Here is a 109598-nt window from a genome sequence, read left to right on the forward strand (position 1 = left end):
CGAGATCGAGCGGCGCGTCCGCGGCCTGCTCGCCGACCTCGGTGTGGAGGCCGCCGCATGAGCGCGGTGACCGTCACGGCGATGCTCCCCGAGCACGCCGAGCAGGTCCTGGCCATCTACCGGCACGGCATCGACGAGGGCAACGCCACCTTCGAGACCACCGTTCCGACCTGGGCCGCCTTCGACGCGGCCAAGCTGCCCGACCACCGCCTGGTCGCCCTCGACGCCGACGGCCGCGTCCTCGGCTGGGCCGCCGTCAGCCCCACCTCCAGCCGGTGCGCGTACGCGGGCGTCGTCGAGCACTCCGTCTACGTCCACCCCGGCGCGCGCGGGCGAGGAGTCGGCGCCGCGCTCCTCGACGCCCTGATCGCCTCGACCGAGGCTGCCGGGATCTGGACCGTCCAGTCCGGCGTCTTCCCCGAGAACACCGCCAGCCTCGCCCTCCACGCCCGCGCCGGCTTCCGCGTCATCGGCACCCGCGAACGCATCGGCCGCCACCACGGCGTGTGGCGCGACGTCACGCTCATCGAGCGCCGGAGCCCGAAGCTGTTCTGATCAGTTGGCGCCGCTCGGCCTCACCGGCGGGCGTCACTCCCCGAAGCGGGACCAGATGATCCCGACACCCGCATGCCATGTACACCTCGTGCAGCCCGTCGGCGACGTCCCCGAACGAGAAGTACTCCCCGCCATCGAGCCCACACACCCCGATGTCCCCCCGGCTCAACAGCCGCCCTGCCGGCCTGAACTCGCCGGCGAGCCCGGGGCTGGCCTCCGAATCGCTCGCCTTCAGCACAGCTTCGATCGCTTCGATCATCGTCATTCCGGGGAGTGTGCCACCGCCCCCTGACAGCACCGACCCCGCGCGAGTTTTCCACTTGCAGTCCTAGGGCTCCTAGGATCAAACTAGGGCTCCTAGGAAAGCCCCGGGAAAGCAGGTGCACATGGCACGCGCAGGACTGACGACGGAACGAGTGACGCTCGCGGGCGCCGAGTTGGCGGACGAGGTCGGCTTCGAACGGCTGACCATGTCCCAGGTCGCCAAGCGCCTGGGCGTGAAGGACGCGAGCCTCTACGTGCACGTCCGCAACCTTGAGGACCTGCGCGGGCGCATCGCGCTCCTGGCGGCGGACGAGAAGACGATCCTCATCGCCGAGGCCACGGCCGGGCGGGCGGGCAAGGACGCCCTGGTCGCGTACGCGAACGCCTGGCGCGACTACGCCCACCGGCACCCCGGCCGCTACACCGCCACCCAGGTCCCGACCGAGATCGCCCCCGAGCTGCTCGCCGACGCCCCCGGCCCCCGGCGCGCCGTCGAGCTGACGTACGGCATGCTGCGCGGCTACGGCCTCGCCGAACCGGACCTCACCGACGCCGTCCGCCTGCTGCGCAGCACCTTCCACGGGTTCGTCGCCCTGGAGGCGACGGGCGGCTTCGCGCACCGGCGCCCGGCGCAGGACTCCTGGCTCCGCGCGCTCGACGCCCTGCACATCCTCCTGGAGCACTGGCCCGCATCCGACTCCGACGAAGAAGGAGACCGAGCATGACCACCGGAACCCTGCCCGTGCCCGGCGCGACCCTCCACTACGAGGTGCGCGGCACCGGCCCGCTCCTCCTGCTGATCCCCGGCGGGACGGGCGGCGCGGCCTCCCTCGCCACGGTCGCCGCCGACCTGGCCGACACGTACACGGTCGCGACCTACGACCCGCGCGGGATGGCCCGGAGCACCCTGGACGATCCCGAGGCCGAGCAGAGCGTCGAACAGCACGCCGAGGACGCGCTCCGGCTGTTGGACGAGCTGTCCCCCGGCCGGCCCGCCCGGGTGTTCGGCTCCAGTTCGGGCGGGATCGTCGCCCTGCACCTGCTCCTCGCCCACCCGCACCGCGTGGAACGCGTCATCGCCCACGAACCCCCGCTGGTGGAGGTCCTCCCCGACGCCGCCGTGCACCGCGCACTCCTCGCCCGCGTCCGGGACACCTTCCGCACCGAGGGCCTGATGCCCGCGATGGCCGTCTTCGCCGCAGGGCTGCGCAAGCCCGGCGACGAACCGGCCCCCGCACCCGAGGTCGAGGTCGAGGTCGAGGCCGAGGCCGAGGTCGAGGTCGAACTCCCGCCCCAGGCAGAGGAACGCGCCGAGCAGACCATGGGCGACCTGCCCTACTTCGTCGGCCGCATCGTCCCGAGCTTCATGGCGTACGCCCCCGACCTCCACCGCCTCAGGGCCCGGTCGGAGCAGCTCGTCCTCGCCTGCGGCGAGGACTCGCGCGGCGAACTCCCTTACCGCCCGGCCGCGTTCCTCGCCGAGCACCTCGGCATCGAACTCCTCCACTTCCCCGGCGGCCACATCGGCCTGACCACCCACCCCGCCGAGTTCGGCGCACTCCTCCGCAAGGCGTACCACTGACCTCAGGCCCGGGAGCTCCGGCGGCGGCCGGAGGGCTTGAGGACGGAGAGCACCACGCTCACGGTGTACACCGACAGCGCGACGGTCGGAATGATCACCAGGTTGTAGCGCGTGAACCCGAGGTGCATCTCCGCGATGCTCCCGGTCGGGTGCCGGGCCGCCAGATCGGCCGCCTCGTGCAACCGGGCCGTGAGCGCGAAGACCGAAGCGCCGGCCGCCGCCAGGGTGAGCCAGAACTTCACGGCCACCCACCGGTACTTGAACAGCCCCCAGGGCGTACCGAGCGAGAGCAGCAGCCCGCTGAGCAGCGTGACCAGGCTCAGCGGCAGGACAAGCACGTCGCCGAGCAGCGGCATCGCCCGGTACGCGCTGCGCAGGGTGTCCGCGCTGGAGGTCAGCAGCCCGGTCGCGCCGAGCGTGAGCACGCAGAGCATCAGGCCCAGCCAGCCGACCGAGCTGACGATGTGCACGATCACCGCGAACTTACGGGCGGTCGGTGAGAGCCGGAAGGCGGAGGCGGTCATGCCGCAGATGCTCGCCGCCCCACCCCCCGGCCGTCGTCCCTCCCCGGGAGTACGGCGGAAGCCTCCCGCCGGAGGACGACCGCCGCCACCCCGCAGCGGTGGACTGGGGCACCCGCCCCAACACCCTCGGAGGTCAACCACCATGTCCGGCCCACGCCCCGCCGGAGCGCTCACCGGCGCCCTGTACCCCGTCCTCTTCGTCGCGAGCCTCGTCGTCCCGGCCGTCTCCGCACCCTCCGGACAGCCCCTCGCCACCCCGTACTCCGACGACGACGTGGTCCGCCGCTTCCTCGCCGCCGACCCGGACGCCCTGCACCGCTCCCTCCAGCTCTCCGGGCTGCTCCAGCTGCTCTCGGCGCTGGCCCTCCTCTCCTTCGTCCCCCGGCTCACCGCCTTCACCGGCCGCTTCGGCACCGAGTCCCGCGCGGGCCTGGTCCGGGCGGCGGGGACGGCCTCCGCCGTTCTCCTCGCACTGTCCGCGAGCACGAGCTGGGTCCTGTCGATGGTGCACTCCACCGCCGAACTCGCCTTGTCCCGCGCCCTGATGGACCTCACCTTCATCACCGGCGCCGCCCCGGCGGTCGGCACGCTCGGCCTGGTCCTGTGGCAGGTGTCGCGGGCCGCCCTGGTCAGCCGGGCACTGCCCTCCTGGGTGGCCCGGTCGGGGCTGGTCCTGGCCGTCGCGAGCCTGCTGTCCCTGCTCTCGCTGGTCGCCGAGCCCGCCACGCTGCTGATCCCGGTCGGGCGCTACCTCGGCTTCGTCTGGTTCGTCGCGGTGAGCGTGACGCTGTGGCGCCGGGACGGCGGTGCCCGGCCGGCGGGCGGGACTAGCCTTCCGGCATGAGTGGTCCGCACCCGCTGTGGAAGTGGGACTCCAGGACGGGCCCGCCCGTCCTCTCCTGTCTCGCCGTCGCCGTCGTCCAGGTCGCCGGTACGGTCGGCGCGGGCCAGCGCCAGCCCGACCGCGTCCAACTCGACGCCCTCGGCTTCGCGCTGCTGCTCCTCGGCCCGGCCCTCCTGCTCCTGCGCCGTCGCCACCCGGCGGCGGTCATGGCGGGCGCCACGGCGGTCACCGTCGGCTACCTGGCGGCCGGGTACCCGTACGGCCCGGCCTTCGCCTCCCTGGCCGTCGCCTTCTTCACCGCCGTGCAGCGCGGCCACCGCCGCACCGCCTGGGCCTGCGGCGCCGCCTTCTACCTCGCCCAGCTGCTGCTGCCCTACGCCGCTCCCCACCTCCGACAGCCGGGCGGCTGGCAGCAGTTGGGCATCGCGGGCATCCTGCTGTTCATCGCCACCGGCGCCGAACTGGCCCGCGTCAGCCGCGAACGCTCCGCCGCCACCCGGGCTGCCGCCGAGGAGGCCCGGCGCCGCCGCGCCGACGAGGAGCGGCTGCGGATGGCCCGCGAGCTGCACGACATCCTGGCGCACAGCATCTCGCTGATCCACGTCCAGGCGGGGGTGGCGCTCGAGCTGATCGACACCCGCCCCGAGCAGGCCAGGAGCGCCCTCACGGCCATCAAGTCCGCCAGCAAGGAGGCGCTGGGCGAGGTCCGCCAGGTCCTGGGCACCCTGCGCGGGCCCGGGAGCGCGGCCCCGCGCACCCCCGCCCCTGGCCTGGACCGGCTGGACGAGCTGGTCGCGCAGGCCGGCCGGGCGGGCCTGACCGTCACCGTCCTGCCGGAGGGCGCCCCGGACCGGGCCCCGGCCGCCGTGCAGCGCGCCGCCTTCCGGATCGTCCAGGAGGCCCTGACCAACGTGATCCGCCACTCCACCGCCCGGACGGCCACCGTCTCGCTGTCCGCCACGCCCGAGGCCCTCACCGTCCAGGTCGACGATCCCGGCCCGGCGGACGGCGGCGACGCGGCCGGCTCGGGCTCGGACGGCGGCGACGCGGGCGGCGCGGGCGCGGGACTGATCGGAATGCGGGAGCGCGTCGCCGCCTTCGGGGGCACCCTGGAGGCGGGCCCGCACGAGGCGGGATTCCGCGTCCGGGCGCGGCTGACCCACGAGAGGTGACGGATGATCAGAGTCCTCCTGGCCGACGACCAGGCCCTGGTCCGGGCGGGCTTCCGGGCGCTGCTCGATGCCCAGCCCGACATCGAGGTGGTCGGCGAGGCGGAGGACGGCGAGCCGGCCCTGCGCCTGACCGCCGAACTGCGGCCCGACGTGGTGCTGATGGACATCCGGATGCCCCGCCTGGACGGCCTGGAGGCCACCCGCCGCATCGCCGCCGACCACTCCCTGGACGGCGTTCGGGTGGTCGTCCTGACCACCTTCGAGCTCGACGAGTACGTCTTCGAGGCCCTGCGCAGCGGCGCCGTGGGCTTCCTCGTCAAGGACGCCGAACCGGCCGAACTCCTGCGGGCCGTACGCGTGGCCGCCGCCGGCGACGCGCTGCTGTCGCCGGGCGTCACCCGCCGCCTGATCGGCGAGTTCGCGGCCCGCTCGAAGGAGCCGCGCGCCGTCAGCCTGGAGGTGCTGACCGACCGCGAGCGGGAGGTGCTCGCCCTGGTCGGGCTGGGCCTGTCCAACGAGGACATCGCCCGCCGCCTGGTCGTCAGCCCGCTCACCGCCAAGACGCACGTCAGCCGCGCGATGGTGAAGCTCGGCGTCCGCGACCGGGCCCAACTGGTCGTCCTCGCCTACGAGTCCGGGCTCGTCCGCCCCGGCTGGCTCAACTAGCCCGCCCGGCCGTCACGCGGTCAGCCCGTCATGCGGTCAGCAGGTGCTCGGCGATGTCCACGGCCGGCCGGACGGGGATGAGCCGCGCGGTGGTGCCCCCGAGCGGCCGGGTGGCGGCCAGGGCGGGCTCGGTGCCGAACAGCCGGGCGCCGAGGTCGCCGAAGTGCAGGTCGTCGAGGTCCGGCGCCCGGAAGGCCACCCACCCCTCCTCCCCCACGCACCGGTACTCCCGCAGGGCGACGCCGGGCCGGCGCAGGTCGGCGAGGTGGAAGGCGGTGAAGTGGTCCATCGGCACGCCGAGCATCAGCACCCGGGCGTCGAGGTCGTAGAGCCGGCCCAGCGGCGACTCAGGCCCGAGGTGGGAGGTGAGGGGGTGCGCGGCGGTGATCTCCCGGGCGTGGCGGCCCAGCGCCGCCCAGGAGGTCTGCGGGTGGCTGCTGCGCAGGGCGCCGGGCCGGGTGCGGATGGCCTCGGAGAGGGCACCCACGGTCGGCGAGGCCGGGGTGGTGGCCGGGTCGAAGCGCGGCATGCCGGCGCGGTGGAGTTCGGCCTCCTCGGGGGTGAGCCCGGCGACGGCGTTCCGGTGGATCCGGGAGGTGGAGGAGTTCTCGGGGGTGGCGGTGTAGGCCACCAACGTCCCGTCGGGGCCGAGGACTTCGAGCAGGGCGTCGACCACGCCCCCGGCCCCGCCCTCCACCGGCCCGAGGGAGCGCAGCGACGCCTGGACGTGCAGCACCGTGCCGGGGCGGACACCGAGGTCGGTGAGCCCGGAGACGAGGGCGGGGACGGTCAGCAACGGGACTCCTCCGTGACGCAGGGACGACGCGGGCGACGCGGGCGACTCGGCGATGCGGTTCCTCAGGCGCTCGCGAGGCGCTCCACGCGGGCCCGTTCGGCTTCCTGTTCGGCCGCCGCCGGCAGGGGCACGGCGAGCCAGGGGACCAGGCTCTCACGCATCCCCTCCGCGAACCGCTCTCCGAGCGCGGTCAGGGCTCGCGATTCGGCGAGCCGTTCGACCGCCTCCGCCGTGTACCGGCGCCAGAGCGCGAACTGGGCGCGCGCGCGATCGGCCGGCTCGCCCGCCAGCCCGTCGTAGGCGAGGGTGCGGGTGCCCCAGTACTCGGTGACGGCCAGGTGCGCGTACGTGCCCTGGAGGAGCCCCTCCAGGGGGCGCGGGTCGGGCCGCCAGGGCGCGAAGTAGAGCCGGTCGTCGGCGCGTTCGTACAGGTCGTACAGGTCGAGCAGCGCCCCGAGCTTGACGTGCTGGAACTCGTGGGCGAGCAGCAGCGCGAGCGTCGGCGCCGTGGAGGGCCGGGCGATGGCGACCGCGCCGTACGCCTGCCGGGCGGCCGAGCTGACGTCCCGCCCGGTGGGGCCGGGCCGCAGCGGGGTGACGGTCGTCAGCCCGGCCCGGATGCCCTCCGCGTAGGCGGGCAGGTCGCGCCCGATCAGCTCCCACGCCTCGCGCAACGCGCCCGTCCAGTCGGCCAGTTCGCCTTCGGAGAGCCGTCCGGCCACGGCGTGGTCGTGGCTGTCGCGCAGCGGGTCGACGTCTTCCAGGGCGACGGTCCAGCCCCCGGCGAGGCGCACCTGCCGAAGCGGCGCGTCCAGTTCCGTCCGGACCGTGCCGTCGGGGGCCCGCACCTCGAAGCCGTCCGGCAGCCCGGTGACGAGGGCCTCGCCGTCCGGCAGCGCGACCCGCCCGAGGGTCGGCAGGTGCAGCCAGCCGCCGCGCACGGGCACGGCCACCGAGTCGCCGCGCCCGGCCCGTACGGCGGCGGCCGCCGCGAGCGAGGCCAGCGGGCCGAGCCCGGTGGTGAGGTCCCCGCCGAGGCGCCGGGCGGCCCAGGTGCGGGCGTACGGGTGTGCGAGCACGGCGTCGACGGCGGCGGGGGCCACCACGTCGAGGGCCGCGAGCAGTGCCCAGGCGTCGCCGCGGCCGCGCCCGGAGGAGTCCCAGGCGGCGGCCAGCATCTCGCGGGTGAGGGCGAGTTGGGCGTCGCCGAGCGCGGTGAGGGCCTCGGCGCCGCCGTAGCCGCGGGCGAACTCGTCGAGGTGTTCGGCGGTGAGCGGGTGCGGGCGCACTGGCTCCCGCTCGCTGCCCTGGGCGGGGACGGGTGCCGCGCCTCCCCGGCCGGAGGAGCCGGAGGAGTCGGCGGAGTCGGAGGAGATGCCGTTGATGAGCGTCATGAGGTCCCCGCAGTAGACGGAGGGATGGTCGAAGCCGGCCCCGTCGTCGCCCCGGTAGCGGTGGGCGTACAGCCCGCCGCCGCAGGAGCGCACCACCGGGCAGGCGCGGCAGGTGGCGCTGAGCCCGGCCAGGCCGGACTGGCGCGCGGCGATGCCGGGATGGCGGGCGAGGTCGTCGATGCTGTGCCGGAAGACGTCGAGGCCCGTGACGGGGGCCCCGTCGTAGGCGGTCTTGAGGCTGTCGGCCTGCTCGAAGGTGCCGTCCGTCTCGACCACGGCGAGGTCGGAGGGTTCGAGGCCGAGCGATTCGGTGAGGCTGGAGAGCCCGCGCAGGGTCCGGTGGACGGACTCGAAGGTGCGGACGGCGAACGGGCGCCCGTCGGTTTCCCACAGCCTGTGGACAGCGAGCAGCCACTGCGCGTACGGGGTGGGGCCCCGGCCGGAGGGACGTTTCGGCGGCTCGTCCCAGGTGGCGTGCGGGAGCAGGAAGTCGACGGCGGGGGGCTCGAGTTCGGCGAGGGCCCGGTAGACGGCCGCCGGGTCGTTCTCGACGTCGATCGTGCACAGCAGGCCCGCGTACAGGTGCCGGTAGGCGGGCTCGCGCAGCAGGGCGACGGCCTTCAGGACCTGGGGGTGGCTGGTGCGCCCGTCGGCGAAGCGGCGGTGGCGGTCGTTGGCGGCACGGTCGCCGTCGAGCGAGACTCCGACCTTGACGTCCAGCTCGGCGAACAGGTCGCAGAACGCCCTGCCGAGCAGCACACCGTTGGTGTGGATGCGCAGGTCGAGGGTGCAGCCGCCCGGGAGCGCGGCGCGCAGGGTCTCGGCGGCGCGGCGCAACCGGTCCGGGCCGGCGAGCAGGGGTTCTCCCCCGTGCAGGACGACCCGGACGGCGGACAGCCGGTGGGCGGCCGCGTGCTCGCCGATGCGCTCGGCGGTCCTGGCCAGGACCTCGTCGGCGATGACCTTCGGTCGGGCGCGCCAGCTGGTGTCGGCGTGCTCGTACACGTAGCAGTGGTCGCAGGCGAGGTCGCAACGGCTGTGCATCTTGACCACGAATTGCGTCAGCGGAAGCGGAATTCGTGTCGGCATGGACCTGGTGGTGATCCGGTCTGAGTTCGGCCTGGGTTCTTTCGGTGCCGGGCCGGTCAGATCGAGGAGTTGAAGGCCGCGACGGACACGAGGCCGGAGTCCGCACCGGGGAGCGCGCGCTGCAACCGGTTGGCGAGTTCCTCCGCGCCGAGTGCGGCGAGGTCGGCGAGGGACGGGCGCTCCGGCGTCTCCTGAGTGTCAGTGAGGTTGCCGGCCGGCCTGGTGCTGGTTACCGGAGTCATGTTCGTTTCCTTAGGCGCGGTTAGGACCTGCCGAGTGCGGGTAGACCACCCGGTTGCGACCAAATGTAGTGCCCAAGCGGACTCCGCGCGGCACCTTGCCGCCCCAAGTTCGTCCGCTCGGCCCGTCCACACCATACGGCGGCGCGCTAAAGGCCCGGAATTCACCCGTTCAGCGGTCGCGCACTCCACCCGGACGCGCGCCGAAGGCCGTTGACCGGGCCTGGTGTTCGATTCCACCCCATGTGCCGTCTCGTCCCCCCGCCCGCCCGGGCCGCCGGCCTCGTCGCCGCGCCCGCACGGTCACCGGTTCGGGGCCGAATCATCGAGTGCCCCGGCGGCGCGCATCAGCTCCTCGGTGAATTCCCGCCCCTGAACGGTGAGTTCGCCGGATTCCAGCAGAGTTCGCCCGGCCGCCGAGGTGTGCCCCCGCCACAGCGCGAACTCCCGGGCCGCACGTACGGGTTCGCTCACTCCGGCCGCCGATTCGGCCGCCCAGAAGTCGGCGACGCCGAGGTGCGCGTACGTCCCCTGGAGCAGCGCCCCGACCGGGCGCAGATCCGGCCGCCAGGGGGCGTGGTAGACGGCGGCGCCGTTGGGCCGGTGCAGGGGCACCAGGTCCAGCAGGGCGCCGAGTTGGACGTGCAGGAACTCGTGCACCAGGGCCAGTGCCAACAGGACGGGCTCCGCCGGGAGCGAGGCCGCCACGGCCCCGTACGCCCGCCGTGCGGCCGCGCTGACCGCCTCCCCGCCGGGCGCCGGACGCAGCGGCACGATCACCCCGACGCAGGCCGCCACGGACCGTGCGTGCCACGGGTGCCGGCGCACCAGGATCCGCCACGCCTCCTCCAACTGCTCGCGCCACTCCATGAGTTCGGAAGCACTCAACGGCCCGGCCGGCGGGCGCCCGTAGTCGACCAGGCGCGGCCCCGCGTGCTCCACGCGGGGCCGCCAGCGCAGCCCGTCGCACTCCAGCTCCACGACCTCCCCCGCCCCCTCGGCCGCGAACTCGCCCAGCACGCCCAGCGGTACGGCCTCCCCGGCCGCCAGGCCCCGCAGGCAGTCGGCCGCCCAGGCGTCCAACTCCGGCCGCAGCAGCACCGCCTCCCACCGCGCCCGGTCCCCGCGCTGCAGCTCGCACAACCGGGCGTACGCCTCACGGAACCCCTCGTCCTGCGGCGCCCTGCGGCGCAGCGCCAGCAGCAGCAGCGCCCGCTTGCTCAACTGCCCGGCCCGCAGCAGCCGTACGGCCTCCGGCCCGCCCCGCGCGCCCGCGATGGCCCGGAACAGTGCCCGGTCCACGCCGTGCCGGGGCAGCCCGTCCGCCCCGCGCGCGCCCGGTACCCCGGTCACCGATACCGCCGCCGCCTCGTCCGTCTCCGCCACCGGTTGTCCTCTCTCGTGTCCGGCCCGCACCGGCCGGCCCGCCGCTGCCAGCCCGCAGTCTCCCCACCGATCGGCGGATCAGCCGGTCCGACACCGCTCATGACCCGAACGGGCGAGCGGGCCCTCGGCGCGGCCCCGGGCCGACCTGCCGCCTTCACCCGGCCGACCTGCCGATTCCACCCGGCCGACCTGCCGCTTTCAGCCGGCCGAGGCGGCGGTGCGTCAGTCGACGCGGGCCAGGGCCCCCGCGCCCACCAGCCCCGCGACCCCGGCCCGCAGCCGCCCGGCGATGTGCCGGATCAGCCGGTCGAGGTCCGCGCAGTACACCGACGGGTTCCCGAAGCCCCCCGCCCCCGCGTACCGGTGCGCGTACAGCCCGCCGCCGCACACCCGCGCCAGCGGGCACCGGCCGCACACCCGGGCCAGCCCCGCCATCCCGTGCTGCCGCGCCCGGAACGCCGGGTGCGCCGCCGCCGCGTCGAACCCGTGCCGCCACACGTCCAGGCCCGTGGCGGCCGCGCCCTCGTACGCGACCTTGAGGCTGTCCGCCTGTTCGATGGCCCCGTCCGCCTCGACCACCACCAGGTCCACCGGCGCCAGCCCGACCGCCTCGCTGGCCCCCCGGCCGCCCAGCAGCAGCACGGACAGCTCCTCGAACAGCCGCACCCCGGTCTCCCGCCGCGGCGCGTCGTACCAGCGGTCGAAGGCTTCGATCAGCCAGTCCCCGTACGGCGCCGGACCGCCCCCGCAGCCGCTCGGCGGCGCGCCCGGCGGCTCCCGGCGGCCCACCCCCGGCGGCGGCGCCTCCCAGGTGGCGTGGGGCAGCAGCAGGTCGAGCCGGGGCGGCCGGAACTCGACGAGCGCCTCGTAGGTCGCCACCGGGTCGGCCGCGAGGTCGACGACGCACAGCAGCCCGGCGAACAGCTCCCGGTGCTGCTCGGAGCCCAGCAGCCGCACGGCCGCCGCCGTCCGGGCCCAGCTGCCGCCGCCGGAGGGCAGCAGCCGGTGCCGGTCGTGCTGCACCGGTGTCCCGTCCAGCGAGACGCCGACCGCCACCCGGTGGCGGTGCAGCACGTCGAACAGCGCCGGATCGTCCAGCAGCCGCAGCCCGTTGGTCTGCAGGCTGAACCGCACCCGGGGTCCGGCACCGGCCAACTCCCTTAACAGCGCGTCCAGATGGGCGGCGCCGACGAGCAGCGGCTCGCCGCCGTGCAGCACCACGGTGACCTCGTCGAGCCCGTGCCGCTCGGCGTGCTCGCCGATGCGCCGCGCGGTGCGGCGCACCGTCGGCAGCTCCATCCGGCGCGGGCGGTCGCGCCAGCTCTGGTCGGCCGCCTCGTACACGTAGCAGTAGGAGCAGGCGAGGTTGCACCGACTGTGGATCTTCAGCAGGAACTGCCGGAACGGCACCATGGCGGGGAGCCTAGTCGCCTCCGGAAGTCCCTGCTGACCATCCGTCACCGTCCGTCACACGTGCGGGGGCTCCACGTCGGAGTCGAGCCTGGTCCCCGCCCTGACCGCCTTCGTCGTCGGGTGCTCGTCCCCGAGGGTGGCCCTCGCCCGCCGGATGCAGTCCGCCCGCAGCTCCGCGGCCCGGTCCGCGTCGCCGACCGCCGCGAGCGACAGCGCGAGGTTGGACTTGATGCCGATGGAGTCGTAGTGGTCGGAGCCGAGCGCCTCGACCATCATCGGTGCCGCCTCCGTCTCCAGGGCCAGCGCGGCCTGCGGCTCGCCGGTGACGGCGAGGTCGTTTGCGTGGTTCATCATCGCGATCGGGATGTACAGGTGGTGCTCCCCGAGTACGGCGCGGAACTGGGTGAGCGTGCGCCGGGAGAGGTCCCTGGCCTCCTCCAGCCGCCCGGCCAGGCGCAGGTAGACGGAGAGGTTGTTGGCGCCGGCCAGCGTCACCGGGTGGTCCTCGCCGAGGTAGTCGCGGTAGCGGGCGAGGGCGCGTTCGGCGAGCGGGATGGCCCGGTCGGTGTCGCCGAGCGCGTTGAAGTCGCTGGCGAGGTTGGTGGCGGCGGCCAGGGTGTCCGGGTGCTCGGGGCCGTTGATGTCGAGGTAGCGCCGGTAGATGTCCTCGTCGATCTCCAGCGCCTCGTGGTAGCGGCCGTCCCGGCGCAGGGCGACGGCGAGGTTCTTGCGGGCGCGCAGGGTGTCGGTGTGGTTGTCGCCGATGGTCTGCTGGTAGGTGCGCACCGTCTCCTCGAGCAGGTCCAGCGCCTCGCGCAGCCGCCCGGTCTCGCGCAGGTCCCGGGCGTAGTTGGAGGCGGAGGAGAGCGCGTACAGGCTCTGCGCGCCGAGGGCGTCGCGCTGCTGGAGGTAGTTGCTGCGGTGGCGCTCCAGGGCGGCCCGGCGGTCCCCGGCGAGGTAGTCGGAGACGGCCAGGTTGTTGGTGATCATCAGGGTGCGCGGGTGGTCGGGGCCCAGGGTGCGCCGGGCGGCGTCCAGGGTGCGCCGGTCGAGCGCGCGGGCCTCGTCGTAGCGGCCGAGGAAGCGCAGGTCGGCGCCGAGGCTGTTGGCGACGGCGAGGGTGTGCGAGTGCTCCGGGCCCAGGGTCTCGGTGAAGCGCTCCAGGATGTCCCGGTCCATCTCGTACGCCTCCTGGAGGGCGCCCTGGGAGCGGCGGATGTTGCTGAGCTGGGTGCGCAGCATCAGGGTCTGGGCGTCGTTGTCGACGTCGAAGCCCGGCCCGCCGTAGCCGTCCTGGCGCCAGTGCCGCAGGGTGCGCTCGGCGAGTTCGCGCCCGGCCTCGTGGAGGCTGCGCTTCCACTGGTAGCGGACGGAGTCGATGATCCACTGGCGGACGTCCTCGTCGGCGCTGTCCACGGCGCCGGAGGGCCACAGGTGGGGCAGGAGTTCGGAGTACTCGGCCCAGTAGGTCGGCACGTCCGGGTCGCCGGGGTTGGCGGCGGCCAGCGCGGCGTGGACGACCTCGCGCAGTTCGGCCTGCCGGGCGTCGCCGACCTGGTCGCGCAGGACGGCCTGGACGAGCCGGTGCACGGTGATCGTCTCGCTGCCCTGGTCGGTTCGGGCCAGCCCGAACCGGTTGATGGCGCGCAGCAACTCGCCGATGGCGAGCTTGTCGCGCGGAGCCCTGGGCGGCAGCTTGAGGGCGCGGACGACGGCCCGGCTGTAGAGCAGCCGCATCGGGATGGCGTCGGGGCCGAGGAAGGCGCAGATCTCCAGGATCTGGGCGGCCGGGGCGTTCATCCGGCGCAGCTCCTCGACGGAGATGCGCAGCGTCGCGGCGGCGGAGTGCGGGTAGTCGGCGGCGTGCAGCGCGGTGCGCTCCAGCATCTCGGTGAGGGCGCGGTCGAGTTCGCCGAGGTAGTCGGCGATGCGCATCGGCGTCTCCTGGAGCCAGACGGCGGCCTGGCCGACGGCCAGCGGCAGGTCGCCGAGCCGGGAGGCGATCTGTTCGGCGTCCTCGGCGCTGAGGCCGTGGTTGAAGCGGCGCAGCAGCCGCACGCTCTCCTCGCGCAGGAACACGTCGACCTCGACGAGCCCGGCGTGCTTGGACCAGCCCTGGTTGCGGGAGGTGATCAGCACGTGCCCGCCGCTGGCCCCGGCGGGCAGCCAGGGCGCCAGCTCCTCGGGCGTGCTGGCGTTGTCGAACACCAGCAGCCAACGGGAGTGGGGCTGGCCGCGCCGCAGCGCGTCGAGCACGGCGGCGGCGGTGTGGGCGACGTCGTCGCTGCCGGGCACGCCCAACCGGGGTGCCAGCTTGGCGAGTTCGGCAGGGATGTTCGCCGGGTCCTCGGCGGGCACCCACCACACCACGTCGTAGGCGGCCTTGAAGCGGTGGGCGTACTCGCCGGCGATCTCGGACTTGCCGGCGCCGCCGAGGCCGTACAGGACCTGGCTGCGGACGGCGGCGGGGCCGCCGGTGAAGCGGTTGCGCAGCAGTTCCAGCACCCGGCCCCGCCCTATGAACGAGGCGTTGCGGGAGCGGACTTCGAGCACCTTCGGGGCGTCGCCGGGGAAGCGGGCGGGGGCGAGGAACTCGCCGCTGTCGCCGTCCAAGACCCGGTTGGTGCCGGGGGCCTGGCCGAACTCGTGGTACAGCTGCGCCTCGGCGTGCACGGCGGCGGAGCGGGTGAGGTCGGGCACGACGTGGCCGGCGAAGGGCCGGGGCACCGGGTCGTCCGAGTCCTGGAGCCTGAGCGCGACCAACGTCGGTGCGCCGGTGGACAGTTCGCCGCCGTACAGGTGCTGCCAGACCTCGGCGGCGCGGGGCAGCGCGGTGTACTCGGGCGAGATCAGGGCGAGCAGCCGCCCCTGGCCCCCGGCGGGCCCGGCGACCTCGGGGGGCCTGGGGCCGGAGTACGGGTCGGCGGCGTTGTGCAGGGAGGTCTGGTAGCCGAAGCGGGTGAGGGTGGCGGCCGCCCACTCGGCCCACATCCGGTTCTCGGGCGCGTAGCTGACGAAGACCTGCCGGGGCACGGCGCGGGCGGAGCGCAGGTAGGCGCCGTAGAGCCGCCGCCTGGTCTCGCCGCCGAGCGGGCGCAGGTTGCGCACCCGCCCGTCGGTGATCCAACCGGCCAGCCGCTCGAAGGCGTTGAGGAGGCTGCGGGCCTCCTGCGGCCGGTCGGCGACGGTGGCGGGCACCTCCTCGTAGGCGTAGAACGGCTTGTACGGCACCTCGACGTCGGCCCAGTAGGCGGCCCGGCGCTCGCCGCCGAGCCAGCGGCCGAGGTAGGGCGCGAAGGCTTCGCGGGCGAAGTCCCGTCCGGCTTCGAGGCGTTCCTGTTCGGCGTCCTCCACGCGCATGGGCACGGGCATCACGCGGATGGCCCGTTCCTCGGTGTCGGCGATGGTGTGGGCCGCGGCGACGCCGCCGCGGATGTTCTGGGCGTTGAAGGTGAAGCAGTCGACGACGGTGTCGGGCATCAGCACGGTGCAGATGCCGGAGGTGTCGCTGACCCCGGTGCGGCTGTCGATGAGCACGTAGTCGTAGTTGCGGGCCCAGCGTTCGCGCAGTTCGCGCAGGAACTCCCCGCCCCGGATGTCGCGGCCGTGGTAGAAGCTGCGCCAGTTGAAGCTGGTGACGGCGGCGGCGTAGGCGGCGTTCTGGCGGCCGGCGGGCAGGAAGTCGAGCCGGCCGCCGGGCGGCAGGTCGAGGGCGAGCCCGCAGATGTAGTCGTCCAGGCGTCCGGGCACGTCCAGCCACTCGGCCGGGGACAGGCCCGTCGGCCCGGAGGCGGAGGGCAGCGCCTGCCTGACGTAGGAGCGCAGCAGGTCGATCAGGCCGTCCGTGGAGTGCAGTTCGGGGTCGACGAGCAGCGGGTGGTAGTAGCGGTGGAGGCCGGGCGCCTCCAGGTCCCAGTCGACGACGAGGACCCGCAGCCCGCGGCTGGCGAGGATCCAGCCGACGTTGGCGAGGGCCATGGTGCGGCCGGTGCCGCCCTTGAAGGAGTAGAACGTGACGACCGATCCCGGTCCGCGCTCCGGCCGTACGTCGGGCTCAGTGATCATCGCCGTGGTCTCCGTTCAGCGGGACGCCGTCGTCCTGTCGGGGCCGGCGCTGGCCGGGCAGGACGGGTGGGAAGACCGGGCCTGGGGCCTGGTCCGGGGTGAGCCGTACGAAGGGGTCCGGGCGCTGGCCGGGAGGGCCGGGTTTGGGCCCGAAGGGGATGGTCAGCCCGGGCATGTCGGGGCCGCCGGGGCCGAAGCCGAAGGAGTCGCCGTCGTCCCAGTCGAAGTTGTCGTCCATGAGCTTGTTCTGGGCGACGGTCACCATGATGTCGAGGTCGCGGTCGAAGCTCTCCCGCTTCACCTGGACGCGGAAGAGGTGCTCGGGGTCGCTGCGGCGCAGCCAGTTGCGGCGGAAGACGCCGCGCACACCGGTCCACAGGGCCTCGCGTGTCGGGCCTTCGACGGGGTCGTGGTCGCCGCTGGGCACGAGCACGCCGGTGACGGGGTGGTTCTGGTCGTCGTACTCGCGCAGCGCCTCGCGGTAGCGCTCGCCGGCGGCCACCCACGGGTCCACCAGCAGCACGCTGACCTGGCTGTCCTCGCGGGCCTGGTCGAGCTTGGCGCCGAGGCCGACGCCGATCTCCTCCAGGGTGGTGGTGTGCCCGGCCGCGGTGATCACCTGCTGGGCGCGGGCGGCGAGCGAGGGGCGCGTCGGCGGGTGGTAGGGCGCCCAGTCCCAGGGCCGGGGGCCGTGGTGGGCGCCGTTCTCGGGGGCGGCCTCGGAGGCCCGGCCGGCGGCGATGAACAGCCGCACCATGCCGGGACTGTCGGAGGGCTCCAGGGCGGGCGCGGTGGGCGGCGGGGGCGCGGGGAAGTAGCCGCGGACGGCACCGAGGTCGAACTCCCTCAGCTCGCCGAGTCGGCGTTCGGCGGCGCCCTTGATCCGCCCGGCGACGACCCGTACGACCGTGCGGTACGCCTCGCCGCTGGGGTCGGTGCGCAGCAGGGCGCGCAGCCCGTGCCGGGCGTACGCCTCCCCCATGTCCGGCTGGGCCCACTGGATCTTGGTGACCTCCTCGTGCAGCTCGCCGGGCGCGACGGGCTCCCAGAGCACCGGGATCAGCGCGGGCACGTGCTCGCCGTGCTGCTCGTGGTGGCGGCGCACCCGGCCGCGGAAGGCCGTCCACTCCTTGCCGCAGTAGAGGCTGGCGAAGTAGGCGGGCGAGTAGAGCGCGACCAGGGTGCGGCAGCGCCCGAGCATTCGGGCCAGTTCCTGGGCCCAGTCGTCGCCGACGAACAGCCGTTCGGTGTCGCGGTAGGCGAGCTCCTCGGCGCGGGCGGCCGGCTGGGCGCGGCCGAGTTCGTCGCGCAGGTCGTTGAAGAACTGGTCGACGAAGGCGTCCTCGGCCTCGAAGTCCCGACGCGCGTAGCTGAAGAAGAAGTACGGCCGTTGGTCCCTCTGGTCCGCCGGTTCCGACATCTGCCGCTGATCCCGCTCCATCACCTGTTCCCCCGAGTCCGACGGTGCCGCGACGGCGCTGGTTTCACGGCGCTGGTTTCTTACCCAGCATGTCGTGAACTCCACCAGTACTGCAGGGAAGTTGGCGGATTCCCCTGCCTTCGGTGGTTTAACCGGGGGTCAGGCGCACGCCCGCGCTCCGGAGCGCTCCCGGCGCACGGGAGCGCGCCCAGGAGCGTGGAGTGCCGCGGGGGCGTGGGTCAGTGGTCGAGCGCCGAGTGGTCGAGCGCCGACTGGAACGCGGCCAGCGGCTCGGCGCCGGGCGTCAGGGCGTCCGCGACGACCCGGCGCAGCAGCTCGCCGAGGACGGTGTCGGGAAGGGCGTCGAGTTCGTCGAGCGGCAGGGCGGCTACGTCGACCAGGTCGGAGCAGAGTCCAACGGTATCGGCACCGGTGACGCCCATCAGTCCCTCACTCGATCGTGTCAGCGCTGCGGGTCACCGATCGGTGAAAAGGAAACCACCGGGGTCCGCAGGCGGATACTACACCCGGACAGTGACGGGCCATCAGTTATCGAGACCGCCGCGCCCGAGACTACGGGCAGAGCCGCTCCACCCGCCAGCCGCCCGGGGCCGCCGGGTCGGCGAGGTAGCGGAGCCGGTCGTGGAGGCGGTTCTCCCGCCCCTGCCAGAACTCGACGCTGGCCGGAACCACCCGGTACCCGCCCCAGAAGGGCGGGACGGGCACGCCCTCGCCCTCCGGGTAGCGGCGCTCGAGTTCGGCGTAGCGCCGCTCCAGCTCCTCCCGGCCCTCGACGGGGCTGGACTGCTCGCTGGCCCAGGCGCCGAGCTGGGAGCCGTGCGGGCGGGTGCGGAAGTACGCGGCGGTCTCGTCCCGGCCGACCTTCTCGACCCGGCCCTGGACGATGACCTGGCGGGCGAGCACGATCCACGGGAAGAGCAGGGCGGCGTGCGGGTTGGCGGCGAGCTCGGAGCCCTTGCGGGAGCCGTAGTTGGTGAAGAAGACGAAGCCGCGCGCGTCGTACCCCTTGAGCAGGACGGTGCGCGAGCTGGGCCGGCCCTCGGCGTCGGCGGTGGAGAGCACCATCGCGTTGGCCTCCTCCACCCCGGCGTCGGCCGCCTCCAGGAACCAGCGGGTGAACTGGGCGATCGGCTCGGGCGCGAGCTGCTCCTCGACCAGGCCCTCGTGCGTGTAGTGCTTGCGCATCACGGTGAGGTCCGGCCCGGGGCGGGCCTCGCCGGGCGTGGTCCGGGGGGCGGGGCTCGGGGGCGTCGACTGGGCGCGTTCCGGGGTCTGCACGGCAACATCATCCCGTACGACAAGCGACCGAGACCGCTACCTACGGACAAACCCCGGTGGGAGATAAGGTGTCCCGCCACCGTTCGGCCGCCCGCTGTGCGGGGAATCGTCCGGAATCAGAGGATTGGTTCCGGCCACCCCTCGGTCACCACCGACTCCACGGCGGAAAGTCAACCGGGCCCCAGGGGAACATCACCACCGTGGTGTATGGCGCAATGCACCCCGTGCCTGCCACTCTGGCACGGAGTGCCAACCACCATTCGGTCACTGGCGGACCGCCCCACCACGGCGGAACGCCGATCGCAGAACTGAAGGAGCCGTCGCATGTCCGATTTCGTACCCGGGCTTGAGGGAGTCGTCGCGTTCGAGAGTGAGATCGCCGAGCCCGACAGGGAAGGCGGCGCCCTGCGGTACCGCGGTGTCGACATCGACGACCTGGTCGGCAACGTCTCCTTCGGCCATGTCTGGGGCCTGCTGGTCGACGGCAAGTTCAACCCCGGCCTCCCGGCCGCCGAGCCCTTCCCCATCCCCGTGCACTCCGGCGACATCCGCGTCGACGTGCAGTCCGCGCTCGCCATGCTCGCCCCCGTCTGGGGCCTCAAGCCGCTGCTCGACATCGACGCCGACCAGGCCCGCGACGACCTCGCCCGTGCCGCCGTCATGGCGCTGTCCTACGTCGCCCAGTCCGCCCGCGGCCAGGGCCTGCCGATGGTCCCGCAGAGCGAGATCGACAAGGCCGAGACGGTCGTCGAGCGCTTCATGATCCGCTGGCGGGGCGAGCCGGACCCCAAGCACGTCAAGGCCATCGACGCCTACTGGACCTCCGCCGCCGAGCACGGCATGAACGCCTCCACCTTCACCGCCCGCGTCATCGCCTCCACCGGCGCCGACGTGGCCGCCGCGCTCTCCGGCGCCGTCGGCGCCATGTCCGGCCCGCTGCACGGCGGCGCCCCCTCCCGCGTGCTCGGCATGATCGAGGAGATCGAGCGCACCGGCGACGCCACCGCCTGGGTCAAGAACGCCCTGGACAAGGGCGAGCGCCTGATGGGCTTCGGCCACCGCGTCTACCGCGCCGAGGACCCGCGCGCCCGCGTGCTGCGCCGCACCGCCAAGGAGCTCGGCGCGCCGCGCTTCGAGGTCGCCGAGGCGCTGGAGAAGGCCGCCCTGGAGGAGCTGCACAACCGCCGCCCCGACCGGGTGCTCGCCACCAACGTCGAGTTCTGGGCCGCGATCATGCTGGACTTCGCCGAGGTCCCCGCACACATGTTCACCTCGATGTTCACCTGTGCGCGCACCGCCGGCTGGTCGGCGCACATCCTGGAGCAGAAGCGCACGGGCCGGCTCGTGCGCCCCGCCGCGCGCTACATCGGCCCCGGCCCGCGCCGCCCCGAGGAGATCGAGGGCTGGGACGCCATCGCCCGCTGAGCCCCGCCCGGCGTGCCCGCCGGCACCCCTGCGCACCGCCTCTGACCAGCGGGTCCGGCTCCGGCCGGACCCGCTGTCCGCACGCCGCTGATCAGGGAAGATCACAGTCTCAGCGTGCGGACGACCGTTCCCCGGGCGAGGGCCCGGCCGGTAGGCTGCGCGGGTGGCTCAGATCCAGATCCCCGCTGACATCAAGCCCGCAGACGGCCGTTTCGGCTGCGGACCGTCCAAGGTGCGCCCCGAGGCACTGAGTGCCCTCGCCGCCACCCAGACCTCCCTGCTCGGCACCTCGCACCGCCAGGCCCCGGTCAAGAACCTGGTCAAGCGCGTGCGCGAGGGCGTGAGCAGCCTCTTCTCCCTGCCGGACGGCTACGAGGTCGTCCTCGGCAACGGCGGCTCCACCGCCTTCTGGGACATCGCCGCCTTCGGCCTGGTGCGGGAGAAGTCCCAGCACCTCGACTTCGGCGAGTTCTCGTCCAAGTTCGCCTCCTCGGTCAAGGCCGCCCCCTGGCTGGGCGAGCCGACCGTGATCAAGACCGCCCCGGGCACCCACCCGCTGCCGGTCGCCGAGGCCGGCGTGGACGTCTACGGCCTCACCCACAACGAGACCTCCACCGGCGTCGCGATGCCGATCAAGCGCCCCGCGGGCGCCGACGAGGGCTCGCTCGTCCTGGTGGACGCCACCTCGGGCGCCGGCGGCCTGCCCGTCGACATCACCGAGACGGACGTCTACTACTTCGCCCCGCAGAAGTCCTTCGCCTCCGAGGGCGGCCTCTGGCTGGCCAGCTTCTCCCCGGCCGCCCTGGAGCGCGCCGCCGAGATCGCCGCCTCCGGCCGGTACATCCCGCCGTTCTTCTCGCTGCCGACGGCCATCGACAACTCGTCGAAGGACCAGACGTACAACACCCCGTCGATCGCCACCCTCTTCCTGCTGGCCGACCAGCTCGAGTGGATCAACGGCAACGGCGGCCTGGACTGGGCCGTCGCCCGTACGGCCGACTCCTCCTCCCGGCTGTACGCCTGGGCCGAGAAGTCCTCCTTCGCCACCCCGTTCGTGGCGAACCCGGCCGAGCGCTCCCAGGTGGTCGGCACCATCGACTTCGACGAGTCGGTGGACGCCGCCGCGGTCGCCAAGGCCCTGCGCGCCAACGGCATCGTGGACACCGAGCCCTACCGCAAGCTGGGCCGCAACCAGCTGCGCATCGCGATGTTCCCGGCCGTCGACCCGGCGGACGTCGAGGCGCTCACCCACTGCATCGACTACGTGGTCGAGCCGCTCTGAGCCCTGCCGAGGCATGCGTGAGGGCCACCACCCGGGCGGGTGGTGGCCCTCACGCATGGCCTAGCGGTTGACCAGTGAGCTGATCAGCACGACGACCAGCAGCAGCACCAGGGTGCCGGAGACGATGCGCATTCGAGTCTTGGGGTCCACGGTCAACGAGCGTACCTCCGGCTCACCCCTCGGCCGTCTCCCGCCCCCGGTCGGCCCGTCCCCCGTCGGCCCGTCCACCGTCCTCCCGCCCCCAGTCGGCCAGCGCCCAGGAGCGCAGCGACTCGTAGTGCGCGAAGCCCCCGGCCAGGTCGCTGCGCATCAGGTGCAGCTCGCCCGCCTCCCACTCCGGCCCCCGGTACGGCGCCAGCGCCGCCGCCATGCCCTCCATCTCGGCCGCCGCCGCCCGCTGCACGGCCCTGCGGTGGCCGCGCGAGGAGCCGGCCCTGGCCAGGGTCAGGTGCGGGTGGAAGGCGTACGGGTCGGCCCGGCCGGTCGGCTCGCCGGCGACGGCCTCGGTGACGCCCTCGGTGAGGGCCTGGGCGGCGGCCTGGGCGACGGCCTCGCTGACGGCCTCCGCGAGCCCGCGCAGCTCCCTGGTCCGCCCCTCGACCCCGGCCCAGAGCACCTTGTCCCCGAACCGCCCGGAGCCCGCGATCCTCAGCCGGTGCACCGGGTGGACCTGCGCGACGCCCGCCAGGGCCGTCTCCAGCCCCGGCACTCGTTCGGGCGCCACCTCGCCGAGGAAGGCCAGCGTCAGGTGCCAGCCCTCCGCGGCCGTCCAGCGCAGCCGCTCCGCCCCTGGCAGTGCGCGCACCGGTGCGACGGCGTCGGCAAGCCCCTGCAGTGCCTCCGGCGGAGGCAGCACCGCCACGAACAACCTCATGGGCCCATCTTCCCGCGCTCACCCGTTTGGGGTAGAACGGATTTCCATGAAGATCCGCAACGGGGGCCTCGCGGACGTCCCCGACATTCTGTCCCTGCTCGACGGCGCCGTCTCCTGGCTGGCGTCCCAAGAACGCACAGGCCAGTGGGGCGACCAGCCCTTCAGCACCAGCCAGGCCCGGGTCGACCAGGTCACCTCGTACACCGGGGAGTCGTTCCTGGTCCGCCTCGCGGTGGACGAGGACGGCCGCACGGTCGGCTGCTGCGTCCTCGCCGAGGACCGCGGCAGGCTCGTCCCCGCCTCGAAGGAACCCGAGCTCTACGTCCGCCTCCTGGTCACCGACCGCAGCCGCAAGGGCTCCGGCATCGGCGCCGCCCTGATCGCCGACGCGGTCGAGGAGACCCGCCGCCGCGACCTCGACCTCCTGCGGGTGGACTGCTACGCGGGCAACGACCGCAAGCTGGTCGGCCAGTACCGGGCGCTCGGCTTCACCGAGCTGGAGGGCTTCGAGGTCGAGCAGCCCGCGGGCATGTGGCCGGGCCAGCTGCTCGAGATCCGTCTCTGAGGGCGCATCACTACGCCAGTAGTGGCACTACTTCCGTAGTGCCACTACTGGCGTAGTGCCGTTTCCGGCACCACCTCAGCAGGCGGTGGCCAGCCCCACCTTGCCCGCGGCAGCGGTGCGCGGCACGAAGGCCACCATCCGCCCGCCGCGCCCCGGGTGCAGGTCGAAGCGCACCCGCAGGTCCGCACTGCGGGCCAGCACCAGGCCCACCACGCCCGCCGCCAGGGCGGACACCAGCCCGCAGGCGAGCAGGCCCGGCCGGGGCCCGTACGAGGCGGTGACCCAGCCGACGACCGGGGCGCCGATCGGCGTGCCTCCGGTGAAGACCAGCACCAGCAGGCCCATCACCCGGCCGCGCATCGCGGGGTCGGTGGCCAGCTGCAGCGCGGAGTTGACGGAGGTGTTGAAGCTCAGCCCGAACACCCCGATCATCATCAGCAGCAGCGCGAAGGTCCAGTAGTCGGGTGCGAAGGCCGCGACCACCTCCAGCGCCCCGAAGCCCAGCGCCGCGCCGACCAGCCGCCGCAGCCTCGGCGCGCCCCTGCGGGCGGCGAGCAGCGCACCGGTCAGCGACCCGACGGCCATCGCGGTGTTCAGCAGGCCGTACTCCCCGGCGCCCACCTTGAACGTGTCGTACGCGAAGCCGGACAGCAGCGTCGGGAAGTTGAAGCCGAAGGTGCCGATGAACCCGGCGAGCACCATCGGCCAGAGCAGCTCGGGCCGCTCCTTCACGTACCGCAGCCCCTCCTTCAGCTGCCCCTTCTCCCGGGCGATCGGCTCGGTCGGGCGCAGCTCGGACTCGCGCATCGCCAGCAGCCCGCCGATCACGGCGGCGAAGGAGAGCGCGTTGACGGCGAACGCCCAGCCGCTGCCGACGGCGGCGATCAGCAGGCCCGCGACGGCGGGGCCGACCAGGCGCGCGGTCTGGAAGTTGGCGGCGTTGAGGCTGACGGCGTTGGCGAGGTCCTTGGGCCCGACCATCTCGGAGACGAACGCCTGCCGGGTCGGGTTGTCCACGACGGTGACGAGGCCGAGCAGCAGCGCGAAGCCGTACACGTAGTACGGCGTGACGACGCCGCCCACGGTCAGCACGGCGAGGCCCGCGGCGAGCAGGCCCATCGCGCCCTGGGTGTAGATCAGCAGCCGGCGCTTGGGCATCCGGTCGGCGAGCACGCCGCCGAAGAGGCCGAGCAGCAGCATCGGCAGGAACTGCATCGCGGTGGTGATGCCGACCGCGAGCGGGCTGCCGGTGAGGCTCAGCACCAGCCAGTCCTGGGCGATCCGCTGCATCCAGGTGCCGGTGTTGGACACGACCTGGCCGGCGAAGTAGTAGCGGTAGTTGCGAACGCGCAGGGAGGAGAACATCCCCCCGGGCCTGGTGAAGCGGGCACCTGTGGGAGACGAGGCCGCGTGGGTGCGGCCCTGAGCGGCGCGGTGCGCCGCGGTGCGTTCGTCGGGGTCGTCGTCGCCGTTGCCGGGCAGTCCGCTGGGGGCGGGGGCCTGGGCATCGGCGTCCGCGGCGGCGGCCGCGGGGGTCTCGGTGGTGGTGTCGTCGAATCGGGTACGGGCGGCGGCGCTGGCTGCGACCGGCGGTGTCACGGTGTTCTCCCCTCGCGGCGCGACGGCCCCGGCGGGGGCCGTCGCGCTCCTGGTGTCGGTGGTCGGTCCTGCGGTGATGCGGGCTCCTTCTCCTCCCGGCGGCTTGCCGGGTTCGGTGTGCCTACGGATGTGCGAGCTACGGGCGTGCGGGCTGCGGGTGTGCGGGCTGCGGGCGAGCTACAGGTGGGCGAGCTTGTAGAGCACGGGCGCGGCCTGCTTGAGGACGGCCCACTCCTCCTCGTCGAGCCCCTGGGCGAGCTCGGCGAGCCAGACGTTGCGGCGCCGGCGGCTCTCGTCGAGGATCGCCTGGGCCTGCTCGGTGCTGCTGACGACCACCTGGCGGCGGTCCTCGGGGTGCGGCTCCCGCCGCACCAGCCCCTTCTCCTCCAGCATCGCGACGATCCTGGTCATCGAGGGGGGCTGCACGTGCTCCTTCCGGGCGAGCTCACCCGGCGTCGCCTTCCCGCACCGGGAGAGGGTGCCCAGCACCCCCATCTCGGTAGGACTCAACGACTCCTCCACCCGCTGGTGTTTGAGCCGTCGGGACAGGCGCATCGTGGACGACCGCAGCTGTGAGATCGCTGCGAGGTCCTGCTCGGACATCTCGGGCATGTCCTTAGACTACGTCATTACTCTCGCTAAATAAAATCCGTTCCCGCCGTGCCCGCCCCGCGCCCCGGTGCCATATTGGGGTCAGGGGCCACAGGTCCCCCGCTCCCAGAAGGGCCGACCAGCCATGTCCGACCTCGCCGCCGAACAGCCCGCTCCCAACGGCACCGGCTTCGCCCGCCTCGCCATGGTCACCGTCGACTGCGCCGACCCGCTCGCACTCGCGGCGTTCTACGGCGAGCTCCTGGGCTGGGAGACCCGGCACGCGGACGACCACTTCGCCATCCTCGACAACCCCGAGGGCGGCAGCCCCCTCGCCTTCGGCCGGGTGGCCGGATATCGCCCCGAGCCGTGGACGGAGCCGGACGGCGGCAAGCACTTCCACCTCGACTTCTACGTCGACGACCTGGAGGAGACCACCGCCAGGGCCCTCGCCCTGGGTGCGACCGAGCCGACCTTCCAGCACGGCCGCACCCTCAGGGTCCTCATCGACCCGGCGGGCCACCCCTTCGGCCTCGCACCCCTGGACTGACCGACCGACGAGCCTGGGGACGGTGCGCAGGCACTGTCAGGGCTTGGTGCCGAGATCTTGCAGGCTACGTAAAGGTCCTTCCTGACCTGCGACTTCACGAAAACCCGGACATTGTGCGGCCGCCCGGCAGTGGTTACTGTCCCCCTTGTCAGGGGCACCACATGCCAGGTCTCCCCCGGTGGCACCCCTATGCGTGCCCGCCCCGCACTCTTCCCCGGCGACCCGGTCCCACCGGCGTCCGCCCGAGCCCTGGCGCCCTCGAACCCCACATCCAGGGAGCTCAGTTGGGTGAGATCCATCATGCGGACCACGGCTGGGTGACACCGGCGGTCTCGTACTTCGTCGCCTGCCTCGGCGCCTACATCGCCCTGCGCGCGACCCGCTGGGCACTCGTCTCGCGGGACCGCAGCCGGGCCGCCTGGCTGATGTTCGCGTCGACCTCGCTCGGTGCCGGAATCTGGTCCATGCACTTCATCGCGATGCTCGGATTCTCCGTCAGGGGCGTCGAGATCACCTACCTGCCCGGGCCGACGATCCTCAGCCTGCTGGTCGCCGTCGCCGTGGTGGGCATCGGGCTGTTCACCGTCGGGTACTGGCGCGGCAATCCCGTCCTGTCGCTCCTGGTCGGCGGGCTGACCACCGGCCTCGGCGTCGCCGCGATGCACTACCTGGGCATGGCCGCGATGGTGCTGCCCGGCCAACTCCACTACGACCGCTTCACCGTAGGGCTGTCGATCGGCATCGCGGTGTTCGCCGCGACGGCCGCGCTCTGGGCCGCGCTGAACATCCGGGGCACCTTCGCCGTGCTGGCCGCGGCACCGGTGATGGGCGTGGCCGTGTGCGCGATGCACTACACCGGGATGGCCGCGCTGTCGGTCCGGCTGGACCTCTCGCACTCCACCGCGGGCGGTGTGATGGCACTGCAGTTCATCTTCCCGCTCGCGGTCGGGCTGGGCTGCTACGTCTTCCTCGGCTCCCTGGCCTTCGCCGTCTCGCCGAGCAAGCCGTCCGCCCGCCCCGTGCTGGCCGGCCCGGCGGCCCCGCTGGCCGCGCGGCCGCCCCGGGTGCCCCGGGTGCCCCCGCAGCGGAGCCCCAGGAGCCGCACGACCGTCCGGGGCTGAGGCCGGACAGCGGAAGACCGGGCAGTGGAAAACCGAAACGACGTCCGGCCGGGTTCCCCTCCCCGGCCGGACGTCGTTTCGGTCCCGCCGTCACTCGGGCCGGGCCAGCAACCCCGTCAGGTGCTCCGGCGTGGCCACCGGGCAGACCTTGTGCACGAAGTCCCGCCGCAGCCCGTGGTACGCCTCGCCCGCCCGGTAGAAGTTGGCGTGCATCCGGCGCAGTTCCTCCGCCCGGTACTCGGCCAGCGGCTTCGCTTCCTCGTGCTCCGCACGGCGGCGCTTCTTGTCCACCAGCCGCCCGGTGATCTCCGGTGAGCCGGCCAGCAGGGCCGCCTCCCGGGCCGTCCAGCGGCGGAACTCCGCCGCGTCCCCACCGGCCGTACGGTCCACCAGGCCGATCCGGCGGGCGTGTTCGGCCCCGACCGGCAGCGCCTCGGTGGTGAGCCGCTCCGCCCGCTCGGCGCCGACCCGGGCCGGCAGGGTGTACGTCCAGTACTCGGAGCCGTACAGGCCCATCAGCCGGTAGTGCGGGTTGAGCACCGCCGACTCCCGGCACCACACCTCGTCGGCGGCCAGGGCCAGCATCAGGCCGCCGGCCGCTGCGTTCCCGGCCAGCGCGGCGACGGTCACCTTGTCCTCGGTGGTCAGGATCGCCTCGACCAGGTCGTCCATCGCGTTGATGTTCTCCCAGGACTCCAGCGCCGGGAACTCCGAGCCCTCGATGACGTTGAGGTGGATGCCGTTGGAGTAGAAGTCCCGGGGCGCGCCCAGCACCATCACCGAGGTGGGCCGGTCGGCGGCCTCGCGGTAGGCGGCCAGCAGCCGACGGCACTGCCCGGTGTCCATCGCCCCGCCCGCGTAGGCGAATTCGAGGAAGCCGACCTCGCCCTCCTCGTGGTAGCGCAGCTCCGACCAGGTGTCCCGGCGGCCGGCCGAGGACGGGCTCACCCGCACCTCGCGGACCCGGCCCAGCTCGCCGGCGAGCACCGTCGCGGCCGGCAGCTTGAAGGTGGCCGGCCCGCCGGGGGTCCGGCGCGGGCGCAGCTGCGGGATCCACACCGCGCCGTCCACGGTGGCGCGGCAGATCGCCCCGTCCCGGGTGGCGAGCACGGCGCCGGGCTCCGGGCCGCGCAGCTCGTCCTCGGGGTGGCCGCCGTGCAGGAAGAACTCGCGCCCGTACAGCTCGTCCAGCACGCCGGGCTGGGAGTCGGCGGCGCGCAACTTGCGCAGGACGGTGGCGGTGTCGTCCACCGCCCAGTCGATCCGGCGGACGTCCTGCTTGAGGAACGGCCGCAGTCGGCCCTGCACGTCCGGGCGGTCGTAGTCGAGCGGTTCGGGGGTGAACAGGCCCCCCTGGAACCGCTGGACGGCCAGCAGGACGGCCTCGACGGCGGCCTCGGCGACCTCGTTGCGGTACAACTCGCTCTTCCCGCAGGCCGGGACGGGGAACTCGACGGACGCCCAGATGTCGCCGGCGTCCATCTCCGCGACGGCCTGGAGCACGGTGACGCCCCAGCGCTCAGCGCCCTCGGTGATCGCCCAGTCGAGGGAGGAGGGCCCGCGGTCGCCCTTCGGCCCGGGGTGCACGATCAGGACGGTCCGGGTGGACCAGATGTCCTCCGGGACGGCCTTGGTCAGCATCGGGCAGATGATCAGCTCGGGATCGGTCCGGCTCACCGCCGCCCTCATCTGCTCGTCCCCGAGGGCGAGTTGCACGGCGACCTCGTGGCCGCGCTCCCGCAGCTCGGTGTGCACGCGCTGGGTCAGACTGTTGAACGCGCTGGCGATCAGGAGAATGCGCAAGGAAACCTCCGGGCGAAACGTGGTCGCACGCAGGCGATGAAATCAGGACATGGACACGTAACGATTACGTTCCGCATCTCCCCGCCCACCCCTCACGCACCCCGCACACCTGTGCACCCGGGGCGTCCCCGCTTCGCGGTTTCTCCCCAAGTCCCTTCCCGGGAGCGGCTAGCGCGGGAGCGCCCGGACAGGGCCTAGCGCGGGAACGCCCGCCGTGCCCGCCAGGTGGTGTGCTCGCGCGAGACGGCGTCCTCCGCCTCCGCGGCCAGCCGCGCCCACCGCGCCTCGGCGTCCGGCGCCCGCACGTCCAGGTCGGACAGCTGGTTGCCGACGTGGTCCAGTTCCCGGGCGGCCAGCTGGTACGCGGCGGCCAGCGGGCGCAGCTGCTTGAGCTGCGTCCAGGCGATGATCGAGGCGGCCGCGGCCGAGCTGGCGCCGAAGACGTGCACCGACAGCGCGCCGGTGGCCTGGGCGACGGCCGCCGCCGCGCCGATGATGATCAGCACCGCGATGCCGAGCCCCCAGGAGACGGCCTGCGAGTCGCAGGCGTCCGCGCGGGAGCGGTACCAGGTGCGCTGGCTCTCCACCCGGGTGCGCAGGTAGAGGGTGCGCCGGGAGGTCAGGCTGCCGGCGCGCTGGCGCCGCATCTCGTCGGTGATCTCGGCGACGGTGCCGGGCGGCACGATCTCCGGGTCCTCGAAGGCCCGCAGCACGTCCTCGACCTGGAGCAGGTAGCCGTGGTCCACGTCCGCGGACTCCGCCTCGCCGTCGAAGGGCCGGGCCCGCACGGTGTACTTCCAGGCCAGCGTCTTCACCGACTCGGCCGCCGCCCGGGCCTCGTACCAGCGGCCCTGCGGGTTGCTGGTGCGCAGCCGGGCCCAGAAGTACCCGGCGACGAGGAACGCGCCCACCGAGAACAGCGGCCACACGTCGAACTCGCCGTCCTTGTCCGGGCCGGGGAACGACCCGATCGCGGCGGCGAGCACCAGCATCGCGATCAGTCCGCGGTACCAGCGCAGCGTCTCGCGCTGCCCGTCCAGCGAAGCCTTGTCCGCCGCCCAGAACAGGTCCGGCAGCAACTGCGCCTCGACACCGGCGGGCGGATCTTGTCGCACCATGGATCGAGTCCCCTCCCCGTCTCCCGTCCTGCCAGTATTCCCGCCGCCAACTGGCCTACACGGGCACCTTTTTGACACCTCTTATCGACACGTTCGAACGAGCCTGCCCGACCGGTGTCACACCCCTCCGCTAGGAACGTTCCATGCCCATGCACTGGAAACTCGTCATCGACTGCGCCGACCCGCACCGCCAGGCTTCCTTCTGGGCCTCCGCCCTGGAGTACGCCGTCGAGGACCACAGCACCCTGATCGCCCGCCTCCTCTCCGCCGGCGCGGTCTCCGAGGACGCCCTCACCGAGGTCGACGGCCACCCCGCCTGGCGCACCCTCGCCGCCGTCCGCCACCCCGAGGACCCGTTCGACCCGGTCTCCGACACGGGCCTCGGCCGCCGCATCCTCTTCCAGGCCGTCCCCGAGCCCAAGACCGGCAAGAACCGCCTCCACCTCGACCTCCACCCCGCCCCCGCCGACCGCCCCGCCACCCTCACCCGCCTCCTCACCGCCGGCGCCACCACCCAGCGCGAGGTCACCGAACCCGGCGGCTCCTGGACCGTCATGCAAGATCCCGAGGGCAACGAGTTCTGCCTCCACTGACCACCCCCGCCAACACCGAAAGGGCCCTCCCCGCACGATGCGGAGAGGGCCCTCGTGGCTGCTTGCCTTCGTTGGCGTCAGAGGAGGCCGAAGGCGGGCATCAGGTAGTAGAAGGTGAAGATGCCGGCCACGGCGTACATGGCCACCGGCACCTCGCGGCCGCGGCCGGCGGCGACGCGGAGGACGCAGAAGGTGATGAACCCGATGCCCAGGCCGTTGGTGATGGAGTAGGTGAAGGGCATCATCGCGATGGTCAGGAAGGCCGGGATCGCGATGGTGAAGTCGGCCCAGTCGATGTCCTTGATCGAGTTGGCCAGGATCAGGAAGCCGACGGTGACCAGGGCCGGGGTGGCGGCCTGGGCGGGGACCATGGTGGCGAGCGGGGTGAGGAAGAGCGCCACCACGAAGAGCAGGCCCGTGACGATGGAGGCGAAGCCCGTGCGGGCGCCCTCGCCGACGCCGGCGGTGGACTCGACGAAGCAGGTGTTGGCGGAGGCCGAGGTGGCGCCGCCCGCGGCGGTGGCGATGCCGTCGACCATGAGGATCTTGTTGATGCCCGGCAGGTCGCCCTTCTCGTCCAGCAGGTGGGCCTCGTCGGCGACGCCGAGGATGGTGCCCATCGCGTCGAAGAAGCAGCTCATCAGCACGGTGAAGACGAACAGGACGCCGGTGAGGACACCGACCTTCTCGAAGCCGCCGAACAGGCTCACCTTGCCGACCAGCCCGAAGTCGGGCGCGGCGACGGGGTTGCCGGGCCAGGCCGGGACGGTCAGGCCCCACTTGGCGGCCGGGACGTCGGCCAGCTTGTCGATGACCACGGCGAGCCCGGTGGAGACGACGATGCTGATGAGGATCGCGCCCGGCACCTTGCGGATCAGCAGGACGAGGGTCAGCAGCAGGCCGACGACGAAGATCAGCACGGGCCAGCCGAGCAGGTGCCCGTTGCCGCCGAGCTGCAGCGGGACGGTGGTGTGCGCGACGTCCGGAATGCGGCTGACGAAGCCGGAGTCGACGAGGCCGACGAGGCTGATGAACAGGCCGATCCCGATGGCGATGGCCTTGCGCAGGCCCAGCGGCACGGCGCTCATGACGCGTTCGCGCAGGCCCGTGGCGACCAGCAGCATGATCGCGAAGCCGGCGAGCACGACCATGCCCATGGCGTCGGGCCAGGTCATCTTGGGCGCGAGCTGCAGCGCCACGATGGTGTTGACGCCGAGCCCGGCGGCCAGGCCGATCGGCACGTTGCCGATGACGCCCATGAGCAGGGTGGTGAGACCCGCGGTGAGGGCGGTGGCGGTGACGAGCTGGGCGCTGTCGAGGTGGGCCCCGGTCATGTCCGTGGCGCTGGCCAGGATGATCGGGTTCAGCACCAGGATGTACGCCATGGTGAAGAAGGTGGCCACGCCGCCGCGGATCTCGCGCGGCAGAGTGGAGCCGCGCTCGCTGATCCGGAAGAAGCGGTCCAGCGGGCCCGACGGGGGCAGGGGGGCGCTGGAGGCGGGTTCGGGCGACTCGGTGGTCGACTGGACCACAGGCATGCGTGCGTCCTCTGTGGGGGAGCTGAGGAGGGGGAGCGCCCGGGGCGACGGTGGCCAGGGCGGGACCTTTAAGTATGGTTTCCCGATCGCACACGCGCTATCTTCGCGCGTAGAGCGCCGGGAAGCGCCCTAAAGCGCCGCAGAGGGCCTCAGGGCGCCGCAGAGCGCCTCAGGACCCCCGGCACCTGCGCCTCACCACGGCCGCCGCCGACGGAGACCGTACGCTAGGCCCCATGCCCAAGAAGCCGCTGCACCCCTCCCCCCCTCCGCTGGAGGCCAACGACGTCGCCATCGTCGGCGTCGGCACGGTGGTGTGGTTCGTCGCCTTCCTGGCGCTGGTCCCCTTCCAGAGCACCCTCTCCGACCACGACCACGGCAGCTGGCCCTGGATCTGCCTCTCCGGCGGCCTGCTGGGCCTGATCGGCCTCTGGTACTGCCGCGCCCGCCGCGCCGCGATCAACCGCGACCGCGCCAGGGCGGCCGAGGCCGCCGAAGCGGCCGGAGGCGTCACGAACAACGGCCAGAACCCGGCCACCCAGTCGGACTGATCAGTCCTTCAGTAGCACGCACCGGACATAAGGCGCCCGTAGAGTCGGTGCCATGACGCAGCCTGCCCACCCGGCGGAAGAGCAGCCGGACGACGCGAACCGCCCGGACGGCGCCCACCCACTCGGCCTGCTCCCCGGCCGGCGCGGCGGCCTCACCGCCGCCGAGGTGGCCGAGCGCGTCGCGAAGGGCCAGGTCAACGATGTCCCCGTACGGTCCAGCCGCTCCGCCAAGGAGATCGTCCGGGCCAACGTCTTCACCCGCTTCAACGCCATCATCGGCATCATGTTCGGGATCATCCTGGTCGTCGGCCCCATCCAGGACGGCCTCTTCGGCCTGGTCATCGTCGCCAACACCGCGATCGGCATCATCCAGGAGCTGCGCGCCAAGAAGACCCTCGACAGCCTGGCCCTGATCGGCGAGGCCAGGCCCCAGGTCCGCCGCGACGGCACCGCCCAGCAGGTCGCCGTCTCCGAGATCGTCCTCGACGACACCGTGCTGCTCGGCATCGGCGACAAGGTGATCGTGGACGGCGCCGTCACCGAGGCGGACGGCCTGGAGATCGACGAGTCCCTCCTCACCGGCGAGCCCGACCCCGTCCTCAAGCACCCCGGCGACCAGGTGATGTCCGGCAGCTTCGTCGTCGCCGGCGCGGGCGCGTTCACCGCCACCAGGGTCGGCCGCGAGGCGTACGCGGCCCAACTGGCCGAGGAGGCCAGCAAGTTCACCCTGGTGAAGTCGGAGCTGCGCAGCGGCATCGACAGCATCCTGCGCTTCATCACCTACCTGCTGATCCCCACCGCCCTCGGCCTGATCATCAGCCAGCTCGCCGTCGAGGGCCGCGACTGGCGCGAGGCGGTGCGCCGCATGGTGGCGGGCATCGTCCCGATGGTCCCCGAGGGCCTGGTGCTGCTGACCTCCGTGGCCTTCGCGATCGGCGTCATCCGGCTGGGCCGCAAGCAGTGCCTGGTGCAGGAGCTCCCGGCGATCGAGGGCCTGGCCCGGGTGGACACCGTCTGCCTGGACAAGACCGGCACCCTCACCGAGGGCGGCATGGACGTGATCGACCTGCGGGTGATCTCCGACGGCGAGGCGCCCCCGGTCGAGAAGGACACCATCAAGCACGCCCTCGCCGTGATGGCCGGCGCCGACGCCCGCCCCAACCCGTCCATGCAGGCCGTGATCGACAGGTACGGGCGCGGCGACGACGCACCGGGCGGCAACGGCTGGCGCGTCATCGAGGCCATGCCCTTCTCCTCCGCCCGCAAGTGGAGCGGCGTGCAGCTGCTGGAGCCGCAGGGCGGCGAGGCCAGCTGGCTGCTCGGCGCCCCGGACGTGCTGCTGCCCGCGGGGCACCCGGCGCTCGCCGAGGTCGACGAGCTGGGCGCGCAGGGCCTGCGGGTGCTGCTGCTGGGCCGCACCCCCGTGCCCCTGGACTCCCCCGACCCGGCGGCCGGCCTCGCCCCGCTCGCCCTGGTCGTGCTCCAGCAGCGGCTGCGCTCGGACGCCGCCGAAACGCTGCGCTACTTCGAGGGCCAGCACGTCCGGGCCAAGGTGATCTCCGGCGACGCGGCCGTCTCGGTCGGCGCCGTCGCCGCCCACCTCGGCCTGCCCGGCGCCGACCAACCGCTGGACGCCCGCACCCTGCCCTCCGAGCCCGGGGCGCTGGCCGACACCGCCGAGCGCACCAGCGTCTTCGGCCGCGTCACCCCGCAGCAGAAGCGCCAGCTCGTCGGGGCGCTGCAGTCGCGCGGCCACACCGTGGCGATGACCGGCGACGGCGTCAACGACGTGCTCGCCCTCAAGGACGCCGACATCGGCGTGGCCATGGGCACCGGCTCGGACGCCACCAAGGCCGTCGCCCAGATCGTGCTGCTCAACGACTCCTTCGCCACCCTGCCCTCGGTGGTCGCCGAGGGCCGCCGGGTGATCGGCAACATCGAGCGGGTCGCCTCGCTGTTCCTGGTGAAGACGGTCTACTCGGTGCTGCTGGCACTGCTGGTGATCTTCACCCACTCGCCGTACCCGTTCCTGCCCCGCCACTCCACGGTGCTCTCCACCCTCACCATCGGCGTGCCGGCCTTCTTCCTCGCCCTCGCCCCGAACAACGAGCGGGCCCGCACGGGCTTCGTGAAGCGGGTGCTGCGCCTGGCCATCCCCGGCGGGGCGATCGCCGGGACGGGCACGTTCGTCGCCTACGCCCTGGCCCGCACCGATCACGCGACCGACCTCAAGGCCGACACCAGCGTGGCCACCCTGACGCTGTTCCTGATCGCCATCTGGGTGCTCGCCATCATCGCCCGCCCGTACAGCTGGTGGCGGCTGCTGCTGATCGGCGCCATGGGCGGCGCCTTCGCCCTGGTGCTGCTGGTCCCGGCCTTCGCCGACTTCTTCCAGCTGCGCCTGGTCGGCTGGCGCGACCCGTGGACCGGCGTCGCCATCGCCGCCGTCTGCGGCGTGGTCCTGGAGGCCACCTGGGGCTGGATGAGGCGCCGCGGCATGGAGTGAGCCCGGGTCGGACCGCCCGGCACACGCCCTAGCATGGCCCCCATGGCACGCAAAGGTGGGGACCTGGAGGCGTTCGTCGCCTTCCTCGGCGGAGTGCTCGCGGCCGGAGTCACGGCCATGGCGATGGTGGGGCTCGGCCTGACGCACGGGCCGACGCCCGAGGTGAAGGCGGCGGCGGTGGTGACGCTCGGCGCCGTCTGGCTGACCGTCACCACCACCGTCTACCTGCGGCTCAGGCGTCAGCCCTCGAAGTCCCGGGCGGCGGACAGCTCGTAGGCCCGGTCCGGCTCGCTGAGCGCCGCCAGCACCTCGAAGCGGCGGTGCCACTGGCCCACGGACCAGGCCAGCCCGGCCGCCAGGCCCTCCGGGGTGGCGGCGTGCAGCAGCCCGGGCACCGGCGGCACCTCGAACTCGTCGTCCTCGTCCTCGGCTTCGGCCAGCTCGGGGTCGTACGGCGGCTCCGGCGCCCCCGCGGCCGGGTCCCAGCGCCAGTCGACGGCCGCCTCGCCGCCGTCCGGGCCGACCACCAGCAGCTCCTCGTGCTCCTCGTACGCGACGGGGCAGCCGGGCAGCAGCTCCCGCACCGCGGCCGGGACGCGGTGCAGCACGCCCTCGGAGAGCACCCGCCCGCCAGCCACCTCGCTGGCCAGCGACACGTGCAGCCGCTCGGCGAGGTCGGCGGCCAGCGCCGGGGCGACGGGCAACACCGGGTGGTCGTGCAGGAGTTCGACGAGGTCCGGCGCGTCCGCGACCACGGCCTCGGTGGCGTCGACGACCACCGTACGGTCGGGGCGGCGCCCCGTGGCCGGGTCCAGCGGCGCCAACGCCCGCACCACGTCCAGCGGTTCGATGCGCTCCCGCTCCACCCGGGCCAACGCGCTGTACAGGCCGTGCAGTTGGCGGTGTCCGACCTCGGCATCCGGGTCCGTCATCCGGTCCAGCGCCTCGTCGGGCCCGTGCGGCTCGGCGAGCAGCGCGGCCAGCGTGGTGCGCACCCCGAGGGCGTGCAGGAACTGCTCGTCCAGGCTGGTGCGCGCCTCCTCGTACAGCCCGCGCAGCAGCGGGTCCGCCCCGGCGGCGCGCAGCCCGGCGGGCTCGCGGCCGTCCAGCACGGGGTGGTCGCGCAGCCACCAGGCGGTGTACGGCGGCAGGTCGGCGTAGGTGCCGTCCGGCAGCAGGGCGCGCACGGGGGTGACCACGGCGTCCCGGTAGGGCGGGCGGGCGAGGGCGGCCAGTGCCTCGGGCCAGGCGTCGTCGTGGACCAGGTCGAGGTCGCGCACGGCGAGGAGTTCGGCGGCGACGGGCGGCACGCCGATCGCCTCGTCGGCGTCCAGGGCCTCCAGCACGTCCTCGGCCCATTCGGCGAGCCCGTCCGGGGCCTCGTCGATGAGCCCGGTGAGGCGGCCGCCGGCGGCGCGGTCGGCGGGGGCGGTGGGGTCCAGGCGCTCCAGGTCGTCCGGGTCGAGGACGACGTCCTCGGCGCGCACCAGCACGAACTCGGTGGGCACCCCGGCCGCCGCGAGCACCTCGGGGCCCCAGCGCTCGAGCAGGTCGTCGTCCACCCAGCCGGCGTCGTCCTCGCGGACGATCGCCGCCAACGGGGTTCCGGGCAGCAGGAGTTCGCCCGCGCAGGCGGGCTCGCCGTCGTCGTCCAGCAGGGCGAGGCGGGCCAGCCAGGGGTGCTCGCCGGGCGCGGGGGCGGCGGCCTTGACCAGCGACAGGACGGCGTCGGTGAGTTCGAGCGCCGCGTCGAGGTCGTCCTCGGCCAGCTCGCAGGAGCGGGCGACGGCGGCGCGCACCTCGGGAGTGTCCAGCACCCCGGCGGGGGTGGCGGTGCCGGCGCCGAGCTTGGCCAGCAGCGGGTGCGAAGCCTCCGGGTGGGCCAGGCGCAGGTCGAGCGCGGCGAGCGCGCCGGCCAGGGACTCGGGGTAGCCGGGGAAGGCCGCCCAGTCGGCGTCCTCGGAGGGCAGCAGGACGCGGCGCGGCCCGGTGACGGTGCGCCCGTCCGCGAGCGGGACGGGCAGCGCGCCGAGCGCCTCCGGGTCGGCCCCGCCGAGGGCCGCGTACAGGTTGCGCCACCAGGCGGGCTCGCGGTCCAGGCCGCCGAGCTGGTCGACCACCTCGGCCAGCGGCACCCGGCGCACGTTCAGCACCCGCAGTTCGGTGCGGCGCTCCAGGCCGGCGGGCAGCAGCCCGGGGAAGATCGGCGCCAGCGCCTCCACGACCGAGCCGTCCGCGCCCTCCAGCAGCGTCGCGTCCTGCGGCCGCAGCGCGGGCGTGCCCTGCTCGACGAGCGCCGGGTGCGGCAGGAACGGCGTGCCGGGCAGCCGGCCCAGGATCGCGGCGCGCAGCGCGTTGTCCAGCGCGCCCTGCCCGAGCGGGCCCGGCACCAGGCCGAGCGAGCCGAGGTCGGCGCCCCGGGCGCGCAGCAGGTCGGCGTAGCCGTCGGCGGCACGCTCGGTGAGGAAGTCGGTCAGCGGCCCGGGGGCGACGTGCCGGCGGGTGGAGTCCAGCGGGTAGGAGGCGATGAGCAGCGCGGGCAGGCCGATCGGCTCGTCGCTGGGGGTGGGCGCGTGCAGCACCGGCGCGATGCCGGGCTCCATCGGGCTGCCGTCCTCGCGCACCGGCACCGCCCAGGTGACGGTCCAGTACGGGCGGGCGCGCTCCTCGGTGGGGCGGTCGGCGAGCAGGGCGGCGTCCAGGGTGCCGGAGGCGCCGGCGGTCTGCCACAGGGTGCGGCGCCCGGGCAGGCCCGGCAGGTCGGTGACGGTGACGGTCACCTCGGTGACGCCGTCCGGGCGGGGCTCGGCGGCGGCGCGGGTGAGGGTGCGGGTGCCCTCGGCGGTCTCCACCACGACCTCGGCGAGGCCGGGCAGGGTGAGCAACAGGGCGTCGTCGATGCCGTCGAGCAGGCGGCGCGTCAGGTCCTCGGCTGCGGCGTCGCGCAGCGGCAGCACCACCACGGTGTCGTAGCCCTCGGGCGCGGGGCCCTCGGCGGCGAAGGGCAGCCGCAGCAGCGGCACGTGGCCGTCGCGGCGGCGCAGCTCGTCGGCCAGCGCGGGCTGCGCCTCGGCCAGCGCCCGGGCCTCGCCGAGGGACCAGCGCACCCCGCCGACGGAGCCGAGCACGGCGGGCTCGTCGGTGACGGCGAGGACGGCGGCGAAGCCGACGCCGAAGCGGCCCACAGTGGGGGTCTCGCCGCGCTTGGAGGAGGCGCGCAGGGTGGAGAGGGACTCGACGGCGGCGGCGTCCAGCGGGGCGCCGGTGTTGGCGGCGGCGAGCACGCCGTCGGCCAGGGTCAGCCGCAGCCGCCCGGGGCCGTGCCCGGCTCGAAGGGCCGCGTCGGCCGCGTTCTGCGCCAACTCGACGACCAGGCGGTCGCGGTAGCCGCCGAGCGCCAGTTCCTCCTCGGCGTTGGCGTCCTCCCGGAACCGGGCCGGGGAGGCGGCCCAGGCGTCCAGCACGCGCCGGCGCAGCGCGGCCGTCCCGAACGGGTCCGCGAGGTGCTCGTCCGTGCTGCTGCCGATGATCCGAGGTTCCACGGGACCTGCCGCCTTCCGCCGCCCTGTACGTCGTAGGGCATTCTTCCCTGCCCCACTGACTGCTCCCGACCACACGCCTCCCGGAACGGCGACGGCCCGCCCCACCGCTCGGGCGGGGCGGGCCGTCGGCGCGCGTCAGGAGTGGCCGAGCTCCTCGGCCGGGGCGTCCGGCTCGACGGAGCCGGAGGTGCGGTCGGGGTGGAGCTGCAGCGGCTCGACGACCAACTCGTCGAGGATCAGCTCGGACGGCGCCGGCGGGGCCGGGATGACGGCGGCCTCGGAGTGCCCGCCGCAGCCGTACGCGAAGGAGACGATCTGCCCGTCGGCCGGGCCGAACTCGTTGCCGCACACGCCGAATGCCTGGCCGAGCGAGCCGCCGATCGGCACCAGGAAGCCGCAGCTGCCGCAGGACGCGGGCGCGGCCTGCGCCATCGGCGTCTGCGGACCGTGGGTCTTCTCCCAGCGCTCGGCGGCCAGGTGCATGCCCAGGCGGGAGAGCACCCGGCTGCGGCCCATGCCGAGCTCCTCGGCGACGGCGTTGATCCGGGCGCGGGCGGGGGCGGGCTGGACGTGCGGGTCGGTGACGACCACGTCCTCCTCGGCCACCAGCGCGACCACCGAGTTCGGCGCCGGCTCGTCCTCGCCGGTCCAGCCGGGCTCGAGGCGCGCGTCGTCCGCACCGGTGGGCAGCAGGTCGCCGGGGCCCATGTCGCCCGGGCGCAGCCGCTCGCTCCACGGCACCCACTCGGGAGCGAGGACGGCGTCGTCGCCCGGCAGCAGCACGACCTCGTCGAGGGTGATGTTCTTGGCGCGCGGGGCGCGGGCGACGGTGACCGCCCAGTGCCAGCCGCGGTAGGCGGCGTCCAGGCACTCGAAGGTGTGGGTGACGACGCGGTCGGCGTCCGCCTGGACACCGAGATGTTTGCCGACGGCCTCGGCTCCGACGGCCTCCTCGGCTGCCTGGCGGGCGAGTTCGACGGCCTCGGCACAGAGCCGGTCGGGGGTACGGCTTCGCATCGCAGCACTCACGGCGTCGATTCTCTCCCAGTTCTTCTGTCGCCCACGGCGTGTTTGCCTGTTCCGTCGCGGCTGGTTGGTCCCTGGTCCATTCTGCGTGACCCGAGCCCGCCGCGGTACCGGCCGCGCCGCTCGCTCGGACCGGCCGGGCCCCCGACGCCCGACGGGGGCGGACCTTGGGCAGGCTACCCGCCGGTCGGCGCCCGGGCACAGTCCGGGGCGCACGCGGGCGCTCCGGCAGCCGCGCCGAGGGGTCCGCGATCCCGCGTCACCACGGTCATTCTGGGGCAGGATGGGCTTGTGGCGGACGTGAACCCGTCGCAGCACGCACTGCGCGCCTCGCAGGCCGGCGGCCCCGACGAGGCGGACGCCGTGCCGCGACCGCAGGGCCCGGTCCTCGCAGCGGGCGAACCGCAGCCGGAGGACGGAACCGCGACGCCCGCAGCGCCCGCAACGCCCGCCGAGCGCGCGCAGCCCGCGCAGCCCGTCGACCTCACCGAGCACGAACCCCAGGACCACCCGGAGGACGAGCACCCGGAGGACGAGTATCCGGAGGAGGGCGAGGAGCCCCGCCGCCACTTCCTGATCCGCACCGCCTCCGCCGCCGGCGCCCGCACCGGCAAGGTGGTCCACGGCACCGGCCGCCGCATCCGCCGCGCCACCTCCGCCGAGGGCGCGGGCGAGTCGGGCCTCGCGAAGCTGATCGAGCTGCACGCGCTGAACTCCTTCGGCGACATGCTGATCACCATCGCCCTCGCCTCGACGATCTTCTTCTCCGTCCCCACCGGCGAGGCCCGCGGCCGCGTCGCCCTCTACCTGCTGATCACCATGGCCCCCTTCGCGCTGCTGGCCCCGGTGATCGGCCCGCTGCTGGACCGGCTCCCCCACGGCCGCCGCGCCGCGATGGCGATGGCGATGCTGGCCCGCGCCGTCCTCGCCTGGACGATGGCCGGGGTGATCTCCGGCGGCGGCCTGGCGCTGTACCCGGAGGCGCTGGGCGTGCTGGTGGCGTCCAAGGCGTACGGGGTGGTGCGCAGCGTGGTGGTGCCCCGGCTGCTGCCGAGCCGGCTGTCCCTGGTGAAGGCCAACTCCCGGGTGACCCTGGCCGGGCTGCTGGCCACGGGCGTGGCGGCCGCGGTCGGCGGGCTGCTGCACCTGATCGGGCCGGGCTGGCCGCTGCGCGGCGCGTTCCTGGTGTTCGTGATCGGCACCCTGATGGCCTTCCACCTGCCGCACGAGGTCGACTCGGCCAAGGGCGAGCAGCGGGCCGTGCTGCACGCCGAGGTGCACGGCGAGGGCCCGCACCTGATCCCCCACCGCCCCGAGCCGGTGAAGGCGTCGCTGCGCACGGTCGGCCCCTCGGTGGTGCTGGCGCTGCGGGCGATGGCGGCGATGAAGTGGCTGGTCGGCTTCCTGGTGATGTTCCTGGCGTTCCTGCTGCGCACCGATCCGATCGGCGGGCTGCGCCCGACGCTGGCACTGGGCCTGGTGGCGCTGGCGGCGGGGACGGGCAACGCGCTGGGCTCGGTGCTGGGCTCGTGGCTGCGCACCCGGGGGCCTGAGGCGACGGTCACCGTGATGCTGCTGGTGGCGACGTGCGTGACGGTCGCGACGGCGCTCTGGTACGGCGTGGTGACGGTGCCCCTGGTGGCGGCCACGGCCGGGATGGCGGCCTCGCTGGGCAAGCTGGCACTGGACGCGCTGATCCAGCGGGACGTCCCGGAGGCGGTGCGGACCTCGGCGTTCGCCCGTTCGGAGACGCTGATGCAGCTGTCCTGGGTCGCGGGCGGCGCGGTGGGCATCCTGCTACCGCTGAACGGCGTGCTGGGCCTGTCGGTGGCCGCCTCGGTGGTCGCCGTGGCGCTGCTGTGGACGGTGCGCTCGCTGCTGCGCACGGGCGTGCGCCGACGCCCCGCCGCGCCCAGGGTGGCCTAGTAGGCCGTGTCGTTCGGCTCGAACGACACGCCCCGGGCCCGTGACGGGCAACACGCGGTGTCCGACCCCCGCGTAGCGTGATCGGCCGGGCCCGGTAGATTCTGATCCCATGAGCCTCGATTCCCGCCTCCTCGCCGCCCTCGGCGCCGTCGTCGTGGTCGGCGCCGCCACGGTCGGCGGGTCCGTCGCCTTCGCCTCCGACCAGACGGCGCACAGCGACCACCGCGTCACGGTGACGGTCGGCCGCAACTCGTCGGTCCACGACCCGTTCTGCTTCAACGACGGCCAGCCGCTGTCGCAGGCGGACCTGCGCACGTGCTCGGCGGACGCCAAGGCGGCCTTCGCGAAAAACAAGCTGCCGTCCCTGGACGTGCGGCTGAACGACCGCATCGGCGTCGGCGTGACCCCCACGGTCTCCGACACGGGCTGGATGGCCTCCAGCAACGGCGGCGCCGAGAGCGCCGGCGGGGAGTTCCCGCTGATGAACTACGCCAAGAAGGTGACCTTCTCGGGCCTGCAGCCGGCGACCTCCGTGCTGAACGCCTCCGGCAAGACGATCGTCAGCGTGCAGGAGGGCAGCTCCAACGGCAAGGACCTGGTCGCCCTCTGGTACTTCGTGCTGAACACCAAGGAGGACTGACGGTCCCGCGATGACCGTGCAGACCCCTGAGACGCACCGCGAGCAGTCGGGCCCCGAGCGGGCCCGGCTGCTCGTCGTCGTCGCCGTCCCGGCCGAGGCGCAGGCCGTCCTGCGGGGCCTGTCCGGCGGCGCCGAGGCGGCCGAGGAGCTCGCGCTGCCCGGCGGCGGCCTGCACCGCAGCCGCGCCGCCGCCGTGGACGTGCTGGCGGCCGGGGTCGGCCCCGCGGCCGCCGCTGCCGCCGCCTCCGCCGCGCTGGCCGCGCGCCCGTACGCCCTGGTGGTCTCGGCGGGCATCGCGGGCGGCTTCGCCCCGCACGCCCCCGTCGGCGCCACCGTGCTGGCGGAGGCGATCGTGGCCGCCGACCTCGGCGCGCAGACCGACGAGGGCTTCGCCGACGTCACCGAGCTGGGCTTCGGCACCGTCCGGCACACCCCTCCCCCGGCCGTCCTGGCCCTGGCCGCCGGAGCCCTGAGCGCTCCTGTGCCCGGCCTGGCGTCGGGCCTGGTGCTGGGCCCGGTGCTGACCGTCTCCACCGTCACCGGCACCGCCGAGCGGGCCGCCGCGCTGGCCGCCCGCCACCCGGGCGCCGCCGCCGAGGCGATGGAGGGCTTCGGCGTGGCCGAGGCCGCCGCCCGGCACGGCCTGCCCGCCCTGGAGCTGCGGACGGTCTCCAACCCCGTGGGCCCGCGCGACCGGGCCGCCTGGCGCATCGGCGAGGCGCTGGCCGCCCTGGAGCGGGCCTTCGCCGCACTGCCCGTCCCCGAACTGATCGAGCTGACCGAGGAGGCCGGCCGTGGCTGAACGGCTGAGCATCGCGTACTCGCCCTGCCCCAACGACACCTTCGTCTTCCACGCCTGGGCCCACGGCCTGGTGCCCGGTGCGGACGTCCCCGAGGTGACCTTCGCCGACATCGACGTCACCAACGGCCTGGCGGAGCGCGGCGAGCTGGACGTCCTCAAGATCAGCTACGGGGCGCTGCCCTGGGTCCTGGACGAGTACGCGCTGCTGCCCTGCGGCGGGGCGCTGGGGCGCGGCTGCGGCCCGCTGGTGCTCACCCGCCCGGGCACGGAGCGCCCCGAGGACCTCGCGGGCAAGGTCGTGGCGGTGCCCTCCGAGCGCTCCACCGCCTACCTGCTGTTCCGCCTGTGGGCCGCGAAGGCCGTGCCGGGGGGCTTCGGCGAGATCGTCGTCCTGCCGTTCCACGAGATCATGCCCGCCGTCCGGGACGGCCGGGTGGACGCGGGCCTGGTCATCCACGAGGCCCGCTTCACGTACCAGCGCTACGGGCTGAACAGCCTGGCCGACATGGGCGAGGCGTGGGAGCGGGAGACGGGCCTGCCGATCCCGCTGGGCGCGATCGTCGCCCGGCGCTCGCTGGGCGCCGAGCGGCTGGGCGCGCTCGCCGACGCCGTGCGCGCCTCCGTCCGGCAGGCGTGGGCGGACCCGTCGGCCAGCCGGGAGTACGTGATGGCGCACGCCCAGGAGATGGACCCGGACGTCGCCGACCAGCACATCGGGCTGTACGTCACCGAGTTCACCGAGGACCTGGGCGAGGAGGGCTACGAGGCCGTCCGCGCGCTGCTCACCCGGGCCGCCGCCGAGGGGCTGGTGCCCCCGCTCGACCCGGGTGCGCTGGCGTTCGTCAGCTGATCATCGGACCGTCAGACGTCGAACTGGTCGGCCACCGCGCGCAGCAGCCCGGCCAGCTTCTGGCCCGTCGGCTTGGCCGGGTAGCGCCCGTGCTGGAGGCCCGGCAGGACGGCGTCCAGTGTGGTGATGAGGTCCTGGACGATCGGCGCCATGTCGTCCGCGCTGCGGCGCTGGGCGGCGGCGACGGAGGGCAGCGCCTCGAGGAGTTGCACGCTCATCGCCTGGTCCCCCCGGTGCCCGGCGACCACGCCGAACTCGACGCGCTGGCCCGGCTTCAGCGACGTGACTCCGGCGGGAAGCGCCTTGGTGTGGACGAAGACGTCGTCCCCGTCGTCGCGCGAGAGGAAGCCGAAGCCCTTCGTCTCGTTGAACCACTTGACCTGGCCGGTGGGCATCTCGAACAGTCCTCGAATGGGTGTGAGGGATACCCGGCCATGACCGGGGATCACAGGGTGGAGGGAAGTACGGCCGACCTCGGCTCGGCGCCCTCGGGCGCTCACGGTCGGCTCGCCGTCGGGAGCAGACTAACGGTCCGTCACGGTGTCATCCGCGTTCCGCGGGGGATCGGCGGCCCCTGGCCCGTTCAGGGCGGTACGGACGCGCGGATCTCTCGGGTGCGGGCGCCCCGGTACCGGCACGGCCGGAGCGCGGCTCAGCGCTGTCCATCGGCACACACCCCCCGGGTCTCAGGACACGGGGCGCAGCGGTTGCGCCCCTCGGCAACCCGTGCATACCCCCGCCCAGCAGGGATCAAAACGCATCGCTGCCGGGAAACTGCGCAACGTGACCGACCCGCTCCCGTGGGCGTCCGGGCGACGGTCCCCGCCGGACGCTCTGCCAGACTGGGGACACCCGTCCAGGTGATTCCCGAGGAGCGAGCAGTCGTGAGCAGCGCCGTGAGCAGCCGGAGCGCCGATCCCGGCGACGTGTACGTCAAGGTCGGGACGGTCGTCTTCGGCCTGGGCATGCTCGCCACCCTGGCCACCCTCGTCCCGCTGTTCCTGCACCTGACGCCGCTGCCCAGCGTCGCGTGGTGGCTGAGCATGCTGATGCCGGCCGGCTTCCTCGCCGCGCTGGTCGGGCTGCTGCGCAACGCCCGGGCCCAGCGCCGGCGGATGCAGGAGTCCTGACGTCCCGGAGCTGTCCTAGGCGCTCGCCACGTGCCCGGCGAGCCAGGCCGGGAACTCGGTCAGGTCCCTGAGCACCACGTCCGCGCCCGCCTCGCGCAGCTCCTCCGCGCCGTACGGGCCGGTGGCCACCGCGACGGCGACGGCCCCGGCGTGCCGGGCGCCCACGATGTCGCCGAGGTGGTCGCCGACGTAGACGGTGGCGCCGTGCTCGCGCAGGGCGACGCCCTTGGTCTCGGCCCACAGGTCGCCGATCACGGCGTCCGCCGCGATGCCGGCGTGCTCCAGGTGCAGGCGGGCGTTCGGCTCGTACTTGCCGGTGATGACGGCGATCCGGCCGCCGTGCTCGCGGACGGCCTCGACGGCGGCCAGGGCGCCGGGCAGGGGGACGGTCGGGGCGAAGGCGTACTCGCGGTACAGCTCGCGGTAGCGGTCGGCGGCCCGTTCGGCCTCGTCCTCGGGGAACCAGTTGCGGATCTCGTCCAGCAGCGGGGGGCCGAGGCGGGTGACCACCAGGTCCGCGTCGATGGGGGTGCCGGTCTCGGCGGAGAGTGCCAGGTAGGTGGCGCGGATACCCGGCCGGGTGTCCAGCAGCGTCATGTCAAGATCGAAGCCGACGGTGAACGGGGCGGTCGAGGTCTCGGGCATGCGGCCAGGCTATCCAACCGGCCGCGCACCCGACGAGGCTGTTTCCCCGGCGGTCGGGGCGACCCGGCCCGAAGCGGAAACGGGACACTTCGGCGAATCGCACCGCCGATCCGGACATAATCGACACGCCCCAGACCGCCCGGCCGCCCGAGGACCGCCGATGCACCGGATCACCCGCCGTACGCTGCTCACCGGTCTCGGCGCGGCCGGGCTCGCCGCCTGCACCTCCGGCCGTCCGGCGGCCCCGCCCGCGGACGGGCTCGGCACGGGCACGCCGAGCGCCGTCGCCCCACCGCCGGTCACCGTGACGGCCGCCACCGGGCCGGTGCTGGTGCCGGGGGCGCCGCTGAAGGTGGTCGTACTGGACACCGATGTCCTGGACTCCGCGCTGACGCTCGGGATCACCCCGGTCGGCGCCGCGCTGCCCGTCGGGGACACCGGCTTCCCCGCGTACTGGCCGGCCTCCCGGGTCGCGGACGTCCGTCCCGTCGGCCCGGCCGGGGCGCCGGACCTGGCCGCCGTCCGGGCGCTGCGGCCGGACCTGATCCTCTCCAACCAGGCCCGTGACGGCGACCGCTACGACCAGTTGCGCGAGCTGGCCCCGACCGTGCTCACCCAGACCACCGGGGCGCCCTGGAGGGCGAACTTCCAGCTGCACGCCCAGGCGCTGAGCCGGGAGGCGGCCGGGGCGGCCTTCGTCGCCGCGTACCAGAAGCACGCGGGCCAGGTGGCGCAGGCGCTGTCCGCGGCGAAGCTGTCGGGGCGCAGAGTGAGCCTGGTGCGGTTCGTCGACGGCGGCGGGCTGCGGGCGTACGGGCGGCAGAGCTTCCCGGGGAGCGTCCTCGCCGACGCGGGGGTGGGGCGGCCGGACGCGCAGAACGTCGACCAGTCCGACGTCGAGCTGCCGCCGGACCAGCTCGGCCGGGCGGACGGGGACCTGCTGCTGTACTCCGTGTACGGGGACCGGGCGCGGGCGGGCGTGGACTCCGTGCTGACGGGCCCGGGGTGGCAGGCGCTGGGGGCGGTGAAGGCGCACCGGGCGTTCCCGGTGGACGACCAGCTGTGGTTCCAGGGGCTCGGCTACACGGCCGCCAACTTCATGCTGGACGAGCTGCAGCGCTTCCTGGGGGCGTGAGGGGTCAGGGGCCGTGAGGGCCTCAGGGGTCGTGAGGGCTTCAGGGATCGTGAGGGTTCAGGGCGCGCCCGCGTAGCGCGCCGGGGAGACACCCACGGCGGCGGTGAAGTCCCTGGTCAGGTGGGCCTGGTCGGAGTACCCGAGCTCGGCGGCGAGGGCTGCCAGGTCCAACTCGCCGACGGCTGCGGCCCGTTCGGACGCCTCGTGCAGCCGGGCGCGGCGCAGCACCCACTTCGGGGAGGCGCCGACGTACTCGGCGAACAGGCGCTGGAGGCGGCGCACGGGCAGGCCGAACTCCCGGGCCAGGTCGTCCACCCGGTACAGGTCGGGCGAGGCGGTGATGCGCTCGACCATCGCGGCGACCTCCCCGGCCACCGGGTCGGGCGCGGGCAGCCGGGGGCGTAGGAAGGCGTCGACGAGGGACGGGTCCGGCTCGGCGGCCAGCTCCTCGTTGAGCCGGTCGGCCTCGGGGCCGAAGAGGTCGGCGGCGGGGACGGTCCGGTCGGTGAGGTCGCCCACCGCGCACCCGGCGAAGGGGCGGAAGGCGCCGGGGTGGAAGCGCGCGCCGAGCACGTGTCCGGTGCCCTCCAGGCGGCGGGCGAAGAGCGAGCGCTGCACCCCGTACACCTGGGCGCGCGGCTGCTCGAAGACCAGGTGGACGTTGGGGTGGCAGAGCACCTTCTGCGCGTACGGGTCGTGGCCGTCGAGGTTCCAGCGCACCAGCCAGTAGTACTCGACGAACCGCGCCACCTCGGGGTGCGGCGCCGGCCGGTCCACGGTGATCAGCTCGGCGGCGCGGGCGGGGTGGAGGACGCCGCGGCCGAGGTGGGGGGATTCCATGGCGGCCAGGGTAGGCCGAGGGCGTGTCGCGTTTCTTCAAGACCGGGCCGCGCGGCGCGGCGCAGGATCGGGGCATGACCGTTCACCCGCTGCACCCCGTCCTGGCGCGCGCCGCCGCCGTCGCGGCCGAGGTCGCCGCCGCCGTTCCGGCCGACCACCCGATGGACGCGCCGACCCCCTGCACGGAGTTCGACACCCGGACGCTGATCAACCACTGGGTGCTGTACACCTCCCACGGCCTGGAGCACCGGGCCCGGCGCACCGAACTGCCCGCGGAGCTGATCGCCCGAGACTTCACCGCCGACGCCGACTGGCGCACGGCGTACGCGGCGCAGCTGGAGCGGGCCGTCGCGGCCTGGGAGGCTCCGGCCGCGTGGGAGGGCAAGGTCGACCTCGGCGGGTCCCCGTTCCCGGCGCTCGGGATCGCCCGGATGCTGCTCCTGGAGCTGATGCTGCACGCCTGGGACGTGGCCCGGGCGACCGGCGTCACGGTCGGGGCCGGGGTCGGTGTCACCGTCACTGTCGACGAGGAACTCGCCGAGCTGGTGCGGGAGATCGCCCAGGAGAACGCCGAGATGTTCCGGCAGTACCAGGGCTTCGCCGAGGAGGTGGCGCTGCCGGACAGCGCCTCCGCGTGGGATCGCGCCCTGGCGGTCTCCGGGCGCGACCCGCACTGGAAGAACTAGGGAATCGGGACGGCCTCGGGGGTCTGAGCCTCGGATGCCTGGGCCTCGCCCCGCGCCCCCGGGCGCAGGACGAGGACCAGGACGGCCAGCCCGGCGAAGAGCGCCGCCGCCACGACACCGGTGACGTGCAGGCTCGCGGTGAACGCCGCCCGGGCGGTGCGCAGCAGTTCCGCCCCCTGGCCGGCGGGCAGGTGCCCGGCCTCGGCGACGGCGCCGGCCAGTGAGTCGGAGGTGCCGCCGGTGCGGTCGCGGTAGACCACGGCCGCCAGCACGCCGAGCAGCGCGAACCCGAGCGAGCCGCCGAGGTAGTTGCCGGTCTCCGACATCGACGCCACCGAGCCGGCCCGCTCCGGCGGCACCGAGCCCATGACCAGCCCGGTGCCCAGCGCGAACAGCGGCCCGGTGCCGAGGGCGAGGACGGAGATGCCCGCGACGGCGAGCGGCAGCGAGCCCTGCCCGTCCACGGCCGCCAGCAGCAGGCCCCCGAGGGCCGAGACCGCCAGCCCGCCGGCGATCGCGGTGGTCTGCGGCAGGTGCCTGGCGAGCACCGGGGCCGTCATCGTCCCCGCCGCGACGGCGATGCCCATCGGGGCGAACAGCAGGGCGGAGGCGACGGGCGAGTGGCCGAGGACGCTCTGCAGGTACTGCGTCACCATCAGGCCCGTACCGGCCATCGCGACCCCGGCGAGGACGAGGGAGACGAGCACCGCCAGGAACGGGCGGTTGCGCAGCAGCCGCAGGTCCAGCAGCGGGACGTCCAGCCGCAGTTGGCGCCGTACGAACACGGCCCCGGCCGCCGCGCCGACGATCAGCGCCGCCGCCGGGAGGGCGCGGACGCCCTCGGTGCCCGCCACCGCCAGCTGCTTGACGCCGTAGATCATCAGCAGCATCGCCGCCAGCGACAGCCCGACGCTCGTCAGGTCCAGCCGGCCCGAGCGCTCGCCCCGGAACTCCGGCAGCAGGAACGGCCCGGCGAGCAGCACCACCGCCATCGGCGGGACGGCGGCCAGGAAGACCGAGCCCCACCAGAAGTGCTGCAGCAGGAACCCGGCCATGACGGGCCCGAGCGCGCCCCCGGCGAACTGGCAGGCGGCCCACAGTGCGATGGCCCGGCCGCGCTCGCGCTCGTCGCGGAACAGGTTGGTGATCAGCGCGAGGGTGGACGGGGCCAGGGCGGCGCCGGCGATGCCGAGCAGGGCCCGTACGGCGATCAGCATCAGCGGGCCGGTCGCGAAGGCGGCCACGACGGACAGGGCAGCGAAGGCCGCCGCGCCCGTCAGCAGCAGCCGGCGGCGGCCGAGGCGGTCGCCGAGCGTGCCCATGGTGATGACCAGGCCGGCGACCACGAACCCGTAGCCGTCGCTGATCCAGAGCTGCTGGACGTTGCTCGCGCCCAGGTCGGCGCTGAGCCGGGGCAGCGCGAGGAGCAGCGCGGTGGTGTCCAGCGCGACGATCAGGGTCGGCAGCATGAGGACGGCCAGTCCCAGCCGTGCCCGGGTGGTTGTCGTCTCGGGGGTCGTCTCGGGGGTCATCTCGGGGGCTCCGTGTTCGTCCGGGTGTTCGTTCTCCGTGTCCTTCGGGGGTCTGTCGGAGCGGGCGGGCCATTCTCGACACCGGGTGCGGACGGAGCCGCAAAAGATTTCCGCCCGGGGACGTCAAGACGGCGGGGACGGCTCCGACCATCCGGTGCGAGGGCCCGGAGGGACCGGGCCCGAGGTCGAACCGTTGAGGAGTCGCGAGATGAAGTTCGTGATCAGCATGCTCATGAACCCGGCTGTGCTGGACGCGCTGACGGACGAGGAGAAGGGGGCTCTCGGCGCCGGCCACGGGAAGTTCATCGAGGAGATCAAGGCGTCCGGTGAGCTGATCACCACCCTGGCCCTCGTCGACCCGTCCCAGGCCGCCGTGGTGACCGTCCGCGACGGCAAGCAGGCCGTCACCGACGGGCCGTTCCTGGAGGCCAAGGAGTTCCTCGGCGGCTTCTACCTGATCGACGTCGAGAACCGGGAGCGGGCGATCGAGCTGGCCTCGCGCATCCCGGACGTCGCGATCGAGGGCCTCGGTGTCGAGGTGCGCCAGGTGATGTTCTCCGACGGACACTTGGAGGCATGACAGCTCCGGACTTCGAGGACCTGCTGCGTGAGCTCACGCCGCAGGTCCTCGGCACGCTGGTACGCCGCTACGGGCAGTTCGAGGGCTGCGAGGACGCCGTGCAGGAGGCCGTCCTCGCCGCCACCGTGCAGTGGCCCGCCGAGGGCGTGCCGGGCAGTCCGCGCGGCTGGCTGGTGACGGTCGCCTCCCGCCGGTACGTCGACCAGCTGCGCAGCGACCACGCGCGCCGCGAGCGGGAGGCGGCGACGGCCGCCGCCGAGGTGGTGCCCGAGGAGGTACCGGACCGGGACGACACCCTGCTCCTGCTCTTCCTGTGCTGCCACCCGACGCTCACCGCCGCCTCCCAGACCGCCCTGACCCTGCGGGCGGTCGGCGGCCTGACCACGGCCGAGATCGCCCGGGCCTTCCTGGTGCCGGAGGCGACGATGGCGGCCCGGATCAGCCGCGCCAAGCAGCGCATCAGGGCCGCCGGCCGCACCTTCGGCCCGCCGGAGGGCGCCGAGCGGGAGGAGCGGCTGCGGGTCGTCCTCCAGGTGCTCTACCTGATCTTCAACGAGGGCTACACCGCCTCCTCCGGCGAACTCCTGCACCGCCCCGACCTCGCCCGCGAGGCGATCCGGCTGACCAGGGCCGTCCACGCCCAGTTGCCGCAGGACGGGGAGGTGAGCGGGCTCCTCGCCCTGATGCTGCTCACCCACGCCCGGTGGGAGGCCCGCACGACGGCCGACGGCGGCCTGGTGCCGCTGGACGAGCAGGACCGGGCGCGGTGGGACGCGGCGATGCTCGAGGAGGGGATGGGGCTGGTCAAGGCGTCGCTGGCGGGGCCGCGGCTCGGCCCGTACCTGCTCCAGGCCGCCATCGCCGCCACCCACGCCGACGCCCCCACGGCCGCCGACACCGACTGGCGGCAGGTGCACGCGCTCTACCTGGTCCTGGAACGCCTCGCGCCCAACCCGATGGTGACCCTCAACCGGGCGATCGCCCTCGCCGAGGTCGAGGGGCCCCGGGTGGGGCTGACGGTGCTGGCCTCCCTGGACGAGGACCCCCGGCTGGCCGGGCACCACCGGCTGCTGTCCGTCCGGGCGCACCTGCTGGAGAAGGCGGGCGACGCCGTGGGGGCGTACGACCACTACCGGCGGGCGGCGCGGGCCACCGACAGCCTCGCCGAGCGGCGCTTCCTGGAGGCCCGGGCGGGGCGGGTACGGCCTGCCGCCTCGGGCTGAACCGTCCCGCCGGCCTCAGGCCGAACCGCCGAGTCGTCAGAGTGAACCGTCCAGCGCCGTACGGAGTTTGGAGCGCAGCAGCCGTACGGCCGGGGAGCTCTGGTCCCGGCGGGCGACCAGGCCCAGCCGGGCGTGGACGGCGGCGTCGGTCAGCGGCACGGCCCGCAGGCCCGAGCCCCGGGCGGAGGCGGCGCTGAGGACGGCGACGCCCGCGCCGCGCTCGGCCAGGCGCAGCAGGGCGACCGGGGAGCTGGCGTCGAGGTCCACGCGGGGGCCGAGGCCGAGCTGCGCGCAGGAGCGCTCGTAGGCGGCGCGGATGCCGGTGCCCGGGGAGAGGCAGAGGATCTTCTCCCCGCGCAGGTCGGCGAGTTGGACGCTCGGCCGGTCGAGGGCGTGCCCGGCGGGGAGGACGGCGGCGATGGGCTCGTCGACCACGACGGTGACCTCCAGGCCGGCGGCGACCTCCCCTGCGAAGCCGATCAGCGCGAGGTCGAGGGCGCCGCCGAGGACCTGCGTCTGGAGGTGGTCGGGGTGCCCCTCGTGCAGGCTGAGTTCGATGCCCGGGTGGGTGCGGCCGAGGTCGGCGACGGTGTCCAGGAACGGCGGGATCGAGCAGCCGGTGATCATGCCGAGCCGGACGCGGCCGCGCACGGCGTCGGCGAACTCGGCGGCGGTGTGCTGGATCGCGTCGAGCGTGGCGAGGGCGCTCTTGGCCAGCGGCAGCACGGCCTCCCCGGCGGGGGTGAGGCGGACGTGGCGGCTGGAGCGGTCGAGCAGCTTCTGGCCCAACTCGTGCTCCAGTTTGGCGACCTGGGTGCTGATGCCGGACTGGCTCACATGCAGCCGGGCGGCCGCAGCGGTGAACGTACCCTCGTCGACGACGGCGGCGAAGTAGCGCAGCTGGTGCATCTCCATATCTGGAAATGATAGCTGGCATGTGATCCATCTGTTGGACGGATGATCCAAAGCGTCGAAGAATGGAGGCATGACGACGACGAAGAGTGCACGCGAGCTGGCCGAGACCTACTTCACCGCCTGGGAGGCGGGCGACTTCGACACCATCCGGGGCATCCTGGCCGAGGACGTCGACTTCGTCGGCGCCCTCGGAACGGCCTCCGGCATCGAGCAGGCCCTCGGCGGCCTGCGCGGGCTCGGCCAGGTCCTGGAGAAGATCGACGTGAAGGCGCGGGTCGCCGAGGGCGACGAGGTGATCACCTGGTTCGAACTGCGCACCACCATCGCCGACCCGGCCCCGACCGCCAACTGGATGCACGTGGAGAACGGCAGGATCACCCGCATCCGCGTGACCTTCGACCCGCGCGGCCTGCTCGCGGGCTTCGAGAAGCGTGGCTGATCGGGCGGAGGAACCCCGGCGAGAGGACCTGGAGGGCCTGACCGCGAGCGCGGTCACGCCCTCCTCGCTTTCGATGCCCCTTTGTTCAACGTCCTGTCCCTGACGGCGCCCTGTCCCCGTCTCGATGGAATCCCCCGGGCGGGGGAGGCGGGTCGTCCGTGATGCCGAGGCCCGGGCGGCGGGGCCGCCCGTACGGTCTCGTAGGGGGCCGGGGAGGCCGGGGTGGCCCGTACTGAGCGCGGGGCGCCCCGGCCGTGGGGGCCGGGTCTCAGCGGCTGGCGTGGCGGACGGTGAGGCGGCCGTAGCCCATGACGCCGGAGATGCGGATCGTCGGGCCGGCGGGCTGGGTGCGCCGGGGGATCCGGTAGTCGATGTCCTTCCAGCCGGTGGTCAGGCCGTCGAGGTCGACGACCGCGCCGAAGGGGACGGTGATCTTGGCCCTGCCGGTACCGACCTGGAGTTCGATGTCGACGACCGGGTCCTCGATGACGGCCCGGGAAAGGTCCAGGTGTACGCGGCCGAACGCGGACTCGACCTTCAGGAAGCGCGGCACCCGCCAGGCGCCGTCGCGCTTGATGCGGCCGCTCGCGGCGCTGATCGTGGAGGTCCTGGGCGCCGCCTCCGCCGGGAGGGCGGCCAGGACGACGTCCAGCTCGGCGCCGGTCCGGGCGATGAGGACGCGGTCGAGGCACGCGTCCATCTCCTCCAGGGAGATGACGCCGTCGGCGTACGCCCCCTGCACGCGCTGCACGGCGTGGTCGCGGTCGGACTGGATCGACAGTGGCGGCTGGTTGTCCGGCAGAGAGGTCACCCGTTCACTGTAAGTCCCTTGCCGCGCCTGCACGGTAGCGCCCCGGCGTGGTGCCGACGAGGTCGGTGAACGCCGCGATGAAGCCGCTGGGGTTGGCCCATCCGCAGGCGTGCGCGGTGTGGGTGGCGTCGTGGCCCTCGGCGAGGAGTACCAGGGCGTGGTGGATGCGGAGTTGGGTGCGCCACTCGTAGAAGGTCATGCCGAGTTCCCCGTGGAACAGGCGGCTGAGGGTGCGGCTGCTCGCGCCGACTGCCCTGCCGAGGTCGGCGAGGGTGGAGTTGTCGCCGGGCGTTTCGCGCAACTGCCGTGCGACGGCGCGCAGTCGGTCGTCCTGCGGTTCGGGAAGGTGGAGGGGCTGTTCGTTGGCTTCGCGCAGTTCCTCGACGAGGACGCGGAGGAGGCGTGAGCGCGCGCCCTTGCTGTAACCCTCCTTGTCGGGGCTGTAGTTGCGCGGCCCGGTGAGGGCGAGCAGCACCTCGCGGGCGAGGCCGGAGGCCAGGAACACGGCGGGCCGGTCGGGCACGAGCCGGGCGACGGACGGCGGGACGAAGACGATCCGCATGTCGGTGTCGCCGTGGGCGTGGTGGCTGTGGGTGACGCCGGCGGGGGTCCAGGCCACGCGGTTGGCGGGGACGATCGACGTGCCGTGCGCGCTGTGCAGCGAGAGGACCCCGCGGGCGGCGTACACCAAGTGGCCGCGCGGGTGCGACTGTTCGGCGCTGGTCTCGCCGGACGGGAAGAGGTGGCGTCCGCCGGAGGGAAAGACGTGGGACGTGTGAGGTTGGCGAGGTACGGGCATCAGTTGGCAGCCTATCGGTAGCAAGCCATGGCGGGGACTGGCGAGACTTTCTTCCATACCGCAGAGAACTGGGCGGTTCGGCTTGGGAGATGGGGAAGCGAAGATGACGACGTTCGTTCTGGTTCCCGGCGCGTGGCACGGCGCCTGGACGTTCGACCCGGTGGTTCCGCTGCTGGAGCGGGCGGGCCACACGGTTCACGCGGTGACGCTGACGGGCCTGCGGCCGGAGGACGACGTGGCGACGGTCGCGGCCGCCGACCTCGACACCCACGCGCAGGACGTGTTGGGGCTGCTGGACCGGGAGTTGCTCGATGAGGTGACCCTGGTCGGGCACAGCTATGCGGGGATGGTGATCGCCGCGGCCGCCGATCGGGCCGGTGGCCGCATCTCGCGGCTGGTGCACCTGGACGCGTACGTGCCGCGCGACGGGGATTCGTGCTGGACGGCGACGAACGACCTGTACCGGGGGCGGTTCACGGCCGGTGCCGCGGAGCTCGGTTACGCCGTCATGCCGACGGCGGGCGGGGATCCCCGGCGGCGGCCGCATCCGGTGGCCTCGCTGCTGCAGACGATCAGGCTGACGGGGGCGGTGGAGAAGGTCCCGCGCCGGGACTACGTGTACTGCTCGGGGTGGGAGGACGGGACGCCGTTCGCCGAGACCCGCGCCCGGGTCGCGGCCGATCCGGGGTGGCGGGTCTTCGACCTGCCGACCGCCCACAACGCGATGCGGGAGGCCCCGGAGGCCGTCGCCGCCCTGCTGCTCGACGGGCAGGACTGACGGCGCCCCGGTCGGCGTTACGCGTGGAGCACGATCCCGGAGACCACGAACCCGAGGAACCAGAGCAGGGGAATCAGCGCCACGTACGCGACGGGCCGGCGGAGCACCGGCTTGCCCGGGTCCATCCAGGCGCGGCCGGGGGCGGGGATCGAGGAAGGGAGCCTGGTGAACCTGCGGTAGGCGACCAGGTTCCAGGTCAGGGTGAACGGGGTGAAGATCGCCAGGGAGAAGGGGCTCCACCAGCCGAGGAAGAGCGTCCTGGTGGTCATCTGGCGGACGACGGCTATGCCGCAGTCGCGGCAGAAGGGGCCTTCGAGTCGCTCGAACTTCATGTAGATGAGCGCGCCGACGTGGGAGCGGACCTTCATGTGCTCGACGTGGCCGCCGCCGCAGTTGCGGCACAGGGGCGAGCTGGGGTGGTAGCCGCCGGGGGCGGGGGCGGCCAGGTACTGCGGCGTTGTCATACGAGGGTCTCCTGATGTTCGAAAAGGTCGACGAGATCGGAGTCGCCATGCGCGATTAGTGCTAGTCTCGTGAGGAGACGTTGAAAGCCTTCCTCGCTCGGATGACCATCCGGCCAGGGAGGCTTTTTTCATGCCCCCGGACTGGAGGAGTCTCATGCCGGACGTCGTGCGGATCGCGAAGGATGACGACCGCTCGGTGATGGAGCGGCTGTGGCTGATGTTTCGTCACGATCTATCGGAGTTCGACGAGTTGCTCCCCAATCCGGACGGGAGCTTCCGCGACGAGTGGCTCCACCAGGCGTTCACGGACGACGATCGGGTGCCCTACCTGATCACGTGCGACGACCGACCTGCGGGCCTGGCATTCGTCCGTGGGCTGGCTGGTCCGACACGGGTACTGAACAGCTTCTTCATCGTGCGTGGAGTACGACGGAGGGGGATCGGCCTGAAAGCCGTCCAGGAAGTCCTGGCCAGGCACCCCGGCCCCTGGGAGATCGCCTTCCAGGACACCAATGTGACGGCCGTTCACTTCTGGCGCCGCGTAGCCACCCAGACCGTCGGCGACGCATGGACAGAGGACCGCAGGCCGGTCCCAGGCCGCCCGAACCTGCCGCCGGACGTCTGGATCTCCTTCAACACCCCTGCGGAGGGCGGGTATTAGCCGTCCTCGTCGGGCGGGGTGGCGCGGAGGGCGGTGATGACGCCCAGGGCGACCGTCGCGAAGGCGAGGACGAGGAGGACGGCGAAGGCGGCCGTGATCAGGAATCGCACGGAGGCTCGCGGTCGGCGTCGAGGAGGAGGGTGAGGAGGTTCAGGAGGGTCGAGAGCGGCGCGGTGTTGAAGCAGACGAGCACCTGGCCGTCCATGGTCCTGTCGGTGGTAGAGGAGGGCCAGACGAGACCGAACTTCCTGCCCCGCTCGTGGAGTTCACTCAGGAGCGAGCGGACGTGGTCCTCGGTGAAGGCGCGCAGACGGGGGTCGCCGGGCTTCATGGGGTAGCGGCGTCGGGGGGTCGTCATCAGGCGGCGTCCCGCTCGCACTCGAACCAGACGGACTTGCCGCGCTTCTGGGGGTCGACGCCCCAGCGGCTGGTGAGGCCGGCGACGAGCTGGAGGCCCCGGCCGGACTCCGAGAGGAGGTCGGGGGTCTGCGCGGTCGGGATGACAGAGCTCTCGTCGAAGACGGTGACGCGGAGGATGCCGTGGTCGATGGAGAGGATCTGGACGACCGGCGCGGGGGTGTCGCCGTGGCGCCAGGCGTTGACCAGCAGCTCGCACAGGGCGAGTTGGGCGTCGAAGATGGCCGAGGGGGGCCAGCCGAGGCGGAGCATCGCGTCCTGGAGGGACTGGCGACCGAGGGCGAGGGAGGGCGTGTTGAGGTGACGCATGGGAGGACTCCCGGCGTGGTGTGGTGTGACGTGAAGATCCGGCGGACATACGTCGCCGTGAACCAGGCCATGCCGGAAGGAGGCATGGCTGCTCTGCGGCTCCTGGCAATAGGAGTTACTGACGATCCGTCGGATCGATGTGAGGTCGACCATAGCGCAGGAGGGTGGCCAAATTTCCCCCCGTTCGGGAAGTTCCCTCTATCGTGGTATCGGTAGACCGACACTCGACCCACGCGGCAGACTTGACGCCGACCACACCCTCGGAAGGAAGCCATGCCGCCACGCACCAACCCGACACTCCGCCAACGCAGGTTTGGCGCCGAGATGCGGAGAATGCGTGAGCGGGCGGGCTTCGGCGGCTCTGAACTCGGCCGTCTCGTCGGGATGAATCCCGCCCAGGTCACTCAGATGGAATCCGGGCGGATCGGCATCAGTGCAGACCGCCTGCGGACGATCGCCGCCGCGTGCAACTGTGCGAATCGCCCACTTGTCGATGCCCTCGCAGACACCATCTCAGAACGAGGAAAGGGCTGGTGGGAGGAATACCGCGAGGTTCTGACCACGGACTTCCTCGAAGTAGCAGAGACCGAACATCACGCAAAGTCGCTGTCCGTCTGCACCACCACTTACATCCCGGGTCTACTCCAGACCGGAACCTACGCCGCAGCAGTTTTCGCTCGGATCTATCCCCCACTGCCTCGCAAGGACGTCGACGTCCGAACGGCCTTTCGCGTTCAACGGCAGCAAGTGGTCCGATCCGGAAAGATCGCTCTTCACGCCTACATCCACGAAGCTGCACTCCGCATGCAGTTCGGCGGCCCCAAGATCCTCGCCGACCAACTCGAGGCTCTGGTCGAAGACTCGATGGAAGACGGAATCTCGATCAGAGTCGTGCCGTTCGATGTCGACACCTACCCTGGCGCTGGCGAGAACGTGACGTTCGCCGAGGGGCCCGTCCCCGAACTGGACACCGTCCAGATGGACGTCTCCCAAGGTTCGCTGTTCTTCGACGCCCCTGCGGACCTGGCCAAACACCGAGCGATCTTCGCTCGCATGGACTCCGCAGCTCTTCCGGAAGATGGCTCGCGAGACTTCATCCGATCCATCAAGAAGGAAGTAGAAGCCAAGTATGCGTGACACCGATTGGCAGAAGTCGAGCTATAGCGCGGCGAACAACGAGTGTGTGGAGGTCCGCGCGGTTGGCAGCCTCCTCGAACTCCGCGAGTCCGACGAGGCCCACCTCACCCTCTGCATAGCCCCTGCTGCCTTCACCGCGCTCCTCTACAGCGCCAAGGCTGGCGACTTCGACCACCACGCCTAACCCCTCGGCCGCTCGCGCACCGACGCGAGCGGCCGAGCCCTTCAGGAGGTAAGCGATGCCTGACCGCGAATGGCAGAAGTCCAGCTACTCCGGGGCGAACGACACCTGCGTCGAGGTCCGCACGAATGACGCCCTCGTCGAACTCCGCGAGTCCGACGAGGGCCACCTCATCCTCCGCGCCGCCCCCGCTGCCTTCACCGCCCTCCTCTACAGCGCCAAGGCTGGCGACTTCGACCACCACGGCTAGGAGCTGTTCACGGTTCGGATCTTGGCCTGGCCTGATCCGACCGTAGAGATCGCCTCGTGCTGACGTTTCGTCAATAACGAATCCACAACCGCGCGGGCGATGATGCTATTCAGGCCAACTATTCGACCTCGCACATGTATTGGCCAAACGGGAGCGGGACGCTACGGATCCGGACCAATGCAGTCACGCCCGGTTTTCTTCACTGCCGGACTAGCCGCACGCGTGTCCTATAAGGTGCCGCGAGGAGATCCCGGACCGCACTGCGCTGCGCCACTTCGGGCGGCTGCGGGACGTCGCCGACGTGGGTGGCTTCCTGGTCTCCGAGCACGCCTCGTACATCCCTGGCCAGGTCTTTCAGGTCGACGGAGGCCCTGGCCCGTAACCGGGTCGACAGTGCGAAGGGGGAACAGCCGAAATGACGGACCAGGACGACTGGGACGCGGTGGTCATCGGATCGGGGATCGGCGGGCTGGTCTGTGCTGGGTACCTGGCAGCAGCAGGCCGCCGGGTGTTGGTGGTCGAGCAGCACGATGTGGCCGGCGGGAACACGCACGTCTTCCGCAGACGCCGGTCCTACGAGTTCGACGTCGGCGTGCACTACCTGGGCGACTGCGGCCCTGACGGCATGCTGCCCGCGATCCTCGGGGGCCTCGGGCTCCGTGACCGGATCCAGTTCCGGGAGATGGACCAGGGCGGCTTCGACCGGATCTCGCTGCCCGGCCTGACCGTGGACGTGCCCGCGGGCTGGGAGCCGTACCGTCGGCGGCTCACCGAGGCCCTGCCCCAGGACGCCGCGGGCATCGAGGAGTTCACCGGAATCTGCCAGGCGCTGGCCGCAGAGCTGCGCGCCGCTCAGCTGTCGACCGAGGACTTGACACCCGCCGAGCTGGCGCGTCGTACCCCCGTCACCGTCCGCTGGGGCCGGCGCTCACTGGAGCGGCTCTTCGAACACTGCGATCTGACCCCCCGCGCCCGTACGGTGCTGGCCGCGCAGTCGCCCAACTACGGGCTCGCGCCGGACCTCGCCACCGTCGCCATCCATTCCGCCGTGATCGACCACTATCTACGCGGCGCCTACTACCCGGTGGGCGGCGGGCAGCAGTTGGCCGCCGGCCTGGTGGAGGTGCTGGAGGCGCACGGCGGTGAACTGCGCACCCGCTGCGCCGCGCAGCGGGTGCTGGTCGAGGACGGCAGGGTGACCGGTGTGCTGCTGGCCGACGGGCAGCGGGTGCGCACTCCGCTGGTGGTCTCCAACGCCGACTACCGGCGAACCGTGCTGGAACTCGTCGGCGCCGAGCACTTTCCCCAGCGGCTGGCGGACAGGACTCGCGAGGCCACCATGGCCCATCCCTTCGCGATCCTCTACCTCGCGCTGGACCGCCCGCTGCACGACCGGCCCAACGCCAACCTCTGGTGGTACCGCGACGCGGACCTCGAGGGCTGGTACCAGCGCCTGAGACGCGGCGAACTCGACACCGTGGACGCGATGTTCGTCTCCTTCGCCTCGCTGAAGGAGCCCGACTCCGGCGCCGTGTGCCCGCCCGGGCACAGCAACTTCCAGGTGATGACGCTCTGCCCGCCCGATCCCGAGTGGTGGGGCGTAGAACGGGGTCCGGCCGACGGCGGCCGGTACCGGCGCGGCAGCGCCTACCTGGCCCGCAAGCAGCAGCTCACCGAGGCCATGCTGCAGGCGGCCGAGGAGGCGCTCGGCCCGTTCCGCAGGAACCTGACGCACGTGGAGCTGGCCACCCCTCTCACCCAGGAGCGGTACACCCGCTCCAGCGGCGGAACCCCCTACGGGCTGGCCGGGTGGGGCAAGGCCGGCCACCGGCCGGACACGCGCACCACCGTCGAGGGCCTGCACGTGGTGGGCGCCAGCACCCGCCACGGCAGCGGGATCGGCGGGGTCGCGACCGGCGGCATCAGCTGCGCATCCGAGATCCTGGGGCAGCCGCTGCTCCCGCTGGCGCACGCCGGGAAGCTGCAGGTCGACCCGGCGCGGCTGCCCGAGCGGCCCGCCGACTGGGACGCGCTGGCCGTCTCCCGCGGCGCTGCCCGCCGCACCGCCCGCGGACTCGCCAAGCTGGGCTGACGGCTCCGCCCGGCTCCCGCAGCCGTCCACCATCTGACGCCACGGCCCCTCGCGCCGGATCGCGCGAGGGGCCGCAGTCGAGCGTTGTGCTCAGTCCTCGTCGTCCACCGGGGCGGACGCGGGCAGCGGGCCCGGCAGGACCACGCCGTTGGGGCGCAGCCCGTTGCCGCAGATCCGGGGTGCCCGGTCCTTCAGGCCCAGCAGCTTGAAGTAGTTCTGCCCGAGCGCGATGTCCCGGAACGCGGTGTCGCCCAGCGCCGTGTTGATCCGGCTGGTGACCTCCAGCTCCTGCTCGTACACCGCGTAGTCCTTGTTCCGCGCGGCCACGAAGTCCGTCCCCGGGATCGCCCGCTTCGGGTACCGGTCCAGGAACGCCGCGTACTTCTCGCGGTTGCCGGGCTTGCTGAAGTACAGGTCCTCCAGCACCCGCCAGCTCAGGTCGACGGTCAGGTTGGGGTGTTCGTCGAGCAGGCGGCTCAGGATGGCGATGTGCTGGTCCGGGTCCATGTGGGCCAGTTCCTTGGAGAGGCCCATGTGCGCCCAGACGATCTTGTTGTGGGGGTACCGGTCGAGGATCTCCTCCATCAGGTGGAGGTACTCGGTGGGCTCGGCGTCGTTCCCGAGGTCGGAGTGGAAGGTCACCGGGATGCCCCGGTCCTCGTACACCTTCATGAACGGCGCCCAGCGCGGGATGTCCTCGCTGGTGGCCGGTTCGGCGAGGTTGGGGAACAGGGCCTGCTTCACGACGTTGACCTCGCCGGCCCAGCGGAACATCCCCGGGTACTCGCGGTCGAGCAGCGCGATCCCGTCGGGGACGGTCTCGGGGTGGTGCAGGTCCATGAACGTCATCGAGAGCGCGAGGTTGGGGTCCGCGGGCCGGAACTCGCGCAGGCTCTCGGCGTTGGCGAAGTCGTTGCGCATCCGGGGGCGGACGGGCGTGCCGGGGCAGTCGAGGTAGTAGGTGCAGTCCGAATCAGCCGGAAGGACCTGCCCGATGCCGAACATGTTGGCGTAGTGGACGCCGGTCTTGTTCAGGTACCCGGTGACCTCCTCGAAGGGGATGGCCCTGCCTCCGAACGGGCGGAAGTGCAGGTGTGCGTCGACCACGGAGGTGTACGGCTGCTTCGACCGGTCGAAGCAGTCCCGCGCCGCCGCCAGCGCCTCACCCGTCCCCGCGGGCGAGACGACGACCGCCACCGCGGCCACGCTGACGGCGAAGGCGGTCAGCCGCCTGCCGCTCCGTTGACTCGTCCTCATGTGCTGCCTCCACGTAGTGCCGCGAACTGCCACACAGAAGAGTTAGCTGACGAACCGTCACGAATCGACGATGTCCCGGAGTGTCGCCCTCCGCCACCCGCCCGAACGGACGCAACCGGCCACGCGCCCCTCAGGACGCATCCTTCTCCAGGTTCGCGCGGAGGGCGGCCATCGTTTCGGCGACGCGGGCGAGGTCCTCCCGCGACACCCCCGCCGTGAGCGCGGCGAGCTCGGCCTCGACGATCGGCCGGGCGGCCGCCAGCCGCTCCTCCCCCTCGGGGGTCAGCTTCAGCACCGACGACCGGCGGTCCTGCGGGTGCGCCTCCCGCACGCACCAGCCCGTCGCGACCAGCCGGTCCACCGCCTTGCTCACCGCGCCCACGGTGATCGCCAGCTCCCCCACGAGGTCCTGCACACGGCATCCCCGGACCCTGTCGACGATCTCCAGGAACTCGAACTGCCCCAGCCCGATCCCCAGTTCGTCGCGCAGCCGCGCGCTCACCGCGTTGTACAGGCGGGTCTCGACCCGTACCAGGTCCACGAACACCGGCGTGACGCGCATCACAATCCTCCAATAGATTCCTAGGAATCATCTTCCCTGGAATCAGGCTACTCTTGCGGCAGATCGATTCCCAGGAATCAATCCTCGCGTCCCGCCCCAGCCCCGGAGGCCCGTCATGTCCGACCTTGCCACCCAGCGCAGCGAGTTCGCCGCCATCATCTCCCGCCCCGTCCCGGAGAGCGTGACCCTCCGCCGGACCGTCCTCGGCGGGCGCCCCACCCTCGACCTGGAGCCCGCCGACGCCACCGGCCCGGCCCGCCTCCTCTACTTCCACGGCGGCAGCTACGCCCTGGGATCCCCCGACACCCACGCCGGCCTCACCGGCGAACTGGCCCGCCGCGCCGGCCTCCGCGCCCTCTCCGTCGACTACCGGCTCGCACCCGAGCAGCCCTTCCCCGCCGCCGTCGAGGACGGGTTCGCCGCCTACCGCGACCTCCTGGAATCCGGCACCGACCCGCGCAAGCTCGTCCTGGCCGGTGACTCCGCCGGCGGCAACCTCGTCCTCGTCACCCTGCTCCAGGCCCGGGAGGCCGGACTGCCGATGCCCGCCGCCGCCGTCCTCTTCTCCCCCTGGACCGACCTCACCACCTCCGGCGGGAGCGCGAGCTCGAAGGAGGGCGTCGACCCCATCTTCACCAAGGCCGACCTGCACGACGGCGCCGACCGCTACCTCGGGCCGGCCGACCCCGCGCAGCCCCTGGCCAGCCCGGTCTTCGCCGACCTCACCGGCCTCCCGCCGCTGCTCGTCCAGGTCGGCGCGAGCGAACTGCTGCTCGACGACGCCGTCCGCCTGGCCGGGCGCGCGGGCGCGGACGACGTGGACGTCACCCTCGAGATCGGGGCCCGCCTCACCCACGTCTTCCAGCTCGGCTTCGCCACCGACCCCGCGGCGGACGCCGCCCTCGACCGCGCCGCCCGCTTCCTCACCGAGCACCTGTGAGCCGGGGCGCCCTCCTCACCGCCCGACAGGGCCCACGGCCCCGGCAGAACCGGCACCGGCAGAACCACCTGTCCCGGCAGGCCGACGGCCCCGGCGACCGAAACCCGGTCGCCGGGGCCCACCACGCGATCGTCACCCCCGTTCCAGCGCCGCAGCAGCCTCCTCCGGCGCCGCCGTCACGATCGAGTGGCAGCTCTCGGTCCGCGAGGTCCGCGAGGCCCGCGAGGTCCGCGAGGCCCTCGAGATCTGCGAGGCCCGCGAGGTCCGCGAGGCCCGGAGACTACCCACCGGACCGCAGCGGCTCCCCCGTCCGGTGCAGGTGCCCGAGGATCTCCCGGTACGACCGGACCAGCCCCACCTCGTAGTACGCGATCCCCTTCTCCGCGCAGAACTGCCGGGTGATCCGCGCCGCCCGCCGCAGCGCCGGAGTCGGCATGCTCGGGAAGAGGTGGTGCTCCACCTGGTAGTTGAGGCCGCCCATCACCGCGTCGACCACCGCCCCACCCCGCACGTTGCGCGACGTCAGCACCTGCCGCCGCAGGAAGTCCAGCTTCATCTCGGGCGTCACCATCAGCATGCCCTTGTGGTTCGGGGCGAAGACGCAGCCCAGGTACACGCCCAGCAGCGCCTGGTGGACGGCCAGGAACGCCACCGCCTTCCCCGCCGGGAGCGCCGCGAACACCAGCCCGAAGTACGCCGCGAAGTGCGCGACCAGCAGCGCTCCCTCCAGCACCGGCCGCTTCATCATCGGCCGCCGCAGGGCGCGGAAGCTGTTGAAGCTGAGGTTCAGCCCCTCCAGCAGCAGCAACGGGAAGAACAGGTACGCCTGCCACCGCCCGATGAACCGCGCCGGCCCGCTCGCCTCCCGCGCCTGCCGCTGCGACCACACCACCAGGTCCGGCGAGACGTCCGGGTCCCGCTCCTCGTGGTTGGGGTTCGCATGGTGGCGGGTGTGCTTGTTCATCCACCAGCCGTAGCTCATCCCCATCAGCAGGTTCGCGGCGACGAGCCCGCCGGCCTCGCTGGGCCTGCGCCGGTCGAAGACCTGACGGTGCGCCAGATCGTGTGCCATCAGGCCGATCTGGGCGAACACCACCGACATACCCGCCGCCAGCGCCAACTGCCACCAGCTGTCGCCGAGCGCGAACACCGCCCACCACCCACCGCCGAACGCGGCGAGCACCAGCCCCGACCGTACGGCGTAGTACCCCTTCCGCCTCTCGAGCAGCCCCTCGGCCGCGATCCGGCGGCTCAGCTGCGCGAAGTCGCTGCCGTCTCCCCGCAGTTGGCGGGCGGGGGCGGGCGCCTTGGTCATGGTGTCTGTGGACATGCCCCGAGTCTCGCCCGGGGCACCGCCCCGCCAGAACGGGGAAGGCACCCGTCCCGTACGGGTGTTAACCCCCGCCCCGCATCGGGTGCCAGCGCCCCGGCACCGCCGGCGAGCGGCGGTTCGGGTGAAGTTCCCGGCGCGGCGCCCCCGGGCCCCCGGCGCCCGGGAAACCTCCTGCGAGGCGGCCGCTCGCCCGGAGCGGCCGCGCCCAGCCCCCGGGAGGACCCGCATGCGCCTCGCCCCACGCCACGCCGCGCTCGCAGCCGCCGTCACCGCCCTGGCCGCGCTCCTGCCCGCCGCCGCCATCCCCACCACGGCCGCCGCCACCGCTGCGCAGGCCACCTCCGGCCGGTACATCAACCTGCACCAGTGCGTCTACAACAGCCCACTCGCGGACCAGAGCCACTTCGACCTCATGACCACGCTGGTCCCGAGCAGGGACGGGCGGTTCGCCGCCGGGACGGACATCTCCGACACCCCCGTCCCCGCCGCCGTGTGCGGCCCGGGGGACGGGAACTACGAGCTCGACGTCTACACGGCCGCCGAGCCCTACGACCGGACAGCGGGGCGCTACCTGAACCTGCACCAGTGCATCTTCTGGAGCGAGTACAACATGGACCACCTCACCACCGTGGTGGGGACCACCGACGTCAAGTTCGTCGCCGGCACCAACATCTCCAACACCCGTGACACCGCCGTCAACTGCGGTGGAGGCGGGGCCGACCACCCCATCCCCCTGCTGTCCAGCGCCACCCCCCTGGACCTGACCGCCGGGCGGTACCTCAACCTGCACCAGTGCCTGTACTACTTCGACCGCTACCGCGACCACATGACGACCTTCGCCCCCAGCGGGGACGGGCGCTTCAAGGCCGGGACGAACGTGTCCAACACCCCAGACACCACACCGTCCTGCGGCCCCGGGGACGGGAACTACCAGCTCATCCCGCTGCTCTCGGGCGTCAAGTCCCTCCCCCTGACCTGACACCGGGTGCGGGGCCGGTTCACGCCGGCCCCGCCTCGGCGAACACAACGCCCTCCACGACGCCCCCACCACCGCCGGACGCCTGCACCGCCTCGCCCCGGCCGTCACCGTCCGCATCGTCCCCGACGCCGGGCACTCCCTCACCACGGACGCGCCCGACGCCGTCCTGGATGCCGTCCTCGGTCAGGCAGCCCCCAGCCGGGCAGCCCTCAGACAGCCGGCCCGATCCCCTCCGGAAGACCGGCCACCACCAGGGCGACGGCCTCCTCCGCGGTCTCGGTACGCGCCACCACCTCGCCCGCCTTCCACACCTCGTACAACCCCGCGTCCGATCCGTACACCCCACCCTCGTAAGGAGACAGGACGTACCCGACCTTCGACCGCCAGGGCTCCTCGATCGCGGTGGAGAACCAGAGGTTGTAGTGGCTGTTGACCGGCATCAACCCGCGCAGCACCGGCTGGGCGTACGCCGCCGCCAGCACCGCGTGGGCGCGCGGGTGCCGGTTGTACGGCGGCGTGTGGACCCGGTCGAGCTTGATGAGCCACTCCAACTCGACCTTGCCGAAAGGTTTCTGCTCATGGGTGAGCGCCCAGGGTCGGTACCGGACGAACGAGGCGCGCGCCTTCGTCTCCTCGAGCCCCGCACCGCCGATCCACGCCGCCGTCGCCGTGACCACCTTCGCCAGGTCCGAGGACGCCCCGAAGGCCAGGGGCGCCCGGTTGCCGTGGAGCCGCACCTGGAAGGCCCGCCGCCCGCTGTCGGGCGGAGACACCATCACCCGGCGACCGCTCTCCCCGTCGACGTACTCCGCGAGACGCCTCGACTTCTCGTCCGCCTCGGGCAGTTCGAGCCCCAGCCCCTCCGCCGCACCCCGCATCGCGGCCCGCAGGGCGCCGTCCTCCCACAGGATCCTGCCCGCACCCACCCCTGAGTTCATGGCCCCAGTGTGCCCGAACCACGCCACCCACCCCTTGCGCCCGGCCGTACAGTGATGGGCATGACCTCCGCAGCAGTCCTGTCGCCGCCCGCCCTCTGAGGCGGGCCCCCCTCGACACCGGCGCGTGACCCGACGCGCGGATCGGTCGTGCCCGCAGACGCGAGACCACGACCCTTCCTCTCCGTCTGGAGATCCCTTCCGTGTCGAAGACCACTGCCGCACTCACCCCTGCCCCGCGCTCGGTACGCCGGGGCCTCGCCTGCCTCGCGTTCGCCGGCCTCACCTGGGGCACCACCGGGGCCGCCGTCGACATCGTCCACCGCTCCAGCGATCTCGGCCCCACGGCCGTCTCGTTCTGGCGCCTCCTGGCCGGCGCCGCGCTCCTGCTCGCCGCGAAGCCCCTGCGCCACACCTCCCGGCCCCCGCAGCCCCGGTCCCGACAGCCCCTGCGCCGCCGGGCCCCGCTGCTCACCGGCACGGGCCTCGCCCTGGCCGTCTTCCAGACCGCCTACTTCGCCGCCGTCCAGTTCACGGGCCTGGCCGTGGGCACCATCGTCACGCTCGGCGCGGCGCCGGTGCTCACCGCCGCCGGGGCCCGGGTCTTCCTCCACGAGCGCGTCGGACACACCGGACTGCTCGCCATCGCGGGTGCCTCCACCGGACTCGCCGTCCTGGTCCTGGGCAACCGGTCCGGCGTCGTCCACCCCACCGGCGTCGCCCTGGCCCTGCTCTCCGCCGCCGGATTCGCCGCCTCCAACGTCCTGGGCCGCCGGGCCGGCCGCCACGGCACCGGCGAGGACCCGTACACCCTCACCATCTGGGCCTTCGCCGTCGGCGCGGCCGCCCTGCTCCCCTTCGCCGCCCGCGAGGGACTCGTCCCCCACACCGCCCACCCGGCCCACGTCGCCCTGCTGATGCTCTACGTCGCCACCGTCACGACCGCACTCGCCTACCCGCTCTACTTCGCCGGAGCAGCCACCGTCCGAGCCGCCACGGCCTCGGTGGTCATGCTCCTCGAACCGGTCAGCGCCGCCCTCCTCGCCGTCCTCCTCCTCGGCGAACACCTCACCCCCGCCACCCTCACCGGCACCGCGCTCATGCTCACCGCCATCACCGCCCTCGCCCTCGCCGAATCCCGCCCGACACCGAAGAGCTGACACCGAAGAGCCGACCGCCCCTCACCCCTGCTGCGGTGGGCGGCGGCGCAGGGCCACCAGCAGCAGCACCGCCGCCGTGACGCCGGCGGCGGTGCGCAGGACGCCCGGGGCCATGGACCAGCTGAACTGGCCCAGGGGGGCGGAGGTCTGGACGCCCGCGCCGGCGCCCGCCGCCTGCTTGGCGCGCTGCATGGCGAGCAGGGTGGTGACGGACATCGTGACCAGCGGAATGCCCAGGATCACGAACTTGCGCATCAGGTCGGACATCTGGCGCGACAGGTAGCCGAGGCCCCAGCCCACCAGCATGGCCGGGAAGAAGCCGGAGACGGCGCCGCCGGTCAGCAGGCCGCAGGAGAGCAGGAGCAGCGGGGACGGCTTGCGCACGCCCTTCGCCGAGGCCGGGGCCGAACCCGCCCCGGCCTTCGCCCGGGCCTTCCTAGGGGCGGGCGCGGCCTTGGGCTTCCTCTCCCGGCGGCCCTTCCTCCCGGGCGCGGCCTCCGGCGGTACGGGCGGCTGCTGCGGTGCGGCCGGATCGGCCTCGCCCGTGCGCTGCTCGGGGATGGGCTTCGGCGCCGGGGCCCCGCCGCCCTCCGAGAAGTCGAACATCGTCATCGTCCACGGCCCGTGGCTCGACACCGAGGGCGGCGGCGGCCCCGGCGGCGCCTGCGTCTCCGAGGAGACGCGCGGGGGCTCCAGCGGAACGGACTCGATGCCGCCCGCACTCGGCGCCGGCGGGTCGTACACGCTGTCCTCGACCGGCGCCGAAGCCGGAGCCCCAGCCGGAGCCGCAGGGGCAGGGGCAGCCGGAACCTCGGGAGCCGGATCCGGAGCACCCCCCGAACGGTCGCTCCACGGCCCGCTCTTGCGCCACCACTCGCCGTCCGTCATCCCGCCGACACCCCGCCTCGCCCGTACCCGACCGCCCACCGAACCGCCCTGGCCGTGACGCTACCCACCACGCCCCCGCCCGCGCGAGTCCAACGCGGCCCCCGCACCGGGTGCACGACGCTCCCCCGCCGTCGGCCCGCCCGACTAACCTAGGTCGAATGACCACACAGCAGGGCCCCCAACGCCAGGGCAGGGCAGCCGCCGGCCCCCGCACCCTCGCCGAGGAGCTGCGCGCCCGCCCCGACGACGCGCTCGCCACCCTGCTGCGCGCCCGGCCCGACCTGCTGAACCCCGTCCCCGGCGACCTCACCCAGCTGTCCGCCCGGCTCTCCTCCCGCGCCTCCGCGCTGCGCGCCCTGGAGCGGCTGGACCGCTTCACCCTCCAGGTCGCCGAAGCCCTGGCCACCGCCCCGGACGGCACGAGCGCCGCCACCGTACGGACGCTGCTGACCGGCCCGGCGAAGGTCAAGCCGCACCCCGGCGCCACCCCGCTCACCCCGGCCGACCGCTCCGCCGTCGCCGCCGCCCTGCCTCGGGCGCTGGCCACGCTGCGTGACCGGGCGCTGCTCTGGGGCCCGGACAACGGCCTGCGCCTGGTCCTCGCCGCCCGCGAGGCCCTCGCCCCGACCGCCGTCAACCCCGGCCGCACGGGCCTGGGCCCGACCCTCGCCGAAGCCACGATCGGCATGTCCCCGGCCCGGCTGCAGCAGCTGCTCGCCTCCGCCGGCCAGCCCGCCACCCCGGACCCGGTCACCGCCGTCGCCGCCCTGACCGCCCTGCTCACCGACCGCGCCCGCTGCGCCGCCCTGCTGGAGTCGGCCCCCGAGCCCGCGCTGCGGCTGCTGGAGCGGCTGGTCTGGGGCCCGCCCATCGGCACCGTCCCGGACGCCACCCGCCCGGTGACGGCCGAGGACGCCCAGAGCCCCGTCGAGTGGCTGCTCGCCCGGGGCCTGCTGCTGCCCAGCAGCCCCGGCAGCGTCGTGCTGCCCCGCGAGCTCGCCCTGCACCTGCGCGGCGGCCGCAGCCACCGCACCGTCGAGCCCGTCCAGCCCGAGCCCGCGCCCGCCGCCGCCCCGCGCGAGACCCAGGTGGTGGACGGCGCCGCGGCCGGCCAGGCGCACACCGCCGTGCGGACCGTCGAGGAACTGCTCGAAGCCTGGGGCCTCAACCCGCCGCCCGTCCTGCGCGCCGGGGGCCTGGGCGTGCGCGACCTCAAGCGCACCGCGCAGACCCTGGAGACCACCGAGCAGCAGACCGCGTTCTGGCTCGAACTCGCCTACACCGCAGGCTTGCTGGCCCCGGACGGCGAGGCCGACGAACGCTGGGCCCCCACCCCCGGCTACGACGCCTGGCTCCACCTGGACACCGCCGAACGCTGGTCCGTCCTCGCCTCCGCCTGGCTCGCCGCCACCCGCGTGCCCGCCCTCACCGGCACCGCGGACGGCAAGGGCAAGCCCCGCGCCGCCCTCGGCCCCGAACTCGACCGCACCCTCGCCCCGTCCGTACGCCGCGCCGCCCTCGCCCTGCTCGCCGAACTCCCGCCCGGCACCCCGGCCACCGCCGAGGAACTGCTCCCCACCCTGCGCTGGCAGCGCCCCCTGCGCGGAGGCCCCGTCGGCCCGGACGGCCGCGAGCTGCGCGACGGCCTCGCCACCTGGGCCCTCGAGGAGGCCGAACTCCTCGGCGTCACCGGCCGCGGCGCCCTCGCCGCCCCCGCCCGCGCCCTGCTCACCGCCGAGTCCGACCCGGCCGAGGTACTCGCCCCGCTGCTGCCGCGGCCGCTGGACCACGTGATCCTCCAGCCGGACCTCACCGCGATCGCCCCCGGCCCGCTGCTCACCCCGCTCGCCCAGGCCCTCGCGCTCTGCGCCGACATCGAGTCCAAGGGCGGCGCCACCGTCTACCGCTTCACCCCGAACTCCGTACGCCGCGCCCTGGACGCCGGTCGCACCGCCTCCGACCTGCAGACCTTCCTGGCCCAGCACAGCCGCACGCCCGTCCCCCAGCCGCTGAGCTACCTGATCGACGACGTCGCCCGCCGCCACGGCATCCTGCGCGTCGGCGCCGCCTCCTCGTACCTGCGCTGCGACGACCCCTCACTGCTGAACGAGGTCCTCGCCGACCGCCGCTCCGCCGAGCTGAGGCTGCGCCTGCTCGCCCCGACCGTCCTCGCCTCCCAGGCCGCCCCCGACGTCCTGCTCTCCATCCTTCGGACCATGGGCTACGCGCCCGTCGCCGAATCCGCCGAGGGCGACGTGCTGATCACCCGCCCCGACACCCACCGCACCCCGCCCCGCACGGCCCCGGTGCCCGTCCCGGACGGCCCGCCCACCCCGGACGACACCCTGCTCGCCGCCGCCGTCAAGGCCATCCGCGCCGGCGACCGCGCCGCCACCGCCACCCGCCGCGAGCCCGCACCCGACCCGCGCGGACTGCCCCGCACGGCCGCCGCCGACACCCTCGCCGCGCTCCAGACCGCCGTCCTGCTCGGCGAGCGGATGTGGATCGGCTACCTCAACGCCGAGGGCATCGCCAGCCAGCGCATCATCGACCCGGTCAAGGTCGAAGGCGGCTTCGTCACCGCCTTCGACCACCACGCGGACGAGCTGCGCACCTTCGCCCTGCACCGCATCACGGGCGTCGCGGAACTCGACGAATAGACGAATACGCGAGTAGGCGAGTAGGCGAATGAACGTCCGTACGGGCTCAGTGCCCGGTCGCCCCCTTCATCTTCTCCTGCACGGCGTGGTCGGCCACGCTGCCGATCTCGCCCTGCCCGATCGGCAGCGAGCCGCCGCCCACCTGGTCCGCGATCAGGAATCCGGGCGCCGCCAGCAGCCCGCCGGGCCCCTCGCCGATGCCCGCGAGGGCGTGGGCCGAGCCGGCCGAGGAGGCGGTGGCCGCGAAGGCCGTGCCCATCAGGGCGAGGGCGGTGAGAACACGCTTCGAGGTCTTCATGACCAGCTCAACGAGCGAGTACGGACTGTGGTCACTCGGAGCAGTTGACGGGCGGTCGCACCCGGCGTAGTCCGGAAGGGCAGGGGGTTTCCCAGAGGAGGCATCATGCTCGGCGAACTGATCGGCGAGGTCAGCGGCAAGGACACCGGCCGACGGGTCCTCGCGGCCGCCGACGGACACGCGGTCCTCGAGGTGTCGTTCGAGGGCACCGGCGGCTACTACGGCGTCACGGTCTCCGGCTTCGGCACCTACGAGACCGAACTGCGCGCCGACGGCACAGTGTTCGGCGACGGACAGGGCGTCGACATGACCGCCGACGGTCAGACGGTCACCTGGCACGGCAGCGGCCTCGGCCACCTCACCGACGGAGGCGTCGTCCAGTACCGCGGCGCGATCTTCTTCTCCACCACCGCCCCGCAGCTGGAGAAGCTCAACGGCGTCGTCGGCGTCTTCGAGTTCGACGCCGCCCCGGACGGCACCTCCACCGGCAGGATCTACGAGTGGAAGTAGCCCGGCGCCCATAGCCCGGCACCCGTAGCCCGTAGCCCGTCACGCAACGCCGGGAATGAGCGACACTGGAGGGTCTGCGCCAACGCAGACTGTCAGCCAGTGGAGGGCTCCCCCGCGTGAACGACGGACCGCTCATCGTCCAGAGCGACAAAACTCTTCTCCTGGAGATCGACCACCCCAAGGCTTCCGACTGCCGCCGCGCCATCGCGCCGTTCGCCGAGCTGGAGCGCGCCCCCGAGCACGTCCACACGTACCGGGTGACACCGCTCGGCCTGTGGAACGCGCGGGCGGCCGGCCACGACGCCGAGCAGGTGGTGGACGCCCTGGTGAAGTACTCCCGCTACCCGGTCCCGCACGCGCTGCTGGTGGACGTGGCGGACACCATGGGCCGCTACGGGCGGCTCCAGCTCCTCAAGCACCCCACCCACGGACTCGTGCTCACCACCACCGACCGGCCGGTGCTGGAGGAGGTGCTGCGCTCCAAGAAGATCGTGCCGCTGGTCGGCGCCCGGGTCGATCCGGACACCGTGGTCGTACACCCCTCCGAGCGCGGCCAGATCAAGCAGGTGCTGCTCAAACTCGGCTGGCCCGCCGAGGACTTCGCCGGGTACGTCGACGGCGAGGCGCACCCCATCGACCTGGAGGAGGACGGCTGGCAGCTGCGCCCGTACCAGGCGCAGGCCGTCGAGGGCTTCTGGCACGGCGGCTCGGGCGTCGTCGTGCTGCCCTGCGGCGCCGGCAAGACGCTGGTCGGCGCGGCCGCGATGGCGCACGCCAGGTCGACCACGCTGATCCTGGTCACCAACACCGTCTCGGCCCGCCAGTGGAAGCACGAACTGGTCAAGCGCACCTCGCTCACCGAGGACGAGATCGGCGAGTACAGCGGCACGAAGAAGGAGATCCGCCCGGTCACCATCGCCACCTACCAGGTGATGACCACCAAGCGGAAGGGCGTCTACGCGCACCTGGAGCTGTTCGACGCCCGCAACTGGGGCCTGGTCGTCTACGACGAGGTGCACCTGCTGCCCGCGCCCGTCTTCAAGTTCACCGCCGACCTCCAGGCCCGCCGCCGCCTCGGCCTGACCGCCACCCTGGTGCGCGAGGACGGCCGCGAGGGCGACGTGTTCAGCCTCATCGGCCCCAAGCGCTTCGACGCGCCGTGGAAGGAGATCGAGGCCCAGGGCTACATCGCGCCCGCCGACTGCTGCGAGGTGCGCGTCACCCTGACCGACTCCGAGCGGCTGGCCTACGCCACCGCCGAGCCGGAGGAGCGCTACCGCTTCTGCGCCACCACGGCGACCAAGCGGCGGGTGGTGGAGGCGCTGGTCAAGAAGCACGAGAAGGACCAGACGCTGGTCATCGGCCAGTACATCGACCAGCTGGACGAGCTCGGCGAGGTCCTCGACGCACCCGTGATCAAGGGCGAGACCAGCAACGCCCAGCGCGAGAAGCTCTTCGACGCCTTCCGCAACAAGGAGATCGGCGTCCTGGTCGTCTCCAAGGTCGCCAACTTCTCCATCGACCTGCCCGAGGCGACGGTCGCCATCCAGGTCTCCGGGACCTTCGGCTCCCGCCAGGAGGAGGCCCAGCGCCTCGGCCGCGTCCTGCGCCCCAAGGCGGACGGCCACTCCGCGCACTTCTACTCCGTCGTCGCCCGGGACACCGTGGACCAGGACTTCGCCGCCCACCGGCAGCGCTTCCTCGCCGAGCAGGGCTACGCGTACCGGATCATCGACGCGGACGACGTGCTGTAAGAGCTGTCAACCGGTTCAGTACCGGACACCGTCGCGCCCGAGGAAGATCACGCGCGCGGCGGTGTCCAGGGCGATCCCGACGTTGCGGAAGGCGATGCTCAGCGGGCTGCGGTGACGGGCGGCCGCGACGGTCGCACCGGCCGGGACAGTGGGGTTCTCGTCTCGTGTGCTCATGTCTTCAACGGTAGGTACCCGACCGGCCCACGGCATCACTCCGAAGGCCGTACCCACCGCGCCGCCCGTCCTCCTCCGGGTGTACGCACACCCCCGAGACCTGCGGGGCTGGTACCCCGAGACGGACGGGTCTAAGATCGTCCGTCTGCCCCCTCCCGCACCGTGGTACCTGCTGAAGTCACGCAGGCAGCCGGGGGAGGCGTCGACCGCACGGCAACCGGTCGGCTGTACCCACCGTGAGCTCCATCGATCCGCTGCGCCCGCCACCGGGGCAGCCGGGAAGGTTCGCTGTGCCCGCCACCCCCACCACCGACCCCCTCCAGCGCGAACGCGACCACCTGGCCGCCTCCAGGGCCGCGCTGCGAGCGATGCGCGAGGACGTCGAGTCGCTCGACATCCGCGACGTGACCGGCACCTGGGTCACCGCCGTCATCCTCCAGAACCAGATCGAGGCCAGGATCGCCGCCCTGGCCGACCTCTCCGACACCCCGCTGTTCTTCGGCCGCCTCGACTACCTCCACGCGATCAGCGAGGAGCTCAGCGAGGGCGGCGGGGGAGAGAACTTCTACATCGGCCGCCGCCACGTCCACGACGCGGACGGCGACCCGATGGTCATCGACTGGCGCGCGCCCGTCTCCCAGCCCTTCTACCGGGCCAGCCGCACCGATCCGATGGACGTCGACCGCCGCCGCCGCTTCGGCTACACCGGCGGCGAACTCACCGCCTACGAGGACGAGCACCTCTCCGACCCGGCAGCCGAGACATTCACCGGCTCCGCCGGGGGGTCCACCGCCTCCGCCCTCCTCGCCGCCGAGATCGAGAAGCCCCGCGTCGGCCCGATGCGCGACATCGTCGCCACCATCCAGCCCGAGCAGGACGAGATCGTCCGCTCCGACATCTCCGGCACCATCTGCGTCCAGGGGGCGCCCGGCACCGGCAAGACCGCCGTGGGCCTGCACCGCGTCGCGTACCTGCTGTACGCGCACCGCGAGCGCCTCGCCCGCACCGGCACCCTGGTGATCGGCCCCAACAACGCCTTCCTCTCCTACATCGAGCAGGTGCTCCCCGCCCTCGGCGAGCTGGAGGTCGGCCAGGCGACGGTTCAGCAGCTCGTCGGCCACGTCGAGGTGCGCGGCGAGGACACCCCCGAGGCGGCCCGGCTCAAGGGCGACGCCCGGATGGCCGAGGTGCTGCGCCGGGCCGTACGGTCGGGCATCGCCCTGCCCACCGAGCCCTGCGTGGTCGTCCGCGGCTCCCGCCGCTACCGCGTCCCCGTCCACGAACTCGTCCAGATCATCGAGGAGTTGAAAGCCCGCGACGTCCGCTACGGCGCCGCCGGGGACGCCCTGCCGCAGCGCATCGCGCACACCGTGCTGCTCAAGATGGAGCAGTCCGGCGAGGCCCCCGACGACCGGGTGCAGGACGCGGTGGCCCGCAACCCCGCCGTCAAGGCCGTGGCCAAGGAGTGCTGGCCGCCCGTCGACCCGGCCAAGCTGGTGCTGCGGCTGCTCTCCGAGCCCGGGTTCCTCGCCGCCTGCGCCGAGGGCGTGCTGACCGCCGAGGAGCAGGCGGCCGTCCTGTGGCCCAAGCCCGGCCGCTCGGTGAAGACCGCCCGCTGGACGCAGGCCGACGCCGTCCTCGTCGACGAGGTGACGGACCTGGTGCAGCGCACCCCCTCGCTCGGCCACGTGGTGCTCGACGAGGCCCAGGACCTCTCCCCGATGCAGTACCGCGCCGTCGGCCGCCGCTGCACCACCGGCTCGGCGACCGTCCTCGGCGACCTCGCCCAGGGCACCACCCCCTGGGCGGCGGCCAGTTGGCCCGAGGCGCTGCACCACCTCGGCAAGCCGGAGGCGCACATCGAGGAGCTGACCAAGGGCTTCCGCGTGCCGGAGGAGGTCATCGTCTACGCCTCCCGGCTGCTGCCCTCGATCGCCCCGGGCCTGGCCCCGGCCACCTCGGTGCGCGAGACGCCCGGCTCGCTGGCGATCCGCGAGGTCGCGGCCGAGGAGATGACCGAGGCCGTCCTCGACGCGTGCCGCCAGGCACTGACCCACGAGGGCTCGACCGGCCTGATCGCCGCCGACGCCCGTATCCCGCTGTTCGCCGAGGCCCTGGAGGCGGCGGGCCTGCCGTTCCTCTCCCCCGGCACCGAGACCAGCGCGGGCGCCCGGCTCACCCTCGTCCCGGCCTCGCTGGCCAAGGGTCTGGAGTACGACTACGTGGTGCTCGACGAGCCGTCCGCGGTGGTCGCCGGGGAGCCGGACGAGCGCACGGGCCTGCGCCGGCTGTACGTGTCGCTGACCCGCGCCGTCTCCGGCCTGACGGTGCTGCACGCCGAGCCGCTGCCCGAGCAGCTGCTGTAACCGGACACGCCCTCAGCGCCGAGGGGCCGGTCCCGTACGGAACCGGCCCCTCGCGGAGCACGCTCAGGCGTCGATGAGCGCCCGCCACTCGGCGACCTTGGCCGCGTCCACCGGCGTCAGCCAGCCGTCGACGCGCACGGCCCCGCCGACGTGGAAGGCGTCGAAGCCCTCCGCCCGCAGCTCCTCGATGTGCTCGGCCCGCAGGCCCCCGCCGATCAGGATCCGCTGCCCGTAGCCCGGCTCGCCCCGGCGCGCCAGCTCGGCCGCCAGCACCTCGCGCCCGGCGTCGACCCCGGCGGCCGCACCGGAGGTGAGGAAGGTGTCCAGGCCCGGCAGGCCCGCCACGGCGGCCCGGACGGCGGCCCGGTCGGCGCTGTGGTCGATCGCCCGGTGGAAGGTCCAGCGGCAGCCGGCCACGGCCTCGGCGACGGCGGTGGTGGCGGCCAGGTCGACCGCGCCCTCGGCGTCGAGGAACCCGAGGACGAACTCCTCGGCGCCCTCGGCCCGCAGCGCGGCGGCCCGGGCGCACAGCTCGTCCAGGTCGCCGGGGGCGAAGCCGTCCCGGATGCGGAGCATCACCCGCAGCGGGATCGCGACGGCGGCCCGGATCCGGGCGAAGTCCTCGACGGACGGGGTGAGCCCGTCGGCGGCCATGTCGGTGACCAGTTCGAGCCGGTCGGCGCCGCCCGACTCGGCGGCCTGGGCGTCCTGGGGCGTCAGCGCGATGACTTCGAAAATTGGTCTAGACATATCAGACAGCCTGCCACATCGCACCGGACGCGGCGAGCCCCCGGCACCCGGCCGGGGGCTCGCTCACGCGTACGGCGATCGGACGCTCACGCACGCACCTGCCCGGGGCGCCGCCGCAGCCCGTACGCCGCCAGCGCCACCATCGCCAGCAGGATCGCCACCGGCATCGCCGTCGACATCAGGTGCGAGATCCCGCCCGACTCGCGCCAGATGTTGAACAGGCTGCCCGGCCCGGTCAGCGCCAGCACCGCCACACCCACCGCGGCCGGGACCGCCCGGCCGCGCAGCGCGGTCAGGGTCAGCACCAGCGGGGCGATCAGCATCAGCACGAACCACTGCCGGTCCACCGGGAAGCCCGTGTCGTCCCAGCTCTGGACGGCCGCCAGCAGCCCGCCCGCGGCCACCGAGGCCAGCACCAGGCCGCCCGCCCGCAGGGAGGGCCGGGGCAGCAGGTCGGTCGGCGCCGCGAGCAGCAGCAGCGCCGCGAACACGAACGGCAGCGTGGCCATCCCGATGTACCCGGGCCACCAGACGTCGTCGAAGTGCGAGTCGACGACGGCCCCGCCCAGCTCGCCCAGCGCCATCACGCCGAGGAACAGGGCCAGCCCGCGCGCCGCCGTCCACCGGCCCAGCGTCGCCGCCACCACGAGCAGCATGGCGCCCACCGGCTGGAAGAACACCTCCGCGTAGGCGGAGAGCGAGTGGTTCCAGCTGAGCAGGAAGGTCACCCGCTCCGGCGCGGCGAGCCAGGGCACCAGCGCCGCCCCGGCCACCGCCCCGGCGATCATCGGCGCGACCAGCGCCAGCAGCCGGCCCGCCGCCGTGGAGCCCGTCAGCCCGGCGCGCACCCGCAGGCCGTACAGCGCCAGGTCGAACACCTCCCGGGCCACCGCGGAGCGCCCGGCCCGTGCCGTGCTGTCGGCGAACACCGCGGCCAGCTCCTCGCCCCGCTCGCGCCGGTAGCCGGCCGGGTAGAGCTGGAGCACGGCACGCAGCGCGCCCGAGGGCGCACCCATCGTCGGTGTGGTCATGTCGCACTCCCCCCTGCCGCGGACGGGCCCTTCGCGTCGGCCCCGCCCCACAGCATCGATCGGACCTTGGAGAGGCGGCGTTCCGCCTCCGTCGCCACCGCCCGCAGCCGCTCCGCCTCCGAGGCCAGCGCCGCCCGGCCGGCGTCGGTCAGCGCATAGCTGCGCCGGGCCCGGCCGTCGACGACCTCCTCCGCGGCGACCTCGATCAGGCCCTGCTGGAGCAGCCGGTCGAGGGCGCCGTACAGGGTGCCGGTGCGCATCTTCACCCGGCCGTCCGAGATCGCGGCGACCTCCTGGATGAGCGCGTAGCCGTGTCTGGGGGCGTCGGCCAGGGCGGTGAGCAGCAGCAGCGTCGGCTCCTGCATGGAGCGTTCTGTCATACGACTACATATATCGCCGAACGGCATATCTGTCCAGGGGTCCCCGCCCCGCGAACAATGAGCGCATGACCGAGGACCTGCTCACCGCCTGGACCGCCCTGCTGACCCGCTGCGGCGCCGACGTCGACCCCGAGCCGTACGGGCGGGAGCTGCTGCGCCGCTGGTCCGAGCCGCAGCGCCGCTACCACGGCGTGGACCACCTGCGCGCCGTCCTGCGGCACGTCGACGACCTCGCCGGTCACGCCGCCGACGCGGACGCCGTCCGTCTCGCCGCCTGGTTCCACGACGCCGTCCACCGGCCCGACCGCACCGAGAACGAGGAGCGCAGCGCCGCCCTGGCCCGCCGCGCGCTGACCGGGGCCGGCCTGCCCGCCGAACGCGTCGCCGAGGTCGAGCGCCTCGTCCTGCTCACCGTCACCCACGCCCCGGCCCCGGGCGACCGCGACGGCGAGGTGCTCTGCGACGCCGACCTCGCCGTCCTCGGCGGCTCCCCCGAGGCGTACGGGGCCTACGCGGCGGCCGTCCGCGAGGAGTACGGCTTCGTCCCCGAGCCGGACTTCCGCGCAGGGCGCGCGGCCGTCCTGCGCGCCCTCCTCGCACTTCCGGCGCTCTTCCGCACCCCCGCCGCGAGCGCCCGCCTCGAGGAGCCCGCCCGCGCCAACCTCCAGCGGGAGTTGGCGACGCTCTAGCGCAACTCGCCCACCGCGGCGACGGCTTCGCCCCGCTTGCCGCACACCCAGTGCGGCTCGGGGCCCAACTCCGGCTCCACGCCCAGCGCGTGGGGGTCCCCGTCCTCGGCGCAGACGGTGCACAGCGGCCACCGCCCGTACGCCTCCAGCAGCGCGTCCTGCACGTCCTGGGCGACCAGCCCGAGCACGTACTCGGTGCCGTCCGGCCACTGCTCCAGCCACCACCGGCGGTGGGTCACGGCCTCCTCCACCAGCGAGACGACGGCGGCGTCCGCCACGTCCCGCGCGGTGAGGTCGGCCAGGATCAGGGCCCGCGCGTCGTGCAGGGCGGTCTCAATGTCGTCGGAAGCCATCCGCCCATTCTCCGCCCCAGGGCGGCAACCCCGAAAACGCCGCATGGGCGGCCCCCGAAGGGAACCGCCCACGCGAACGAGGAATCAATCGATCCGTGAGGATCAGAAGTCCATGTCACCGCCCGGCATGCCGCCGCCGGCGGCCGCGGCGGCCTTCTCCGGCTTGTCGGCGATGACGGCCTCGGTGGTGAGGAACAGCGCCGCGATGGAGGCGGCGTTCTGCAGCGCGGAGCGCGTGACCTTGGCCGGGTCGATGATGCCCGCGGCGACCAGGTCGACGTACTCGTTGGTGGCGGCGTTCAGGCCGTGACCGGCGGGGAGGTTGCGCACCTTCTCCACCACGACGCCACCCTCGAGGCCGGCGTTGGTCGCGATCTGCTTGATCGGGGCCTCGAGCGCGACCTTGACGATGTTGGCACCGGTGGCCTCGTCGCCCTCCAGCTCCAGCTTGTCGAACGCGACACCGGCCTGCAGCAGGGCGACGCCACCACCGGCGACGATGCCCTCCTCGACGGCGGCCTTGGCGTTGCGGACGGCGTCCTCGATGCGGTGCTTGCGCTCCTTGAGCTCCACCTCGGTGGCCGCGCCGGCCTTGATGACGGCCACGCCGCCGGCCAGCTTGGCGAGGCGCTCCTGGAGCTTCTCGCGGTCGTAGTCCGAGTCGCTGTTCTCGATCTCGGCGCGGATCTGGTTCACGCGGCCGGCGACCTGGTCGCTGTCGCCGCCACCGTCGACGATGGTGGTCTCGTCCTTGGTGATGACCACCTTGCGGGCGGTGCCCAGCAGGTCGAGACCGGCGTTCTCCAGCTTGAGGCCGACCTCCTCGGAGATCACGGTGCCGCCGGTGAGGATGGCGATGTCGCCGAGCATGGCCTTGCGGCGGTCGCCGAAGCCCGGGGCCTTGACGGCGACGGACTTGAAGGTGCCGCGGATCTTGTTCACGACCAGGGTCGACAGGGCCTCGCCCTCGACGTCCTCGGCGATGATGACGAGCGGCTTGCCGCTCTGCATGACCTTCTCCAGCAGCGGGAGCAGGTCCTTGACCGAGCCGATCTTGGAGTTGGCGATGAGGATGTACGGGTCCTCGAAGGTCGCCTCCATGCGCTCCAGGTCGGTCGCGAAGTAGGCGGAGATGTAGCCCTTGTCGAAGCGCATGCCCTCGGTGAGCTCGAGCTCCAGACCGAAGGTGTTGCTCTCCTCGACGGTGATGACGCCTTCCTTGCCGACCTTGTCCATGGCCTCGGCGATGAGCTCGCCGATCTGGGTGTCGGCGGCGGAGATGGACGCGGTGGAGGCGATCTGCTCCTTGGTCTCCACGTCCTTGGCCTGGGCCAGCAGCTGGTCCGAGACGGCGGCGACGGCCTTCTCGATACCGCGCTTCAGGGCCATCGGGTTGGCGCCGGCGGCGACGTTGCGCAGACCCTCGCGAACCAGGGCCTGGGCGAGCACGGTGGCGGTGGTGGTGCCGTCACCCGCGACGTCGTCCGTCTTCTTGGCGACCTCCTTGACGAGCTCCGCACCGATCTTCTCGTACGGGTCCTCGAGCTCGATCTCCTTGGCGATGGAGACACCGTCGTTGGTGATCGTGGGGGCGCCCCACTTCTTCTCCAGCACGACGTTGCGGCCCTTGGGGCCGAGCGTGACCTTCACCGCGTCGGCGAGCTGGTTCATGCCACGCTCAAGGCCGCGGCGAGCTTCCTCATCAAAGGCGATGATCTTGGCCATCAGAAGTGGTCCTCCGGGACACGGTCGACTGCTCGGACCAAGGGGTGCCCGCGACGGACGATCCTGGTCGCGCAGGTCCATTCCCCTGCGCTCCCCGGGACCTCACCGACCCGGTCCGCTTATCACTCTCAAGCTCTGAGTGCTAACGCCAATGATTAGCACTCCGGGTGGTCGAGTGCAAGCCCAATGACCGACCCGCGAGCCCCCGCGGGCCCTTCGTCCGGCCGCCGACGATCCGCGTCCGGACATGCGAACGGGCCCGTACGACTGTCGTCGTACGGGCCCGCCGAAGAGCGAGTGGTCACCAGCCGTGGGCCGCGACGAGCTCCTGGAGCCGGAAGGTCAGACCGCCGCGCGAACCATGTCCGCCTGCGGGCCCTTCTGTCCCTGGGAGATCTCGAACTCGACCCGCTGGCCCTCCTCGAGGGTGCGGTAGCCGTCCATCTGGATCGCGCTGTAGTGGACGAAGACGTCCGCACCACCGTCGACCGCGATGAAGCCGTAGCCCTTCTCCGCGTTGAACCACTTGACGGTGCCCTGAGCCATTCCGAACTCCCCTAGTGCTGTGCTGGCCCTTCACGCGCCCGCAGGTCGCGGGCCCGGTTCTGGTAGGCCGGCCCGGGGAACCCCCCCTGGGCGCAGCCGCAGCCGCCGTGTACCGCCGGGCGAGGCGATTACGTCGACCGCGGCTGAATGTATCCGGATCGACGCCCTCTGCAACAGAGCCAATCGCCGGGAATTCCGACGCGGCGTCAAGGGACAATCCCGAACGAGCCGGGAGGAAATCGGCATTTCAGTCCGGGCATAGCGGACGAATTACCCCAATCCGCCGCCGGAATTCTGACATCTGCCTGACATGTTTCACGGCCCCTGCCCCGGGCCGGTCTCAGCGGCCGGACTCCGTCCGGCGAATCGGAAAAGGAACCTCGTTCCCAACCGAGCCACACTCTACTCCCACTCGACCAGGAAATATTCCCGCCGAAATGCAAGCGGCCGTCCACACATGCGGAGAATCGAATTCCGCACGCGTGGACGGCCGTTTCGGGCCCGATACGACCCTCGCGGGTCAGCAGCCCCCGGCGACCGCCGGAATGATCGAGATGCCGGCGCCGTCCTTGATCTCGGTCGCCAGGCCCTCGGCGAAACGCACGTCGTCGTCGTTCACGTACACGTTCACGAAACGGCGCAGCTTGCCGGTGTCGTCCAGGATGCGGGCCGCGATGCCCGCGTGGTTCTTCTCCAGGTCGGCGATGACCTCGCCCAGGGTGGCACCCTCGGCGCTCACCTCGGCGGCGCCGCCGGTGTAGGTGCGCAGGATGGTGGGGATGCGGACGTTCGCGCTCATGGCTCTCCTATCGGGTGGTTCAGGCGGACGCGAGGCCGGCGTCGCGGAAGGACGCCAGGGTGGGGCGGATGACGGCGGTCATCCCGGCGTCGGAGACGGCGTCCAGCGTCTTGAGGCCGTCGCCGGTGTTGATCGCGACGGTCTCCTTGGCCGGGTCCAGCTGCCCGCTCTCGACCAACTTCTTCAGCACGCCGACGGTCACGCCGCCCGCGGTCTCGGCGAAGATCCCCTCCGTACGGGCCAGCAGCCGGATCGCCTCCACGACCTCCGCGTCCGTCACGTCCTCGACGGCGCCGCCGGTGCGGCGGGCGATGTCCAGCACGTACGGGCCGTCCGCCGGGTTGCCGATGGCCAGCGACTTGGCGATGGTGTCCGGCTTGACCGGCCGGATCACGTCACGGCCGTCCTTGAACGCCGTGGACACCGGCGAGCAGCCCTCGGCCTGCGCACCGAAGATCCGGTACGGCCGGTCCTCCACGAGGCCCAGCTTGATCAGCTCCTGCAGCCCCTTGTCGATCTTCGTCAGCTGCGAGCCCGAGGCCACCGGGATCACGATCTGCTCCGGCAGCCGCCAGCCGAGCTGCTCGCAGATCTCGTACGCCAGCGTCTTGGACCCCTCGCCGTAGTACGGCCGCAGGTTGACGTTCACGAAGCCCCAGCCCTCGCCGGCCGGGTCCCCGATGAGCTCCGAGCAGAAACGGTTCACGTCGTCGTAGTTGCCCTCGATACCGACGAGCTCGCCGCCGTACACCCCGGCCATCACGACCTTGCCCTGCTCCAGGTCGTGCGGGATGAACACGCAGGACCGGAAGCCCGCCCGGGCCGCCGCCGCGCCCACCGCACCGGCCAGGTTGCCGGTCGAGGAGCAGGACAGCGTGGTGTACCCGAAGGCCCGCGCCGCCTCGATCGCGCAGGCGACCACGCGGTCCTTGAACGAGTGCGTCGGGTTGCCGGAGTCGTCCTTGACGTGCAGCTGCGCGGTGAACCCGAGCTCGCGGCCCAGGTTGTCCGCCTTCACCAGCGGGGTCCACCCCGGGTTCAGGTTCGGCTTGGAGGCGACGTCGGCCGGAACCGGCAGCAGCGGCGCGTAGCGCCAGATGGACGTCGGCCCGGCCTCGATCCGCTTGCGCAGCTCCTCGGCGCCCTCGCTGCCGAACTCGTACGCGATCTCCAGCGGCCCGAAGCACTCCAGGCAGGCGAAGCTGGGGCCGAGCGGGAACCGGGTTCCGCACTCCCGACAGGACAGGGCGGCGGCGGGGCCGAGGTCCACGGTCGGGGACACATCCAGCCGAAGGCTGGGGGAGGGTGCGTCGATGTCGATGGCCATGATGGCGGAGCCTCTCTCCTCATCTTCCCCGCGGCACGGTCGCGCCACAGGCCGGAATTGGCACCTGTCCCGCCGGGGCCTGTCGACGACAGCCGAGCGAGAAGGTTGCCGGGACGTCAACGGGCCGTTCCCTCAGTCCCTCTGGATGAGCTTGTGAAATTGTGGTGGTACTCGGGCGGTTACCCCGGTGTGCCAAGGTCCGACCGCCGTACGAAGACTGTATCCGAAGGCGTCAAACCCGAATGGGACTGTCCGCCACGCGAGATGACACGTCTCGACCTAGCCCGCCCGACCCCGCCGAGGAGAATCCCGTGCCCGCCGAACCGACCCCCGAGCTCCTCCCGCAGGCGGCGTCCTGGCTACGCCGGCGCTCCTGGGCCGCGTCGGACCGGCCGGCCCAGGACCTCCTGCGCGCCAAGGAGCGCACGGGCCACACCGTCAGCGTCGTCCTGCCCGCCCTCGACGAGGAGGCGACCGTCGGGGACATCGTCCGCACCATCCGCCGCGAACTGATGGACCGCCTCCCCCTCGTCGACGAACTCGTCGTCGTCGACTCGGGCTCCACCGACGCCACCGCCGCCGTCGCCGCCGAGGCCGGCGCCCGCGTCGAGCACCGCGACGCCATCCTCCCGCGCCTGCCCGCCGTCCCCGGCAAGGGCGAGGTCCTCTGGCGCTCCCTGCTCGTCACCCGCGGCGACCTCGTCTGCTTCATCGACGCCGACCTGCGCGAGTTCGACCCCGCCTTCGTCTCCGGCATCCTCGGCCCGCTGCTCACCGAGCCCGACATCCAGCTGGTCAAGGCCATGTACGACCGCCCCCTCGAGACGGAATCAGGTGCGATCGTCCCCGCCGGCGGCGGCCGCGTCACCGAACTCGTCGCCCGCCCGCTCCTCAACCTCCACTGGCCGGAACTCGCCGGTTTCGTCCAGCCCCTCGGCGGCGAGTACGCGGCCCGCCGCTCCCTGCTCGAACGCCTGCCCTTCCCCACCGGCTACGGCGTCGAACTCGGCCTCCTCGTCGACGCCCTCGAAACCGTCGGCCTCGACGCCCTCGCCCAGGTCGACGTCGGCGTCCGCCACCACCGCCACCAGGACGGCCAGGCCCTCGGCCGGATGGCCGCCACCATCTACCGCACCGCCCTCGAACGCCTCGACCGCACCCACCGCCTCAAGGCCGGCGCCGACCTCGTCCGCCCCCTCCTCACCCAGTTCACCCGCTCCCCCGAAACGCGCGAATTCACCGCCCACACCCTCCCCGTCACCGCCCTCGAACGCCCCCCGATGCACACGGTCCCCGAATACGCGACCCGCCACTGAGGGGTTTGCGGCGCCCACCCCCCGGCAAGATGCCAACCATGGGCGATCTCACGACCGAACGTTCGAGCGCGACCGGCACCGCCCCCGTCCTGGTGGCCTCCAACCGGGGCCCGGTGTCCTTCGGCACCGCGGACGACGGCACCCTGACCCTCCGCAGAGGCGGCGGCGGCCTGGTCTCCGGCCTCTCCGCCATCGACGACCCCAACGCCGTCTGGGTCTGCGCGGCCCTGAACGACGCCGACCGCCGAGCCGCCCGCGAAGCCCCCCACGGCCGCCTCGACCTCGCCGGCCACGACGTCGGCGGCCAGGCCGTCCGGATGCTCGACCTCGACCCCGAGACCTTCGCCCACGCCTACAACGGCGTCGCCAACTCCACCCTCTGGTTCGTCCACCACCTGCTGTACGCGACGCCCACCGCCCCCGCCTTCGACGCCGACTTCCGCACCCAGTGGGCCGACTACACCGCCTACAACACGGCCTTCGCCGAAGCCCTCGCCGCCGAAGCAGCCCCCTCGGCCGCCGTCCTCGTCCAGGACTACCACCTCTCCCTCACCCCGGCCCTCCTGCGCGCCGCCCGCCCCGACCTGCGCATCGGGCACTTCTCCCACACCCCCTGGGCCCCGCCCGAGTACTACCGGCTGCTCCCCGACGACGTCGCCGCGGCCGTCCTCACCGGCATCCTCGGCGCCGACCGCGCCGGCTTCCTCACCGAACGCTGGGCCCGCGCCTTCGCCGCCTGCTGCGAATCCGTCCTCGGCGCCACCGTCGACCACGAGGCCCTCACCGTCACCCACGACGGCCGCACCACCCACCTCGGCGTCCACGCCCTCGGTGCCGACGCCGACTTCCTCCGCGAACGCGCCCACCGCCCCGACGTCGACGAACGCCTCGCGGCCCTGCGCGAGGCCGTCGGCGACCGCCGCACCGTCGTCCGCGTCGACCGCACCGAGCTGAGCAAGAACATCGTCCGCGGCCTCCTGGCCTACCGGCACCTGCTCCGCACCCGCCCCGAATGGCAGGACCGGGTGGTCCACCTCGCCTTCGCGTACCCCTCCCGCACCGACCTCGCCGAGTACCGCGACTACACCGCCGCCGTCCAGGCCCTGGCCGAGCAGATCAACGAGGAGTTCGCCACCCCCACCTGGCAGCCCCTGATCCTCCACGTCAACGACGACTTCCCCCGCAGCCTCGCCGCCTACCGCCTCGCCGACGTCGCCCTCGTGAACCCCATCCGCGACGGCATGAACCTCGTCGCCAAGGAGGTCCCCGTCGTCTCCGACCACGGCTGCGCCCTCGTCCTGTCCCGCGAGGCCGGCGCCCACGCCGAACTCAAGGACGACGCCCTCGTCGTCAACCCCTACGACGTGATCGCCACCGCCGACGCCCTCCACGCCGCCCTCACCATGCCCCTCGAGGAACGCGCCGCCCGCAGCAAGCGCCTGGCCGACGCCGCCACCGCCCTCCCCCCGCAGCAGTGGTTCCTCGACCAGCTCAACGCCCTCCGAACTCCCTGATCCGCTCCCCCAGCGCGCCCAGCAGCTCCACCACCCCCTCCGGCCCGGCCACCACCACGTCCGCCCGCTCCGCCAGCTCCCGCACCGGCGCGTCCCCCACCGCCCCGGCGCACACCAGCACGCCCTTCAGCCCCTCCTCCCTCAACTTCTCCACCGCAGCGAACGCCGCCACGTCCCCCAGGTCGTCCCCCGCGTACAGCACCGACCGCGCCGCCCGCTCCCGCAGGAACCCCGTCAGCGCCGCCCCCTTGTCCACCCCCGGCGGCCGCAGCTCCAGCACCAGCCGCCCCGGCTCCACCACCAGCCCGCACTCCGCCGCCAGCTCCCCCACCGGCGCCCGCAGCAGCTCCAACGCTTCCTCCGGCGCAGCCGTCCGCCTGGTGTGCACGGCCACCGACCGCCCCTTGTCCTCCACCCACGTCCCCTCCGGCGCCCCCGCCCGCGCCAGCGCCCCGGGCAGCGCCGCCCTCGCCCGCTCCACGCCCGGATCAACCCCCGGCGCCGTCACCACACCCCCTTCCCACCGCTCCGCCCCGTAGTGCCCCAGCACCACCAGCCCGGGCACCTGCTCCAGCCCCCCGTACTCCACCGCCAGCCCCGCCGGCCGCCCGGTCACCACCACCACGGCCCCCACCACCGGCGCCAGCTCCCGCAACACCCCCACCACCCCGGGATGCGCCCTGGCCGCACTCGGATCGGCCACGATCGGCGCCAACGTCCCGTCGAAGTCCAGCGCGATCACCGCCTCCCCCGGCGCCCCCACGATCGCCCGCATCCCGTCCCGCCCGGCCCCGGTCCCGACCTGCTCCTCGATATCCATACCGAACCCCATACCCCCCGACCCCCACCCTCCGAACAGCAACGGGCGCGCGGGCCGAAACCCGCGCGCCCGAAAGACGCTCCGCCCTCAGCGGGCCCCCCGCCGAGCCTCCCGCACCCGCCGCAGCCGATTCACCAGCACCGGAGCCGCCGCCAGGGCCTCCCCCCGGTCCAGCAACCCGTTCAGCAGCTGGTAGTACCGCGTGGGCGAGAGCCCCAGCTCCTCCCGGATCGCCCGCTCCTTCGCCCCAGCCGTCCGCCACTGCCGCCCCTCCAGCGCCAGCACCGCCCGCTCCCGCTCACTCAGCTCACCCACGGACCACACCTCCTCGGAGAGGCCATTGTCCGGCGAGCCGACGACAGGTCCTACTTGCGGACCCGGGCCGCCTCCTTCAGCGCGGCGTCCTGGATCCCCCCGAGCACCTGCTTCGGGTCCCCCGTGACGGCCTGCCCGATCCCGGCCTTGATCCGGTTGCTGACCTCGCCCCAGGCCGGGTCCCCGAACGGGTAGAAGCTCGCGTTCGTCAGCCCGGCCGCGAACTGCTTCAGGTCCTCGTGCTTCGGGTCCCCCGTCATCTGCGTGAACGCGTCCTGGGTGACCGGCAGCAGGTTGTACTGCTCGTCGAACCGCAGCTGGTTCTCCTTGCCGTACACGTAGCTGACGAACTTCTTGATCTCGTTCCTGTGCCCGTTCGCCTTGAAGGCCATCAGCCAGTCCGCCACCCCGAGGCTGCCGGTCTTCCCGACCCCGTCCTTCTTGGGGATCGGCGCCGTCCCGAAGTCGACCTTCCCGGCGGACGCCATCCGCAGCAGCGTCGGGTGCCCGTTGAGCATCGCGACCTTCCCGGCCGCGAAGTCCTGGAACACCGGCGTGCGGTTCATCTTGCCGGGCTCCGGGTACGTCAGCCCGGGCGCCACCAGGTTGTTCTTGAGCCAGCCGAACGTCGCCTGGTTCTGCGGGCTGTCGATCGTGTAGTTGCCGACGTCGTCGGAGAGGCTCCCGCCCCCGCTCAGCGTCCACAGCATCGACTCGGCCGGCGCCTCCTCGCTCCCGAGCGGCAGCCCGTACGGCGTCACCCCGGGCACCTTGGCCTTGATCTTCTCGGCGTCCTGCCGCAGCTCGTTCCAGGTGGCCGGCGGCTGGGTGATCCCGGCCTGCCGGAAGACCGCCTTGTTGTAGAAGAGCACCCGCGAGGAGGAGACGAACGGAATCCCGTACTGCGTGCCGAGCACCTGCCCGGCGTGCGCGAAGTTCTCCATGAACTTGGCCTGGGTGTCCATGGAGAGCACGTCGGCCGCCGGGTAGAGCCGGTCGGCGGCGACCTGGTCGGCGAACCCGCCGGTCTGGAGGAGGTCGGGCGACTTCCCGGCCGCGACCATGTCCTCGACCTTCTTGCCGATGTCCGTCCAGTTGTCGACCTCGACGTCGACCTTGATGCCGGGGTTGGCCGATTCGAAGCCCTTGGCGATCTCGTCCCAGTAGTGCTTGGAGCTGGTCTCGGCGTTCTCCCCGTAGTCGGCGGCGACCAGCTTGAGGGTCACCGGCCCGTCGTCCTTCGCGCTGCAGGCGCTGACCGCCGTGAGCACCAGGGCTCCGGCCAGCGCAGTACCGAGCACACGGGAGGGAACGTGGGCGCGCCTGTTCAACGCGGGTACCGCCTTCAATAAGGAAAGAACTGCCGCCGGAGGAGGGACTCCGGTCGGGGGGAGGCGCCACACTGCCAAACGCGGCGCCCACTGGTCCACACCACTCGACCGAGCCCACCCAGTAGTTATCGAAGTGCGGAGGTCGTTGCACGATGCGCAACAGCAGGTGAACAAACGACCTCGCGGACGCGCCACTCGCAAAGCCCCCCACAGTCCCCGATCTGCGACAAAGCTCACCCAATCTGGACCAGACCAATCCGACAACTGGACTAGACCTCTTCGACCCGACCAAGGGAAACTGTCCTCCGTGAAGCACGTCATCGCACTCGATGTAGGCGGCACCGGCATGAAGGCCGCGCTGCTCGCCCAGGACGGCTCCGTGCTGTTCGAAGCACGCCGACCGACCGGGCGGGAGCACGGCACGGACGCCGTCGTCGCCGCCATCCTCGACTTCGCCGCCGACCTCGCGGACGAGGGCCGGGCCCGCTACGGCGTCGCCCCCCTCGCCGCCGGCGTCGCCGTCCCGGGGACGATCGACGAGAGGAACGGGATCGCGGTCTACTCGGCCAACCTCGGCTGGCGGGACCTCCCGATGCGCAAGCTCCTCGGCGAGCGCCTGGCCACCCCCGGCGACCGGACGATCCCCGTGGCGCTCGGCCACGACGTGCGCTCCGGCGGCCTCGCCGAGGGCCGGCTCGGCGCCGGCCGGGGCGTGGACCGCTTCCTGTTCATCGCCCTCGGCACCGGCATCGCCGGCGCCATCGGCATCAACGGCCGGATCGAGGCCGGGTCCCACGGCTACGGCGGCGAGATCGGCCACGTCGTGGTCCGCCCCGGCGGCCCCCCGTGCGGCTGCGGCGCCCGCGGCTGCCTGGAGACGCTGGCCTCCGCCTCCGCCGTCTCCCGCGCCTGGGCCGAGGCCAGCGGCGACCCCGACGCCGACGCGGCATCCTGCGCCGCCGCGGTGGACGCCGGGGACGACCGCGCCCTCGCCGTCTGGCAGGGCGCCGTCGACGCCCTGGCCGACGGCATCGTCCTCGCCCAGAGCCTGCTCGACCCGTCCACGGTGATCGTCGGCGGGGGGCTGGCCGAGGCCGGCGACACGCTCCTCAGCCCGCTGCGCGCGGCGGTCACCGAGCGCCTGACCTTCCAGATGCCCCCGAAGGTCGTACCCGCCATGCTCAAAGACACCGCCGCATCCCTCGGAGCGGGCCTGCTCGCGTGGGATCTGCTCTCCTTGGAGGTGACCGCGTGACCACCGCGGACCGTGACCGTACCGCCCTCGCCGGCGCCCGCCTCGTCCTTCCCGGCGGCGTCGTGGACGGCGACCGCCTGGCCGTCGAGGGCGAGCGCATCGCCGGCCTCGGAGGCGAGAGCGAACCCGGCGACCTCGACCTGAGCGGCTGCACCGTCGTTCCCGGCTTCGTCGACCTGCACGTCCACGGCGGCGGCGGCGCCTCCTACGCCTCCGGCATCGCCGAGGAGGCCCTGCGGGCGGCCCGCACCCACCTGGAACACGGCACCACCACGACGATCGCCTCCACCGTCACCGGTGAGATCGACGAGGTCGCCCGCCAGGCCGCCGTCCTCTCCGAGCTCGTGGAGGACGGGGTCCTCGCCGGCGTCCACTTCGAGGGCCCGTTCATCTCGCACAACCGCTGCGGCGCCCACCGCCCCGACCTGCTGCGCGACCCGGACCCGGCGCTGGTGCGCAAGCTCGTCGACGCCGCCCGCGGCCACGCCAAGATGGTCACCCTCGCCCCCGAGCTGCCCGGCGGCATGGAGTCCGTCCGGATGCTGGCCGACCTCGGCGTGATCGCCGCCGTCGGCCACACCGACTCGGACTACACCACCACCCTCGAGGCCGTCGAGGCCGGCGCCACCGTCGCCACCCACCTGTTCAACGCCATGCCCGGCATCGCCCACCGCGCCCCGGGCCCGATCGTGGCGCTGCTGGAGGACGAGCGGGTCACCGTCGAGCTGATCAACGACGGCGTGCACCTGCACCCGTCCGTCCTCGACCTCGCGTACGGCACCGCCGGCGCGAACCGTGTCGCCCTGATCACCGACGCCATGGGCGCCGCCGGCATGGGCGACGGCCTCTACCCGCTCGGCCCGCTCCAGGTCGAGGTCCGGAACGGCGTCGCCCGCCTCGTCGAGGGCGGCTCCATCGCCGGCTCCACCCTCACCCTGGACGTGGCGTTCAAGCGCTCGGTCACCGTCAACCGGCTGAGCCTGAACCAGACCGTCGAGTCACTCTCCACCACCCCGGCCCGCCTGCTCGGCCTCTCCGACTCGATCGGCTCGCTGGAGACCGGCAAGCTCGCCGACCTGGTCGTCCTGGACTCCGGGACCTACGACCTGGTCGCCGTCATGCGCCGCGGCCGCTGGGTCCTCGGCGGCGACCGCTTCCCCCGGGTCGAACCCGCCTGACCGGCCCGCTCACGCGCGAAGGCCGCCCGCCCCCGCACGGGGACGGGCGGCCTTCGCGCGTCACGGCCTCAGCCCGAGTACGGCTCGATGGTGATCTGGTCGATCAGCACCGGCCCGGACGGCACCGTGAAGGCCACGGTGTTCGACCCGGCCTGGAACTGCGGCAGTATCCAGGTGTTGAACCAGGCGGCCGTCTGGTCCTTGGGCGCCGTCCCGCCGTAGATCTTGTACGTGATCCCGTTCGGCCAGTCCTTGCCGTTCACCGAGACCGCGCCCTTGATGTCCGCACCGGCGTAGTTGTAGTGCACGTTCAGCTTGTACGTCCCGGCCGCGGGGATGTCCCCGGTCCAGGTCACCGAGCCGCCCGGCTGGAGCGTGAGGTAGCTGCCGTCCGCCGACTTGGCGCCCTTGACGCCGTTGCCCAGCGGCGCGTTCTGCGCCTGGAGCTGCCCGGCGTCCACGGTGCCCGGGCCCGAACCGGCCGAGGCGCTCGCCGAGGGCGTGCCGGTGCCGGACGTGCCCGAGGCCGGGGCGGTGGGGGCCGGCGGCGCGACCGTCGAGGTGCCGCCCTTGGCGTTCTTGTCCGTCGTGTCCGGGTCGTTGCCGGACAGCGCGATCCCGGCGCCGATGGCGATCGCCGCCACCACCGCGACGGCTCCGATCACCGCGCCCTTGCTGCGCCCGCTGCTCTGCCCACCGCCGGGCCGCTCCTCCCCCGGCTGCGGCCGGGAGTGCTCGGCGTAGCGGGTCTGCTGGGCCGGCGCGGCACCGTACTCGGGCTGCTGCTGCCCGTACGGGGCCTGGCCCTGCTGGCCGTACTGCTGCGAGTACCCCTGCTGCTCGTACGGTGCCTGCGGCCCGCGCGGCGCCTGGCCGTACTGCGCGCGCCCGACCTCCATCGGGCGGCTGTACGAGGTCCGGGGCACACCCTGCTGCGGCTCGGCCTGCGCCGGGGACCCTTCGGCCGGGCGGTACAGGTAACCGAACGGGTCGTCGTCCTGCGGGGCACCGCCCCCCTGGCCCTCGGGCACTCCGTTGCTGCCGGCGGTCGTCACGGTGGTCTACTCCCCCATCCGGTGGGCACCGCCTGGCTGCGGGCCCGCGGCACGGATCATGGACGCTGTCGTCTGCCGGAACCCTACCTGCCGGACACGACGACAGGGAAAGAACCCTTGACAACTCACGGGTAACCTGCGCGCCCCCGACTCAATCCGCGCGCCGCCCGGTCAGCCCGCCCGCCGGTGCGAGCGCTCCCCCCGCGCGCCGCGCACCGCGCCGCCCCTGGCCCGCTTCTCGTCGTACATCCGCTCGTCCGCGGTGTGGAGCACCTCCTCGATGCTCATCCCGCAGCCGGCCCAGCCGACCCCCAGGCTCACCCCGACGCGCATCGCCCGGCCGTCGATCCGCATCGGCGGGATGATCGCGTTGCGGAGCCGGTGGGCGAGGTCCTTGGCCTCCTCGCGCCCGATGCCGTCCGCCAGCACCACGAACTCGTCGCCGCCGAGCCGCGCCACCGTGTCGCCGTCCCGGACGGCCTGGCTGAGCCGCCGGGCGACCTCGACCAGGACCGAGTCGCCCGCGTTGTGGCCGAACCGGTCGTTGATCGACTTGAAGCCGTCCAGGTCGCAGAAGAGCACCGCGAGCCCCTTGTCCTGCGCTCCCGAGCCGCCGCGGAACGACGAGGACCACGCCTCGCCGCCCGGCGCCTGGTCCTCGGGGACGACGGCGTGCACGTGCTCCCCGTAGCCGAGGCCCGCCGGCGCCCGGCCGTCCGCCTCCCCGTACCCGTGCACCGGCCCGCCGTACGGGTCCGCGCCCTCCAGCCCGTCGTGGGCCGTGTGCGCGCTGTACGAGTCCGACGGGTGGGCGTACGCCGCCGGGTACGCCGTCTCGACCTGCCCGCCGACCGGCCCGCCGGAGGTGGCGACCGCGGCGCCGGAGGGCACCTCCGCGCAGAGCCGGCGCGCGAGGCGGGCCTTGAGCTCGGCGCCGTTGGGCAGGCCCGTGAGCGCGTCGTGGCTGGCCCGGTGGGCGAGCTGCAGCTCGTGCCGCTTGCGGTCCTCGATGTCCTCGACGTGGGTGAGCAGGAAGCTCGGGCCCTCGGCCGCGTCCGCCACGATCGAGTTGCGCAGGCAGACCCACTGGTAGCCGCCGTCCCGCCGGGACAGCCGCAGCTCCGCCCGACCGCTCTCGGCGCTGGTGCGCTCCAGCAGGGCGCGGTCGTCGGGGTGGACGAGGTCGGCGAAGCTCTGCTGGCGCAGCACGGCGCGGGGGCGGCCGAGGAGGCGACAGAGCGCGTCGTTGACGCGGGTCAGCTGTCCGCGCCCGACGCCGTGCAGTTCGGTGATCGCCATGCCGCTGGGCGCGTACTCGAAGGCTTGGCGGAAGCTCTCCTCGCTGGCCCGCAGCGCCTGCTGCTCCTTCTCCAGCCTGGCCAGCGCGCGTTGCATCTCCGCGCGTAGCCGGGCGTTGCCGATGGCGATGGACGCCTGGAGGGAGAACATCTCCAGGGCCTCGCGGGTCCACGCGCCGGGCCGCTTGCCGCTGCGCGGGCGGTCCACCGAGAGCACCCCGAGCAGGTCCCCGCCGGCGCTGTACATGGGGGCGAGCAGCCCGTCGGCGGGGTGCCAGTCGTTGGCGTAGACGGGCATCGGCCCGTCGCCGATCCAGCGGGGGATGTCGCCGGCGACGGCCCAGCCGCGGTCGTACGGGAGGAAGCGCAGGGTGCCCCAGTGGTCGCTGACGCCGAGCAGCCGGTCCCAGGACTCCCGGGAGCCGACCTGGCCGAGCAGCACGGACGGGCCGCCCATGGTGCTCTCCTCGAGCTCCCAGACGGCCGCCACCACGAGGTCGCCGTCCGGGCGGACGAGGCTGACCGCGGCGGCGTCGAAGCCGAGCCCGTGCACCGCGCCCTCGACGACGGCCTGCAGCGTCCCCGCGAGACTGCGGGCAGCGTTGAGGTCCGCCACGACCCGGTGCAAGGTGCGGAGGGTCGCGAGACGGACGTACGGCTCCGACTCGGCTTCCATGCGGGGGCTCCCCGGCTGCTTCGGATGGTTCTTGATTGGTTATCGTCCGATTGCCAGAAGAACTGAATCACAGGGAGCACAGCGTTCGGCACGCTCGGTCAGCAATAGGCCGCCCGTTGTGACTTAAATCACAGAGCACTAATACGCCCTTAATCAGTTCATCCACCCATAGCCGGACATCGTCCGCTATCAGGACAATTCCCGTGGTCGACCGGTACGGCCCCGCCCTGAAGACGGCTGCCGTCCGCCAGTCCCCTCGCTTCACCCCCGCGAGTGATCTCGGCGTGATTTCCGCCACGGCCCGTAACCTGGCGGCTGCGCCGGTGGTCCTACGACCAGGGCCCGATACCGCGCCACCGGGGTGACGACTACCGTGCGGTACGTGCACCCGTCCCCGCAGCCCGAAGCTGCCCCCCACGCCACGCCCGACGAGTTCCGGGCAGCACTCTCCCAGCTCGCCGCCGGCGTGAGCCTGGTGACCGTCCACGACCCCGAGGACGGCGAGGACGTCGGCATGACCGCCACGTCCTTCCTCTCGGTGTCGCTGGAGCCGCCGCTGGTGCTGATCTCGGTGCGCGAGGACTCCCGGATGGACGAGGTGCTCTCCCGGACCGACACCTGGGCGGTCTCGGTGCTCGCCGAGGGGCAGAAGACGCTCGGCTCCCGCTTCGCCATGAAGGGCCGCCTCAGCGACCGGCTGCTGTTCGCGGACACCCCGCACCGCCGCGGCACGCACACCGACGCCCCGCTGGTCGAGGGCGCCCTGGCCACCGTCGAGTGCCGCACCGAGCAGCGCATAGCGGCCGGCGACCACACCCTGCTGGTCGGCCGTGTCCTGGAGGCCACCGTCCCCACGCCCGGCGGCCGCCCCCTGCTCTACTTCCACGGCGGCTACCGCGCCCTCGGATGACCGGAACGCGCCCTACTCGCCCTTCGGGGACCTGCGCCCCTGCTTGACCTCCGAGCGCTGCCGCTTGTTGGACAGCCGCCGCTCGACCATCCCCCGGCTCGGCTTGGTCGCCCGCCGGCTCTTCGGCGGCGGCGCGCACGCCTCGCCCAGCACCGCCGCCAGCCGCGCCGCGGCCGCCTCCCGGTTGCGCCACTGCGAACGGAACTCCGAGGCCGTCACCACCAGCACCCGGCCGTCCACCAGGCGGTTGGCCAGCCGCTCCAGCGCACGCTCGCGCCACACCTCGGGCAGCGCCTTCGAGGCGGCCAGGTCGTAGCGCAACTCGGCCTTGGAGTCGGAGGTGTTGACGTGCTGGCCACCGGGGCCGGAGGAACGTGAGAAGCGCCAGACGAGCTCGGCGTCGGGGACGACCACCGACCCCCGTACGCGAATGGGCTCAGGCATGCGCCCATTCTCCCGCCCCCACCCCATCCGGTCACCCGGTTTTGCGTGACTCGCCCGCTCGCCCCCGGGCGGGGCCCGGTTACCCGGGCGGCCCCCGACCCCCGACAATGGCGTACGTGATCGAGCTCGGCTACTCCCTCTCCAACCGCTTCCCCGACCCCCCGCAGACGGACTACCGCACCGCCCCCGTGCGCTCCCTGCGGTACGACCTGTTCTGCGGCGACGTGTACCTGGACGCCGAGGGCGCCGAACTCTCCACCCGCTGGGCCTGGGTGCCCGTCCTGGACTTCGCCTGGGCGCTGTGCGACATCGCCGAGGAGCTGGACCGCGACCCCGACGGCTCGCGCGCCGCCCGGGTGCAGACCGCCGACCTCGACTTCACCCAGAACACCGAGCTGCTGCGCTTCGCCCGCCGCTTCAACTGGGTCGAGATCACCGCCACCTGGCTGCCCGACGAGCCGCCCGCCGTCGTCCGCCACAGCGAACTGCGGCGCGAGGCCCGCGACTTCCTCCAGGACACCCTCGCCGACCTCTTCGACATGCACCCCGACCTGGCCGACAACCCGAACATCTGGACGCTCCAGGGCCGGTTCCCGCGCATCTGACCGCTCCATTGCCCCGGCTTTGCCTCGCAATGACGTCCTTGCGCGGAATTGACTCAGAATTCCCGCCCGTCACGGAACCAAGCCCCCGAAGAACCGCGTTGTCCCGGGAAAAGCGATCGAAGGGACTGCAACCGTCATGCCTGTGAGCCTCACCAAGGGTGGCAACGTCTCGCTGACCAAGGAGGCCCCCGGCCTGTCCGCGGTCAGCGTCGGCCTGGGCTGGGACGTCCGCACCACCACCGGCACCGAATTCGACCTCGACGCCAGCGCGATCGTCCTGAACGCCGACGGCAAGGTGCTCACCAACGGGCACTTCGTCTTCTTCAACAACACCAGCTCGCCGGACAACACGGTCGTGCACACGGGCGACAACCGCACCGGTGAGGGCGCGGGCGACGACGAGTCGATCAACATCAACCTCGCGGGCCTGCCCGCCGAGGCCGTCAAGATCACCTTCCCGGTGACCATCTACGACGGCACCGCCCGCGGTCAGAACTTCGGCCAGGTCCGCAACGCCTACATCCGCGTGGTCAACGCCGCCGGCGGCGCCGAGATCGCCCGCTACGACCTCTCCGAGGACGCCGCCACCGAGACCGCGATGATCTTCGGCGAGCTGTACCGCAACGGCGCCGAGTGGAAGTTCCGCGCGGTCGGCCAGGGCTACGCCTCCGGGCTGGCCGGCATCGCCCAGGACTTCGGCGTCCAGATCTGACGCCCGCGGAGAACGCCGAACGGCGCGGAAGGCCACCGGGGCCTTCCGCGCCGTTCGGCGATCACGCTCAGCGCGAGGCGCGCAGCTCCGGGAGCTGGATCAGCTCGGTCTCGTCCTCCGGCGTCAGGTCCACCACCTCGGGCACACCCGCCGCCTGCTGCTCCCCGGCCGCCGAGACCGCCTGCGAGACCGCCTGAGAAGCCGCCTGCGGAGCCGTGTTCGGGGCAAGCTCCGAACCCGCCGCCTCGGCCTTCGCCTTCGCCGCGACCGCCTCGTCCCCCACCACGTCCGCCAGGTCCACCCGCTCGCCCAGCTCGGCGATGCTGCCCACCGCCGGCGTCGGCGCGGCAGCCCTCACGGCCGCCCCCTGGGTGCGCCCGAAGAAGCTGAATCCCGCCCCGCGCCCCTGCCCGGGCTGCCCCGGGCGCGGCCGCTGCCGCTCCACCGGGGCGGGCGTCACCGCCGCCGCGTTCGGCATGCCGCCGAGCTGACCGACCGTCGCCGTCAGCGCCGGGCGCACCGGCGCGGGCGGCACCGGGGTCGCCCGCTCGGGAGCCTCCGCCACCGGCGCCTGCGCGGGGGTGGGCACCGAGGGCGCCACCGGGGCCGGCACGGCCACCGGAGCGGGCGCCGGGGCCGCCGGAGCGGCCGGGACGGTACGCGCCCTCAGCGCGACCTCACCACCCGCCGTACGCGCCCGCCCCGCTTCCCGCTCGGCCTCCTGCTGGGCCGCCCGCCGCTCCAGCTGCCGCAGCACCGAGGCCGCGCGGACGTATGCCGCCGGGCTCGCCGGGTTCTTGGGCCGGCTCGCCGCCAGCGCCCGCTGGGCCGCCTCGGCCTCCTTGAGGGCCTGCTCGGCCACCATCACGGCCCGCTCGCGCAGCAGCCGGGCGATCTCCGTCTCGGCCTTCGCCAGCCGCGACTTCTCCGCCGTCAGCCGCCGCCCGAACCTGGTCGCCCGCTCCTCCGCGACCTCCGCCGCGTACTCGGCCTCCGCCAGCTGCTCCTCGAAGCGCTCCTCGGCCCGCATCCGCTGCGCGGCGGCGGTCTCGGCGGCCGCCCGGGCCGCCCGGTCCCGCTGACGCAACAGCAGCGCGAAGCCGAGCGTCGCGATCACGGCCGCGACGCCCACCGAGCGCACCAGGACGGTGTCCTGACTGGCGAGCAACGCGGCCAGAGCGGCCACGAGGAGCACGCCGGCGGCCGTGGGGGGAAAGATCCGGCCGAGGACGGAGGAATGACGGTGGCGTCCGCGAGACATGCCAAGAAACTAGCGTGCGAATTGGGGCCGTGTCAGCCCAGGGTCCCCTTCAACCCTCTCCGGCCCTCTCCGACCCTTGACAGCGGGTCTCAGCGGGTCTCAGCGGGTCTCAGCGGTGCGAGGCCGCCGGCCCGCCCGGGTCGTCGTGGTTCTCGGGCAGCTTGCACACGTGCTGGATCCACAGGGCCGCCGCGATCACCGCCGCGCCCGCCAGCACCGCCAGCCCGGCCGTGACGGCCTGGTCCTTGCGGGCCGACACGTCCAGCTCGCCGAGCAGGTAGATCCCGGCCCCCGCGTAGACGCCGGTGACCACCGCCGAGACCAGCGCGCTGGCCTGCCCCAGCACCACCGCACGGGCCGCCAGCAGCGGGTCCACTCCCTTGGCCCCGGGCTGGCGCTCGCGCACCGCCTTGAGGCGGGCGCGCAGCGAGAGCGCGGTGGCCAGCAGGATCACCGCCACCGCCGCCAGCACCACCGGCGCCGCCGTCGGCACCGCGGGCAGCGTGTCCAGCGAGGCCCACAGCTTGGAGCCGGCCCAGGACAGCGCCGTCGTGGCGGCGGTGATGCCGATCAGCAGACGGAGGCGAAGCAGCTTCACTCGGTGCAGGTCCTTCCCGGGGTGACGGAGCCGCCCACCGCCCCGGTCGGCCCGGCGCGGAGGCGCCAGGCCACCGTACCGGGCCCGGCCGGGCGGACATCTACTCGTACGGCCGGGCCCCCCGGAGTAGTTCCCGGGCCGACCCGGCCCGCAGGCCCGCGCAGCCCTACTCGGGCAGCGTCAGCCGGATGTCGTCGCGCCGCTTGACGCCCTGCGCGTCCGGGCCGCCGAGCGCCGCCAGCAGCGCGTCCACCCGCCCGTGGCCGGGCACCTCGGCCTCCGGCTGGGCGTCCAGCCAGGGCGCGAGCACGAACGCGCGCTCGTGCGAGCGCGGGTGCGGCAGCAGCAGCGCCGGGTCGTCGCTCAGCTCGCCCTCGTAGGCCAGGATGTCGACGTCCAGGGTGCGCGGGCCCCAGCGGACCTCCCGCACCCGCCCGAAGGCGTCCTCGATCGCGTTGCCGCGCTCCAGGAGGTCCTTCGGCGGCAGCGAGGTGCGCAGCACCACGACCGCGTTGTAGTAGTTCGGCTGCTCCTCGGGCCCGCCGACCGCCTCGGTCTCGTAGACCGCGGAGACGGCCTTGATCGCCAGCCCGGGCGTGTCGGCCAGCGCGTCGACGGCCCCCTGCAGGGTGTCCAGCCGGTTGCCCAGGTTGCTGCCCAGGGCGATCACCGCGCAGCGCTGCCCGTGCAGCGTGGTGTCGGCGGAGTCCACCCGGCTCTCCAGGTCGAACGTGTTCGGCGCGGCGGTCGGGTCACTGCTCATCGGGGAAAGTCCTCTGCCTCGGGTGCCGGGTGCGCGGTGGGGGTCATGCGCGGCCCCGGTGGATGGTCACGGTCACGTCGTCGAACGGCACGGTGATCGGGGCGTCCGGCTTGTGCACGGTGACCTCGACCTCCTCGACCGGCTCGTGCTTGAGGCACTGGTCGGCGATGCGCTGCGCCAGGGTCTCGATCAGGTCGACCGGCTCCCCGGCGATGATCGCGGTGACCTCCTCGGCCACGATGCCGTAGTGCGCCGTGCGGGTGAGGTCGTCTCCGGACGCGGCGGGGCGGGTGTCCAGGTAGAGCACCAGATCGACCACGAAGGTCTGGCCCTCGACGCGCTCGCGCTCGAAGACGCCGTGGTGGCCCCGGGCGCGCAGGCCCCGCAGGGTGACGCGGTCCAGCAAACGAATCACTGCTCCCAGTCGGACGGGCCCCGCCCGGAAAACGACGTGAACGGGCAGGGCGAAGGCGGGCGGCACCGCCCGCCACTCCGTTTCGAATCTACCCGCGGGCGCGGACAACGCCTGACCGTCCTACCCGGCACGAACCGTCGCCACGCGCGCCGGAATGGCGATTGACGTGAACGTTCGGTGACCACTCGGGAATTCCCCGGCGACGACGCCGAGGAGATTTCCCGCGACTCCGGGAAACGGCCCGGAATCAGTCCTCGTCGTCCTCGTCACCGCTGGTCAGGACGGGTGAACCGTGGTGCGACCAGAGCTTCCACCCCGACGGGGTACGACGGAAGAGATTCGTCGACACGACCTTTCCGCCCACGAGCGGCCCGAGTTCTCCCTCCTCCTCGGACTCACCCCCGGAGAGGATGTTCTCGGTGCACGTGACAAGGGCCACATCACCGTGGACCTCTGCCTCGACATCCGTCAGGAAGAACTGGATGTACTCCGTGTTCATCATGATCAGCATGTACGAGCGCGTCACCTGCGCCCGGCCCCGCAGGACGGGCCAGCCGGGGTGCACGCACACCACGCCGCCCTTGTCGTCGGCGTCGGCCGCGCCGAGCCAGACGTTCTCGACGGCCTCCACGTCGCCGCGCTCCAGCGCCTCGTAGAGCGCCCGGTTCGCGGCGAGCACCGCCTCGACGTCCGCCTCCCGGGCCTTCCCGGCCGTCCCGCCGCTCACCCTGCCGTCACCTGCCACAGACCCTCCCTCACCCCAGCCGCGCCGCGCGCTGCCAGGCCGCGACCACGCGGACGGCGTCCGCCGTGCCGGACACGTCGTGCACCCGTACCGCCCAGGCGCCCGCCTGGGCCGAGAGCACCGAGACGGCGGCGGTCGCGTCGTCCCGTTCCCTCGCCGGGCGCAGCTCCCCGGTTTCGGGGTCGGCGAGCAGCGTACCCAGGAACCGCTTGCGCGAAGCCGCGACGAGGACGGGGCGCCCCAGCGCGGTGAGCTCGTCGAGCCGTCCGAGCAGCGCCCAGTTGTGCTCGGCGGTCTTGGCGAAGCCGAGGCCCGGGTCGAGGATCAGCTGCTCCTCCTTGACGCCCACCGCGACCAAGGCGTCCATCCGGGCGGTCAGCTCGCCGACGACGTCGCGCACCACGTCCCCGTAGACGGCCCCGGCGTACATGTCGGCGGACTGCCCCCGCCAGTGCATCACCACGAAGGGCGCGCCGGTCTCGGCGACCACCCTGGCCATCGCCGGGTCGGCGAGCCCGCCGGAGACGTCGTTGACGACCACCGCGCCGGCCTCGACGGCCTGCTCGGCCACGGAGGCGCGCATGGTGTCCACGGACACCGGCACGCCGGCGGCGGACAGCTCGCGGACCACCGGCAGCACCCGGCGCAGCTCCTCCTCCTCGGGCACCCGCTGCGAGCCGGGCCGGGTCGACTCCCCGCCGACGTCCACCAGGTCCGCGCCGCGCGCCCGCAGCGCGAGCCCGTGCGCGATGGCCTTGGCGGGGTCGTGCCAGAGCCCGCCGTCCGAGAAGGAGTCGGGCGTGACGTTGACGACGCCCATCACGGCGCAGCGGTCGAGCCGCGGCAGCCCGGCCGGCAGGGTGTACGAGGGCGAGTTGTTCATGCCCTCATTATCGAACGGGGCCCCCGCCGAGGATTCTCGGCGGGGGCCCCGTTCACGGCTCGGGCGCTCAGGCCGCCTCGGTGACCTCGCGGGCCGCCGGGACGGGCATCAGGCCCTCGCGCTGGCGCTTGCGGCCGAAGCGCGGCATCCCGAGGGTGATGAAGGCTTCCGCCTGCATCGCGGCGAAGCCGATCCGCGGCAGGTCCCGGGTGCTCGGGAAGACCAGGAAGCGCGGCTCCCACTCCGGCTGGAACTTGGCGTTGAACTTGTAGAGCGACTCGATCTGGAACCACCGCGACAGGAACACCAGCAGCCCGCGCCAGGCGCGCAGCACCGGGCCCGCGCCGATGCGCTCGCCGCGGGCCAGCGCCGAGCGGAACATCGCGAAGTTGAGCGACACCCGGCGGATGCCCATGGCGCCCACCTCCTGCAGCGCGGCGACGATCAGCAGCTCGTTCAGACCCGGGTCGGCGGCGCGGTCGCGGCGCATCAGCTCCAGCGAGATGCCGTCCGACCCCCAGGGCACGAAGTGCAGCACGGCCTTGAGGTCGTCGCCCTCCTCGCCCTCCTCGGGGGCCTTGTGGGCGGTGACGACCACGCACTCGTCGTCCAGCGGGTCGCCGAAGCGGCCCAGCGCCATCGAGAAGCCGCGCTCGGTGTCGGTGCCGCGCCAGCGGGCGGCGGCGTCGGCGATGCGGTACTTCTCCTCCGGGTCGAGGTCGGCGACCCGGCGCACCTTGCAGGAGTAGCCGTTGCGCTCGATCCGCTTGACCATCTGGCGCACGTTGCGCATGGCCCGCCCGGCGAGCGAGAAGGTGGCGGTGTCGACGATCGCCTCGTCGCCCAGCTCCAGCGCGTCCAGGCCCGCCTCGCGGGTCCAGACCTCGCCGCCGACCTCGCTGCAGCCCATCACGGCCGGCACCCAGGCGTGCTCGCGGGCCTCGGCCATGAACACCTTGATCGCGCCGGGCCACGCCTCGACGTCGCCGACCGGGTCGCCGGAGGCCATCATCACGCCGGAGACGACGCGGTAGGAGATCGCGGCCTTGCCGGTGGGCGAGAACAGCACGCTCTTGTCGCGGCGCAGCGCGAAGTAGCCGAGCGAGTCGCGCGCGCCGTGGCGCTTGAGCAGCTCGCGGACCTTCTCCTCGTCCTCGACGGTGAGCTCGGGCTTCGGCTTGCCCGGGCGCAGCGCCAGGTAGGCGGTGGTGAAGGCGGTCAGCAGGCCGAGCCCGCCGAGCAGGTAGGCGACCAGGTCGGACATCCGCTCGTTGCTGTAGCGGACCGGTCCTTCGAACCCGAACAGCCCGTACCCGACGTGCTCCAGCCGGTGGACGAAGCCCGGGTGCCCGACCTCGTACTTGGTGCGGGTCCACACGATCGCCAGGCCGAGCAGGGCACTGAGGACGCCCATCACGACGAGGTTGATCACCGCGCCCCAGCGGGTGCGCGGGTCGGCCTTGGCGTAGAACTCGCGCTGGTGCACCAGCATCACCGCGAGGACGATCAGCGACACGACCGCCGGGCCGACCTGGTGCCAGCGCACGATGTGCAGCGCGGCGCTGAGCGGCAGCAGCACGCACACGGCGCGCCAGGCCCGCCGCTTGCGCCGGCGCAGCGCGTGCGCCAGCGGCACCAGCAGGATGCCGACCATCAGCGTGCCGACCGCGGCCAGGCTGGTGGTGCCGCCCGGCAGCTGCCCGGCGAAGGTGTGCATCTTGGTGTGCCGCAGCTTGGGGAACACCGCGCTGGCGATGTCCACCAGCCCGATCAGCAGGCAGGCGTAGCCGACCGCGCCGGGGAGCCAGGACCTCGGGACGGCAGCCGCCTGGTTGCGCAGCGTCTGCAGGCCGCGGCGACGGGGCGGCGGCGGCTGCTCGGGGCTCGGCTCAACGGACACGGGAACGCTCATGGGTGCTCAGCGTAGAGGCTGCGGGACGGCGTCCGCTCACCCCGGTGGGCGACGCGTGATGGACCTTCATGCCTATTCCTTCATCAGGCAATGCGCATGCCAAGGACCCGGAAACGGTCGGTAAACCGGGGCGGTGGCGGCGCTGCGGGTTGAGCCGGCGGTGGGAGCGGGGGCCCGCGGCCGCGTGGCGCGGCGAGGCCCCCCGGGGCGGGTTACGTACGGTGGACGCCGCATTCTAGGGCGCCGGTTGCCGGCACCGCCCCCCTACCCTCCCGGCCCACCCGGGCATCCGGACAGCCTAGCTGCGGTGGCCAGGTCTGACGGGCCGCCAGACGATGAATCCCGCATCGACAGTGTCCCACCGGAAGGCCGACGGCATGGAACTGACCAGCGACCTGCTGGTGAACTCGCTGCTCGCGCTCGGCGCCGCGGCTCTCGTCACGACCCTGTGGCTCTGGCCGCGCCTCGCACGACAGCGCCCGCTGCCGGTGCTCGGCCGGATCGGCCTGCTGACGGTCACTCAAGCCGCGGTCCTGGCGGTGCTGGCGCTGTCGGTGAACAACTCCTTCGGGTTCTACACCTCCTGGGACGACCTGCTCGACCCCGGCGGCGCCAAGCTCGCGCTGACCAGCAGCGAGAACCACAAGGGCGGCACCCCGGTCTCCGACGCCCCGATCCAGCCGACCAACGAGGGCGGCCTGGAGACCGTGACCGACCTGCCCAAGGGCCCGCCCGAGGAGGCCGGCAAGGTCGAGTCCGTCCGGGTCACCGGCAAGGACACGGGAATGTCCGACCAGATGTTCGTCTACCTGCCGCCCGAGTACTTCGACCCGAAGTTCGCCCTGGTCCGCTTCCCCGTCCTGATGACCATCGCCGGCTTCCCCGGCACGCCGCTCAATCTGATGAAGGAGCTGCCGGTCGTCAGGACGGCCGCGGAGCTCCAGAAGGCCGGCAAGATGCCGCCCACCATCGTGGTGCTGGCCCGGCCGACCGTCGCCCCGCCGCGCAACACCGAGTGCGTGGACGTCCCCGGCGGCCCGCGCGCCGAGACCTGGTTCGTCAAGGACGTCCCCGAGGCGCTGCGCACCACCTACCGCACCGGCCGCACCGCCGGCTCCTGGGCCGTCCTCGGCTACTCCACCGGCGGCAGCTGCGCGATGCGCCTGGCGATGCGCTTCCCGGGCGTCTACGGCAGCGCGGTGGGCCTGCACGGGGACTTCGTCGTGCACGAGGACCAGTTCACCGGCGGCAGCCTCTTCAACGGCGACAAGGCCCTGGCCCAGCAGAGTGACCTGTCCTGGCGGCTGCAGAACCTCCCCGCCCCGCCGCTGTCGATGCTGGTGGTCTCCACCCGCAAGGAGGCGGACTACCCGCAGACCGTCCGCTTCGTCGAGCAGGCCCAGCAGGTGGCCGCGGCCAATCCGCAGTTCGGCGTGGAGTCGCTGTACCTGGACGACGGCGGCCACAACTTCGACAGCTGGGTCCGGGAGCTGCCGGCCTCCCTCGAATGGGTGGGCACGCACCTCGGCTGACGCGTGCGAGTGACTACCCGCCGGTCGGTAGGGGCGCCCGGCGGCCCGGGGGTACGAATCGCGGTCGCCCGCCCGACCGGCGCGGGCGCCGCCCGTCCGCGCAGGAGGCGCCGTGCTGAGCACCAGATCGCTGTTCGACGAGATCTACCGGAACGACCAGGCGTACCAGCTGTTCTGCAGCATCGCGGCCGGCGGCGAGGACCAGGGCGGCTGGGAGAACGAGCGGATCACCGCCCTCACCCGGGACGAGGTCCTCGCGCCGAAGGTCGCCCGGCACGGCGCGGACGAACGCAAGCACGGCCGGATCTTCTCCCAGCTGCTGAACAAGCGCGGCCTGCCCAAGGTGCCCGTCCCGGACGACGCCGACTACTGCATGCTGCTGGAGCGCCAGGGCGTCGGCCTGGCTCACGAGCGGCTCAACAGCGACGTCCCGCTGACGGACCGCGAGATCATCGTCTACCTGGCGCACAGCCGGGTCACCGAGCAGCGCGCCGCCGAGCAGATGCGCCAGCTGGTCAAGGCGTACGCCGACAACCCGGACCTCGACCGGGCGATGCGGATGATCTCCGCCGACGAGGACAACCACCTCGCGTACTGCCACGAGGAGCTGCTGCGGCTGCGGGCGGCCGGCCACGGCCCGTACATCCGCCACACCCTGGAGACCTGCGCCCGCGGCGAGATCCGCACCCATCGGGACGTCGGCCTGGCGGTGACGTCCCGGCTCGCGAAGATCCTGCGCTGGCCGCGCTGGCAGGTCGCCGTGGTCACCCTCGGGGTGCACGCGCTCTACCTGTACGACCGGGCCTACGGCTGGCGGCGGATGGTCACCCTGCGGATGCCCGAGCGCCGCAACGCCCTGGGCACCCCCGCCCCGCCGCACGCGGAGCGCGAGGTGCTCTGAAGCAGTCCTACCGGCCGATGCCCCTGTCGACCGTGCCCCTGTCGACCAATGCCCCTATCGACCGATGATGAGGCTCATCGCCTCGGCCCGGGTGGCCGCGTCGCGCAGCTGGCCGCGCACGCAGGAGGTGATGGTCTTGGCGCCGGGCTTGCGGATGCCGCGCATCGACATGCACATGTGCTCGCACTCGACGACGACGATCGCCCCGCGCGGCTCCAGGATCCGCATCAGCGCGTCCGCCACCTGGCTGGTGAGCCGCTCCTGCACCTGGGGGCGGCGGGCGTAGACGTCGACCAGCCGGGCGAGCTTGGACAGGCCCGTGATCTTTCCGGCCTCGGACGGGATGTACCCGACGTGCGCCACCCCGCGGAACGGCACCAGGTGGTGCTCGCAGACGGACGTCAGTTCGATGTCCTTCACGAGCACCATCTCGTCGTGCCCGAGGTCGAAGGTCGTCGTCAGGACGTCCTCCGGCTCCTGCCACAGGCCCGCGAATATCTCCTTGTACGCCCGCGCCACCCGGGCCGGGGTCTCCAGCAGACCTTCCCGGTCCGGGTCCTCCCCGACGGCGAGCAGCAGCTCGCGGACGGCGTTCTCGGCCCGCTTCTGGTCGAAGGTGCCGACGGCAGACGAACCGTCGAGCGTCACCGGGTCGATCATGCGGGCCTCGCTTACGTGTGGGACGACTTGGGCTGAACAGCACGGATGCCGCGCCTCCAGGGTACAAACCCCGGTGACGCGGCATCCATTCCGTGCGGTGGACCAGCCCAGGTGATCAGCCCTCGGTCGGGGCCTCCGGGGTCTGGAGCGGCGGGAGCTTCACGATGTCCACCGCGGCGGTGTCACCCACGGCGGCACCGTTGGTCAGCGCCAGCTCCTTCGGCGACTGCACCGGCGGACGGGTCGACGGCGTCCGGCGCGAGGAGCCCGTCCAGGCCGGACGGTGCGGGCGCTTGACGATCGGCGCGAAGATCTCGGCGATCTGCTCCTTGTTCAGGGTCTCCTTCTCCAGGAGCTCCAGGACGAGGTTGTCGAGCACGTCGCGGTTCTCGACCAGGATCTCCCAGGCTTCGTTGTGCGCGCTCTCGATGAGCTTCTTGACCTCTTCGTCGACGAGCCCGGCGACCTCTTCCGAGTAGTCGCGCTGGTGGCCCATCTCGCGGCCCAGGAACGGCTCCGAGTTGTCGTTGCCGAACTTGATCGCACCGAGGCGCTCGGTCATGCCGTACTGGGTGACCATGGCCCGCGCCGTGGCGGTGGCCTTCTCGATGTCGTTGGAGGCACCGGTGGTCGGGTCGTGGAAGACCAGCTCCTCCGCCGCGCGCCCGCCCAGCATGTAGGCCAGCTGGTCGAGCATCTCGTTGCGGGTGGTGGAGTACTTGTCCTCGTCCGGCAGCACCATGGTGTAGCCGAGGGCCCGGCCGCGGGACAGGATCGTGATCTTGTGCACCGGGTCGCTGTACTGGCAGGCCGCCGCGACCAGGGCGTGACCGCCCTCGTGGTACGCGGTGATCTTCTTCTCCTTGTCGGACATGATCCGCGTGCGCTTCTGCGGACCCGCCACGACGCGGTCGATCGCCTCGTCCAGGATGCCGTTGTCGATCAGCTTCTTGTCCGAGCGGGCGGTCAGCAGGGCCGCCTCGTTCAGCACGTTCGACAGGTCGGCGCCGGTGAAGCCGGGGGTGCGCTTGGCGACGGCCGAGAGGTCGACGTCGGGCGCGATCGGCTTGCCCTTCTGGTGCACCTTGAGGATGTCCAGACGGCCCTGGAGGTCGGGGCGCTCCACCGCGATCTGGCGGTCGAAGCGGCCCGGGCGCAGCAGCGCCGGGTCCAGGATGTCGGGGCGGTTGGTCGCGGCGATCAGGATCACGCCGCCCTTGACGTCGAAGCCGTCCATCTCGACCAGCAGCTGGTTGAGGGTCTGCTCGCGCTCGTCGTGGCCACCGCCCAGGCCCGCACCGCGGTGCCGGCCGACGGCGTCGATCTCGTCGACGAAGACGATCGCCGGGGCGTTCGCCTTGGCCTGCTCGAAGAGGTCGCGGACGCGGCTGGCGCCGACACCGACGAACATCTCCACGAAGTCCGAGCCGGAGATCGAGTAGAACGGCACCCCGGCCTCCCCGGCGACGGCGCGCGCGAGGAGGGTCTTGCCGGTACCGGGCGGGCCGTACAGCAGCACGCCCTTGGGGATCTTGGCGCCGACGGCCTGGAACTTGGCCGGCTCCTGCAGGAACTCCTTGATCTCGTGGAGCTCCTCCACCGCCTCGTCCGCGCCCGCGACGTCCGAGAAGGTGGTCTTGGGGGTGTCCTTGGTGAGCAGCTTGGCCTTGGACTTGCCGAACTGCATGACCCGGGAGCCGCCGCCCTGCATCTGGTTCATCAGGAACAGGAAGACCAGGACGATGATCACGATCGGCAGCATCGACAGCATGAGGCTGACGAGGGTGCTCTGCTTCTCGGGGCTGACGGTGTAGCCCTCGGTGAGCGTGTTCGAGTCCTTGGCGTTGACCTGGTTCTGCAGCTTCTCGGCGAGCGCCACGCCCTGGTCCCCGATGTACGAGGCTTGGAACTTGCTGCCCGACGGGACCTTGCCGGTACCGGCGGGCGACAGCTTGGCGCCGTCCTTCAGCTGGATCTTGATCGTGTTCGAGTCACCTGTGGTGATCTGCGCCGACTTGACGTCCTTGTTGTCGATCGCTGCGACCACCTGACCGGTGTCCACCGTCTTGTAGCCGTTCGAATCCGAAACGACCTGCATCAAGACGATGACGGCGAGGACGGCCAGCACGATCCACATGATCGGCGCACGGAAGTATCGCTTAACGTCCATCCATGCGGGGCGTTGCCGCCCCGTCCCTCCTGCCACTCAACGGCTCCGGGGGGCTGTGTGCCGACCCCGGCGCATACGGTCATTGCTCATGTGAAGAGCGGTTTATGGGACCGTACCGCAGTCGGACCCGCCCATGGCGGGAGCACGGCGACACGGTTGTCGTTCTTTGTCCCCCCGGTCCAACGGGCGGGAACGGGTTCCTGTTCCCGCCCATCGCCCGAACGGGGTCCTCAGCCGCCGTAGACGTGCGGGGCGAGGGTGCCGATGAAGGGGAGGTTACGC

110 protein-coding genes and 1 riboswitch (2 of these 111 cut by a window edge) are annotated in these 109598 nt (G+C 73.1%); of the genes, 50 read left to right on the forward strand and 60 right to left on the reverse strand.

Features of this window, described 5'->3' with window-relative positions:
• On the forward strand, positions 1-61 hold the 3' portion of the coding sequence (locus IH61_RS0101710) for an arsenate reductase ArsC (protein WP_031063746.1). 359 nt of this gene lie to the left of the window's left edge; the window shows 61 of its 420 coding nt (coding positions 360-420); the start codon falls outside the window, past its left edge; it ends in the stop codon at positions 59-61.
• The gene (locus IH61_RS0101715; RefSeq protein ID WP_031063747.1) at positions 58-555 is read left to right on the forward strand and encodes a GNAT family N-acetyltransferase; all 498 of its coding nucleotides are present in this window, start codon (positions 58-60) and stop codon (positions 553-555) included. The genes IH61_RS0101710 and IH61_RS0101715 overlap by 4 nt, the downstream gene beginning before the upstream one ends.
• On the opposite strand, the gene IH61_RS0101720 is transcribed toward IH61_RS0101715, so the two are convergent.
• Entirely contained in the window at positions 524-820 is a 297-nt protein-coding gene (locus IH61_RS0101720; RefSeq protein ID WP_158844524.1) for a hypothetical protein, read from the reverse strand. The genes IH61_RS0101715 and IH61_RS0101720 overlap by 32 nt on opposite strands.
• 121 nt (positions 821-941) lie before the next feature.
• Between IH61_RS0101720 and IH61_RS0101725 the strand changes: the two genes are divergently transcribed.
• Both IH61_RS0101725 and IH61_RS0101730 read left to right on the forward strand, forming a co-directional pair.
• Positions 942-1544 carry a TetR/AcrR family transcriptional regulator gene (locus tag IH61_RS0101725; RefSeq protein ID WP_031063752.1) on the forward strand — a complete coding sequence of 201 codons (603 nt, stop codon included), beginning with the start codon at positions 942-944 and terminating at the stop codon, positions 1542-1544.
• Positions 1541-2401 (forward strand): alpha/beta fold hydrolase, encoded by an 861-nt coding sequence (locus tag IH61_RS0101730; RefSeq protein WP_031063756.1) that lies wholly within the window; start codon positions 1541-1543, stop codon positions 2399-2401. The genes IH61_RS0101725 and IH61_RS0101730 overlap by 4 nt, the downstream gene beginning before the upstream one ends.
• A gap of 2 nt (positions 2402-2403) precedes the next feature.
• Here the strand turns inward: IH61_RS0101730 and IH61_RS0101735 are convergent, their stop codons facing one another.
• On the reverse strand, positions 2404-2925 hold the full coding sequence (locus tag IH61_RS0101735) for a hypothetical protein (RefSeq protein WP_031063760.1): 522 nt from the start codon (positions 2923-2925) through the stop codon (positions 2404-2406).
• A gap of 142 nt (positions 2926-3067) precedes the next feature.
• On the opposite strand from IH61_RS0101735, the gene IH61_RS42375 reads away from it, so the two are divergent.
• From IH61_RS42375 to IH61_RS0101750, 3 genes are read left to right on the forward strand one after another with little or no spacing between them, the layout of a single operon-like run.
• Complete coding sequence (locus IH61_RS42375; protein WP_051836095.1) at positions 3068-3769, forward strand: hypothetical protein; 702 nt, start codon at positions 3068-3070, stop codon at positions 3767-3769.
• Positions 3766-4941, forward strand: coding sequence for a sensor histidine kinase (locus IH61_RS0101745; RefSeq protein WP_051836096.1), 1176 nt, complete (start codon positions 3766-3768; stop codon positions 4939-4941). The genes IH61_RS42375 and IH61_RS0101745 overlap by 4 nt, the downstream gene beginning before the upstream one ends.
• Before the next feature lie 3 nt (positions 4942-4944).
• Entirely contained in the window at positions 4945-5607 is a 663-nt protein-coding gene (locus IH61_RS0101750) for a response regulator (protein WP_031063769.1), read from the forward strand.
• Between the two features lie 28 nt (positions 5608-5635).
• On the opposite strand, the gene IH61_RS0101755 is transcribed toward IH61_RS0101750, so the two are convergent.
• The 9 genes from IH61_RS0101755 to pdxH all read right to left on the reverse strand — a co-directional run bounded on the left by IH61_RS0101755 (position 5636) and on the right by pdxH (position 18615).
• Complete coding sequence (locus tag IH61_RS0101755) at positions 5636-6403, reverse strand: aminoglycoside N(3)-acetyltransferase (protein ID WP_031063772.1); 768 nt, start codon at positions 6401-6403, stop codon at positions 5636-5638.
• 62 nt (positions 6404-6465) lie between these two features.
• Positions 6466-8886, reverse strand: a complete 2421-nt coding sequence (locus IH61_RS0101760) for an FxsB family cyclophane-forming radical SAM/SPASM peptide maturase (RefSeq protein WP_031063776.1) — start codon at positions 8884-8886, stop codon at positions 6466-6468.
• A gap of 56 nt (positions 8887-8942) precedes the next feature.
• Entirely contained in the window at positions 8943-9128 is a 186-nt protein-coding gene (locus tag IH61_RS0101765) for a hypothetical protein (protein WP_031063780.1), read from the reverse strand.
• 300 nt (positions 9129-9428) lie between these two features.
• Positions 9429-10511: an HEXXH motif domain-containing protein gene (locus tag IH61_RS0101770; RefSeq protein ID WP_051836098.1), complete on the reverse strand. Its 1083-nt coding sequence runs from the start codon at positions 10509-10511 to the stop codon at positions 9429-9431.
• Positions 10512-10733: 222 nt separating this feature from the next.
• Positions 10734-11924: an FxsB family cyclophane-forming radical SAM/SPASM peptide maturase gene (locus tag IH61_RS0101775; RefSeq protein WP_051836099.1), complete on the reverse strand. Its 1191-nt coding sequence runs from the start codon at positions 11922-11924 to the stop codon at positions 10734-10736.
• A 54-nt stretch (positions 11925-11978) separates the two neighbouring features.
• A complete protein-coding gene (gene fxsT, locus IH61_RS0101780; RefSeq protein ID WP_031063787.1) occupies positions 11979-15989 on the reverse strand; it encodes an FxSxx-COOH system tetratricopeptide repeat protein in 4011 nt (1336 codons plus the stop codon).
• Positions 15979-17409 carry a TIR-like protein FxsC gene (locus tag IH61_RS0101785; RefSeq protein ID WP_078910762.1) on the reverse strand — a complete coding sequence of 477 codons (1431 nt, stop codon included), beginning with the start codon at positions 17407-17409 and terminating at the stop codon, positions 15979-15981. The genes fxsT and IH61_RS0101785 overlap by 11 nt, the downstream gene beginning before the upstream one ends.
• Before the next feature lie 239 nt (positions 17410-17648).
• The gene (fxsA, locus tag IH61_RS0101790; protein WP_031063793.1) at positions 17649-17852 is read right to left on the reverse strand and encodes an FxSxx-COOH cyclophane-containing RiPP peptide; all 204 of its coding nucleotides are present in this window, start codon (positions 17850-17852) and stop codon (positions 17649-17651) included.
• A gap of 130 nt (positions 17853-17982) precedes the next feature.
• The gene (gene pdxH, locus IH61_RS0101795; RefSeq protein ID WP_031063796.1) at positions 17983-18615 is read right to left on the reverse strand and encodes a pyridoxamine 5'-phosphate oxidase; all 633 of its coding nucleotides are present in this window, start codon (positions 18613-18615) and stop codon (positions 17983-17985) included.
• A gap of 417 nt (positions 18616-19032) precedes the next feature.
• Here pdxH and IH61_RS0101800 point away from each other — a divergent pair, with 417 nt between their 5' ends.
• Both IH61_RS0101800 and serC read left to right on the forward strand, forming a co-directional pair.
• A complete protein-coding gene (locus tag IH61_RS0101800) occupies positions 19033-20133 on the forward strand; it encodes a citrate synthase 2 (RefSeq protein ID WP_031063799.1) in 1101 nt (366 codons plus the stop codon).
• A 163-nt stretch (positions 20134-20296) separates the two neighbouring features.
• Positions 20297-21415, forward strand: a complete 1119-nt coding sequence (gene serC / locus IH61_RS0101805; RefSeq protein WP_031063802.1) for a phosphoserine transaminase — start codon at positions 20297-20299, stop codon at positions 21413-21415.
• A 172-nt stretch (positions 21416-21587) separates the two neighbouring features.
• On the opposite strand, the gene thpR is transcribed toward serC, so the two are convergent.
• Positions 21588-22289 (reverse strand): RNA 2',3'-cyclic phosphodiesterase, encoded by a 702-nt coding sequence (gene thpR / locus IH61_RS0101815; RefSeq protein ID WP_078910752.1) that lies wholly within the window; start codon positions 22287-22289, stop codon positions 21588-21590.
• Positions 22290-22335: 46 nt separating this feature from the next.
• Between thpR and IH61_RS0101820 the strand changes: the two genes are divergently transcribed.
• A complete protein-coding gene (locus IH61_RS0101820) occupies positions 22336-22854 on the forward strand; it encodes a GNAT family N-acetyltransferase (RefSeq protein WP_031063808.1) in 519 nt (172 codons plus the stop codon).
• Between the two features lie 75 nt (positions 22855-22929).
• Here the strand turns inward: IH61_RS0101820 and IH61_RS0101825 are convergent, their stop codons facing one another.
• Together IH61_RS0101825 and IH61_RS0101830 are read right to left on the reverse strand one after the other, a co-directional pair.
• Positions 22930-24219 (reverse strand): MFS transporter, encoded by a 1290-nt coding sequence (locus IH61_RS0101825; protein ID WP_051836129.1) that lies wholly within the window; start codon positions 24217-24219, stop codon positions 22930-22932.
• 411 nt (positions 24220-24630) lie between these two features.
• Positions 24631-25065 (reverse strand): MarR family winged helix-turn-helix transcriptional regulator, encoded by a 435-nt coding sequence (locus IH61_RS0101830; protein WP_031063814.1) that lies wholly within the window; start codon positions 25063-25065, stop codon positions 24631-24633.
• Positions 25066-25189: 124 nt separating this feature from the next.
• Between IH61_RS0101830 and IH61_RS0101835 the strand changes: the two genes are divergently transcribed.
• Positions 25190-25594, forward strand: a complete 405-nt coding sequence (locus IH61_RS0101835; RefSeq protein WP_037971342.1) for a VOC family protein — start codon at positions 25190-25192, stop codon at positions 25592-25594.
• Between the two features lie 284 nt (positions 25595-25878).
• The gene (locus IH61_RS0101840) at positions 25879-26715 is read left to right on the forward strand and encodes an MHYT domain-containing protein (protein ID WP_051836102.1); all 837 of its coding nucleotides are present in this window, start codon (positions 25879-25881) and stop codon (positions 26713-26715) included.
• Positions 26716-26805: 90 nt separating this feature from the next.
• Here the strand turns inward: IH61_RS0101840 and IH61_RS0101845 are convergent, their stop codons facing one another.
• Both IH61_RS0101845 and IH61_RS0101850 read right to left on the reverse strand, forming a co-directional pair.
• On the reverse strand, positions 26806-28518 hold the full coding sequence (locus tag IH61_RS0101845) for a hydrogenase maturation protein (RefSeq protein ID WP_031063821.1): 1713 nt from the start codon (positions 28516-28518) through the stop codon (positions 26806-26808).
• Between the two features lie 194 nt (positions 28519-28712).
• Entirely contained in the window at positions 28713-29636 is a 924-nt protein-coding gene (locus IH61_RS0101850) for a DUF4231 domain-containing protein (RefSeq protein WP_078910754.1), read from the reverse strand.
• A gap of 143 nt (positions 29637-29779) precedes the next feature.
• Here IH61_RS0101850 and IH61_RS0101855 point away from each other — a divergent pair, with 143 nt between their 5' ends.
• The gene (locus tag IH61_RS0101855; RefSeq protein ID WP_031063827.1) at positions 29780-30229 is read left to right on the forward strand and encodes a VOC family protein; all 450 of its coding nucleotides are present in this window, start codon (positions 29780-29782) and stop codon (positions 30227-30229) included.
• Between the two features lie 77 nt (positions 30230-30306).
• On the opposite strand, the gene IH61_RS0101860 is transcribed toward IH61_RS0101855, so the two are convergent.
• Positions 30307-31767, reverse strand: coding sequence for an NCS2 family permease (locus IH61_RS0101860; protein WP_031063830.1), 1461 nt, complete (start codon positions 31765-31767; stop codon positions 30307-30309).
• A 233-nt stretch (positions 31768-32000) separates the two neighbouring features.
• Here IH61_RS0101860 and IH61_RS0101865 point away from each other — a divergent pair, with 233 nt between their 5' ends.
• From IH61_RS0101865 to IH61_RS0101875, 3 genes are read left to right on the forward strand one after another with little or no spacing between them, the layout of a single operon-like run.
• On the forward strand, positions 32001-32315 hold the full coding sequence (locus IH61_RS0101865; protein WP_031063833.1) for a DUF2530 domain-containing protein: 315 nt from the start codon (positions 32001-32003) through the stop codon (positions 32313-32315).
• Between the two features lie 52 nt (positions 32316-32367).
• The gene (locus tag IH61_RS0101870; RefSeq protein WP_031063835.1) at positions 32368-34821 is read left to right on the forward strand and encodes an HAD-IC family P-type ATPase; all 2454 of its coding nucleotides are present in this window, start codon (positions 32368-32370) and stop codon (positions 34819-34821) included.
• A gap of 42 nt (positions 34822-34863) precedes the next feature.
• Positions 34864-35097: a hypothetical protein gene (locus tag IH61_RS0101875; protein ID WP_158844527.1), complete on the forward strand. Its 234-nt coding sequence runs from the start codon at positions 34864-34866 to the stop codon at positions 35095-35097.
• Here the strand turns inward: IH61_RS0101875 and IH61_RS0101880 are convergent.
• Complete coding sequence (locus IH61_RS0101880; protein ID WP_107057011.1) at positions 35061-38363, reverse strand: sacsin N-terminal ATP-binding-like domain-containing protein; 3303 nt, start codon at positions 38361-38363, stop codon at positions 35061-35063. The genes IH61_RS0101875 and IH61_RS0101880 overlap by 37 nt on opposite strands.
• A 135-nt stretch (positions 38364-38498) precedes the next feature.
• Positions 38499-39380, reverse strand: coding sequence for a DUF3027 domain-containing protein (locus IH61_RS0101885; protein ID WP_031063840.1), 882 nt, complete (start codon positions 39378-39380; stop codon positions 38499-38501).
• A 585-nt stretch (positions 39381-39965) separates the two neighbouring features.
• On the opposite strand from IH61_RS0101885, the gene IH61_RS0101895 reads away from it, so the two are divergent.
• The 4 genes from IH61_RS0101895 (at position 39966) to IH61_RS0101910 (ending at position 43607) form a co-directional block, all read left to right on the forward strand.
• Positions 39966-41315, forward strand: coding sequence for an MFS transporter (locus IH61_RS0101895; protein ID WP_420713819.1), 1350 nt, complete (start codon positions 39966-39968; stop codon positions 41313-41315).
• 109 nt (positions 41316-41424) lie between these two features.
• The gene (locus IH61_RS42380) at positions 41425-41955 is read left to right on the forward strand and encodes a hypothetical protein (RefSeq protein ID WP_031063846.1); all 531 of its coding nucleotides are present in this window, start codon (positions 41425-41427) and stop codon (positions 41953-41955) included.
• 10 nt (positions 41956-41965) lie between these two features.
• Positions 41966-42757 carry a futalosine hydrolase gene (locus tag IH61_RS0101905; protein WP_031063849.1) on the forward strand — a complete coding sequence of 264 codons (792 nt, stop codon included), beginning with the start codon at positions 41966-41968 and terminating at the stop codon, positions 42755-42757.
• On the forward strand, positions 42750-43607 hold the full coding sequence (locus tag IH61_RS0101910) for a 1,4-dihydroxy-6-naphthoate synthase (RefSeq protein WP_031063852.1): 858 nt from the start codon (positions 42750-42752) through the stop codon (positions 43605-43607). Before IH61_RS0101905 ends, IH61_RS0101910 begins: the two co-directional genes overlap by 8 nt.
• Before the next feature lie 11 nt (positions 43608-43618).
• Here IH61_RS0101910 and IH61_RS49865 read toward each other — a convergent pair whose 3' ends face one another.
• Positions 43619-44002 carry a cold-shock protein gene (locus tag IH61_RS49865; RefSeq protein ID WP_031063855.1) on the reverse strand — a complete coding sequence of 128 codons (384 nt, stop codon included), beginning with the start codon at positions 44000-44002 and terminating at the stop codon, positions 43619-43621.
• Positions 44003-44491: 489 nt separating this feature from the next.
• Between IH61_RS49865 and IH61_RS0101920 the strand changes: the two genes are divergently transcribed.
• Positions 44492-44737, forward strand: a complete 246-nt coding sequence (locus tag IH61_RS0101920; RefSeq protein ID WP_234326984.1) for a hypothetical protein — start codon at positions 44492-44494, stop codon at positions 44735-44737.
• 15 nt (positions 44738-44752) lie between these two features.
• Here IH61_RS0101920 and IH61_RS0101925 read toward each other — a convergent pair whose 3' ends face one another.
• The gene (locus IH61_RS0101925) at positions 44753-45382 is read right to left on the reverse strand and encodes an HAD family hydrolase (protein WP_031063861.1); all 630 of its coding nucleotides are present in this window, start codon (positions 45380-45382) and stop codon (positions 44753-44755) included.
• A 160-nt stretch (positions 45383-45542) separates the two neighbouring features.
• Here IH61_RS0101925 and IH61_RS0101930 point away from each other — a divergent pair, with 160 nt between their 5' ends.
• Entirely contained in the window at positions 45543-46517 is a 975-nt protein-coding gene (locus IH61_RS0101930) for an iron-siderophore ABC transporter substrate-binding protein (protein WP_031063862.1), read from the forward strand.
• Between the two features lie 57 nt (positions 46518-46574).
• On the opposite strand, the gene IH61_RS0101935 is transcribed toward IH61_RS0101930, so the two are convergent.
• Positions 46575-47357 (reverse strand): helix-turn-helix domain-containing protein, encoded by a 783-nt coding sequence (locus IH61_RS0101935; protein ID WP_031063865.1) that lies wholly within the window; start codon positions 47355-47357, stop codon positions 46575-46577.
• Positions 47358-47431: 74 nt separating this feature from the next.
• Here IH61_RS0101935 and IH61_RS0101940 point away from each other — a divergent pair, with 74 nt between their 5' ends.
• Entirely contained in the window at positions 47432-48043 is a 612-nt protein-coding gene (locus IH61_RS0101940; protein WP_031063869.1) for a TIGR03086 family metal-binding protein, read from the forward strand.
• Here IH61_RS0101940 and IH61_RS0101945 read toward each other — a convergent pair.
• Entirely contained in the window at positions 48040-49575 is a 1536-nt protein-coding gene (locus IH61_RS0101945) for an MFS transporter (RefSeq protein ID WP_051836103.1), read from the reverse strand. The genes IH61_RS0101940 and IH61_RS0101945 overlap by 4 nt on opposite strands.
• A 208-nt stretch (positions 49576-49783) precedes the next feature.
• Between IH61_RS0101945 and IH61_RS0101950 the strand changes: the two genes are divergently transcribed.
• Both IH61_RS0101950 and IH61_RS0101955 read left to right on the forward strand, forming a co-directional pair.
• A complete protein-coding gene (locus IH61_RS0101950) occupies positions 49784-50155 on the forward strand; it encodes a YciI family protein (protein ID WP_031063873.1) in 372 nt (123 codons plus the stop codon).
• Positions 50152-51378: an RNA polymerase sigma factor gene (locus tag IH61_RS0101955; RefSeq protein ID WP_031063876.1), complete on the forward strand. Its 1227-nt coding sequence runs from the start codon at positions 50152-50154 to the stop codon at positions 51376-51378. The genes IH61_RS0101950 and IH61_RS0101955 overlap by 4 nt, the downstream gene beginning before the upstream one ends.
• A 36-nt stretch (positions 51379-51414) precedes the next feature.
• On the opposite strand, the gene IH61_RS0101960 is transcribed toward IH61_RS0101955, so the two are convergent.
• On the reverse strand, positions 51415-52293 hold the full coding sequence (locus IH61_RS0101960) for a LysR family transcriptional regulator (RefSeq protein ID WP_031063879.1): 879 nt from the start codon (positions 52291-52293) through the stop codon (positions 51415-51417).
• A 70-nt stretch (positions 52294-52363) separates the two neighbouring features.
• Between IH61_RS0101960 and IH61_RS0101965 the strand changes: the two genes are divergently transcribed.
• A complete protein-coding gene (locus tag IH61_RS0101965; RefSeq protein ID WP_031063881.1) occupies positions 52364-52732 on the forward strand; it encodes a nuclear transport factor 2 family protein in 369 nt (122 codons plus the stop codon).
• 268 nt (positions 52733-53000) lie between these two features.
• Here IH61_RS0101965 and IH61_RS0101970 read toward each other — a convergent pair whose 3' ends face one another.
• Positions 53001-53543, reverse strand: coding sequence for a DUF1707 SHOCT-like domain-containing protein (locus tag IH61_RS0101970; RefSeq protein WP_031063884.1), 543 nt, complete (start codon positions 53541-53543; stop codon positions 53001-53003).
• Between the two features lie 4 nt (positions 53544-53547).
• Positions 53548-54342, reverse strand: a complete 795-nt coding sequence (locus IH61_RS0101975; protein WP_031063888.1) for an AraC family transcriptional regulator — start codon at positions 54340-54342, stop codon at positions 53548-53550.
• A 103-nt stretch (positions 54343-54445) separates the two neighbouring features.
• On the opposite strand from IH61_RS0101975, the gene IH61_RS0101980 reads away from it, so the two are divergent.
• Entirely contained in the window at positions 54446-55120 is a 675-nt protein-coding gene (locus IH61_RS0101980; protein WP_031063891.1) for an alpha/beta fold hydrolase, read from the forward strand.
• A gap of 17 nt (positions 55121-55137) precedes the next feature.
• On the opposite strand, the gene IH61_RS0101985 is transcribed toward IH61_RS0101980, so the two are convergent.
• Complete coding sequence (locus IH61_RS0101985) at positions 55138-55584, reverse strand: hypothetical protein (protein WP_051836104.1); 447 nt, start codon at positions 55582-55584, stop codon at positions 55138-55140.
• A 154-nt stretch (positions 55585-55738) separates the two neighbouring features.
• On the opposite strand from IH61_RS0101985, the gene IH61_RS0101990 reads away from it, so the two are divergent.
• A complete protein-coding gene (locus IH61_RS0101990) occupies positions 55739-56245 on the forward strand; it encodes a GNAT family N-acetyltransferase (RefSeq protein ID WP_031063897.1) in 507 nt (168 codons plus the stop codon).
• Between the two features lie 97 nt (positions 56246-56342).
• Here IH61_RS0101990 and IH61_RS0102000 read toward each other — a convergent pair whose 3' ends face one another.
• A complete protein-coding gene (locus tag IH61_RS0102000) occupies positions 56343-56603 on the reverse strand; it encodes a hypothetical protein (protein WP_031063901.1) in 261 nt (86 codons plus the stop codon).
• A complete protein-coding gene (locus IH61_RS0102005) occupies positions 56603-56971 on the reverse strand; it encodes an ATP-binding protein (RefSeq protein WP_031063903.1) in 369 nt (122 codons plus the stop codon). The genes IH61_RS0102000 and IH61_RS0102005 overlap by 1 nt, the downstream gene beginning before the upstream one ends.
• Positions 56972-57244: 273 nt before the next feature.
• On the opposite strand from IH61_RS0102005, the gene IH61_RS43840 reads away from it, so the two are divergent.
• The 5 genes from IH61_RS43840 to IH61_RS0102025 all read left to right on the forward strand — a co-directional run bounded on the left by IH61_RS43840 (position 57245) and on the right by IH61_RS0102025 (position 60631).
• Positions 57245-58108: a helix-turn-helix domain-containing protein gene (locus tag IH61_RS43840; RefSeq protein WP_031063904.1), complete on the forward strand. Its 864-nt coding sequence runs from the start codon at positions 57245-57247 to the stop codon at positions 58106-58108.
• Entirely contained in the window at positions 58101-58292 is a 192-nt protein-coding gene (locus IH61_RS0102015) for a DUF397 domain-containing protein (RefSeq protein ID WP_031063908.1), read from the forward strand. The genes IH61_RS43840 and IH61_RS0102015 overlap by 8 nt, the downstream gene beginning before the upstream one ends.
• A gap of 55 nt (positions 58293-58347) precedes the next feature.
• Positions 58348-58539, forward strand: a complete 192-nt coding sequence (locus IH61_RS0102020) for a DUF397 domain-containing protein (RefSeq protein ID WP_031063910.1) — start codon at positions 58348-58350, stop codon at positions 58537-58539.
• A gap of 247 nt (positions 58540-58786) precedes the next feature.
• Complete coding sequence (locus IH61_RS48060) at positions 58787-58921, forward strand: SDR family oxidoreductase (protein WP_267883983.1); 135 nt, start codon at positions 58787-58789, stop codon at positions 58919-58921.
• A 33-nt stretch (positions 58922-58954) separates the two neighbouring features.
• Positions 58955-60631 carry a phytoene desaturase family protein gene (locus tag IH61_RS0102025; RefSeq protein ID WP_031063914.1) on the forward strand — a complete coding sequence of 559 codons (1677 nt, stop codon included), beginning with the start codon at positions 58955-58957 and terminating at the stop codon, positions 60629-60631.
• 90 nt (positions 60632-60721) lie between these two features.
• On the opposite strand, the gene IH61_RS0102030 is transcribed toward IH61_RS0102025, so the two are convergent.
• Positions 60722-61888 carry an amidohydrolase family protein gene (locus tag IH61_RS0102030; protein ID WP_051836106.1) on the reverse strand — a complete coding sequence of 389 codons (1167 nt, stop codon included), beginning with the start codon at positions 61886-61888 and terminating at the stop codon, positions 60722-60724.
• A 130-nt stretch (positions 61889-62018) separates the two neighbouring features.
• Positions 62019-62450: a MarR family winged helix-turn-helix transcriptional regulator gene (locus IH61_RS0102035; protein ID WP_031063920.1), complete on the reverse strand. Its 432-nt coding sequence runs from the start codon at positions 62448-62450 to the stop codon at positions 62019-62021.
• A 115-nt stretch (positions 62451-62565) separates the two neighbouring features.
• Between IH61_RS0102035 and IH61_RS0102040 the strand changes: the two genes are divergently transcribed.
• Complete coding sequence (locus IH61_RS0102040) at positions 62566-63390, forward strand: alpha/beta hydrolase (RefSeq protein WP_031063923.1); 825 nt, start codon at positions 62566-62568, stop codon at positions 63388-63390.
• A gap of 280 nt (positions 63391-63670) precedes the next feature.
• Here IH61_RS0102040 and IH61_RS0102045 read toward each other — a convergent pair whose 3' ends face one another.
• Positions 63671-64720: a fatty acid desaturase family protein gene (locus IH61_RS0102045; protein WP_031063925.1), complete on the reverse strand. Its 1050-nt coding sequence runs from the start codon at positions 64718-64720 to the stop codon at positions 63671-63673.
• Positions 64721-64949: 229 nt separating this feature from the next.
• Here IH61_RS0102045 and IH61_RS0102050 point away from each other — a divergent pair, with 229 nt between their 5' ends.
• Positions 64950-65702, forward strand: a complete 753-nt coding sequence (locus tag IH61_RS0102050) for a hypothetical protein (RefSeq protein ID WP_031063927.1) — start codon at positions 64950-64952, stop codon at positions 65700-65702.
• A 209-nt stretch (positions 65703-65911) separates the two neighbouring features.
• Here IH61_RS0102050 and IH61_RS42390 read toward each other — a convergent pair whose 3' ends face one another.
• On the reverse strand, positions 65912-66640 hold the full coding sequence (locus tag IH61_RS42390) for a DUF6193 family natural product biosynthesis protein (protein ID WP_158844533.1): 729 nt from the start codon (positions 66638-66640) through the stop codon (positions 65912-65914).
• Positions 66641-66840: 200 nt separating this feature from the next.
• Here IH61_RS42390 and IH61_RS0102065 point away from each other — a divergent pair, with 200 nt between their 5' ends.
• Positions 66841-67797, forward strand: a complete 957-nt coding sequence (locus tag IH61_RS0102065; protein WP_051836109.1) for a DMT family transporter — start codon at positions 66841-66843, stop codon at positions 67795-67797.
• A gap of 21 nt (positions 67798-67818) precedes the next feature.
• On the opposite strand, the gene IH61_RS0102070 is transcribed toward IH61_RS0102065, so the two are convergent.
• The gene (locus IH61_RS0102070; RefSeq protein ID WP_158844536.1) at positions 67819-68541 is read right to left on the reverse strand and encodes a hypothetical protein; all 723 of its coding nucleotides are present in this window, start codon (positions 68539-68541) and stop codon (positions 67819-67821) included.
• A 302-nt stretch (positions 68542-68843) separates the two neighbouring features.
• Between IH61_RS0102070 and IH61_RS0102080 the strand changes: the two genes are divergently transcribed.
• Positions 68844-71345, forward strand: coding sequence for a helicase C-terminal domain-containing protein (locus tag IH61_RS0102080; RefSeq protein ID WP_031063940.1), 2502 nt, complete (start codon positions 68844-68846; stop codon positions 71343-71345).
• 46 nt (positions 71346-71391) lie between these two features.
• On the opposite strand, the gene IH61_RS0102085 is transcribed toward IH61_RS0102080, so the two are convergent.
• Positions 71392-71643 carry a hypothetical protein gene (locus tag IH61_RS0102085; protein WP_031063943.1) on the reverse strand — a complete coding sequence of 84 codons (252 nt, stop codon included), beginning with the start codon at positions 71641-71643 and terminating at the stop codon, positions 71392-71394.
• Positions 71644-71748: 105 nt separating this feature from the next.
• Between IH61_RS0102085 and IH61_RS0102090 the strand changes: the two genes are divergently transcribed.
• Both IH61_RS0102090 and IH61_RS0102095 read left to right on the forward strand, forming a co-directional pair.
• Complete coding sequence (locus IH61_RS0102090) at positions 71749-72153, forward strand: hypothetical protein (RefSeq protein WP_031063946.1); 405 nt, start codon at positions 71749-71751, stop codon at positions 72151-72153.
• Positions 72154-72269: 116 nt separating this feature from the next.
• On the forward strand, positions 72270-73907 hold the full coding sequence (locus IH61_RS0102095) for a DNA repair helicase XPB (protein WP_031063949.1): 1638 nt from the start codon (positions 72270-72272) through the stop codon (positions 73905-73907).
• A 15-nt stretch (positions 73908-73922) separates the two neighbouring features.
• Here the strand turns inward: IH61_RS0102095 and IH61_RS46690 are convergent, their stop codons facing one another.
• Positions 73923-74081: a hypothetical protein gene (locus IH61_RS46690; protein ID WP_158844539.1), complete on the reverse strand. Its 159-nt coding sequence runs from the start codon at positions 74079-74081 to the stop codon at positions 73923-73925.
• A 254-nt stretch (positions 74082-74335) separates the two neighbouring features.
• Between IH61_RS46690 and IH61_RS0102105 the strand changes: the two genes are divergently transcribed.
• Positions 74336-76447, forward strand: a complete 2112-nt coding sequence (locus IH61_RS0102105) for an AAA family ATPase (protein ID WP_051836131.1) — start codon at positions 74336-74338, stop codon at positions 76445-76447.
• A gap of 63 nt (positions 76448-76510) precedes the next feature.
• Here the strand turns inward: IH61_RS0102105 and IH61_RS0102110 are convergent, their stop codons facing one another.
• The 3 genes from IH61_RS0102110 to IH61_RS0102120 form a co-directional block, all read right to left on the reverse strand.
• Positions 76511-77197, reverse strand: a complete 687-nt coding sequence (locus IH61_RS0102110) for a copper homeostasis protein CutC (RefSeq protein ID WP_031063955.1) — start codon at positions 77195-77197, stop codon at positions 76511-76513.
• An 86-nt stretch (positions 77198-77283) separates the two neighbouring features.
• Positions 77284-78228 (reverse strand): hypothetical protein, encoded by a 945-nt coding sequence (locus IH61_RS0102115; RefSeq protein WP_031063957.1) that lies wholly within the window; start codon positions 78226-78228, stop codon positions 77284-77286.
• On the reverse strand, positions 78225-78608 hold the full coding sequence (locus IH61_RS0102120; protein ID WP_051836110.1) for a PadR family transcriptional regulator: 384 nt from the start codon (positions 78606-78608) through the stop codon (positions 78225-78227). Before IH61_RS0102120 ends, IH61_RS0102115 begins: the two co-directional genes overlap by 4 nt.
• Before the next feature lie 65 nt (positions 78609-78673).
• Between IH61_RS0102120 and IH61_RS0102125 the strand changes: the two genes are divergently transcribed.
• The gene (locus IH61_RS0102125) at positions 78674-79297 is read left to right on the forward strand and encodes a hypothetical protein (RefSeq protein ID WP_031063963.1); all 624 of its coding nucleotides are present in this window, start codon (positions 78674-78676) and stop codon (positions 79295-79297) included.
• Here IH61_RS0102125 and IH61_RS0102130 read toward each other — a convergent pair.
• The 5 genes from IH61_RS0102130 to thrC all read right to left on the reverse strand — a co-directional run bounded on the left by IH61_RS0102130 (position 79294) and on the right by thrC (position 84047).
• Positions 79294-79650 (reverse strand): hypothetical protein, encoded by a 357-nt coding sequence (locus IH61_RS0102130; RefSeq protein WP_031063967.1) that lies wholly within the window; start codon positions 79648-79650, stop codon positions 79294-79296. The two genes, IH61_RS0102125 and IH61_RS0102130, sit on opposite strands and share 4 nt — an antisense overlap.
• A gap of 102 nt (positions 79651-79752) precedes the next feature.
• Positions 79753-81375: a chaperonin GroEL gene (groL, locus tag IH61_RS0102135; protein WP_031063970.1), complete on the reverse strand. Its 1623-nt coding sequence runs from the start codon at positions 81373-81375 to the stop codon at positions 79753-79755.
• A gap of 342 nt (positions 81376-81717) precedes the next feature.
• Positions 81718-81921 (reverse strand): cold-shock protein, encoded by a 204-nt coding sequence (locus IH61_RS0102140; protein ID WP_030289665.1) that lies wholly within the window; start codon positions 81919-81921, stop codon positions 81718-81720.
• 520 nt (positions 81922-82441) lie between these two features.
• Complete coding sequence (locus tag IH61_RS0102145) at positions 82442-82720, reverse strand: MoaD/ThiS family protein (protein WP_031063973.1); 279 nt, start codon at positions 82718-82720, stop codon at positions 82442-82444.
• A 19-nt stretch (positions 82721-82739) separates the two neighbouring features.
• A complete protein-coding gene (gene thrC / locus IH61_RS0102150) occupies positions 82740-84047 on the reverse strand; it encodes a threonine synthase (protein ID WP_031063977.1) in 1308 nt (435 codons plus the stop codon).
• 16 nt (positions 84048-84063) lie between these two features.
• A riboswitch (SAM riboswitch) is annotated at positions 84064-84199 on the reverse strand.
• A 159-nt stretch (positions 84200-84358) separates the two neighbouring features.
• On the opposite strand from thrC, the gene IH61_RS0102155 reads away from it, so the two are divergent.
• Both IH61_RS0102155 and IH61_RS0102160 read left to right on the forward strand, forming a co-directional pair.
• Positions 84359-85363, forward strand: a complete 1005-nt coding sequence (locus IH61_RS0102155) for a glucosyl-3-phosphoglycerate synthase (protein ID WP_031063980.1) — start codon at positions 84359-84361, stop codon at positions 85361-85363.
• Positions 85364-85401: 38 nt separating this feature from the next.
• Positions 85402-86877, forward strand: coding sequence for an alpha,alpha-trehalose-phosphate synthase (UDP-forming) (locus IH61_RS0102160; protein ID WP_031063983.1), 1476 nt, complete (start codon positions 85402-85404; stop codon positions 86875-86877).
• Here IH61_RS0102160 and otsB read toward each other — a convergent pair.
• From otsB to IH61_RS0102175, 3 genes are all read right to left on the reverse strand, one after another.
• On the reverse strand, positions 86855-87697 hold the full coding sequence (gene otsB, locus IH61_RS0102165; protein ID WP_031063986.1) for a trehalose-phosphatase: 843 nt from the start codon (positions 87695-87697) through the stop codon (positions 86855-86857). The genes IH61_RS0102160 and otsB overlap by 23 nt on opposite strands.
• Positions 87698-87784: 87 nt before the next feature.
• Complete coding sequence (locus IH61_RS0102170) at positions 87785-88012, reverse strand: DUF3263 domain-containing protein (RefSeq protein WP_078910759.1); 228 nt, start codon at positions 88010-88012, stop codon at positions 87785-87787.
• A 50-nt stretch (positions 88013-88062) separates the two neighbouring features.
• Entirely contained in the window at positions 88063-89313 is a 1251-nt protein-coding gene (locus IH61_RS0102175) for an extracellular solute-binding protein (protein WP_234326985.1), read from the reverse strand.
• Between the two features lie 337 nt (positions 89314-89650).
• Here IH61_RS0102175 and IH61_RS0102180 point away from each other — a divergent pair, with 337 nt between their 5' ends.
• Positions 89651-90598, forward strand: a complete 948-nt coding sequence (locus IH61_RS0102180) for an ROK family protein (protein WP_031063993.1) — start codon at positions 89651-89653, stop codon at positions 90596-90598.
• A complete protein-coding gene (gene nagA / locus IH61_RS0102185) occupies positions 90595-91776 on the forward strand; it encodes an N-acetylglucosamine-6-phosphate deacetylase (protein ID WP_037971354.1) in 1182 nt (393 codons plus the stop codon). The genes IH61_RS0102180 and nagA overlap by 4 nt, the downstream gene beginning before the upstream one ends.
• Positions 91777-91844: 68 nt before the next feature.
• Here nagA and IH61_RS45515 read toward each other — a convergent pair whose 3' ends face one another.
• Positions 91845-92831, reverse strand: coding sequence for a hypothetical protein (locus IH61_RS45515; protein ID WP_051836112.1), 987 nt, complete (start codon positions 92829-92831; stop codon positions 91845-91847).
• A 171-nt stretch (positions 92832-93002) separates the two neighbouring features.
• Positions 93003-94805, reverse strand: a complete 1803-nt coding sequence (locus IH61_RS0102195; RefSeq protein ID WP_031064001.1) for a sensor domain-containing diguanylate cyclase — start codon at positions 94803-94805, stop codon at positions 93003-93005.
• Between the two features lie 382 nt (positions 94806-95187).
• On the opposite strand from IH61_RS0102195, the gene IH61_RS0102200 reads away from it, so the two are divergent.
• Entirely contained in the window at positions 95188-95715 is a 528-nt protein-coding gene (locus IH61_RS0102200) for a flavin reductase family protein (RefSeq protein WP_234326986.1), read from the forward strand.
• Between the two features lie 12 nt (positions 95716-95727).
• Here the strand turns inward: IH61_RS0102200 and arfB are convergent, their stop codons facing one another.
• Complete coding sequence (gene arfB / locus IH61_RS0102205) at positions 95728-96159, reverse strand: alternative ribosome rescue aminoacyl-tRNA hydrolase ArfB (protein WP_031064006.1); 432 nt, start codon at positions 96157-96159, stop codon at positions 95728-95730.
• 107 nt (positions 96160-96266) lie between these two features.
• On the opposite strand from arfB, the gene IH61_RS0102210 reads away from it, so the two are divergent.
• Together IH61_RS0102210 and IH61_RS0102215 are read left to right on the forward strand one after the other, a co-directional pair.
• Complete coding sequence (locus IH61_RS0102210; protein ID WP_107057013.1) at positions 96267-96764, forward strand: hypothetical protein; 498 nt, start codon at positions 96267-96269, stop codon at positions 96762-96764.
• Positions 96765-96900: 136 nt separating this feature from the next.
• Positions 96901-97476, forward strand: a complete 576-nt coding sequence (locus IH61_RS0102215; RefSeq protein WP_031064012.1) for a TerD family protein — start codon at positions 96901-96903, stop codon at positions 97474-97476.
• Positions 97477-97543: 67 nt separating this feature from the next.
• Here the strand turns inward: IH61_RS0102215 and IH61_RS0102220 are convergent, their stop codons facing one another.
• The 7 genes from IH61_RS0102220 to IH61_RS0102250 all read right to left on the reverse strand — a co-directional run bounded on the left by IH61_RS0102220 (position 97544) and on the right by IH61_RS0102250 (position 104053).
• Complete coding sequence (locus tag IH61_RS0102220) at positions 97544-98737, reverse strand: hypothetical protein (protein ID WP_158844542.1); 1194 nt, start codon at positions 98735-98737, stop codon at positions 97544-97546.
• 109 nt (positions 98738-98846) lie between these two features.
• On the reverse strand, positions 98847-99335 hold the full coding sequence (locus IH61_RS0102225) for a DUF3180 domain-containing protein (RefSeq protein WP_031064016.1): 489 nt from the start codon (positions 99333-99335) through the stop codon (positions 98847-98849).
• A gap of 166 nt (positions 99336-99501) precedes the next feature.
• Positions 99502-100098 (reverse strand): 2-amino-4-hydroxy-6-hydroxymethyldihydropteridine diphosphokinase, encoded by a 597-nt coding sequence (gene folK, locus IH61_RS0102230; RefSeq protein WP_031064018.1) that lies wholly within the window; start codon positions 100096-100098, stop codon positions 99502-99504.
• A 43-nt stretch (positions 100099-100141) separates the two neighbouring features.
• Positions 100142-100501: a dihydroneopterin aldolase gene (gene folB, locus IH61_RS0102235; protein ID WP_031064020.1), complete on the reverse strand. Its 360-nt coding sequence runs from the start codon at positions 100499-100501 to the stop codon at positions 100142-100144.
• 259 nt (positions 100502-100760) lie between these two features.
• Positions 100761-101258: a nuclear transport factor 2 family protein gene (locus IH61_RS0102240; protein ID WP_234326987.1), complete on the reverse strand. Its 498-nt coding sequence runs from the start codon at positions 101256-101258 to the stop codon at positions 100761-100763.
• Positions 101259-101268: 10 nt separating this feature from the next.
• A complete protein-coding gene (folP, locus tag IH61_RS0102245; RefSeq protein WP_031064025.1) occupies positions 101269-102141 on the reverse strand; it encodes a dihydropteroate synthase in 873 nt (290 codons plus the stop codon).
• A gap of 67 nt (positions 102142-102208) precedes the next feature.
• Positions 102209-104053: a phosphatidylglycerol lysyltransferase domain-containing protein gene (locus IH61_RS0102250; RefSeq protein ID WP_078910760.1), complete on the reverse strand. Its 1845-nt coding sequence runs from the start codon at positions 104051-104053 to the stop codon at positions 102209-102211.
• A 377-nt stretch (positions 104054-104430) separates the two neighbouring features.
• Between IH61_RS0102250 and IH61_RS0102255 the strand changes: the two genes are divergently transcribed.
• Together IH61_RS0102255 and IH61_RS0102260 are read left to right on the forward strand one after the other, a co-directional pair.
• Positions 104431-105585, forward strand: a complete 1155-nt coding sequence (locus IH61_RS0102255; RefSeq protein ID WP_037971415.1) for an alpha/beta hydrolase — start codon at positions 104431-104433, stop codon at positions 105583-105585.
• A 112-nt stretch (positions 105586-105697) separates the two neighbouring features.
• Complete coding sequence (locus IH61_RS0102260) at positions 105698-106486, forward strand: ferritin-like domain-containing protein (RefSeq protein ID WP_031064030.1); 789 nt, start codon at positions 105698-105700, stop codon at positions 106484-106486.
• 54 nt (positions 106487-106540) lie between these two features.
• Here the strand turns inward: IH61_RS0102260 and folE are convergent, their stop codons facing one another.
• The 3 genes from folE to hpt form a co-directional block, all read right to left on the reverse strand.
• The gene (gene folE / locus IH61_RS0102265; RefSeq protein ID WP_031064031.1) at positions 106541-107146 is read right to left on the reverse strand and encodes a GTP cyclohydrolase I FolE; all 606 of its coding nucleotides are present in this window, start codon (positions 107144-107146) and stop codon (positions 106541-106543) included.
• A 115-nt stretch (positions 107147-107261) separates the two neighbouring features.
• Complete coding sequence (ftsH, locus tag IH61_RS0102270) at positions 107262-109316, reverse strand: ATP-dependent zinc metalloprotease FtsH (protein ID WP_078910761.1); 2055 nt, start codon at positions 109314-109316, stop codon at positions 107262-107264.
• Positions 109317-109546: 230 nt separating this feature from the next.
• A protein-coding gene (hpt, locus tag IH61_RS0102275) for a hypoxanthine phosphoribosyltransferase (RefSeq protein ID WP_031064035.1) crosses the window boundary here: on the reverse strand, positions 109547-109598 show its 3' portion. 503 nt of this gene lie beyond the right edge of the window; the window shows 52 of its 555 coding nt (coding positions 504-555); its start codon lies off the right edge, out of view; the stop codon is at positions 109547-109549.

This window comes from Streptomyces sp. NRRL WC-3742, assembly GCF_000720635.1.
Taxonomy (GTDB): domain Bacteria; phylum Actinomycetota; class Actinomycetes; order Streptomycetales; family Streptomycetaceae; genus Kitasatospora.

What these genes read in the sequence shown, in the direction of transcription:
- IH61_RS0101715 (WP_031063747.1), top strand. Translation starts at nt 58, where the DNA reads ATGAGCGCGGTGACCGTCACGGCGATGCTCCCCGAGCACGCCGAGCAG.
- IH61_RS0101720 (WP_158844524.1), bottom strand. Translation starts at nt 820, where the DNA reads ATGACGATGATCGAAGCGATCGAAGCTGTGCTGAAGGCGAGCGATTCG.
- IH61_RS0101725 (WP_031063752.1), top strand. Translation starts at nt 942, where the DNA reads ATGGCACGCGCAGGACTGACGACGGAACGAGTGACGCTCGCGGGCGCC.
- IH61_RS0101730 (WP_031063756.1), top strand. Translation starts at nt 1,541, where the DNA reads ATGACCACCGGAACCCTGCCCGTGCCCGGCGCGACCCTCCACTACGAG.
- IH61_RS0101735 (WP_031063760.1), bottom strand. Translation starts at nt 2,925, where the DNA reads ATGACCGCCTCCGCCTTCCGGCTCTCACCGACCGCCCGTAAGTTCGCG.
- IH61_RS42375 (WP_051836095.1), top strand. Translation starts at nt 3,068, where the DNA reads ATGTCCGGCCCACGCCCCGCCGGAGCGCTCACCGGCGCCCTGTACCCC.
- IH61_RS0101745 (WP_051836096.1), top strand. Translation starts at nt 3,766, where the DNA reads ATGAGTGGTCCGCACCCGCTGTGGAAGTGGGACTCCAGGACGGGCCCG.
- IH61_RS0101750 (WP_031063769.1), top strand. Translation starts at nt 4,945, where the DNA reads ATGATCAGAGTCCTCCTGGCCGACGACCAGGCCCTGGTCCGGGCGGGC.
- IH61_RS0101760 (WP_031063776.1), bottom strand. Translation starts at nt 8,886, where the DNA reads ATGCCGACACGAATTCCGCTTCCGCTGACGCAATTCGTGGTCAAGATG.
- IH61_RS0101765 (WP_031063780.1), bottom strand. Translation starts at nt 9,128, where the DNA reads ATGACTCCGGTAACCAGCACCAGGCCGGCCGGCAACCTCACTGACACT.
- IH61_RS0101775 (WP_051836099.1), bottom strand. Translation starts at nt 11,924, where the DNA reads ATGGTGCCGTTCCGGCAGTTCCTGCTGAAGATCCACAGTCGGTGCAAC.
- fxsT (WP_031063787.1), bottom strand. Translation starts at nt 15,989, where the DNA reads ATGATCACTGAGCCCGACGTACGGCCGGAGCGCGGACCGGGATCGGTC.
- IH61_RS0101785 (WP_078910762.1), bottom strand. Translation starts at nt 17,409, where the DNA reads ATGTCGGAACCGGCGGACCAGAGGGACCAACGGCCGTACTTCTTCTTC.
- fxsA (WP_031063793.1), bottom strand. Translation starts at nt 17,852, where the DNA reads ATGGGCGTCACCGGTGCCGATACCGTTGGACTCTGCTCCGACCTGGTC.
- pdxH (WP_031063796.1), bottom strand. Translation starts at nt 18,615, where the DNA reads ATGCGCAAGCACTACACGCACGAGGGCCTGGTCGAGGAGCAGCTCGCG.
- IH61_RS0101800 (WP_031063799.1), top strand. Translation starts at nt 19,033, where the DNA reads ATGTCCGATTTCGTACCCGGGCTTGAGGGAGTCGTCGCGTTCGAGAGT.
- thpR (WP_078910752.1), bottom strand. Translation starts at nt 22,289, where the DNA reads ATGAGGTTGTTCGTGGCGGTGCTGCCTCCGCCGGAGGCACTGCAGGGG.
- IH61_RS0101820 (WP_031063808.1), top strand. Translation starts at nt 22,336, where the DNA reads ATGAAGATCCGCAACGGGGGCCTCGCGGACGTCCCCGACATTCTGTCC.
- IH61_RS0101825 (WP_051836129.1), bottom strand. Translation starts at nt 24,219, where the DNA reads ATGTTCTCCTCCCTGCGCGTTCGCAACTACCGCTACTACTTCGCCGGC.
- IH61_RS0101830 (WP_031063814.1), bottom strand. Translation starts at nt 25,065, where the DNA reads ATGCCCGAGATGTCCGAGCAGGACCTCGCAGCGATCTCACAGCTGCGG.
- IH61_RS0101835 (WP_037971342.1), top strand. Translation starts at nt 25,190, where the DNA reads ATGTCCGACCTCGCCGCCGAACAGCCCGCTCCCAACGGCACCGGCTTC.
- IH61_RS0101850 (WP_078910754.1), bottom strand. Translation starts at nt 29,636, where the DNA reads ATGGTGCGACAAGATCCGCCCGCCGGTGTCGAGGCGCAGTTGCTGCCG.
- IH61_RS0101855 (WP_031063827.1), top strand. Translation starts at nt 29,780, where the DNA reads ATGCCCATGCACTGGAAACTCGTCATCGACTGCGCCGACCCGCACCGC.
- IH61_RS0101860 (WP_031063830.1), bottom strand. Translation starts at nt 31,767, where the DNA reads ATGCCTGTGGTCCAGTCGACCACCGAGTCGCCCGAACCCGCCTCCAGC.
- IH61_RS0101865 (WP_031063833.1), top strand. Translation starts at nt 32,001, where the DNA reads ATGCCCAAGAAGCCGCTGCACCCCTCCCCCCCTCCGCTGGAGGCCAAC.
- IH61_RS0101870 (WP_031063835.1), top strand. Translation starts at nt 32,368, where the DNA reads ATGACGCAGCCTGCCCACCCGGCGGAAGAGCAGCCGGACGACGCGAAC.
- IH61_RS0101875 (WP_158844527.1), top strand. Translation starts at nt 34,864, where the DNA reads ATGGCACGCAAAGGTGGGGACCTGGAGGCGTTCGTCGCCTTCCTCGGC.
- IH61_RS0101885 (WP_031063840.1), bottom strand. Translation starts at nt 39,380, where the DNA reads ATGCGAAGCCGTACCCCCGACCGGCTCTGTGCCGAGGCCGTCGAACTC.
- IH61_RS42380 (WP_031063846.1), top strand. Translation starts at nt 41,425, where the DNA reads ATGAGCCTCGATTCCCGCCTCCTCGCCGCCCTCGGCGCCGTCGTCGTG.
- IH61_RS0101905 (WP_031063849.1), top strand. Translation starts at nt 41,966, where the DNA reads ATGACCGTGCAGACCCCTGAGACGCACCGCGAGCAGTCGGGCCCCGAG.
- IH61_RS49865 (WP_031063855.1), bottom strand. Translation starts at nt 44,002, where the DNA reads ATGCCCACCGGCCAGGTCAAGTGGTTCAACGAGACGAAGGGCTTCGGC.
- IH61_RS0101925 (WP_031063861.1), bottom strand. Translation starts at nt 45,382, where the DNA reads ATGCCCGAGACCTCGACCGCCCCGTTCACCGTCGGCTTCGATCTTGAC.
- IH61_RS0101930 (WP_031063862.1), top strand. Translation starts at nt 45,543, where the DNA reads ATGCACCGGATCACCCGCCGTACGCTGCTCACCGGTCTCGGCGCGGCC.
- IH61_RS0101935 (WP_031063865.1), bottom strand. Translation starts at nt 47,357, where the DNA reads ATGGAATCCCCCCACCTCGGCCGCGGCGTCCTCCACCCCGCCCGCGCC.
- IH61_RS0101940 (WP_031063869.1), top strand. Translation starts at nt 47,432, where the DNA reads ATGACCGTTCACCCGCTGCACCCCGTCCTGGCGCGCGCCGCCGCCGTC.
- IH61_RS0101945 (WP_051836103.1), bottom strand. Translation starts at nt 49,575, where the DNA reads ATGACCCCCGAGACGACCCCCGAGACGACAACCACCCGGGCACGGCTG.
- IH61_RS0101950 (WP_031063873.1), top strand. Translation starts at nt 49,784, where the DNA reads ATGAAGTTCGTGATCAGCATGCTCATGAACCCGGCTGTGCTGGACGCG.
- IH61_RS0101955 (WP_031063876.1), top strand. Translation starts at nt 50,152, where the DNA reads ATGACAGCTCCGGACTTCGAGGACCTGCTGCGTGAGCTCACGCCGCAG.
- IH61_RS0101960 (WP_031063879.1), bottom strand. Translation starts at nt 52,293, where the DNA reads ATGGAGATGCACCAGCTGCGCTACTTCGCCGCCGTCGTCGACGAGGGT.
- IH61_RS0101965 (WP_031063881.1), top strand. Translation starts at nt 52,364, where the DNA reads ATGACGACGACGAAGAGTGCACGCGAGCTGGCCGAGACCTACTTCACC.
- IH61_RS0101975 (WP_031063888.1), bottom strand. Translation starts at nt 54,342, where the DNA reads ATGCCCGTACCTCGCCAACCTCACACGTCCCACGTCTTTCCCTCCGGC.
- IH61_RS0101980 (WP_031063891.1), top strand. Translation starts at nt 54,446, where the DNA reads ATGACGACGTTCGTTCTGGTTCCCGGCGCGTGGCACGGCGCCTGGACG.
- IH61_RS0101985 (WP_051836104.1), bottom strand. Translation starts at nt 55,584, where the DNA reads ATGACAACGCCGCAGTACCTGGCCGCCCCCGCCCCCGGCGGCTACCAC.
- IH61_RS0101990 (WP_031063897.1), top strand. Translation starts at nt 55,739, where the DNA reads ATGCCGGACGTCGTGCGGATCGCGAAGGATGACGACCGCTCGGTGATG.
- IH61_RS0102000 (WP_031063901.1), bottom strand. Translation starts at nt 56,603, where the DNA reads ATGACGACCCCCCGACGCCGCTACCCCATGAAGCCCGGCGACCCCCGT.
- IH61_RS0102005 (WP_031063903.1), bottom strand. Translation starts at nt 56,971, where the DNA reads ATGCGTCACCTCAACACGCCCTCCCTCGCCCTCGGTCGCCAGTCCCTC.
- IH61_RS43840 (WP_031063904.1), top strand. Translation starts at nt 57,245, where the DNA reads ATGCCGCCACGCACCAACCCGACACTCCGCCAACGCAGGTTTGGCGCC.
- IH61_RS0102015 (WP_031063908.1), top strand. Translation starts at nt 58,101, where the DNA reads ATGCGTGACACCGATTGGCAGAAGTCGAGCTATAGCGCGGCGAACAAC.
- IH61_RS0102020 (WP_031063910.1), top strand. Translation starts at nt 58,348, where the DNA reads ATGCCTGACCGCGAATGGCAGAAGTCCAGCTACTCCGGGGCGAACGAC.
- IH61_RS0102025 (WP_031063914.1), top strand. Translation starts at nt 58,955, where the DNA reads ATGACGGACCAGGACGACTGGGACGCGGTGGTCATCGGATCGGGGATC.
- IH61_RS0102030 (WP_051836106.1), bottom strand. Translation starts at nt 61,888, where the DNA reads ATGAGGACGAGTCAACGGAGCGGCAGGCGGCTGACCGCCTTCGCCGTC.
- IH61_RS0102035 (WP_031063920.1), bottom strand. Translation starts at nt 62,450, where the DNA reads ATGCGCGTCACGCCGGTGTTCGTGGACCTGGTACGGGTCGAGACCCGC.
- IH61_RS0102040 (WP_031063923.1), top strand. Translation starts at nt 62,566, where the DNA reads ATGTCCGACCTTGCCACCCAGCGCAGCGAGTTCGCCGCCATCATCTCC.
- IH61_RS0102045 (WP_031063925.1), bottom strand. Translation starts at nt 64,720, where the DNA reads ATGTCCACAGACACCATGACCAAGGCGCCCGCCCCCGCCCGCCAACTG.
- IH61_RS0102050 (WP_031063927.1), top strand. Translation starts at nt 64,950, where the DNA reads ATGCGCCTCGCCCCACGCCACGCCGCGCTCGCAGCCGCCGTCACCGCC.
- IH61_RS42390 (WP_158844533.1), bottom strand. Translation starts at nt 66,640, where the DNA reads ATGAACTCAGGGGTGGGTGCGGGCAGGATCCTGTGGGAGGACGGCGCC.
- IH61_RS0102080 (WP_031063940.1), top strand. Translation starts at nt 68,844, where the DNA reads ATGACCACACAGCAGGGCCCCCAACGCCAGGGCAGGGCAGCCGCCGGC.
- IH61_RS0102085 (WP_031063943.1), bottom strand. Translation starts at nt 71,643, where the DNA reads ATGAAGACCTCGAAGCGTGTTCTCACCGCCCTCGCCCTGATGGGCACG.
- IH61_RS0102090 (WP_031063946.1), top strand. Translation starts at nt 71,749, where the DNA reads ATGCTCGGCGAACTGATCGGCGAGGTCAGCGGCAAGGACACCGGCCGA.
- IH61_RS46690 (WP_158844539.1), bottom strand. Translation starts at nt 74,081, where the DNA reads ATGAGCACACGAGACGAGAACCCCACTGTCCCGGCCGGTGCGACCGTC.
- IH61_RS0102110 (WP_031063955.1), bottom strand. Translation starts at nt 77,197, where the DNA reads ATGTCTAGACCAATTTTCGAAGTCATCGCGCTGACGCCCCAGGACGCC.
- IH61_RS0102115 (WP_031063957.1), bottom strand. Translation starts at nt 78,228, where the DNA reads ATGACCACACCGACGATGGGTGCGCCCTCGGGCGCGCTGCGTGCCGTG.
- IH61_RS0102120 (WP_051836110.1), bottom strand. Translation starts at nt 78,608, where the DNA reads ATGACAGAACGCTCCATGCAGGAGCCGACGCTGCTGCTGCTCACCGCC.
- IH61_RS0102125 (WP_031063963.1), top strand. Translation starts at nt 78,674, where the DNA reads ATGACCGAGGACCTGCTCACCGCCTGGACCGCCCTGCTGACCCGCTGC.
- IH61_RS0102130 (WP_031063967.1), bottom strand. Translation starts at nt 79,650, where the DNA reads ATGGCTTCCGACGACATTGAGACCGCCCTGCACGACGCGCGGGCCCTG.
- groL (WP_031063970.1), bottom strand. Translation starts at nt 81,375, where the DNA reads ATGGCCAAGATCATCGCCTTTGATGAGGAAGCTCGCCGCGGCCTTGAG.
- IH61_RS0102140 (WP_030289665.1), bottom strand. Translation starts at nt 81,921, where the DNA reads ATGGCTCAGGGCACCGTCAAGTGGTTCAACGCGGAGAAGGGCTACGGC.
- IH61_RS0102145 (WP_031063973.1), bottom strand. Translation starts at nt 82,720, where the DNA reads ATGAGCGCGAACGTCCGCATCCCCACCATCCTGCGCACCTACACCGGC.
- thrC (WP_031063977.1), bottom strand. Translation starts at nt 84,047, where the DNA reads ATGGCCATCGACATCGACGCACCCTCCCCCAGCCTTCGGCTGGATGTG.
- IH61_RS0102160 (WP_031063983.1), top strand. Translation starts at nt 85,402, where the DNA reads ATGGGCGATCTCACGACCGAACGTTCGAGCGCGACCGGCACCGCCCCC.
- otsB (WP_031063986.1), bottom strand. Translation starts at nt 87,697, where the DNA reads ATGGATATCGAGGAGCAGGTCGGGACCGGGGCCGGGCGGGACGGGATG.
- IH61_RS0102195 (WP_031064001.1), bottom strand. Translation starts at nt 94,805, where the DNA reads ATGGAAGCCGAGTCGGAGCCGTACGTCCGTCTCGCGACCCTCCGCACC.
- arfB (WP_031064006.1), bottom strand. Translation starts at nt 96,159, where the DNA reads ATGCCTGAGCCCATTCGCGTACGGGGGTCGGTGGTCGTCCCCGACGCC.
- IH61_RS0102210 (WP_107057013.1), top strand. Translation starts at nt 96,267, where the DNA reads ATGGCGTACGTGATCGAGCTCGGCTACTCCCTCTCCAACCGCTTCCCC.
- IH61_RS0102215 (WP_031064012.1), top strand. Translation starts at nt 96,901, where the DNA reads ATGCCTGTGAGCCTCACCAAGGGTGGCAACGTCTCGCTGACCAAGGAG.
- IH61_RS0102220 (WP_158844542.1), bottom strand. Translation starts at nt 98,737, where the DNA reads ATGTCTCGCGGACGCCACCGTCATTCCTCCGTCCTCGGCCGGATCTTT.
- folK (WP_031064018.1), bottom strand. Translation starts at nt 100,098, where the DNA reads ATGAGCAGTGACCCGACCGCCGCGCCGAACACGTTCGACCTGGAGAGC.
- folP (WP_031064025.1), bottom strand. Translation starts at nt 102,141, where the DNA reads ATGAACAACTCGCCCTCGTACACCCTGCCGGCCGGGCTGCCGCGGCTC.
- IH61_RS0102250 (WP_078910760.1), bottom strand. Translation starts at nt 104,053, where the DNA reads ATGAGCGTTCCCGTGTCCGTTGAGCCGAGCCCCGAGCAGCCGCCGCCG.
- IH61_RS0102255 (WP_037971415.1), top strand. Translation starts at nt 104,431, where the DNA reads ATGGAACTGACCAGCGACCTGCTGGTGAACTCGCTGCTCGCGCTCGGC.
- folE (WP_031064031.1), bottom strand. Translation starts at nt 107,146, where the DNA reads ATGATCGACCCGGTGACGCTCGACGGTTCGTCTGCCGTCGGCACCTTC.
- ftsH (WP_078910761.1), bottom strand. Translation starts at nt 109,316, where the DNA reads ATGGACGTTAAGCGATACTTCCGTGCGCCGATCATGTGGATCGTGCTG.